Raw genomic sequence first — 114007 nt, forward strand, 5'->3', positions numbered from 1 at the left:
TCAGGCCGAGCGCGGCGCTGCTGGCCGGCAGTTCGCGGCGCAGGGTCAGCAGTGCCGCGTTCAGCTTGTCCAGTTGCTGCTGCAGGCCGCCGATTTCGCGTTGCAGTTCGTCCTGCGCCTGGGCGCGGCTGGCAGCCACTTCCGCCAGGATGGCCAGGTGGTCGCGCAGGCGGCCGCAGCGGATTTCATCCTCCAGTGGCATGTCGCGCACGATCAGGCAGCAGTGTGGGTAGTTGAACGAGGTGTTGCTGCCGCTGGAATAGATGTGCGACAGGGTGCGGGCATTGGCGATGATGCTGGCCTCCAGCTCGCTGGGCTGGCCATCGCTGGAGTGCAGGGTTTCGCCACGGCTGCCATATACCTGCACGCAGCCATGCAGGCCGAAGGATTCCAGCGTGCCGCAGATGGCGGCGGCGATGTCGTCATAGCTGGCCAGCCGCGCGACGTTGCGGATGAACTCAATCAGCACGCCCATTTCCGACATCGCGCTCATCGCGGTCATGGCCGCGGAGAACGCATGTTGGCCGCTTTGCTGCAGTTCGCGTTTTTCGGCATGGCTGCGCAGCGCCAGTGCCACTTTCAATAGCATTTCGCGGCCGTCTATCGGCTTGCACAGAAAGTCGTTGCCGCCGGCATCGTAGCCTTGCAGCCGGTCTTCCAGCTTGCCGTGGGCGGAGACGAACAGAATCGGCAACTCGTGGCCGGCTTCGCGCAGCTGGCGACACACCGCATAGCCGTCCATGTCCGGCATTTCCACGTCCAGCAGGATGGCATCCGGCAGTTGCTGCGCCACGCTGGTCAGCGCCGCCTGACCGTTGGCCGCAAACCGCAGGTTGTACTGGCCATCAAACAGGCTGCGATAAAGGGCGCATTGGCTCTGGCTGTCTTCCACGATCAGCAAAGTGGCCTCGGACATGGTGTTCTCCTGATGGGTTGCGGCTAGTCGGCAACTTTACTGCATCTGTTCCTCAGCGTAGATGTTATTTCAATGATCGGCTGGCGGTAGTCTATGCGCTACGGGTGATCAAGCCGTTTTGCCATCTACCCGCTGGCGCAGCAGCCACGGCGCTCCCAGTTGCAGCCAGCCCGTCAGCAGCAGGGCCAGCAGGATGCCGGCGCAAGCCAGCAACAGGTTGGCCGCACCGGTGGCGATATCGGCGGCCACCCGCAACACGGCCACACCATGCAGCAGCAGGTACAGGCGCCACAGTGCCGGCGAGGCCTGCAGCGGCCGCCCGGAGTGGCCCAGCATTACGCGGGAGGCAAAGCCCACCAGCATGGTGATGAAGAAGCCAATGGTGATGGCGTGCAGCCCAGCCAGCGGCGAAATCCAGCCCAGCCCAGCCAGCGCCTGCAGCAGGAACGCTGGTGCCAGCCAGGCAAAGGCCAGGTGCAGCATGGCCAGCAGCGGCACGCTCAGGCTGTGGCGCAACTGCCAGCGCCAGCTGGTGTAGCCGAACAGCGCGGCCAGTAGCAGGTCCAGCGGCCATTGTGGTAGCAGGGCAATGCCCAGGGCGCCGTGCAGCATGCTGCCGGCCAGCCACAGCTGCAGCAACCAGTACTGTCGCCACGGGGTGTAGGGCTTGAGTACCGTGCTGCTGAAGAACGGCAGCATGCGATGGGCCACGGCCAGGAACACCGGCAGCAGGAAGCCGTACAGTGCGATATGGCGCGTCCACCACCAGCCATTGGCAAACACCCCGGCCAGCCACAGCAGCGCGCACAGCAGACCCGCCGCCGCCAGCGCGAAGCCGGCTACCACCCAGCGGGCATGCTGCTTGTCGGTCACCGTACTGCGTCGGATCATGCCCCCCAGCGTGACGACCAGCCCACCGAATGCGGCCAACTGGGCGACCGTGCCGACCAGCAGCCAGCCCTTGCCCAGCCATAGTCCGGCGAGCCAGCACAGTACCCCGGCCAGCAACAGCAGTGGCATGGCCACGAAGGTGCGCGGGGCGGGGTTGCCGACATTCAGCCAGCGCGGCACCGCGGTATAGCAAAAGCCGCACATGAAGAATGGAAAGATGCCATATAGCATCAGCAGGCCGTGTGCCTGCGACACGGCGATGCTGGTGCTGATGCTGCCACCGGCCAGGCGCATGGCCAGCTCTGCGGCCCAGGCCAGGGTCAGCAGCGCGGCGGCGGCGATGCCGGGGACAAAGCCGGCGCGATGCGGGGCGCGGGCAATTAGCTCTAATGGTGTATGGTGGTTCATGACGGTAACTGTTATTAACAGCGGGAAATCTTAATAGGGCCAGTGTCGGTTGCCGTGACGCTGGCGAGAATGATAGTCGTCAAGAAATCAGGAGCACCCACCATGCAAGCATCCGCCATCCGTTTCCTGCAGCATCTGCCGCTGTTTGCCAGCTGCTCGCCCGAGCACCTGCAGCAGGTCGCCAATGTCACCACCGAGCATCGCTATGAAAAAGGCGCGGTGCTGTTCCAGCGTGGCGATGCTTGCGACGGCATGCACGTGCTGGTGTATGGCAAGGTGAAACTCAGCGTGTCGTCGCGCAGCGGCAGCGAAAAAGTGGTGGAGATCATCTACCCGGGGCAGAGCTTTGGCGAAGCCATCATGTTCATGGCCGGCAGCTACCCGGTGATGGCGCAGACGCTGGAAGACGCGCTGGTGCTGTTCGTGCCGGCCACGCCGCTGCTGGCATTGCTGGATAGCGACCCACAGCTGGCACGGCGCATGCTGGCCGGGCTGTCGATGCGCTTGCACGGCCTGCTGCAGGATGTGGCCAGCTACAGCCTGCAGGGGGCGGTGGCGCGGGTGGTGAGTTACCTGCTGCAGGCGCTGGGCGAGGGCGAGCACGCCGGCGCGGTGACGCTGCCGGTGAACAAGCAGGTAATGGCGTCGCGCCTGAACCTGACGCCGGAAACATTCTCGCGGGTACTGCAAAAACTGTCCGAACAGGCCCAGATTGTGGTCGAAGGACGGGAAATTCATATCCCGGATGCAAATAAGCTGCAGCAACTCATTGAAGTGGCTTGATTTTTTGTTTTTGGTTCACTCTTGTACATCTCTTGAAAAAGTGTAAGCCCATGTCGCAAAGCGGATATGGTCTGGCCGAAAGATTCGATTAGAATCGGTGCAAGCCTAAGGGACAGGCCCGCCGCACCCCACGACGGCGGGTCGCCAACACAAGAACTCAAGACGAATTGCAGGAAGGAACCATCAATGAGCAAGCAAGTCAGCCGCGAAACTTTCGACCAGGTTATGGTCCCCAACTACTCCCCGGCCGGTTTCATCCCGGTAAAGGGTGAGGGTTCCCGCGTTTGGGATCAGGATGGCCGCGAGTTTATCGACTTTGCCGGTGGTATCGCGGTGAACTCGCTGGGTCATTGCCATCCGGAACTGGTGGCCACACTGACCGAACAGGCGCACAAGCTGTGGCACCTGTCCAACGTGTTTACCAACGAGCCGGCGCTGGAACTGGCATCGCTGCTGGTGGAAAAGACCTTTGCCGAGCGCGTGTTCTTCTGCAATTCCGGCGCCGAAGCCAACGAGGCTGCCTTCAAGCTGGCGCGCAAGTACGCCGCCGATCACTTTGGCGCCGACAAGTACGAAATCATCTCCTGCAAGAATTCTTTCCACGGCCGTACCGTGTTCACCGTCAATGTTGGCGGCCAACCCAAGTACGCCGAGGGTTTCGGCCCCAACCCGGTCGGCATCACCCATATCGAATACAACAATATCGATGCGCTGAAAGCAGCGATTTCCGACAAGACCTGCGCCGTGGTGATCGAGCCGGTGCAAGGTGAGGGCGGCGTACTGCCGGCCACCAAGGAGTACCTGCAGGCTGCGCGCGAGCTGTGCGACAAGCACAACGCGCTGCTGGTGTTCGACGAAGTGCAGACCGGTGTTGGCCGTTGCGGCACCCTGTACGCCTACCAGGCGTATGGCGTGACCCCGGACATCCTGTCCTCCGCCAAGGGCCTGGGCGGTGGTATCCCGATCGGCGCCATGCTGACTACCAGCAAGGTAGCGCCGAGCCTGGCGGTAGGCACCCACGGTACCACCTACGGTGGCAATCCGCTGGCCACCGCCGTGGCCAAGAAAGTGGTGGAAATCGTTTCCCGTCCGGAAGTGCTGGCCGGCGTGAATGCCAAGCATCAGCGCTTTGTCGACGGCCTGAACGCCATCAACGCCAAGTACAACGTGTTCAAGGAAATCCGCGGCATGGGCCTGCTGATCGGCGCCGTGGTGACCGACGAGTTCGCCGGGCGTGCCCGCGACTTCCTGAAAGCCGCAGAAGCCCAGCAACTGATGGTGCTGGTGGCTGGCTTGTCCGTGGTGCGCTTTGCCCCGTCGCTGGTGGTGGACGACCAGGATATCGACGCAGGTCTGGCCCGTTTCGACGCCGCTGTTGCTGCCGTGGTGGCAGCCAGCCGTGCCTGATTCCGCTTCCGGAAGCAACTAGTCCATTACCAATCCAGGGGAACCCTGCTGTCAGCGCGGCAGCAGGGCGGGTGCTGCTGCGCCTGATTTCCGGGTCACTACGAGAGAGAGGCATGTCATGCTGACAGTGCGCCCAGTCCGTATTTCCGACCTGCCGGTCATCGAGAAGATGGCGGTAGATAGCGGGATCGGCGTTACCAGTTTGCCGAACAATCGCGAAAAGCTGTACGAAAAAATCCAGTCCTCGCTCGGCGCTTTCGAGCACGAGGCCATCGCTGGCACCGGCCGCGAATACTATATGTTCGTGCTGGAAGACGCGGGCGAAGTGGTGGGTACCGCTTCGATCAGCGCTTCGGCCGGCTTTGAAGAGCCGTTCTACAGCTACCGCAGCGAGACCATGGTGCATGCCTCGCGGGCGCTGAAGGTCAACAACCGCATCCACGTGCTGACCATGTGCCACGACCTGACCGGTCTGGTGCAGCTGTGCGGTTACTTCTGTGCACCCAAGCAGCAGTTGCGTGCCTACGAACTGCTGTCACGTGCCCGCCTGCTGTATATCTCCGCCGCCCGCGAGCGCTTCGGTCGCCGCATTCTGGTCGAGATGCAGGGCATTCTGGATCAGGCCGACCAGTCGCCGTTCTGGGACGCCATCGGCCGCCGCTTCTTCAATATGGATTTCCCGCAGGTAGAGCAGGCCTTCGCCCAGCGCAGCAAGACCTTCATCGCCGAGCTGATGCCGACCTACCCGATCTACGTGCCGCTGCTGCCGGATGCGGCGCAGAACGCCGTCGGGCAGATTCACCCGGATTTCGAGCGCCCGTTCAATATCCTTACCCGTGAAGGCTTCGAGGCCGACGACTACATCGATATTTTCGATGGCGGCGCGGTGTTGACGGCCGAAGTTGACCAACTGTTCAGCCTGCGCGAGCAGCGCTTGTATCCGGTGGAAGTGGCGCCGGTGTTGCCGGAAGGCGAGGTGGAGATGCTGATTTCCAACCATCGCAGCAGCGAATTTGCCGTTACCCAGGCCCACGCGGCCCTGGTGGACGATGTGTTGTTCATTACGCCAGACACCGCCCGTGTGCTGGCACTCGCCAGTGGCCAGCACGCCTGTGTCGTGCCGCTGCTGCCGGAAGCCGGGAGGAACGCAGCATGATGATCATTCGCCCGATCCGCGCCAGTGATCTGGACGGCCTGATGGAATTGGCTCGCAGCGCCGGCGTGGGCCTGACTTCGCTGCCGGTGAATGTTGAAAGGTTGGCCGCACGCATTGCGCGCTCCGAGAAAACCTTTGCCGGCGATGCCGAGCTGGCCGACTGCGGCTATGTATTCGTGCTGGAAGACAGCGAGAGCGGCCGCGTGGGGGGTATCTGTGCGCTGGAGGCCGCTGTCGGCCTGAAGGAGCCCTGGTACAACTACCGCGTCGGTACCATCGTGCATGCCTCGGAAGAGCTGGGGGTGTACACCCGGCACGAAACCCTGTTCCTGTCCAACGACCATACTGGCTACAGCGAGCTGTGCACGCTGTTCCTGCACCCGGATTTCCGCGTTAACCGCAACGGTGGCCTGTTGTCCAAGAGCCGCTTCCTGTTCCTGGCGCAGTTCCCGCAGCTGTTCGGCAAGGTGGTGGTGGCCGAAATGCGTGGTGTGTCGGACGAGAATGGCAAATCGCCGCTGTGGGAAGCGCTGGGTCGCCACTTCTTCTCCATTGATTTTGCTGAGGCCGACTATCTGACCGGCGTGGGGCAGAAGGCGTTCGTCGCCGAGCTGATGCCGAAATTCCCGGTGTATATCGACTTCCTGCCACAAGAGGCGCAGGCGGTGATCGGCCAGACCCACGACAACACCCGTCCGGCGGTGGCGATGCTGTATGGCGAGGGCTTCCGTTACGAAGGCTATGTCGACATCTTCGATGGTGGCCCGACCGTGCAGTCCTATACCCAGGATATCCGTGCCGTGCGCGATAGCCGGCTGTTGCCGGTGAATGTGGTGGCGGCAGTTGCCGAAGGCGAATGCCAGCTGCTGTCCAATACCAGCCTGACCGACTTCCGCGTGATCATGGCGGCACAGCCGGTGGCGAAAGACCAAATCGACATCACTGCCGAACAAGCAGCGGCACTGAATATCAAGCAGGGTGACATGGTGCGCGTGGTTGCACTGTCGCCGAAGGAGACTGCCCAGTGAGTACCCAATTCATCAATGGTCTGTGGCTGGCGGGTGCCGGCGAAGCGCTGACCAAGCATAACCCGGCAACTGGCGAAGTCATCTGGCAAGGCCAGGCCGCCAGTGCCGAGCAGGTGGATGCCGCCGTCAACGCCGCACGCGGTGCGTTCAAGTCCTGGGCGCGTCTGGGGCTGGAGGCTCGCATTGCCATCATCCGCCGTTTTGGCGAACTGCTGGCCGCCAACAAGGCCCAGCTGGCCGAGGTCATCGCCAAGGAAACCGGCAAGCCGCTGTGGGAAGCGCAGACCGAAGTCACCACCATGGTGAACAAGGTAGACATCTCGGTGAAATCCTACCAGGAGCGTACCGGCGACAAGTCCGCGGTGATGGGCGATGCCCAGGCCGTGCTGCGCCACAAGCCGCATGGTGTGGTAGCGGTGTTCGGCCCATACAATTTTCCGGGTCACCTGCCCAACGGCCACATCGTGCCGGCGCTGATCGCCGGTAACACCGTGATCTTCAAGCCGTCGGAGCTGACGCCGTGGACCGCACAAGAAACCGTGCGCCTGTGGAACGAAGCCGGCCTGCCGGCAGGGGTGATCAACCTGACGCAAGGTGCCAAGAAAACCGGTATCGCGCTGGCCAATCACGCCGGGCTGGATGGCCTGTTCTTCACCGGTAGCTCCAGCACCGGCAACCTGCTGCACAAGAATTTTGCCGGCCAGCCAGAGAAAATCCTGGCGCTGGAAATGGGCGGCAACAACCCGTTGATCGTTGGTAAGGTGGCCGACGTGGATGCCGCGGTGCATCACGTGATCCAGTCCGCCTTTGTTTCCGCCGGTCAGCGCTGCACCTGCGCTCGCCGCCTGCTGGTACCGGCAGGGCAGTGGGGCGATGCCTTTGTGGTGCGTCTGGTGCAGGTTGCGGCCAACCTCAAGGTGGGTCTGTATAACGATGAGCCGCAGCCGTTCATGGGTTCGGTGATTTCCACTGCCGCCGCCGACGGCCTGCTCAAGGCGCAGGCAGCCTTGCTGGCCAGTGGCGGCATCAGCCTGCTGGAAATGAAACGCCTGTCCGATACCGGCGCCATCCTGTCGCCGGGCATCATCGATACCACCAACGCCCAGCGTCCGGACGACGAGTTCTTCGGCCCGCTGCTGCAGGTGATTCGCTACACCTCGTTCGAGCAGGCCATCGACATCGCCAACGACACCCGCTTCGGCCTGGCCGGCGGCGTGCTGTCGGATGAGCGTGCTGAATATGAACACTACCTGTTGGAAAGCCGCGCCGGCGTGGTGAACTGGAACAAGCCGCTGACCGGCGCCTCCAGCGCCGCCCCGTTCGGCGGCATCGGCGCCTCGGGCAACCATCGCCCTAGCGCCTACTACGCAGCCGATTACTGCGCCTGGCCGGTGGCATCGCTGGAATGCGACAGCCTGACCGTTCCGACTCAACTTTCTCCGGGGATCGTACTGTGAGCAACGCTTTTGAAGTGAACTTCGACGGCCTGGTAGGCCCGACGCACAACTACAGCGGCCTGTCCTACGGCAATGTGGCCTCTACCGGCAACCAGAACGCGGTGTCCAACCCGCGCCTGGCCGCCAAGCAGGGCCTGGCCAAGATGAAGGCGCTGCACGACATGGGCTTCAAGCAGGGCGTGCTGGCCCCGCACGAGCGCCCGGATGTGGCCAGCCTGCGGCGTCTGGGTTTTTCCGGCACCGACGCGCAAGTGGTAGAGCGCGCGGCCAAGGAAGCGCCGGCCATTCTGGCGGCAGCGTCTTCGGCATCCTGCATGTGGACTGCCAACGCGGCGACCGTCAGCCCGTCCGGCGATACCGCTGATGGCCGCGTGCATTTCACGCCGGCCAACCTGAACAACAAGTTCCATCGCTCCATCGAGCATCCGACCACCCGTCGCATCCTGCAGGCGATGTTTGCCGACGAGTCGCGTTTCATGGTGCACGAAGCGCTGCCGGCGCAGATGCACTTCGGTGACGAAGGTGCGGCCAACCATACCCGCTTCTGCCATGAGTACGATGGTGCCGGCGTGGAGTTCTTCGTGTTTGGCGCCGCGGCTTTCGACAGCCGCTACCCGGCACCGACACGCTTCCCGGCACGCCAGACGCTGGAAGCCTGCCAGGCGATCGCCCGTCTGCACGGTCTGAAAGAAGAGGGCGTGGTGTATGCGCAGCAGGATCCGGCCACCATCGATGCCGGCGTGTTCCACAACGACGTGATCTCGGTGGGTAATGCCAACGTGCTGTTCCATCACGAGAAGTCGTTCCTGCATCAGGCCGACGTGCTGGCCGAGCTGGATCGCAAGTTGGCCGCAGCCGGTGGCAAATTCATTGCCATCGAGGTGCCGCTGGCCGAGGTGAGTGTGGAAGAGGCGGTGAAGAGCTACCTGTTCAACAGCCAGCTGTTGTCCAAGCCGGAAGGCAAGATGATTATCGTGGTGCCGGAAGAGTGCCGCAATATCGAACGGGTGTGGACTTACCTGCAGAAGCTGGTGAGCAGCGGCGGCCCGATCGACGAAGTGCGCGTCTACGACCTGAAGCAAAGCATGCAGAACGGTGGCGGCCCGGCCTGCCTGCGCCTGCGTGTGGCGCTGTCGGAACGCGAGATTGCCGCCGTCAATCCGAATGTAATGATGAGCGATGCATTGTTTGGCACGCTTAATGCTTGGGTAGACAAGCATTATCGTGATCGCATTGCCCCGGCCGACCTGGGCGACCCGCAGCTGTTGCTGGAGTGTCGTACCGCGCTGGACGAGCTGACTGGCATTCTGCGTCTGGGGTCGGTCTATCCGTTTCAGCTGCTGTAAGGCTACGCCGCCAGCGCTATCAGGCAGAAACCGCCGCACGATAATATCGTGCGGCGGTTTTCTTTTTGCGTTCACAAACGAATACGATAGATTGTATACAGTATTGGTGCATGAATTTGCCCATGAATGGTGCGAAAACGATCATGGTGCTTTTCGTATTCGAATCTATATGATTTCAGAATGGAAAAATACGAAAATTTCTAATTTAGTTGGCTAGCAAAAAGAAAACAGGAAAAGCCGCTTGGTTGCACCGCAACATGGCGGCCGCCTGTTTTTTTATTGCCATAAAACTCAATTAAATCAATTGGTTACATCTTGTGGAAATTTTGTCGGAAAACGTCCAGTTTTGCTTGTTTTATCGTTGACAGTCGATTGGATACGCCTACATAATCCGCTCGGCTTGTAGGGCTGGTTGACAGTCGGCGCTACATGGCTGGTAAGGCGGCAACGGGGTTACCCTTTCAAAAAAGCCGTCGGGAAGTTCATCCAAAGGAGATCCCACCGTGGACATTTTTCTGCAACAGATCCTGAATGGCCTGGTGCTGGGCAGTATTTATGCCCTGATTGCACTCGGCTACACCATGGTGTACGGGATCATGGGCCTCATCAACTTCGCTCATGGCGAAGTCGTGATGTTTGGTGCCATGGTTACCATCACCGTTATTACCGCATTGAGCAATGCCGGTCTGGCGCTTCCGGGCGGCGCACTGGTGCTGATCGGTCTGATGGTCGCGATTCCAGCATGTATGTTGCTGGGCTACACCATCGAACGCGTGGCGTATCGTCCGCTGCGCAATGCCCCCAAGCTGGCACCGCTGATTACCGCGATTGGCCTGTCCATCGTGCTGCAGCAGGTTGCCATCCTGATCTGGGGTCGTAACTACATTCCGTTCCCGCCGATCCTGAACCATGACACCATCGATATCTTCGGTGCCACCATTACCCAGCTGCAAGTGCTGATCGTGGTGCTGTGCCTGGCGCTGATGGTAGGCATGCTGATCGTGGTGGAAAAAACCAAGCTGGGTCGCGCCATGCGTGCCACCAGCCAGAACCCCGGCGTGGCCGGCCTGATGGGGGTGAACGTCAACACCATCATCTCCGCCACCTTCGTGATGGGTTCCGCTCTGGGTGCCGTGGCCGGCGTGATGGTTGCGGCCAACTATGACCAGGCGCACTACTACATGGGCTTCATGATCGGCCTGAAAGCGTTTACCGCAGCGGTGCTGGGTGGTATCGGCAACCTGGGTGGCGCGGTGGCCGGCGGTATCCTGCTGGGCATCATCGAAAGCCTGGGCGCCGGTTACATCGGCGACCTGACCGGTGGTTTCCTGGGTTCGCACTATCAGGACATCTTTGCGTTCGCAGTGCTGATCGTGGTGCTGATCTTCCGTCCGTCCGGTCTGCTGGGCGAAAAGATCGCCGACCGCGCTTAAGTCCAGGCAGGAGCTAATAATGACTAGCAACAAGAAACTCGGCACCTTCCTGGCTTCGGCCATCGTGCTGGCGGTACTGCCCTTCGTGGTAGGCAGTACGCTGGGCAATTCCTGGGTGCGTACCATCGACTTTGCGCTGCTGTACGTGATGCTGGCGCTGGGTCTGAACATCGTGGTGGGCTTTGCCGGCCTGCTGGACCTGGGCTTCATCGCCTTCTATGCCGTGGGTGCTTACACCTTCGCACTGCTGGGCTCGCCGCACTTCGGTATTCACCTGCCGTTCTACATCGCCATCCCGCTGGGCGCCGGCTTTGCCGCCATGTTCGGCATTCTGCTGGGTACCCCGGTACTCAAGCTGAAGGGTGACTACCTGGCGATCGTGACGCTGGGCTTCGGTGAAATCGTGCGTATCTTCATGAACAACCTGAATGCGCCGATCAACATCACCAACGGTCCGCAGGGTATCAACCTGATCGACCCGATCCAGTTTGCCGGCTTCTCGCTGGGCAAGGTGACCCAGATCGGTTCCTTCACGGTGAACCCGGTGATCCTGTACTACTACATGTTCCTGTTCCTCACCGTGTTGGTGGTGATCATGGTGTCCCGCCTGCAGCACTCCCGTATCGGTCGTGCCTGGGTGGCGATGCGTGAAGACCAGATCGCGGCTTCCGCAATGGGCCTGAACATCCGCAACATCAAGCTGCTGGCCTTTGCGCTGGGTGCCCTGTCTGGTGGTGTGGCCGGTGGTCTGTTCGCTTCGTTCCAGGGCTTCATCTCGCCGGAATCCTTCGGCCTGCTGGAATCGATCATGATTCTGGCCATGGTGGTGCTGGGTGGTATGGGCCACATCCCGGGCGTGATCCTGGGGGCCGTGGTGCTGACCGTGGCGCCGGAAGTCCTGCGCGATGTGATCGGTCCGCTGCAAATGCATACCTTCGGCAAAATGATTGTCGATCCGGAAAACGCTCGTATGCTGCTGTTCGGTCTGGCCATGGTTGTCATGATGCTGACCCGCCCAGAAGGCATGTGGCCGTCCAAGCGACGCCAAGCCGAGTTCGACGATGCCAAGAAAGGTTAAGCCATGGCTGAAGTTCTGCTGAAAATCGAAGGCATCCACAAACGCTTTGGCGGCCTTCATGCCCTGAGTAATGTTGCCCTGCACATTAACAAAGGCGAAATCTACGGTCTGATCGGCCCCAACGGCGCCGGCAAGACCACCCTGTTCAACGTGCTGACCGGTCTGTACACCCCGGACGAAGGCCAGTTCACCTTCGCCGGCCAGGACCTGTTCCGTGCCCCGCCGCACATCGTAGTGGCCGGCGGTATCGCCCGTACCTTCCAGAACATCCGTCTGTTCCATGAAATGACGGCGCTGGAAAACGTGATGGTTGGCCGCCACATCCGCTCCAAGGCCAATGCCCTGGGCGCGGTGCTGCGCAACAAGGCTACCCGCGAGGAAGAAGCTGCGATCACGGCCAAGGCCTGGGAGCTGCTGCGTTACGTGGGTATCGAGGATGTGGCGTACGAACGTGCCCGCAACCTGTCCTACGGTCACCAGCGTCGCCTGGAAATCGCCCGCGCCCTGGCCACCGAGCCGAAGCTGCTGGCGCTGGACGAACCGGCCGCCGGGATGAACCCGAGCGAGACCGAAGGTCTGAAGGCACTGATGGAGAAGATCCGCAACGACGGCGTGACCGTGCTGCTGATCGAACATGACGTGAAGCTGATGATGGGCCTGTGCGACCGTATTGCCGTGCTCGACTATGGCAAGAAAATCGCGGAAGGCGTGCCGGAAGTGGTGCGCAAGGATCCTAAAGTCATCGAAGCCTACCTGGGAGCGGCACACTCATGAGTCTCTTGGAAGTTAAAAACCTGCAAGTGGCCTACGGCGGCATCCAGGCCGTACGCGGTATCGATTTCCACATCAACAAGGGCGAGCTGGTGACCCTGATCGGTGCCAACGGCGCCGGCAAGACCACCACGCTGAAAACCCTGGTGGGCATGGTGCGCAAGTCTGGCGGCACCATCCACTTTGATGGCAAGGAAACCGACAACATCGCCTCGTACAACTTCGTGCGCAATGGTCTGGTGATGGTGCCGGAAGGTCGTGGCATCTTCGGCAAGCTGACGGTAGAAGAAAACCTGCAGATGGGTGGCTTCCACCGCAACGACAAGGACGGCATCCAGCGCGACATCGAGCGTGGCTACGAGCTGTTCCCACGCCTGAAAGAGCGTCAGAAGCAGCTGGCCGGCACCCTGTCCGGTGGCGAGCAGCAGATGGTGGCGATGGCGCGCGCGATCGTGTCGCAGCCCAAGCTGTTGCTGCTGGACGAGCCGTCGATGGGTCTGGCGCCGCTGATCGTGGAAAAGATCTTCGAGATCATCCAGATGGTGGCCAAGGAAGGCGTGACCATGCTGCTGGTGGAGCAGAACGCCAAGCTGGCGCTGGAAGTATCGCAGCGCGGTTACGTGATGGAAAGCGGCCGCATCACCATGAGCGGCCCGGCGCAGGAACTGCTGGCCGACGAGCGGGTGCGTAACGCCTACCTCGGCGAATAGGCTGTTTGTTCGCAAGCCAAACGCCTCCGGTTTCCGGAGGCGTTTTTTATGGTGCATCGCCGGTTTTGCTGCTGCGGCTGCGCAATGATGGCATGAAGAGGGGTGATCAATGATGGCTGGCGTCAATCTACAGGTACTGGTGCACCAGTTGCTGGGGGCCTTGTTGCTGCCGCCGTTTACTTATCTGTTGCCGATCGTGGCGGCGCTATTGCTGCTGCGCCGCCGTCCACGGCTGGCGCGTGTGCTGTTATGCAGCGGTGCGCTGCTGGCGTGGTTGCTGTCGCTGCCGGTTACGGCGCTGGCGCTCAATGGCTGGCTGGAGCGCTATGCGCCGGCCGATTTGGCGCAGGTGCGGCAGACGCAGGCGATTGTGGTGTTGAGCGCTGGCAAAAAACCGGCGCCGGAGTATGCGGCCAACGTGTTGAGCGCCGATAGCGCTGGGCGGCTGCGTTATGCGGTCTGGCTGGCGAAGCGCAGCGGCTTGCCATTGCTGGTCAGTGGCGGTGCGCCACTGGGCGGCGAGGCGGAGGCCCGGGTGATGGCGCGCACGCTGCGCGAGGACTACGCCTTGCCGCCGCGTTGGGTGGAGGACAAATCGAATACCACGCTGCAGAATGCCCAATTGAGTGCCGTCCTGCTCCGTCAGGCCGGCATCAGTCGCATCACGCTGGTGACGCAGGCCTGGCATATGCGCCGGGCGCTGCCGTTTTTCCAGCAGCAGGGGTTGCAGGTGCTACCGGCTGGCACCGGCTTTACTCGCTATGACGGCGATGGCGTGCTGAACTGGATTCCGCAGGGCAGGGCGCTGCAGGAAAACCACCAGGCGCTGCGTGAATTGCTGGGCGCGTTGTACTATGCCATTCGTTCTTTGATTGCAGGGTAAATGCTATGAAAACAGGCGCACTGATCATTGGTGACGAATTGCTCTCCGGCAAACGCCAGGACAAACACATGGCGGCGCTGATCCGCATGTTGGCCACACGCGGTATGCGGCTGGCGTGGGCGGAATATCTGGGTGACGATCCGCAGCGTATCGAGGCCGCGCTGCAAAGGGCTTTCGATAGTGGCGATCTGGTGTTCAGTTTCGGGGGTATCGGGGCAACACCGGACGACCATACCCGCGGCTGTGCCGCACGTGCGCTGGGCGAGTCGCTGGCCGTGCATCCAGAAGCGCGGGTGCTGATCGAGGGGCGTTTTGGCGATGAAGCCTACCCACATCGCATCAATATGGGTACCTTTCCACAAAGTGCGGCGATTATCCCCAATCCGGTCAACCAGATTCCCGGCTTTTCCTGTCGCGATGTGCATTTTGTGCCCGGCTTTCCCAGTATGGCGTGGCCGATGGTGGAGTGGGTGCTGGACACGCATTACCGCCACCTGTTCAGCGCTGCGCCGGATGTGGAGCAGGGCTGCATTGCACTGGAGGCCAGGGAGGGCGACCTGATCAGCCTGATGCAGGATTTTGTCGCCCGCTACCCGACGTTGCGTTTTTCCAGTCTGCCCAGCTTCGGTAGCGAGGCCATCCCGCAGATGCACATCGAGTTCAGCTTTACCGGCCAGCCGGCGCTGGTGGAGATCGCGCTGGCGGAATGGCAAAAAGCGCTGCAGGCCAAAGGCTATCGCGTGCAGTCCAAGGGCTGAGCTGCTACCGCGCGCAGCGACCACCCCAATGTGCTGTGGCAGTTGGCGTTTGTGGTGCAGCACGCCGGCGTAGGTAAAACCTGCGCGCAGGCGCTAGGCTCGCCATTGTGAGTCTGCCGTTGCGCTGTCACCGCAGGTGCCATCGGTACGTTACGGCAGCTGCAGTCGCAAAAAAAACCGGCCATCGCAAGATGGGCCGGTTTTTTGCATGGCGGCCAAGGTTGGCCGCAGTGCCGCTGTCGCTTACGGCTTGCGCTTGGGCGCGTTGAACAGGGCCGCTTGCTGCTGGCGCGGCTTGCCGCCTTGACCCTGCCCTTGGCGCGGGCCGCCATGGCCGCGGGATGCCGACGGCTGGTGCAACGGGTTGCCGTTGTACTGGCGGGGCTGTTTGCCCGGAATCAGGCCCTGGCTCAGCTCGTGCATGGTCAGGCTGGGTTGGCGCGGACCATTGTCGTAGAACACATTGCCGTTCGGCTCGGCCATGCCCGGTGCCACCTTGCGCTTGTCCTGGCGGCGCGGCTGACCATTGTTCTGACCCTGACCCTGAGCCTGGCCTTGGCCCTGCCCCTGGCGATCGCTGCGCGCCGCCTGTTGCTGACGCGGTGCGCCATCACCCTGTTTCGGCGGACGCTTGCCTTGCGGCTGGCGCGGCTTGTCACGGCCGGCATCGGCAGCCGGTTTGTCGCCGGCCGGCTTGGCGCGTGCCGACTGGGCTTGACGACGCTGTTGGCCGCCACGACCGCGACTGTCACCCTTGGCGCCTTTCGGCGCGGTGGTGGGGGTCAGCGCACCGTGAATGTAGCGGCCGAGGCCGATTTCGATGGCTTGCGGTTCGGCATGCGGGTCGGCTTCGAAGCCGGACAGGGCAAAGCGCTCGATGGATTGCTTGGTCAGCTTCTCGATGTCGCGCAGGAAGCCCAGCTCGTCGACGCATACCAGCGAGATCGCCTCGCCGGTGCAGCCGGCACGGCCGGTACGGCCGATACGGTGCACGTAGTCTTCCGGCACGTTGGGCAGCTCGTAGTTGACCACGTGCGGCAGTTCTTCGATGTCCAGGCCACGGGCGGCGATGTCGGTGGCAACCAGTACCGGCAGGCTGCCGTCCTTGAAGCCGGCCAGTGCCTTGGTGCGGGCGCCCTGGCTCTTGTTGCCGTGGATGGCCATGGCGGCGATGCCGGCTTTTTCCAGCTTTTCTGCCAGGCGGTTGGCGCCGTGCTTGGTGCGGGTGAAGACCAGCACCTGATGCCAGTCACCGGCCTTGATCATTTCGATCAGCAGCTCGGTTTTGCGGTCACGGTCGACCAGATGCACTTTCTGGCTGATCTGGGCATTGGTCTGGTTCGGACGCGCCACTTCCACCAGCTTGGGCTGGTTCAGTAGCTTGTCGGCCAGTTTCTTGATCTCATCGGAGAAGGTGGCCGAGAACAGCAGGTTCTGGCGCTGTGCCGGCAGCAGGGCCAGCACTTTCTTGATGTCGTGGATGAAGCCCATGTCCAGCATGCGGTCGGCTTCATCCAGTACCAGGATTTCCACTCCGGACAGGTCGACGGTCTTCTGGCCGGCATGGTCCAGCAGGCGGCCCGGCGTGGCCACCAGAATGTCCACCGGTTTTTTCAGCGCGGAAATCTGCGGGTTGATGCCGACGCCGCCGAACATCACCATGGATTTGAGCGGCAGGTACTTGCCGTATTCGCGCACCGACTCTTCCACCTGGGCGGCCAGTTCGCGTGTCGGGGTCAGTACCAGGGCGCGCGGGCGGCCCTTTTGCTTGGACGGTTGGTCCATCAGGCGATTCAGCAGCGGCAGGGTAAAGCCGGCGGTTTTGCCGGTGCCGGTCTGGGCGGCGGCCAACAGGTCGCCACCTTGCAATACCTGCGGAATGGCCTGCGCCTGGATAGGGGTAGGCTGGGTGTAACCGGTATCGGCTACGGCACGCAGAATGGGCTCAGCAAGGCCCAGTGCGGCAAAGTTCGATTCTGACATGTATTAGTTTGCAATCAGATGCCCGCCCATTGCGTAAGACAATACCAATCCGGGTAGACATTAGTTCTGTTTGTCGAGGTGGGCCAGGCAGGAAGCCTGAGCCTAAGAAGGAGGTCGCGCTGATTGGCAAAGGCGCGAAGTTGCAAGTGTACTCCGATTGCGCGCCGCCTGCTGTGAAAACTGCAGGGATTGTCGTGCTTTTGTTGCGGTGCCCGGCCGCAGGGTCGCCGGCGTGCTGCCGGGCGACCCTGCGGCTGCGCTCAGCGGCGGAACTGCTGCACGATGCTGGAGAAATCCAGTTTGCCGTTGCCGGCTGCCACATGCTGCTCGAACAGGCTGCGTGCCAGTGCCCCCAGCGGGTTGGCCGCATGGCTGTGTAGCGCCATTTCCTCGGCCAGTCCCAGGTCCTTCAGCATCAGCTCGGCCATGAAGCCACCCTGATAGCCATGGCTGGCCGGCACATTGTCCATCACGCCGGGCCACGGGTTGTACAGTTCCAGCGCCCAGTTGCGGCCGGAACTGCTGGCCATGATTTCCGACAGTACCGCCGGGTCCAGCCCGTTTTTCACCCCCAGTGCCAGCGCCTCTGAGGTGCCGGCCATCAGGATCCCCAGCAGCATGTTGTTGCAAGCCTTGGCGATCTGCCCGGCACCGGCATCGCCGGCATGGAAAATGCGCCGCCCCATGCTTGATAGCAACGGACGTGCGGCATCCACGTTGGCCGTATCGCCGCCCGCCATGAAGGTCAGCGTACCGGCGGCGGCGCCGGCGGTACCGCCGGATACCGGCGCATCGATAAAGCACAGCCCACTGTGCTCGGCGATGCGGCCAACCTCGCGTGCTGTTTGCGCGTCGATGGTGCTGCAGTCGATTACCAGCGTGCCCTGCGGCAGCGAGGCAAACAGCCCCTCGTCGCCGAGATACAGTGCTGCTACATGCTTGCCGGCCGGCAGCATGGAGATGATGGTGTCGGCGCCGGCCACGGCCTCGGCCACCGAGCGCGCCGCACTGCCGCCATGAGCAGCAAAGTGGCCCAGCGCCTCGGCAGCCAGATCAAAGCCGCGTACGGCATAGCCGGCCTTTACCAGGTTGATGGCCATCGGGCCGCCCATATTGCCCAGGCCAATGAAAGCGATGTGTTGCATGATGCGGCTCCTTGCGGTGAGGAATCCTGCCTAAAACCTGTTGGTGCTCGCCTGCCTGCCGGGGCGTCAGCACCGAATCGCACCGACAGCGCGGCGTAAGCAGACAGCACTGCCGCGCGGTAATTGTGCGGCAGCCGTCGCGACGGAACGGCTACTTACAGCGTAGCCAATGGATGGTCTTGCGGCCGCCACGGTGCGGCAAAATGTTGCGCCACGTAGCCGGCATCGACACTGGCCAGCGTCGTGCGTGTCCACTGCGGCTGGCGGTCCTTGTCCACCAGCAGCGCGCGCACGCCTTCGCGGAAATCCGGTGCGGCGCAAAAATTTACCGACAGTGCCAGCTCCATACGCAACACCTCGGCCAGCGACAGGTGCTTGGCGCGGCGGAAGATTTCCCAGGTGACGGCGGCACTGGTGGGGCAGCCGGCCAGATAGCTCTGCGCCGCGGCGGCCAGCCAAGGGTCGTCAAATTGCTCCTGGCGCAGCGCCCGGTCGAACGCCGCCAGTGAGCCCTTGTTGAGCAGCGTGTGTATCGCCGGCAGATTACGCGCCACATTGCTGGCGGCCAACGTGTCGTCATTGGCGGCTTCTAGTTCACCCAGCACGGCAGTCAGCAGCGCATGGTTGGCCGCGGTGTCGGTCTGCCAGTGGGCGTGTTGCAGCTGTGCCGTCAGCGCCTGCCAGCCGGTTTGCGGCAGGATGTGGTCGGCCAGGTTCACCAGCAGCGCATCGCGGGCATTCAGCGGTGCGCCGGTCAGCCCCAGGAACAGGCCGCACTTGGCCGGCATGCGCTGCAGGAACCAGCTGCCGCCCACGTCCGGGTACAGGCCGATGGTGATTTCCGGCATGGCGATGCGGGTAGTGGCGGTCGCCACGCGGTGGCTGGCGCCGGCCATCAGCCCCAGTCCGCCACCCATCACGATGCCGCTGCCCCACACCAGCAATGGCTTGCGATAGGTGTGGATGCGGTGGTCCAGTGTGTATTCGCGGGCGAAGAAGTCGCTGGCGAAGGCGTTGGGATAGTGGTCGTCGGCCAGAATTGCCTCGCGCATGGCGCGCACGTCGCCGCCGGCGCAGAACGCCTTGTCGCCGCTGCCGCGCAGCAACACCGCCACGATGCCGTCGTCGCGGTCCCAGATCGACAGCCGTGCATCCAGCAGCTGGATCATCTCCAGGTTCAGCGCATTCAGCGCTTTTTCGGCATTCAGCACCGCCACGCCGATGCGCTGGCCGCTGCTGGTGGTGAGTTCGTCAAACAGTACCGCGTCGTTCATGGTTCTCTCGCTTGTGCTTGTGTCGGGCAATGTCGGCCGCTAAGCCCACGCCGGCAGGCTTGGCCGGCGTATTGTGGCGACGGGCAGGAAAGCTTGCCACCGTGGTGGCTGTCGCCACGCATTATTGCGGCCAGCGCCCTGGCGGTGGTTTGCACGGCCAGCAAAATGCCGGTCTGCCGCTGGCGCAACCCGATTCAGCGGTTCTGCCACTGCGGTGTGCGTTTTTCCAGAAATGCCTGTACGCCTTCGCGCTGATCCTGGGTGTCGAACAGCTTGATGAACAGCTCGCGTTCGTGGATCAGGTTGGCCGCCGGTGGCGCGTGGCGGGCGCGCTGCACCAGCGTCTTGCAGGCGGTGACGGAGCAGGGCGATTGGCGGCCAACCTTTTCCGCCAGCGCCAGTGCCGCGTCACGGGCGCTGCCGCGTGCCACCACTTCTTCCACCAGGCCGATGCGTAGCGCGGTGGTGGCATCCACCCGCTCGCCGCACAGGATCATGCGTTTGGCCCAGCCTTCACCTACCAGCCACGGCAGCTGCTGCGTGCCGCCGGCGCAGGGCAGCAGGCCGACGGCGGCTTCCGGCAGCGCCATCTGCGCCTGTTCCTCGGCGATCCGGATGTCGCAGGCCAGCGCGCATTCCAGCCCGCCGCCCATGGCGTAGCCGTTGATGGCGGCGATGCTGACGCCGCGGAAGGCCGCCAGGGTCTCGAACGCCTCGCCGAACAGGATGGTCATGCTGGCGGCCACGCCCTTGTCGCCGTCGGCGAACAGCTTGAGGTCGGCGCCGGCGGAGAAGAATTTGTCGCCGTCGCCGGTGATCACCAGTGCGTAGATGTCGCGGTCGGCGTTCAGGTCGGCCACCAGTTGTTTTAGCGCCTGCAGGCTGTCGTAGGTCCAGGTATTGGCCGGCGGGTTGGCGATGGTGATCAGCGCGGTGTGGCCGATTTTTTCGACGTTCAGATTGGCGTAGTGCATGTGGGTTCCTGTGTTCGGGTCAGCGCAGCGTGTCCAGTGCGCCGTCCTGCAGCAGGCGGCGGGCGATGATCACGCGCATGATTTCGTTGGTGCCTTCCAGTATCTGGTGCACGCGGTTGTCGCGCAGCTGGCGCTCCAGCGGGTAGTCCTTGATGTAGCCGTAGCCGCCAAACAGCTGTAGCGCCTCGTTCACCACCTTGAAGCCGGCATCGGTGGCGAAGCGCTTGGCCATCGCGCAGTAGCTGCTGGCATCCGGGCTGGCGTGGTCCAGCTGCCAGGCGGCCAACCTGACCATCTGCCGCGCGGCGATCAGCTCGGTAGCCATGTCGGCCAGGCGGAACTGCACGCTCTGGAACTCGGCCAGCGGCTGGCCGAACTGCTGCCGCTGCTGCACGTGGCGGGTGGCGGCTTCCAGCGCGGCTTGCGCAGTGCCGACCGAGCAGGTGGCGATATTGATGCGGCCACCGTCCAGCCCCTTCATTGCCAGCGCAAAACCCTGGCCTTCCTCGCCCAGCAGGTTGGCCACAGGTACCGTCACGTTGTCGAAGGTAATGATGCGGGTGGGCTGGCTGTTCCAGCCCATTTTCTTTTCCTTCTTGCCGTAGCGGATGCCCGGGGTGTCGGCCGGCACCAGCAGGGCGGAGATGCCTTTCGGCCCCGGCCCGCTGGTGCGTGCCATCACCACCAGCACGTCGGTGCTACCGGCGCCGGAAATGAACGCTTTGCTGCCGTTGAGCACATAGCTTTCGCCCTGGCGTTCGGCGCGGGTGCGCAAGCTTGCGGCATCGGAGCCGGCGCCCGGTTCGGTCAGGCAGTAGCTGCCCAGCAGCTCGCCGCTGGCCAGCCGTGGCGCCCATTCGGCGGCCACTTCCGGGCGGGCGAAGCTGCCCACCATCCAGCTCACCATATTGTGGATGGTAAGGTAGGCGGTGGTGGAGGTGCAGCCGGCGGCCAGCTCCTCGAACACGATGGCGGCATCCAGCCGGGGGAGGCCCAGGCCGCCATACTGCTCCGGCGTGTACAGGCCGCAGAAACCCATGTCGCCGGCACGGCGTAGGGTGTCTAGCGGAAAGATTTCTTCTTCGTCCCAGCGCGCGGCATGCGGCGCCAGCTCGTGCTGGGCGAAGCTGCGCGCGCTGTCACGAAAGGCAACCTGGTCGTCGGTGAGGGCAAAATCCATGCGATGTCCTTTGTTGCGACCTAGCGCAGCGCGATGGTGGTATGCACCTTGCCGCTGCTGGCGTCGTCATCGAACCAGCGGCTGGTGACGGTCTTGGTCTGGGTGTAGAACAGCACCACTTGTTTGCCGTACGGCCCGAGGTCGCCCAGCTTGCTGCCGCGCGAGCCGGTAAAGCTGAACAGTGGCACCGGCACCGGAATCGGCACGTTGATGCCGACCTGGCCGACGTCGATCTCTTCCTGGAATTTGCGCGCCGCGGCGCCGCTCTGGGTAAAGATGGCGGTGCCGTTGCCATGGGGGTTGGCGTTGATGATGGCGATGGCTTCGTCCAGGCTGTCGGCCGCCAGCAGGCACAGCACCGGGCCGAAGATTTCCTGCTGGTAGATGGCCATGCCGGGCTTGACGCCGCTGAAGATGGTGGGACCGACGAAGTTGCCTTGCTCGTAGCCGGCCACGTGCACGTGGCGGCCATCCAGCTCCAGTTTCGCTCCCTCGGCGGCGCCCTTGGCGATCAGGCCGGCGACGCGTTCGCGCGCGGCGCTGGAGATCAGCGGCCCCAGATCCGGGTTGTCGTGGCCGGCGCCGATTTTCAGGCCGCGGGCCTTGGCCACCAGCTCGGGAATCCACTGCTGCGTCTCGCCCACCAGTACCGCCACGCTGAGTGCCATGCAGCGCTGGCCGGCGGCGCCGAAGGCCGCGCCGGTGAGTTGATTCAGCGCCTGCTCCTTGTTGGCGTCCGGCAGCACGATGGCGTGGTTCTTGGCGCCCATCATGCACTGCACGCGTTTGCCGTGCTGGCTGGCGCGCTGGTAGACGTGGCTGCCGACATGGCTGGAGCCGACAAAGGAGATCGCCCTGATGTCCGGGTGGTCGCAGATGGCGTTGACCACCTCCGCGCCGCCGTGCACCACGTTAAGCACGCCGGGCGGAATGCCGGCCTGCAGCGCCAGCTCCACTAGGCGCATGGTCACCATTGGGTCTTGTTCCGATGGCTTGAGCACGAAGGTGTTGCCGGTGACGATGGCCATCGGGAACATCCACAGCGGAATCATCGCCGGGAAGTTGAACGGGGTAATGCCGGCGCAGACACCCAGCGGCTGCATCACGGTGTAGGTATCCACGCCGCCGGCCACGTTTTCCGCGTATTCGCCCAGCTGCAGGCTGCCAATGTTGGCCGCATGCTCGACCACCTCCAGGCCGCGGAAGATGTCGCCCTCGGCATCGGCCAGGGTCTTGCCCTGTTCCGCGGTAAGGATGGTGGCCAGCTCCTGCATATGCTCGCGGATCAGCTGCTGCAGCTTGAGGAAGATACGGGCGCGGGCGCCGATCGGGGTTTTCTTCCAGCTGGCAAAGGCGGTCCTGGCGGCGGCCACGGCGGCATTCACCTCGTCGGCGGTGGCCATCGGTACGCGGGCCAGTACCTGCTGGGTGGCGGGGTTGATGATCTCGCGCCAGTCCTGGGTTCGGGATTCGACAAACTCGCCGTTGATCAGCAGTTTGACGGTGGGAAGTCGAGACATGATGTTGCTCCTTCCAGATTGCGCGGCCAACGTGCGTGGCCGCTACGTGGGTTCCGTTGCGGCGTCAGGCTGCCATCAGTAGTGGTAAAAGCCCTTGCCGCTCTTGCGGCCCAGCTGGCCGGCGGCCACCAGTTGCACCAGCAGCGGGCAGGCGCGGTACTTGGAATCGCGGAACTCGCGGTACAGGATGTCCATGATGGCCAGGCAGGTGTCCAGGCCGATCAGGTCGGCCAGTTGCAGCGGGCCGATGGGGTGGTTCATGCCCAGCTTCATCACCGTGTCGATGTCTTCGGCGCTGGCCAGGTTTTCGTACAGCACGAACGCAGCCTCGTTGATCATCGGCATCAGCACGCGGTTGGAGACAAAGCCCGGGCCATCTTTCACCGTTACCGGCGTCTTGCCCAGCTGCAGGCTGAGGGCGTGGATGGCGGTGTGGGTGTCGTCGCTGGTCTGCAGCGCGCGGATGATTTCCACCAGCTGCATCACCGGCACCGGGTTCATGAAGTGCATGCCGATCACCCGTTCCGGCTGTGGCACCCAGGCGGCAATGGTGGTCAGCGAGATCGACGAGGTGTTGCTGGCCAGGATGCAGTCCGGGCGCACCACGGCGGCCAGTTCACGGAAAATTTTTTCCTTGATCTCTGCATTCTCGGTGGCGGCTTCCACCACCAGCTGGCAGTCGGCCAGCTCGGCCAACAGGGTGCTGCCGCGGATGCGCGACAGGGTGGCTACCGCCTCGTTGTCGTTGAATTGGCCCTTTTTTACCAGCCGGCTCAGGCTGTTGCTGATGCTGGCCAGCCCGCGGTCCAGCGCCTGCTGGCCGATGTCGGCCATGATCACGTTGAACCCGGCCTGGGCAAAAACCTGGGCAATGCCGTTGCCCATGGTGCCGGCGCCGACAACGCCGATGGTGTGCATGGTCATATCGCTTCCTCCTGCTAGGTAGCTGGCAAAATTAATTCTAGTTTACGTAAACGTCAACTATAATGAAAAAACTTGAGTGATTTGCCGCGCACAGGCTGCAGGTTCGATATGTTGCTGTGCGGAATAAGCCGGATGCCGTGAACGGCGTCACGTATTACAATCGTGTGCTGGCCATGTTGCCGGCCACATTTCGAACCGTATCCAGGAGTAGTCGTGAACGTAGCTGCTGATCGCACCTTCAGCATTTCCGAACTGGCGCAGGAGTTTGACATCACCACCCGCGCCATCCGCTTTTACGAGGCGGAAGGCTTGCTGACACCCGCGCGGGAAGGCCAGCGCCGCATCTACACCCGCCGCGACCGCGTACGGCTGATGCTTACCCTGCGCGGCAAGCGCATCGGCCTGTCGCTGCAGGAAATCCGCGAGCTGTTCGAGCTGTACGATGCGGCCAACACTGACGAGCCGCAGCTGAAAAAATTCATCGATATCCTGACCCGCCGCGAGAAGCAGCTGGTGCAGCAGATGCAGGATCTGCAGCTGGTGCTGAAAGAAATCGGCCAGGTGCGCGGGCAGTGTGAGGAATGGCTGCACACACGCAGCAAGAATTAACCGCGACATTCGTATTTGTGCGACAGCCGCCATCGGGCGGCTTGTTTTTCGCTTATGCTTTACGTTAACGTAAACGTACATGTAACGCCGGAGGCTGGTATGCAACAAGATGCAATCGTAATCGTGGGGATGGCGCGCACCGCCATGGGCGGCTTTCAGGGCAGCCTGGCCGGGCAGAGTGCCAGCGAGCTGGGCGCGGTGGCCATCCGCGCCGCGGTGCAACGCGCCGGCCTGACGCCGGAGGCGGTGGAAGAGGTAATCATGGGCTGCGTGCTGCCGGCCGGACAGGGCCAGGCGCCGGCACGCCAGGCAGCGATCAAGGGCGGGCTGCCGTTGTCGGCCGGTGCCACCACGGTGAACAAGATGTGCGGCTCCGGCATGAAGGCGCTGATGCTGGCCCATGACATGCTGCTGGCCGGCAACAACCGCGTGATGGTGGCCGGCGGCATGGAAAGCATGAGCAACGCGCCCTACATCATGCCCAAGGCGCGTGACGGCCTACGGCTGGGGCATGGCGAAATCAAGGACCACATGTTCCTGGACGGGCTGGAAGACGCTTACGACAAGGGCAAGCTGATGGGCGTGTTTGCCGAAGCCTGCGCCGACAAATATGGTTTCAGCCGCAGCGCGCAGGATGAATACGCGATTGCCTCGCTGGCCCGGGCGCAGGCGGCGATCAGCAGCGGCGCGTTCCAGAGCGAGATCGCGGCGGTGACCATGGTTGGCCGCAAGGGCGAGGAGATCGTCGATACCGACGAGCAGCCGCTGAAGGCCAATGCGGACAAGATTCCTACCTTGAAGCCGGCATTCCGCAAGGACGGCACGGTAACCCCGGCCAATGCCAGCTCCATTTCCGACGGCGCTGCCGCGCTGGTGCTGATGCGCGCCAGCGATGCCGCCGCGCAGGGGCTGACGCCGCTGGCGCGCATCGTCGGCCACAGCACCCACGCGCACGAGCCGGAATGGTTCTCCACCGCGCCGGTGGGAGCGATGCAAAAGCTGCTGGCCAAGGCCGGCTGGAGCGTGGCCGATGTCGATCTGTTCGAGATCAACGAAGCGTTCGCGGTGGTGACCATGGCGGCGATGCACGATCTGGCGCTGCCGCACGACAAGGTGAACGTCAATGGCGGTGCCTGCGCGCTGGGTCACCCGATCGGCGCTTCCGGCGCGCGCATCGTGGTGACGCTGATTGCGGCATTGCAGGCGCGCGGCCTCAAACGTGGCGTAGCCAGCCTGTGCATCGGCGGCGGCGAGGCCACCGCGCTGGCCGTGGAACTGCTGTAAGGAGACATCATGCTGCTGACTGCTGAACAAGAACTGGTGGTAGACGCCATTCGCCACTACGTGCAGCGCGAAATCGCGCCGCATGCCGCCGAATGGGACAAGAGCCACGCCTTTCCGCGCCAGGCGCTGATGGGGCTGGGCGAACTGGGCTGCTTCGGCCTGACCGTGGCCGATGACTGGGGTGGTGCCGGGCTGGACTATGTCACCTTGGCCGCAGTGATCGAGGAAATCGCCGCTGGCGACGGTGCGCTGTCCACCATCATCTCGGTGATCAACTCGGTGGGCTGTGGCCCGATCGAGCGCTTCGGTAACGACTGGCAGAAGGACACCTTCCTGCGGCCGATCGCGCGCGGCGAGTGGATCTCCGCCTTCTGCCTCACGGAGCCGGATGCCGGCTCCGACGCCGCCGCGCTGCGCAGCCGCGCGGTGCGCGATGGTGACGACTACGTAATCAACGGCGTGAAGCAGTTCATCACCAACGGCAAGCATGCCGATGTGGCCATCGTGTTCGCGGTCACCGACCCGGCGGCGCACAAGAAAGGCATCAGTGCCTTCCTGGTGCCTACCGCCACACCCGGCTACAGCGTGGCCAAGGTGGAAGACAAGCTGGGACAGCATGCCTCCGATACCTGCCAGGTGGTGTTCGACAACGTGCGCGTGCCGGCCAGCCATCTGCTGGGCAAGGAAGGCGAGGGCTACAAGATCGCGCTGGCCAATCTGGAATCCGGCCGCATCGGCATTGCCGCGCAATGCCTGGGCATGGCGCGCGCCGCGCTGGCTTTTGCCACCCGCTACGCCACCGAACGCCACACCTTCGGCCAGGCCATCATCCGCCACCAGGCGGTGGGCTTCCGCCTGGCGGAGGCGGCGGCGAAGCTGGAGGCGGCGCGACAGCTGGTGTGGCATGCGGCAGCGCTGAAGGATGCCGGCAAGCCGTGCCTGAAGGAATCCAGCATGGCCAAGCTGGTGGCGTCGGAAATGGCGGAGGCGGTGTGTTCGGCGGCCATCCAGACCCTGGGCGGCTACGGCTACCTGGCCGACTACCCGCTGGAGCGCATCTACCGCGACGTGCGCGTGGCGCAGATCTACGAAGGCACCTCCGATGTGCAGAAGCTGGTGATTGCCCGCGCGCTGGAAGATGAAGTGGAGCAGCAACTGTAAGCGGCAGGGTTGCGGCCAACGTTGGCCGCAGCGCAGCTTGAACCATGGCCCATGCCTTGCATGGGCCATTTTGTTGTGATGCTGTGCCGTCAGCCGCTACCATGAAATTTCCATAAAACCTGACAAGATTTCACGCGGGGGAGGCATGGGAGCAAGATATGCATTACTGATGATGGCGCTGCTGGCGCCGTGGGTGGTGGCCAAGCCACCGTTGTTGCAGGTGGGCTATTTCTATCTGCCGCCACACGGTTACACCCAGCACGGCGAGCCGGCTGGTTTTGCGCTGCAATATTTCAACCGCATCGCCGCAGAAATGGGCGTGGTCGCGCAATACCGTCAGGAGCCGTTGTCACGCTTGCGTCGCAATACACAGCTGGACATGGTGCTCTATCTTGCCGCCAGCCCGGAGCGGGCACGGCGACTGCACTTTGCCGCCCGTCCCCTGCTGGAGATGCAGGGCGTGCTGGTGGTGAGCCAGCAATCGGCATTACGGCAGATAACCGATCCGGCGCAGCTGGCCACGCTGCGTATCGGCATCTGGGCCGATGGCTATCTTTCGCCCATGCTGGCGGCAGTGCGCCAGCAACTGGAGCCGATGTCGGGAGACGATGTGATTGAGCGCAGCCTGCAGAAAGTGGATCTGCAGCGGATCGATGCGTTCTATAGTCCGGAGCCGTATGCCGTGCGATATGTGCTGCAGCGCATGGGCATGCCGCAGCGCTTTCGCCTGCTGAATCTGCCGGAAAAGCCGGTAGGGCTGTATCCGGCGTTTACCAGCCGTGGCCTGACGTATCAGGCGCGCTTTGAGCGCGCGGCAGAAAGCGTGCGCAAACAGCAGCCATATGCCGTGTTATTGCAGCAAATGCTGCCGGTGACGCCGGAAGGAGGCTAGGATTGGCGATCATGGCGCTTGCCGTCGCGCTGCCACTCCCGGCGCCGAGCGCCCGGCTCAGGCTCCAAACCAGCCCTGCTGGCGCGCATGTTCCAGCTGAGTCTCCAGGTAGACCCACAGCGCCGGGCAGCCTTCGCGGATCGGCGGGCCGATGCGTTTTACCACCCGTTCGTGACTGATGCCGTTCTCGCGCCAGCTCTGGCCGTTGTTGGCCAGGTTCAGCAGCACCGGCATGGCGCGGTCGGCGGCGTGGGCGAAGCGCGCTTCCGCCGTGTCGCCGTCCTCGAATTCCTGCCACAGCGCCAGAAAGTGCGCGCCCTGGCCATCCGGCAGCAGGCCGAAGATACGCGTCACCGCCGCCAGCTCCGCCGCCTTGCGCTCCTCCCAGCCTTCCTCGGCATAGACGATGGTGTCGCCGGTTTCGATCTCGCCAATGTCGTGCACCAGCAGCATGCCGATCACGCGGTGGATGTCCACCACCTGCGGCGCATACGGCTGCAGCGAGGCGGCCAGCATGGCGATCTGCCAGCTGTGTTCGGCGGAGTTTTCCTGGCGGTCCAGCCCCAGCGGCCGGGTCTTGCGGGTAACGCCCTTGAGCCGGTCCAGTTCCAGGATGAAATCAACGATGGCTTGCATGTGTGTCCTTTGGCGCCACAGTTGGCGCTTATTCTGTTATTACCCAAGGTTGGCCGCATCCAGGCTGCGGGTAAATGTGGCCGCATCCTGATAGCCGATCACCTGTGCCGTCTGTCGGCCGCTGGTGTCATACAGCATGATGCCCGGCGGCCCGTACAGGCCGAAGCGCTTGAGCAGGGCCTGTTGCTCGGCGTTGTTGGCGGTAACGTCGGCCTGTAGCAGCAGCATCTTGTCCATGCGCCGGCGTACCGCCGGGTCACGGAAGGTGGTTTCTTCCATCTCGATGCAGCTCACGCACCAGTCGGCATAGAAATCCAACAGCACCGGCTGACCGGCAGCGCGGGCGCGCGCCAGTGCGGCGTCCAGTTCGGCATTGCTGGCGACGCGGCTGAACACTGCCTTGGGCAGCTGGTTGCCGTGCCAGATGCCGGCCCACGGCAGGCGTGGCGACGGGGCGCCGGTAGCGGCACCGACCAGCTGCAGCAGACCTGCCAGCACGAACAGCAGCGCCAGCGCCTTGCCCAGTCGTGCGGCCAACCCTTTGCCGCTGACGCGTGCCAGTTTCCAGGCAATGCCCAGTGCCAGCGCGCCCCACAGCAGCATGGTCAGCGGCGTGGGCAGGAACGGGCCGGCCATCCAGATCGCCACCGCCAGCATCACGAAGCCGAAGGCAAACTTGACTGCGTTCATCCATTGTCCGGCACGTGGCAGCACGTGGCCGCCAAAGGTGCCCACCACCAGCAGCGGCAGGCCCAGCCCCAGGGCCATGGCGTACAGCGCGCTGCCGCCCAGCAGCGCATCGCCGGTCTGGCCGATATAACCCAGCGCGATGGCCAGCGGCGGGGCGATGCACGGCCCCACCAGCAGCGCCGACAGTGCACCCATGCCGAACACGGTGGCAACGTGGCCGCCGGACAGACGGTTGGAGCTGGCGGCCAGCCGGCTTTGCAGTGCGGCCGGCAGCTGGATGCTGATCACGTCGAACATGCCCAGCGCCAGCAGCACCATCAGCGCTGCGGCGGCCAGGATCACCGCCGGCTGCTGCAGCCACACGGTGAGCAGGCTGCCGGTCAGTCCGGCGGCCACACCCACTGCGGTATAGGTCAGCGCCAGCCCCTGCACATAGGCCAGCGACAGGCCGAAGCCGCGGCGCTTGCTCAGCCGGTGGCCGTGGCCGGCGATCAGCGACGATACGATGGGCAGTAGCGGGTACATGCAGGCGGTGAAGGCCATGGCAAGGCCGGCGACAAAGAAGGCGGCCAGGGTGGTGGCAAGTTGGCCGCGCGCCAGCGCGGGGGCCGTGCTCTGGCTGGGGCTGCTGTCCAGCCACGGATTGCTGGCCATGCCATCGCCCACTTTCAGCGTGCGGGTCAGTGGCGGGTAGCACAGGCCGGCATCGGCACAGCCTTGCACCACGGTTTTCAGCGTGAAGTCCGGTGGCAGGGTGCCATTGATGGGCAGTGTCAGCGTCAGCCCGCGGTGGAACACCTGCTGGCGGCCGAAGTAGGGATCGTTCTTGCTCTCGCCCGCCGGCAGCTTGGGCACGCTGACACTGGCGGCGGGCTGCGGCGTCAGCTGGATGCGGTCGCGGTACAGGTAGTAGCCTTGGGCCACATCCAGGTGCAGCAACAGCGTCTGGCCCTGTTGTTCCAGCCGGGCGGCAAAGGCGCGTTCCGGCGGCAGCAGCTCGTCCGGGTTCAGCGCCCAGGCGCTGCCGGTACAGAGCAGGATCAGCAGTAACAAGCGGTGCAACAATTGAGCGAGAGGCATGGTGTTTCGTGGCAAAGACTATCGGACAGAGACCGTCGGGCGGTGCATAGGTTCAGGCCGGCAGCTTAGCAGCGCGCGCGCGGTGCGTCATGTCGTGGATGGCTGAACCAAGCGTTTGCTTGGTGTATGATGCGGCATCGGAGGAAATGATGTTGCACAGCCTGCACTTTGCCCATGCCAATAGTTTTCCGGCATCCATCTATCACAAGCTGCACCAGCGCCTGGCCACGCATGGCTTCGAGGTCGGCTATCTCGATACCATCGGCCATGATCCGGCCTACCCGGTAAGCGACTGTTGGCCGCATCTGGTGGACGAGACGCTGGCCTATATGGCGGCCAACTATCGCGCGCCGGTTGTCGCGGTGGGGCATTCGCTGGGTGGCATGGTGCTGTTGCAGGCGGCCATCCGCGAGCCGCAGCGCTTTGCACGCCTGATCGTGCTGGATTCGCCGCTGCTGGGGCCACGCACCAGCTTCATGATCTGGCTGGCCAAGCGGCTGGGCTTCATCCAGCGCATTACTCCCGGCGGCACCGGCACCTTGCGTCGCCGCGACAACTGGGCCAGCACCGGCTCGGTGTACGACTACTTTGCGCGCAAGCCGGCGTTTGCGCGCTGGGATGAAGACTGTCTGCGCGACTACGCCACGCATGGCACGCTGGACAACGGCCAGGGCGGGCGCCGGCTGAAGTTCCGGCCGCAGGTGGAGCACGCGATCTACGGCACCCTGCCGCACAACAGCTGGTTTCTGCGCGGCCAACTACAGGTGCCGTGCAGCTACGTGGTGGCCGGCGAAGGCAGCGCCATCCGCCCGCACGACCTGGCCTTCATCCGCCGCCACTTCACCGCCGATATCCACACTCAGCGCGGCAGCCATCTGTTTCCGCTGGAGTACCCGCTGGAGACGGCCGATCTGATCGCCGCGCTGGCCGCGCGCTGACACTTACAGCAGTGCGGCAAACCACAGCCCGCCCAGCATGCCTATCATTGCCATGATGAAGGTGGGCAGGCAGCGCAGTGCTAGCGTGCGGCCGCCAATGCTGAAGATCAGGCCAAACTTGAATACCGTGTTGGTCAGCACCGCGATGGCCACGGTGATCAGCAGCGGGTGCAGCGGCAGCAGCTGCTTGCTGAACAGCTCCATCACCGTTAGCGAGATGGCGTCCACGTCGTTGATGCCGGATACCAGCGCCACCATGTACAGGCCGCTGTCACCAAACAGATCCTTCAGCCAGGCCGAGCACAACATCACCACGGCAAACAGCGCGGCAAAGCCCAGCGCGATGCTGAGCTGGGCCGGGTTCTTCAGCTCCAGCTCCGGGGCGCCGTCCCGTGCCTGGCCGCGGCGGCTGCTGATGAAGATGGTCAGCAGTCCCAGCGCCATGCCTGGCAGCATGATCAGCAGCATGCCGAACGCGGCCCGCGGCGCAATGGCAACCGTCAGCAGCTGCAGGCGCAGAAACAGCACCATATTGGCCAGCAGGATCACCCGGGTGGCCAGCTGTTGCGAGCCGGGGTTGCTGGCGGCTTCACGCGCGTACACCAGGCTGGTGGCGGTGGTGGACACCAGCCCGCCCATGAAGCCCAGCAACGGCGCGCCTACTTTCTCGCCCAGCATCCGTACCGCCATGTAGCCGGCCAGGCCCACTCCGACGATCAGCACCACCAGCAGCCAGACGCGGTGCGGGTTGAAGGCGGCGTAGGGGCCGAAGCCCTGGTTGGGCAGCAGCGGCAGGATGATGAAGGTCAGCGCGGCGAACTGCAGCAGCGACAGCAGGTCGTGGCGTGCCAGGCGGTGGGTGAAGCTGCTCAGCTCCGGCTTCAGGTATAGCAGGCCGGTGGTGATCACCCCCAGCGCCACCGCCAGCTCGGTGTTGCCCAGGCCAATCATCGCGCCCAGGGTATAGGCGATCAGCAGGGCGATGACGGTGGTGGTGCGCGGCTCGTTGGCGTCGTCGCCGCTGCGCGCGCCCACAGGCAGAAAACCCAGCCCGGCAATGGCGAGCAGGCCGGCGGCCAGTAGCCACGCGCTGCCCAGTGTCGAGGTCAGCATCGCCAGCAGGGTACCCAGCAGACAGACCAGCGGAAAGGTGCGGATGCCGGCCAGCGCGTGGTGCTTGCGCTCGCGCTCCACGCCGATCAGCAGGCCGACGCCCAGGCTGGACAGCAGTGCCGGCAGACTCTGGTATGGCGTGCCGGCCAGCTGCAGCCAGGCGGAGAGATCCCATGGCATATTGTTGTTCTCCGGGGATGGATGGCAAAACGGCCAGCAGTACGGGGCTGCTGGCCGCTGCTCACCGGCAGAGCGGCTTATCTGCCCGCCAGGCGTGCACCGATGCTGCGGCCGATGCCGTCCGCGTCCAGACCACAGCCGGCCAGCAGCAAGGCCGGGTCGCCATGTTCAACATAATCGTCCGGCAGGCCCAATGCCAATACCTCGATGGTGATGCCGGCTGCGGCCAACGTTTCCAGGCAGGCGCTGCCGGCACCGCCCATGAGCACGTTTTCTTCCACCGTCACCAGCAGCTCGTGACTGGTGGCCAGTTGCTGCACCAGCTCGGCATCCAGCGGCTTGACGAAGCGCATGTCGGCCACGGTGGCATCGAACTGCTCTGCGGCGGCCAGCGCCGGGGTCACCATGCTGCCAAACGCCAGAATCGCCACCTTGCCGTCGCCCTGGCGGCGGATGTGGCCCTTGCCGATAGGCAGCGTGGACATCTCCTGCACGATGGCCGCGCCCGGGCCGGTGCCGCGCGGGTAGCGCACCGCGCTCGGGGTGTCCAGGCTGAAGGCGGTGTACAGCATCTGGCGGCATTCGTTTTCGTCCGACGGCGCCATCACCGTCATATTGGGAATGCAGCGCAGGAAGGACAGGTCGAAGGCGCCGGCGTGGGTCGGGCCGTCGGCCCCCACCAGGCCGGCGCGGTCGATGGCGAACACCACCGGCAGATTCTGGATCGCCACGTCGTGGATCAGCTGGTCGTAGCCGCGCTGTAGGAAGGTGGAGTAGATCGCCACCACCGGCTTCATGCCGTCACAGGCCATGCCGGCGGCAAAGGTCACCGCGTGCTGTTCGGCAATCGCCACGTCGAAGTAGCGGTCCGGATGCTCTTTTTCGAAGCGCACCATGCCGGAGCCTTCGCGCATCGCCGGGGTGATGCCCACCAGCCGCGGGTCCAGCTTGGCCATGTCGCACAGCCAGTCGCCGAAAATCTGCGTGTACTGCGGCTTGCCGCCGCCGCTCTTGCCGGCGGCCAGGCCGTTGGCCGGGTCGAACTTGGTGACGCCGTGGTACTTCACCGGGTCGTTCTCGGCCAGCTTGTAGCCCTGGCCCTTCTTGGTGACGATGTGCAGGAACTGCGGGCCGGACAGGCTCTTGATGTTCTTCAGCGTGTCCACCAGCACGTCCACATCGTGGCCGTCGATCGGGCCGATGTAGTTGAAGCCGAATTCCTCGAATAGCGTGCCGGGGGTAAAGAAGCCCTTCACGTGTTCTTCCATCTTGCTGGCGATCTCGCGCAGCGGCGGGGCGATGCCCAGCACCTTGTTGCTGCCCTGTTTCATCGCCGCGTAGAAGCGGCCGGACATCAGCTTGGCCAGATAATTGTTGAGCGCGCCGACGTTGGGCGAGATCGACATATCGTTGTCGTTGAGGATCACCAGCAGGTCGGTGTCCATCGCGCCGGCGTTGTTCAGCGCTTCGAACGCCTGGCCGGCGGTCATGGCGCCGTCACCGATGATGGCCACGCACTTGCGTGCCAGCCCCTGCGCCTTGGCGGCTACCGCCATGCCCAGCGCGGCACCGATGGAAGTGGAGGAGTGGCCGACGCCGAAGGTGTCGTATTCCGACTCGCCGCGCTTGGGGAAGCCGGCCAGCCCGCCCAGCTGGCGCATGGTGGACATCTGGTCCTTGCGGCCGGTCAGGATCTTGTGCGGGTAGGTCTGGTGGCCGACGTCCCACACCAGGCGGTCGTCCGGGGTATTGAATACGTAGTGCAGCGCGATGGTCAGTTCGATGCTGCCCAGGTTGGAGGCAAAGTGGCCGCCGGTCTTGCTGACCGACTCCACCAGGAACTCGCGCAGCTCCTGTGCCAGTTGCGGCAGCTCCTGGCGCGCGAGTTTTCGCAGGTCAACCGGACTCTGTATGGTGTCGAGCAATGTTGTCATATTGATTTTTTTGTGATGTCAGAACGAGCGGGCGACGATGTAGTCGGCCAGCTGTTGCAGGCGCGCGGCCTTGGTGCCGAACGGTGCCAGCGCCGCCAGTGCGTCGTCGTACAGGTCGCGCGCATAGGCCTTGGCCTCGCCCAGGCCCATCAGGCTGACATAGGTGGGCTTGTCGTTGGCCGCGTCCTTGCCGGCGGTCTTGCCCAGCGTGGCGGTGTCGGCCTCCACGTCCAGCACGTCGTCCACCACCTGGAACGCCAGCCCCATGCGCTTGGCAAAGTGATCCAGCGCCTCGGTTTGCGCGGCATCCAGCGGTTGGCCACACAGTGCCCCCAGCAGCACCGAGGCGCGGATCAGTGCGCCGGTTTTCATTAGGTGCATGAACTCCAGTTCCGGCTGCGACAGTGGCTTGCCGACGCTGGCCAGATCGATGGCCTGGCCGCCGGCCATGCCGGCATGGCCGGATGCCTGCGCCAGCAGCTTGACCATCGCCAGTTGCTGCGTGGCGGCCACGCCCGGCAGTGGGCTGGCCACCAGCTCGAACGCCAGCGTCTGCAACGCATCGCCTACCAGCAGCGCGGTGGCTTCGTCGAACTGCACGTGACAGGTCGGCTTGCCGCGGCGCAGCACGTCGTCGTCCATGCACGGCATGTCGTCGTGCACCAGCGAGTAGGCGTGGATCATCTCCACGGCACAGGCCACGCGCGCCACGTTGGCCGCATCGGCGTCCACCAGTTCGGCGGCGGCGAAGGCCAGCAGCGGGCGCACGCGCTTGCCGCCCTGCAGCGTGCTGTAACGCATGGCTTCATGCAGCACGTGCGGCGCGCGGCTGGCGTCCGGCAGCAGGGTTTCCAGCGCGGTTTCCACGGCTTGCTGGCTGGCGGTCATCCAGCCGGTAAAAGTGTCATTGGCCATCGGCGAGATCCAGCGGCTTGAGTTCGTCGTTCTCCAGCACGCGCAATTGTTGTTCGGCATCCGCCAGCTTGCTTTGGCAGAACTTGATCAGCTCCATGCCTTGCTTGTACGAGGTGAGGGCGTTGTCCAGCGGCATGTCGCCGCTTTCCATCGCCCGGATGATGTCTTCCAGCTGGGCCAGCGCGCTTTCGAAGCTGGCTTGTGCTTTGGTCGGTTTGGCCATTGCGGGGCTTTCCGTAAGTGAATGGCAAGTTGGCCGCCATTGTAGGCGTTTTTGCGCTGCGTAACAAAGCTGCCATCTCGCGCTGCAACAGATGAAAAACCCCGCTGGCAGGCTGTCTGCAGCGGGGTGGAAGGGGGTGGTGCGCGTGGCTTAGTGGCTCTTTTTCGGGAACAGCAGCGAAGCCAGCACCGAACCGCCGATCACCGCGAACACCACGCCCAGCGACAGCATGATCGGCACATGCAGCACCTGCAGCAGCAACAGCTTCAGGCCGATGAACGACAGCACGATGGCCAGGCCGTAGCGCAGCAGGTGGAAGCGGTCGGCCACGTCGGCCAGCAGGAAGAACATCGCGCGCAGGCCGAGGATGGCGAAGATGTTGGAGGTCAGCACAATGAACGGGTCCATGGTCACCGCGAAGATGGCCGGAATGCTGTCCACCGCGAATACCACGTCCGACAGCTCCACCATCACCAGCACCAGGAACATCGGCGTGGCATAGCGCAGACCGTCCTTCATCACGAAGAAGGCTTCGCCGTGGTAGTCGTTGCTCATGCGGATATGGCGGCGCAGGAACTTGAGCAGCGCGTTATTGGTGAGATCCTGCTCTTCCTCTTTTTCCGGCAGCATCATCTTCAGGCCGGTAAACAGCAGGAAGGCACCGAACACGTACAGTATCCAGCTGAATTCCTGCACCAGCGCCGCGCCCAGGAACACCATCAGCGTACGCAGCACGATGGCGCCGAACACGCCGTACAGCAGCACGCGGCGCTGGTATTCCACCGGCACCTTGAAGAAGCCGAAGATCATCAGGAACACAAAGATATTGTCCACCGCCAGCGATTTTTCGATCACGTAGCCAGTGAAGAACTCCAGGGTTTTCTGGTTGGCGACTGCTTCGCCGTAGGCCGGGTCGCCCGCCAGCGTCCACCATAGCCAGCCGCCAAAGGCACAGGCCACGCTGACCCAGACCACGGACCAGCCGGCGGCTTCCTTGATCGACACTTTATGCGAGCCGCTTTGCTTCAGCGCCAGCATGTCGATGACCACCATGATGAAAACGGCGACAAAAAACACCGTGTAGAAGAAAGGCGATCCAATCGAGGGGAGGGCCTGTTCCATTATCGAGATTGCTCCTTATGTGTGTAGAAGGCGAGTGAGTCGTGTTTTGTTATTATCGGCCGGGGTGGTTAAACAGCTCCCGTTTGGCGATGTACATACTGTTACATACTTAGGACTTAACTCTGACGGAGCCCGCTGCGTCAGGTTCACTACTCATGCAAAAAAATATTCTGATTACCGGCTGTTCCAGCGGCATTGGCCTGGATGTGGCCCGTGGCCTGCAGGCGGATGGCTGGCGCGTATTCGCCACCGCGCGGCGCAACGAGGACGTGGCCAGGTTGGCCGCAGCGGGGTTTGCCGATGCGCTGCAGCTGGACGTGGACGACAGCGACAGCATTCGCGCCGCGGTGGCTACGGTGCTGGCGCGCAGCGGCGGCCGGCTGGAGGCGCTGTTCAACAACGCCGGCTTTGGCCAGCCGGGTGCGGTGGAAGACGTGCCGCGCCAGGCCATGCGCGAGCAGTTCGAGACCAATCTGTTTGGCGCCTGGGAGCTGCTGAACACCGTGCTGCCGGTGATGCGTGCGCAGGGCGAGGGGCGGGTGCTGTTCAACAGCTCGGTGCTGGGTTTTGCGGCGATGAAGTACCGTGGCGCCTACAACGCCAGCAAGTACGCGATGGAAGGGTTGTGTGACACACTGCGGCTGGAGCTGGCCGGCACCGGCATCCACGTCTGCCTAATTGAGCCGGGGCCGATCGAAAGCCGCTTCCGCCCCAATGCGCTGCAGAAGTTCCTGCGCAACATCGCCATCGACAGCAGCGCGCATCGCGAGTCGTACCAGCACCAGCTGCTGCGGCTGAAAAAGGAAGGCCACGCCGCGCCGTTTACGCTGCCGGGCACGGCGGTGCTGCGCCAGGTGCAAAAAGCGTTGGCCGCACGCCGGCCGGCGGCGCGCTACCGGGTGACTTTCCCGACCCACCTGTTCTGGTATCTCAAGTGGCTGCTGCCCACCCGGCTGTTGGACTGGGTGCTGGCGCGCGCGGCGTGATGCTGCTCTAAAAGCACAAGGCCGCCCAGTGGGCGGCCTTGTGCGTTATCGGGGCGGCTCTCAGGCGCTGCACACCCGGTTGCGTCCGGCCTGTTTTGCCTGGTACAGCTGGGCATCGGCTTTTTTTAGCAGCTGGCTGACATCCGGCAGGTTGGCCGCCACACCGATGCTGAGGGTGAGCTGCAGCTCGCCGTGGCTGGTGGCAAGAACGGCCGCCGCCACGCGCTGGCGGAATGCTTCCAGCAGTGGCCACGGATCGCCGGCATCCGGCAGCACCACCACAAACTCCTCGCCGCCGAAACGGGCGGTGTTTTCCTGGCCGAAGGTCTCGCGCAGCAGCTCGGCCAGCCAGCACAGCGCCTGATCGCCAACGTCGTGGCCGTAGTTGTCATTGATGCGCTTGAAGTGATCGATATCCAGCATGGCCAGCGCGTACGGCTGCCCCTGGCGCTGGATGCGCTCGAAAAAGCTGCGGCGATTGGGCAGGTTGGTCAGCATGTCCTCGCGCGCGGCTCTGGCCAGCGCGCACAGGTTTTCCACGTACTCGATGTTGCGGGTGACGCGGCAGAAAAACTCTTCGTGATTGAACGGCTTGGTCAGGAAGTCGTCGGCGCCGGCCTTGATGAAGCGGGCGCTCATGCTGGGGTCCTGGCTGCTGGAGATGCCGATGATGGCCAGCTCTTCCGACTTGCGGAAGCGGCGGATCTCGCTGCACAGCCGCACGCCGTTCATGCCCGGCATGTCGTGGTCGGTAAGCACCAGCCGGATGCTGCTGTCGGCGCTCAGGATCGCCAGCGCCGCGTCCCCGTTGGCCGCCTCCACTACTTCATACAACTGGCGGCGCAGTAGCTGCTTGAGGTAACCGCGAATCGCGCTGGAGTCGTCCACTACCAGTACCCGCGAGCCCGGATTGTGTTCGATGCGCCGCAGCATGCGCAGGGTGTATTCGTAGGCGGACGGATTTTCCTTGGGGATGTAATCCACCACCGGTTGCAGCAGTACCTGCTCGCGGGTGGCCAGGTCGTTGCGTGCTGTCAGCACGATGGTCGGCACCTGGCGTTGCAGCAGGTCGGCCAGCGCCTCGCCTTCCGGGGCGTCCGGCAGGCAATAGTCAAGCACGCAGGCCATGAGCGGCTCGCCGGACTGGTCGTTGAGGATGTGCAGCATCTCGCGGCGGCTACTGGCGCACAGCGGGACGTAACCTTCGTTCTCCAGCATGCGCTGCACGGCGCGCAATACGGAGGGGTTGTCTTCAACGAGCAGAACGTGGCGACTGTGCATGGTGTGGTGGTGTCGGAGCTGATGTCTGGGCGACGGTGTGGCCGGCCCGATGGCAAGGTGCCGCTAATATATACAACTATTTACAACTGCGCGGTTGCATCATCACATTTCCCAGCAAACGGCGCTTGATGGCTGGCGGCGCAGACAGGACGGCAGAACGGGATTCGGTTTATAATTTACGCCATTTTTTGCCTCAACAGACCGAATTCACACCATGACCCAGGAACTTGCCAAAAGCTACGAGCCGGGCGACATCGAACGTCGCTGGTACGATCAATGGGAACAGTCCGGCTACTTCCAGCCGCATATGGACAGCACCCAGCCCGCCTTCTGCATCCAGCTGCCGCCGCCCAACGTCACCGGCACCCTGCACATGGGTCATGCGTTCAACCAGACCATCATGGATGGTCTGACCCGCTACTTCCGTATGAAGGGCCACAACACCGCCTGGATTCCAGGTACCGACCACGCCGGCATCGCCACCCAGATCGTGGTGGAGCGCCAGCTGGCCGAGCAGGGCATCAACCGCCACGACCTGGGCCGTGAAGCCTTCACCAGCAAGATTTGGGAGTGGAAAGAGAAGTCCGGCGGCACCATCACCAGCCAGATGCGCCGCGTCGGCTGCTCGGTGGACTGGAGCCGCGAATACTTCACCATGGACGACACCCGCGCCGAAGTGGTGACCGAAGTGTTCGTGCGCCTGTTCGAACAGGGCCTGATCTACCGTGGCAAGCGCCTGTCCAACTGGGATGCCAAGCTCGGTACTGCCATCTCCGATCTGGAAGTGGTATCCGAGGAAGAAGATGGCCACATGTGGCACATCAAGTACCCGGTGGTAGGCAGCGATGAATTCGTTACTGTCGCCACCACCCGCCCGGAAACCCTGCTGGGTGACGTGGCGGTAGCCATCAACCCGAGCGACGAGCGCTACCAGCACCTGCTGGGCAAAATGCTGGAACTGCCGCTGACCGGCCGCCAGATCCCGGTGATCGCCGACGACTACGTCGATGCCGCCTTCGGCACCGGCTTCGTCAAGATCACCCCGGCGCACGACTTCAACGACTACCAGGTGGGCAAGCGTCACGACACCCAGCTGATCAACGTGATGAGCCTGGAAGCGCGCATCCTGGCCAAGGCGCAGATCTTCAGCTTCGACGGCACCGCCCAAGGCACCATCGACCTGCCGGCCGCCTACGCCGGCCGCACCACCGCCGAGGCGCGCAAGGCCATGCTGGCCGACCTGGAAGCCCAGGGCCTGCTGCTGGAAGCCAAACCGCACAAGCTGATGGTGCCGCGTGGCGATCGTACCGGTACCGTCATCGAGCCGCTGCTCACCGACCAGTGGTTCGTGGCGATGAGTAAAGTGGGCGAGGGCGATGCCACTGGCCAGTCCATCGCCGAAAAAGCCATCGAAGCCGTGGCCAGCGGCGAAGTGCGCTTCATCCCGGAAAACTGGGTTAACACCTACAACCAGTGGATGAACAACATCCAGGACTGGTGCATCAGCCGCCAGCTGTGGTGGGGCCACCAGATCCCGGCCTGGTATGACGAAGACGGCAACATCTACGTTGGCCGCAACGAAGAAGAAGTACGCGCCAAGGCACCGGGCAAGACCCTGCGCCGCGAACAGGACGTACTGGACACCTGGTTCAGTTCCGCGCTGGTGCCGTTCTCCACCCTGGGCTGGCCGGAAGACACCCCGGAACTCAACGCCTTCGTGACCAGTAACGTGCTGGTGACCGGTTACGAAATCATCTTCTTCTGGGTTGCCCGGATGATCATGATGACCAAGCACTTCACCGGCAAGGTGCCGTTCCGCGACGTGTACATCCACGGCATGGTGCGCGATCACGAAGGCAAGAAGATGTCCAAGTCCGAGGGCAACGTGATCGACCCGGTGGACCTGATCGACGGCATCGCACTGCAGCCGCTGGTTGAAAAACGCACTACCGGCCTGCGCCGCCCGGAAAAGGCGCCGCAGATCGCCAAGGCCACCGAAAAACTGTTCCCGGACGGCATCCCGGCCTACGGTACCGACGCGTTGCGCTTCACCATGGCCAGCTACGCCACCCTCGGCCGCTCGGTCAACTTCGACTTCAAGCGCGCCGAAGGCTACCGCAACTTCTGCAACAAGCTGTGGAACGCCACCCGCTTCGTGATGATGAACGTGGAAGGCAAGGACTGCGGCCAGGACGAAACCCGGCCGCTGGAATACAGCTTCGTCGACAAGTGGATCATCGGCCGCCTGCAACAGGCCGAGGCCGATGTCACCAACGCGCTGGAAACCTACCGCTTCGACATCGCCGCCCAGGTGATCTACGAGTTCATCTGGAACGAGTACTGCGACTGGTACGTGGAGCTGGCCAAGGTGCAGCTGCAAAACGGTAACGACGCGCAGCAGCGCGCCACCCGCCGCACCATCGTGCGCGTGCTGGAAGTGGCACTGCGTCTGACTCACCCGCTGATGCCGTTCATCACCGAAGAACTGTGGCAGACGGTTGCGCCGCTGGCCAACGCCAAGCACACCGACTCCATCATGGTTGCCGCCTGGCCGGTGGCCGTGCCGGAGAAGATCGATGCCGCCGCTAACGCACGCATGGATGCGTTCAAGGATCTGGTCAACGCCGTGCGCAACCTGCGCGGCGAAATGGGTGTTGGCCCGGCGGTGAAAGCACCGTTGTTCATCGAAACCACCGACGCTAGCCTGGCCGACTTCGTGCCCTACCTGAAGTTGCTGGCACGCATCAGCGAAGGCAGCATCGTTGCCACGCTGCCGGCCGATGACGCTCCGGTAGCGATTTCCGGCGACGCCCGCCTGATGCTGAAGGTGGAAGTGGACAAGGCCGCCGAAACCGCACGTCTGACCAAGGAACTGGGCAAGGTGGAAGCCGAACTGGCCAAGCTGACGGCGAAACTGGAAAAACCGGGCTACATCGACAAGGCCCCGGCGCATCTGGTGGAGCGCGACAAAGCGCAGCTGGCCGATCTCAACGACAAGCTGGACAAGATCAAGGTGCAGCTCGCCAAACTGGCTTGATCCCACTCCTGCCAACAAGGCTGCCGCTTGCGGCAGCCTTGTTTTTGCCCGTTTGTCGGCCACAATGGCTACACCAGGCAGGGCATGACTGACCAACACCTAGCGAAAGCAAAAACATGTACTGCAAGACACTACTTGCCCTGATTGCCTCCCTCTGTACCGGCTCTGCCGTGGCTGCCGAGCAAGGCTGGTATGCCGGCGTGGCGGCCGGTCAGGCACAGACCCACTTTACCGGCCAGGGCCAGCTTTTCTACGATGCCGGCGCCAAGATTTATGGCTTCTCTGCTGCGCAGAAGATTTACGCTGGTTACGCCTTCAATCAGACCGTGAGCGCCGAGTTGGGTTACTTCAATCTGGGGCATTCCCGTTTCTCGGGTACGTCGAATGCTGCACCGGCGCAAGATCGCTTCGGTGCCAAGGGCTTGTCGCTGGCCACCGTGGCAGCCATGCCGGTAAGTGACAAGGTGACGCTGTTCGGCAAGCTGGGCGCGGCGGCGGTTACCAGCAACTACACCTGTGTCGTCAACTGTGCGGGGCTGGAAAACAATGATCACCACGGCATCTACGCCAACTACGGCGTGGGCGCGCGCTACGCGCTGACCCCGGCATTGTCCGCCCGTATCGAGTACGAGCGCTTTGACGGCATGAAGTACGAAACCGGCGGCGGCAGCGGCCGCGCGCACTTCCGCAGCGATACCGATTTGCTGTCGCTGGGCCTGCAGTACGGCTTCTGATCTCCGGCTGCATGTGATGTAAACAAGGTTGGCCGCAAGCAGGTAACTGCTTGCGGCCAACCTTTTCCGTTATCGGGTGTAATCCGTGCGCGTTGCTAAACCAGCTGCCGGGCATGCCACTGCTGCAGATCGGCCGGAATGCCCAGATCCTGCGGGCTGCCGAACGGCGGCCACGATGTTTCGCCGGCGGCCAGTGCCTTGGCGGCGGCTTCCGGGCTGGGGTAGGCGCCCAGCGCTTCGCCCTCATGCATGATGTGGTAGCTGCCATCGAGCGGCACGATCTCGAAGGGGCCGTAGCGGGTGTCGTAAGTCCAGCATTTCATGTTGATGCCCTCCTCATCCTTGATGGTAGTCGTTGCAGTGTGCTTTATCGCATTGCTGTCGCTGGCGGGCGCGTGCCAGCGGTTCAAGGTTGGATGCCAAGCCGGAGTGTGCGGCCAACGTTGACTGACGTTGCCGTGCCTGCCTTGCTTTATGGCAGGTAAATGTCATTAATATATGCTTTACGCCTATAATTTGGGCATCTGCTGTTACCGATGCACACGCCATGATCCTGAAAGAAAAAACCTTCACCGAAGCCCGCGACTGGAAGCAAGCCGCGGGGGATGCCGCCGAGAAAGAGATGGCGTTTTATCTGCGGCGCTATTTTGGCGATGACGCAGAGGTGTACATCCTCAACGATATCCGGCTGGAGATGGATGGCGATGCGGCGCAGATGGATCATGTGCTGATTCATCCTGCCGGGCTGACTATCGTGGAAAGCAAGAGTGTGGCCGGCAAGCTGCAGATGAAGGCCGATGGCGAGTGGCTGCGCTGGTTCGACGACCGTTCCAGTGGCATGGCATCGCCGATTGTGCAGGCTCGGCTACAGGCCGAGTTTCTGCGCAAGTTTTTGCGCCGCATGGCCAAGCAGCCGCAGGTGATTGATGCGCTGTCCATCGACTTCATGATTGCCATTTCCAGCCGTGGCCAGTTCATTCCGCCCAAGGGTGAGACGGTGGCCGAGGTGTGCAAGGCCGATCTGGTTGGCGAGCGCATCCGTGCCAAGGTGGCTGGGGCGATGGCGTTCCCCGCGCCGTATCGCAAGATACTGGGCGAGTACATGGCCAAGATGCATACGCCACGACAAGAGGCCCAGTCGGTGCCCCCAGTGACGCCAAGCACTGCGGTGCAGGCAAACGAGCCGGTGCGCGAGTATGCCGCCACGGTGGTGGAAGTGGTGCTGGCCGAGCCGGCGGTGCCGCTACGCCCACAGGAGAAGGCGCCGGGCTATCGCAATTTCGAGTTCATTGGGGATAAGCTGCGCAAGGTCGGCTTCCTCGACAAGCTGTTGTCGTCAGAGGGTCCGCAAAAGCAGTATTTCACCTGTTGCAAGGGTTGCAGTTCGCAGTTGCTGGAGTTTCGCTATGGCAAGTTCGGCTACTACCTGAAGTGCCGGGATTGCGGCGACAACACCAACATCAAGCTGGATTGCCGGCAGTGCCGGCGGCAGACCAAGCTGCGTAAGGAAGGGGATTTTCTGTTTGTGGAGTGTGCTGCCTGCCAGCTGTCCGAGTTGCTGCATCGTAACGATAAGCCATTGCCGGATCTGGGCTAATGCCGAGGGCGCACAACACCAACGGCGACAGCCCGCCGCGCTGGCATTAACCCGCCAACGCGGGCGTGGCGCCCGCGACAGGAAAACAAAAATGCGGCCAACGTTGGCCGCATTTTCCATGGGGCAAGCGCGTGCTTAGTGCGGGATGATGATAGGCGGCGTTTCCGCCGCGTGTTTTTTCATGTGTCTGGCGGCCCGTTTTTCCTTGGCCGTGTGCATGGCCGGCTTCTTGGCCTCCTTGGTGCTATGTCTGGATTTACTCATGGCGATGCTCCTTGACGCAGGCAGCCGCGGCGTCGCGTCGCAGCTTACCGCCAGTATAGATCGTGGCTGGCGCTATCGCGGGGCGTCATGGTGCTGCCGCGTTGGCTCGGCGGGCGGCGGGTTGGCGCCCAGCCGCTGGTGGAAGGCATGCATGATCTGCTGGTAGCGGCCACTCTGTTTCAAGGCCTGCAGGCCGGTCTCGAACTTCTGCGCCATGATGGCGCCGTCTGGGTGGCGGCGGGAAAAGTTCAGCCAGAAGCCGTCGCGGCTGATGACGCCCACTTTGTACAGCTTGCCCGCGGTGGCGGGGTTGCGGTTGGCGCGCAGGTAGCCGGGCATGGTGTTCAGCAGGATGAAATCCACCCGCCGCGCCAGCAGCATGCTGATCAGGTTGTCGTCGGACAGCGCGGTCACCCGGCGGATGGCCGGCGCGTTCATGAAGTCGCTGGGGTAGGTGTAGCCCTGGGTGATGCCCACCAGCCGCCCGGCCAGCTGTTTCAGGGTGACGGGGGCGTGCGCGGCGGCGGGTTTCAGCGCAAAGATGGCCAGTTCTTCGTGGAACAGCGGGGTCGGGTGCCAGATGAATTGCTGGCGGTTGTCGGCGGTGATGGTGGTGTTGAAGCAGGCGACCGCACTGCCGGTTGCCACCATGTGCAGGCAGCGGGAGAACGGCACGGCGATGAATTTGACCGTGACGTGCTGGCTGGCAAAGATCTCGCGCACCAGTTGCGGGGTCAGCCCTTCCGGCTGGTCGCTGTTGCCCTTGCGTGACGAGTAGGGCGCCCAGTCGTCTTCGGCGGCAATCAGTATGCTTTGGGCGCCGGCCAGCAGCGGGGCGGTGCACAGCAGCATGGTAAGCAGCAGATGGGTCATGACGATATTCCCCGGTGGCAAGGGAAATATAGTGCGCGGCCGCGCGGGCGAGAAAACGGTTTGTAGCATGGGCTGGTGCCGCTGCCGCTAATAGAAAACCGCCGCCACGGGGTGGTGACGGCGGTTTTCCTGTTGCCGGCGGCGGGCTTACTTCACGCCGCCATTGCCGATAATGCCGCCGATGGCAGCACCACCTACGGTACCTGCGGTGCTGCCGTTGGTCAGTACCGAGCCGGCGATACCGCCGACGGCCGCACCGATGGCTGCATTTTGCTGGCGTTGGGTCATGCCGGCACAGCCGGACAGCGAGGCAATCGCCAGTAGTACGAGGGCACTGCGGGTCAGGGTGCTTTGCATGGGGTTCTCCTTCTAACGGCTGGTGTCAGGCAACCAGCGCACAGGTTGGCATCCGGCTATGACCCGGCGTGTTTTCGGTGAGTTCCGGCGCCGGCGGCAGGCGTGGCGAGATTAGCTTTTTGGCATTGTTTGCCGGCATCTGGCCATGCCAATGGCGACGAGGTTGGTCGCACGCCTGACGGTGCTGAATTGGGCGGTTTTTGCCTATGACGGCCAACTTTTTCTATAAAGCGTTGTCTAGCGCCTGTCGCCGCGACGTGCCGGGCTGGCGGCGCTGCTGGCCTGCCCGCCTTGCGTGCTGCGGCCAACCTGTTCCCTTGCTTGCAGAGGAGTTGTCGATGAAGCCGCAATCCCGTCAGCCTGCCTTGTCGCAGGAGGTGATTAATCTGTATGACCAATACACGCATCAGCCGCTGTCGCGCCGGGACTTTGTCGAGCGCCTGGCGCGGCTGGTGGGTGGGGTGGCTGCCGCCTATGCGGTGCTGCCGCTGCTGGAAAACAATTACGCGCAGGCCGAGGTGATCGCAGCCGGTGACAGTCGGCTCAAGGCGGAAGATGTGCAGTTTGGCAGCCGTGCCGGCGTGCCGCTGGCCGGCTACCTGGTGCGCCCGGCGGCGGGCGGCGTCTTGCCGGCGGTGGTGCTGATCCACGAAAACCGTGGGCTGAATCCGCATATCCGCGATGTGGCGCGGCGGCTGGCGTTGGCCGGCTACTGGGTGCTGGCGCCGGACTATCTGTCGCCGCTGGGCGGCACGCCGGCCGACGAAGATCAGGCGCGGGAGCTGTTCGCCAAGCTGGATGGGGCGATGACGGCGGATGTCTCGCTGGTGGCCATGCGCTACCTGCAGGCGAAGGGCAACGGCAAGGTGGGGGCGGTGGGGTTCTGCTGGGGCGGTGGCCAGGTCGGGCAGATGGCGGTGCAGTTTCCGGCGTTGCGCGCCGCGGTGATCTACTACGGCAGTCATCCGGCCGCGGCCGAGGTTGGCCGCATCCAGGCGCCGCTATTGCTGCATCATGCCGGGCTGGATGAGCGCATCAATGCCGGCATTCCGGCATTTGAGGCCGCGATGAAGGCAGCGGGCAAGCCGTACACCCTGTACCTGTATCCGGGGGTGAACCATGCCTTCAATAACGATACCAATGCGGCACGCTATAACCAGGATGCGGCCAACCTGGCCTGGCAGCGCACGCTGGATTTTCTGCAGCGGCAATTAGGCTGAGTCGCCATACATGCACGGCGCCGGTAGCCATCGCTACCGGCGCCGTGTCATTTGCGCTTACGGCCTAGCTGTTGCCCTTGCCGTTGCCGCCCTTGTTGCCGCCGCCATTACCGCCCTTGTTGCCACCTTTATTGCCCGGATTGTCATCCGTGGTGGTGGGGGTGTCGGTAAGGGTGGCTTTCTTGGCCGGTATCGCTGGGCTGACACCCGGAATGGCCGGCGCGGTGCCGGAGCGGGTGGTGACGCGCTGGCCATCAATGGTGAGTTTGGCGCGCACACGGTTCAGGTCACCTTGCGTGATACCCGGCAGGCTAAACAGCTGCTTGCTGCTGGTGAAGGTGACCGGGGTGCCACTAGGTGGGTGGGTGGCATCGTAGATGGTTTGTGCATCGGCCAAGCTGAAGCCGGCGTCTACCAGTTCGGCCACGGTGGCGGTGTTCAGCTCCAGTGCCATGGTTTGCCCGGTCAGGGCCAGCAGGGCCAGAGTCAGTAGCGATTTACGCATGGTGCACTCCTGTTGCGGGGGTACTGCAGTATAGCCCGCCGGGAAAATCGGCTTAGTCGTCGCCGCCCTTGCCGCCGCCGTCATGACCACCGTGATCATGGCCGCCACTATCATGCCCATCGTTGCCGTCCCGGTCTTTGTCGTCTGCGGCGTCGTGCTGCCCATCCTTGCCCTTGTCATCGTTGAGATCATGATTAGGGCCGTCGACACTATCATCGATAATCGTGGTGCTGCCATCCGGATTGGTGGTGTCTGCTGCCAGTACCGGCAGCGCCGGCAGGATCATCAGTGGCAGCAACCAGAGCAGTTTTTTCATGGGCTTCTCCTTGCGTGGCCGATATGGCATTGCGATGTTGGCCAGCTGGGTTATGGGTACGCACTACATTTTTATAGATAGTCGCCGTGGCTTAACCATCGCTTAATGTGCGCCGATTCGCTGCCGCAATCGCTTGGCGGTGTAGCAGGGCTGTCAGCCGCGCCTGGCAGCATCCAGGGTGGCAAACAGCTGGTGGATGCCCTGTTGCCAGCTCGGCAGCTGCAGACCAAAGGCCTGTTGCAGCTTGTGGCAATCCAGCACCGAATACGCCGGGCGCAAGGCCAGTTGCGGGTAGTCGGCACTGGGTATCGGCTGTAGCCCGTCGCCGGGCAGGGTGAGCGGCCACCCCGCTTCGCGGGCGAGACCGATCACGTACTCGGCGTAGTGGTACCAGCTGGTGCAACCCTGGGTGGCGACATGGTAGGTGCCGTACGGCTGCTCGTCGTTGGCCAGCGTGCGTGCCAGCAGCTGGGCGCTGACATCGGCCAGTAGGCTGGCCGGGGTAGGGGTGCCAAACTGGTCGTTCACCACTCGCAGCTGGTCCTTGCTGGCCGCCAGCCGCAGCATGGCCTTGGCGAAGTTGTTGCCATGCACGCCGGCCACCCAGCTGGTGCGCAGGATGAAGTAGCGGGCACCGGCGGCGCGCACCGCTTGCTCTCCCTGCCATTTGCTATGGCCGTACACCGACAGCGGCTTGGCGCTGTCGTCTTCGCGCCAGGCGGTTTCGCCGCTGCCATCGAACACATAGTCGGTGGAGTAGTGCAGCAGCAGCGCATCGTTGGCCGCCGCCCACTCGGCCATGGCGCCCGGCGCGGCGGCGTTGATGGCATGGGCGAGATCGGCCTCGCTTTCCGCCTTGTCCACCGCGGTGTAGGCGGCGGCGTTGACGATCACCTCCGGGCGCTCTGCGTCCAGCCAGGCCAGCACCGCCTGGCGGCTGGCAAGGTTCAGCTGCTGGCGGCCGGGGCAGCGCAGCTCGCCAAACAGGCACAGCGCGCGTTGCAGCTCGAAACCCAGTTGGCCGCTGGTACCGGTTATCAGGATGCGGGGCATGGTGCTTCTTTCTTGGTAATTAAAGGAGGCTGGCGGTTTTCGCATGCAAGTGGGTGCACGGTTGGCTGCTGCAGGGCACAATCCGCACATTTTACGGTGCGGAGAGGTGCGATGCCTGTTTCACGTTACTGGCTGCCGGCCTGGTTGTGGTGGGCGCTATCGGTGTGGTTGTTGCTGCTCAAGCCGGCGGGGACGCCATCCGGCATCCCGTATTTCGACAAGATAGGTCATTTCTGCCTGTTTTTATTGGGCGGCGTGCTGCTGGCCTGGCCGCGCTTGCGGCTGGGAGCGCGTGGCGCGGCGCTGTGGCGGCCTAGCCTGCTGCTGTGCCTGGCATGGGCCGTTGGCTCCGAGCTGGCGCAAGGCTGGCTGACCGCCACGCGCTCGGCCGAGCTGGGCGATGCGCTGGCCGATATGCTTGGCGCTGCGGTGGGCATCATGTTGGCCGCATGTGCCATCGCCTGGCAGCAGCGGCGGGTGTAAACTGGCGCCGTTTTGATTGCAGGTGTTTCGCATGCACCAGAGTCTTGTTGAGCGCCGCCAGCAGCTGCTGGCCGCCATTGGCGACGCAGTCGCCATTCTGCCCACCGCGCCAGAAGCGGTGCGCAATGCTGACGCCCACTATCCCTACCGTGCCGACAGCCACTTTCTGTACCTGACCGGTTTTACCGAGCCGGAGGCCGTGCTGGTGCTGGATGGCCGCCGCGGCAAATCCATGCTGTTCTGCCGGGCCAAGAACCCGGACATGGAAATCTGGGAAGGCTTCCGCCATGGTCCGCAGGCCGCCGCCGAAGCGTTTGCCTTTGACGAGGCCTACGCCATCGACGAACTGGATCAGCGCCTGCCCGAGTTGCTGGCCGACGTGCCGGCGCTGTACTGGCCGCTGGGCCGGGTCACCGCCTGGGATGTGCGCGTGGCGGGCTGGCTGGAAACGGTGCGTGCGCGGGCGCGGCTGGGGGTGGATGCCCCGGCGCAGTTTGGCGATCTGCTGCCGCTGATCGACGAGATGCGGCTGCTCAAGGACGAGCGCGAACAGGCGATACTGCTGCGCGCCGGACAGGTGTCTGCCGAGGCGCATGTGCGTGCCATGCAGGCCACGCGGGCGGGCAAGTACGAGTACGAAATCGAGGCCGAGCTGCTTTATCACTTCGTGCGCAATGGCGCGCGCCAGCCGGCCTACGAAAGCATCGTCGCCGGTGGCGCCAATGCCTGCACGTTGCACTATGCGGCCAACAATGCGCGCCTGAACGAGGGCGAGTTGCTGCTGATCGACGCTGGCTGCGAGTTCATGGGCTACGCCGGCGACATCACCCGCACCTTCCCGGTGAACGGCCGCTTCAGCCAACCGCAGCGCGACCTTTACGAGGTGGTGCTGGCCGCGCAGCTGGCGGCCATCGCCGCGGTACAGCCGGGCGCCACGCTGGACGCGCCGGCCGAGGCCGCGCTGCGCGTGCTGGTGCAGGGCATGCTGGACTACCAGCTGCTGACCGGCAGCGTGGACGGCGTGATCGAGTCCGGCGACTACCGCCGCTTCTACATGCACGGCATCGGCCACTTCCTGGGGCTGGACGTGCACGACGTCGGACTGCGCCGCCCCGGCGGGCAATGGCGCCAGTTCCTGCCGGGGATGTGCACTACCATCGAGCCGGGGCTGTATGTCCGGCCGGACGATCGCGTGCCGGCAGCCTTTCACAACATTGGCATTCGTATCGAAGACAACGTGCTGGTCACCACCACTGGCCACCACGTGTACACCGATGCGGCCCCCAAACGCATAGACGACATCGAGGCGCTGATGCAGGCCAGTTAGTTGGCCGCAGCGTAAGCAAGCATGCAAGCAAACATTCTTCATTCCGACATCGTGATCGTGGGCGGTGGCCCGGTAGGGGCGCTGGCCGCCCTGCGCCTGAAGCAGGCCGGACGCGATGTGTTGTTGATCGAGGCGCGCGCCAAGGATGCCCCGCTGCGCGATGCCCGCGCGCTGGCGCTGTCGTGGTACAGCCGCGAGCAGCTGGCGGCGGCCGGCGCCTGGCCGGACAGCCTGCCGGCCACCGATATCGACACCGTGCACGTGTCGCAGCAGGCCGCCTGGGGCCGTACGGTGATCAGCCGTGACGACCTGGCGTTGCCGCACCTGGGCGCGGTGGTGGACTACCCGGTGCTGGCCGCCAGCCTGGGCGATGCGCTGCAGCAGCAGGGCGTGGCAGTGTGCTGGCAGCACAAGGTTACCGCGGTGCAGTCGCTGGCGCGCTACGCCAGCCTGACGGTGGAAGACGCCGCCGGCCAGCGCCGCCAGTTGACGGCGCGGCTGGTGGTGCTGGCCGAGGGCGGTGCGCTGGCGGAAACCCTGCCGGGCATTCGCCGCCATGTGCACGATTACCAGCAGAGCGCACTGCTGGCCGAGGTGACCGCCAGCCTGCCGCATGAGCATATCGCCTATGAGCGCTTTGCCGATGATGGCCCGTTTGCGCTGTTGCCGCATGGCAAAGGCATGATGCTGGTGTGGACGCGCACGCCGGCCGAGGCGCAGCGCCTGCACGATGCCGATGAGGCCACGGTGCTGGCCGAGCTGCAGCAGGCATTTGGCGAGCGGCTGGGGTCGTTCCGGGCCATCGGCGCACGCACGGTGTTTCCGCTGCTGCTGCGCCAGCTCAACCGCGTGGTGTCCGGGCGGGTGGTGATGATCGGCAATGCCGCGCAGACCATGCATCCGGTGGCGGCGCAGGGCTTCAACCTGGGGCTGCGCGATGCGGTCGGCCTGACCGAGCTGGTCGCCGCCGCGGCCGATCCGGGCGATGCCGCCGTGCTGCGCCGCTATGCCGCCCAGCGCCGCATGGACAGCCACGCGGTGGTGGGCTTTACCCACGGGCTGATCCGGCTGTTCGATGGCGCACATCCGCTGGTGAAGACCCTGCGTGGCGCCGGCATGAACATGCTGGACAGCCTGCCGCCGTTGCGCAAACGCTTCGCCGGCCATCTGGTGTTTGGCGTGTAAACTGCCGTAAACCGAGCGCGTGCGGCCAACCTTGGCCGTCATCGTTGCCATTAGGGAATCATGAGCACTTCATTTGATGTCGTTATCGTCGGCGGCGGCCTGGTTGGTGCGGCGCTGGCGCTGGCGCTGGACAAGCAGGGTCGCCGCGTCGCACTGGTAGAAGGCCAGGTAGCGCGCTTCGACAGCCTGCAGCAGGGCTGGGATGCGCGGGTATATGCCATCAGCCCCGCCAACCGCCGTTTTATCGAAAGCCTGGGTGTGTGGCCGGAGATGGCCCGCATCGGCACCATCGCCGGCATGGATGTGCGCGGCGACCAGGGCGGGCGCATCGCGTTCTCCGCCGCGGATGCCGGTGCCGAGGCGCTGGCGTGGATCGCCGAAAACCGCTGGCTGCTTGCCGCCTTGTGGCAGCAATTGCAAACCGCCAGCGGTGTCGAGCTGCTGGAAGGCGTGCGGCCAACCTGTCTCCGGCATTCGCCCAAATCCGCGGAATTGCAGTTGGAAGACGGCCGCGTGCTGCAGACCAGGCTGCTGGTGGGTGCCGATGGCGCCAACTCCTGGGTGCGCCAGCAAAGCGGTATCTCCGCCGAGGTCAAGCCGTATGGCCAGAGCGGCGTGGTGGCCAATTTCGCCACCGAGCAGCCGCATGGCGACATTGCGCGGCAGTGGTTTCTGGGCGATGGCATCCTGGCCTGGCTACCGCTGCCGGGCAACCGTATTTCCATCGTGTGGTCCACGCCGCAGCCGGAGCCATTGCTGGCGCTGCCGGCGGAACGTTTTGCCGCCGTGGTGGCCGAAGCCGGTGGGCAGGCGCTGGGCAAGCTGGAGGTGCTGACCCCAGCGGCGGCCTTCCCGCTGCGGCTGTTGACGCCGCAGCACGTGATCGCCGAGCGGGTGGCGCTGGTGGGCGATGCCGCCCATACCGTGCACCCGCTGGCCGGACAGGGCGTCAACCTGGGGTTTCAGGATGCCGCCCGGCTGGCCGCCATCATCGCCGAGGGCAAGGATCCGGGCGAATGGCTGGCGCTGCGCCGTTACGAACGCGGCCGCAAGGAAGCGGTACGCACCATGCAGCTGACCTGCGACACGCTGTTTGGCCTGTTCCACGCCAAGGAACTGCCGGGCATTGCCTGGCTGCGCAACACTGGCCTCAACCTGACAAATCGTCTGCCGCTGCTCAAGCGGCAGCTGGCCCGCCATGCGGTGGGCTTTTAACTGAAAAGGATTGCAATGAAGCTCCGTCTTCCCCAGTTGGCCATCATTCCGCTTTGCCTGTCACTGCTGGCTTGCACCGCGTCCGCAGCCGATGAGACGCCGGATTCGGTGCGCGCCACCTTCAAGAGCAAGTTCCCGCAGCATGACATCACCAGCGTGCAGTCGGCGCCGGTAGCCGGACTGTATGAAATCGTGGTCAAGATGAAGCGTGGCGCACGCGAGGAATACACCATCGTGTACGCCGATGCCAAGGTGGAACATCTGCTGACCGGCGACCTGATCGATACCAAGACCCGTCAGAGCCTCACCGAAGGCCGGCTGGAAGAACTGAATCAGGTGAAATTCGACTTCAACGCGCTGCCGCTGGACAAGGCAATCAAGGAAGTGCGTGGCAAGGGCGATCGCAAGCTGGCGGTGTTCTCCGATCCGGACTGCCCGTTCTGCAAGCGTCTGGAGCAGGATGCGTTGTCCAAGCTGGATAACGTCACCATCTACACCTTCCTGTACCCACTGGCGCAGCTGCACCCGGATGCCCCGCGCAAGGCCGCGCAGATCTGGTGCAGCAAGGACCGTGCCGCTACCTGGACCGCGGTGATGCGCAATGGTGCCAAGCTGCCGGCCGGCAATGCCAACTGCAGCACCCCGCTGGCCGAGTTGGCCGCACTGGGCGAGAAACTGGGCGTGGCCGGGACGCCGGCACTGTTTCTCCCTAATGGGCGGATGATCTCCGGTGCCGTGCCGGTGGAAACCATCGAAGCCGCATTCAAGGCCAAGTAAGCGCGGCATGCCCGCCTGGTTGGTAAATTCCCGGCCGCTGCTGGCCAGTGCCTTGCTGGTACTGACTGCGCATGCGGCCTTGCTGTTGCTGCCGCTGGCGCCAGCCGGGCAGAGCAGCGGCGCGCGCGTACTGGCGGTGACGCTGGCCAGTGCCGAGCCTGCACCGCCGGTATCGCCAGCTGAGGTGCCCGAGCTGCCAGTGACCGTACCGACATCCTTCGAGGAGGCGTCGGCACCGCCAGCCTCGGCGCCTGTGGAGGTCGCCACTTCCGCTTCGCAGCCGGTGGCGGAGGCGCCGCTGATGATGGCGCCGGCTTCTGCGGCTACCGGTGCGCTGCCGGGGCTGGCACTGGATCCGTATTACTCGGCCAGCGAGCTGGACGTGCTGGCGGCACCCATCGGTCAGCTGCTGCTGGATTATCCGGCAGGCAGCCCCGAGCAGCTGCAATTGCTGCTCTACATCAGCCGCGATGGCGGGGTGGACCGGGTGGAGGTGACATCCGGCAATGGGGACAGTGACTATGCACGTTTTGTGGTGGCGACCTTCCAGCAGGCGCACTTCATGCCGGCGCAAAAGGGTGGCGTACCGGTACGCAGTCGCAAGCGCATTCAAGTAGCGTTGCAACCGCATTAAACGATCGTTTCATGGTAAATTTGGCCAGCCGGGGCTACCGGCGGGCTAATACAACATCAACCAGGAGCGAGGTTTCGTTCCGCAGTGCGAAGGATAAACATATGTCCGACCTGAATACCCTGTTCGAACAGGCACAAAAAGATGTCACCACCCTGGCCGAGCGCCCGGACAACCAGACCCTGCTGCAGTTGTACGCGCTGTTCAAGCAGGCCACCGATGGTGATGTGCAGGGCGAACGCCCGGGCATGATGGATTTCATCAACCGCGCCAAATACGACGCGTGGGACAAACTGAAAGGCCAGACCGGTGAGCAGGCGATGCAGGCCTACGTGGACCTGGTGAAGTCGCTGTTGGCCTGATGACGGGCCAGCCGTGGCGACCGCCGCGGTCAATAAAAAAGCCGGATCATGTGATCCGGCTTTTTTGTGCGTAGCGGTGGGGGCTTAGGCCTTCACCACGTTGGCCACAGGCTGCAGGTACTTGCCGCGGCTGTCCACGATCAGTTGCGCATGTTGCTGCAGCTGGGCGTAGTCGAACTTGTCGTGGTCGGTGGCCAGTAGTACGCAGTCGTAGCCAGCGATGCTGTCGGCAGTCAGCGCCACGCTGGACAGCTCGAAATGGTGCTCGCGCATCTTCGGGAACACCGGTACGTGCGGATCGCTGTAGCTGATGTCGGCGCCCAGGTCGCGCAGTTTTTCCATCAGGAACACCGACGGGCTTTCGCGCATGTCGTCCACGTTCTTCTTGTAGGCAATGCCCAGCACCAGGATCTTGCTGCCGTTGATCGCCTTCTTGCGCTCGTTCAGCGCGGCGGCCACCTTGCTGATCACATAGTCCGGCATCGACGAGTTCACTTCGCCGGCCAGTTCGATGAAGCGGGTGTGCACGCCGTATTCGCGCGCCTTCCAGGTCAGGTAGAACGGGTCGATCGGGATGCAGTGGCCACCCAGGCCCGGGCCCGGGTAGTAGGGCACGAAGCCGAACGGCTTGGTGGCGGCGGCACGGATCACTTCATGAATGTCGATGCCCATCTTGTCGGCCACGATCTTCATCTCGTTCACCAGGCCGATGTTCACCGCGCGGTGGATGTTCTCCAGCAGCTTGGTCATCTCGGCGGCGCGGGTGGACGACACCGGCACTACCTTGTCGATCACCGCGCTGTACAGCGCCACACCGATTTCCTGGCAGGCCGGGGTCACGCCACCGCAGACCTTGGGAATGGTGCGGGTGGTGAAATTGGGGTTGCCCGGGTCTTCACGCTCCGGCGAGAACACCAGGAAGGCGTTGTCGCCCACCTTGAAGCCGCGCGATTCGATGCGCGGCAGCAGCTCTTCGTCGGTGGTGCCAGGGTAGGTGGTGGATTCCAGCGACACCAGGTGGCCGGCACGCAGGTGCGGCACCAGGCTGTCGATGGTGCCCAGCACGAAGGACATGTCCGGCTCGCGGTACTTGTTGAGCGGGGTGGGTACGCACAGGATCAGCGCATCGGCTTCCGGCGCACGGCTGAAGTCGGTGGTGGCCTCGAAACCGGCGGCGCGGGCGCTGGCAATGCTGTCGCTGCTGATGTGCTCGATATAGCTCTTGCCGGCGTGCAGGGCATCGACCTTGCGCTGGTCGATGTCGAAGCCCAGTACCTTGAAGCCCACTTCATTGAAACGCAGCATCAGCGGCAGGCCGACGTAGCCCAGGCCCACGATGCCGATGACCGCAGATTTGTCTGCAATCTTCTTCAGGAACGCGTCTTTCACGTTGCTCAACTTTCTTGGGAAATGGCTGCGGCCAACCAGTGGGTGGGCCGCCAAAATTAACCGGGGGATTTTACAGGCAAACTGGCCGATAGGGGAGTCGCCGTGTGTTGATTTGTAACAACATTGAAATGATGAATTGCTATGTTTAGGCAGGAGTTAAAAGACTATTGCCGCACTACCGCATCGCCCGGCTCGAAATCGGTCGTCTTGATGCTGTCGTGGCTGGCAAAGTAGCCGCGCATCAGGTCGGCATCGACGTAGCCGGTGTTGACGTAGCCTTTGTGGGTGGACAGTCGCGGGTAGCCGTCACCGCCGGCGGCGGTGAAGTTGTTCAGCGCCAGGCGGTAGCTGCGCGCCGGGTCGATGGGTTGGCCGCCGATCAGCGCCTGCTGCACTTCGCCGCCGACAATGCGCAGCTGCACGCCGGCAAACTGCGCAAAGGCGCCGGAGCCCGGGCTCATCTTCGCTGCGGCCTTCAGGTAGTCCAACGCTTCCTTGCCGCTCATGTCCACGTACACCAGGGTGTTGCCGAACGGCTGCACCTTGAGGATGTCCTTGTAGCTGATGCTGCCGGCCGGCAGCGAGTCACGGATGCCGCCGGCGTTCATGATGGCGAAGTCGGCGTGGGCCTTGTCCTTCATCGTACTGGCGATGAATACCCCCAGATTGGTGGGCTGCTTGCGCACGATGGCGCGGTCGCCTTCCAGCTTGCCGTCACTGCTGCCTACCTGTACGCCGAGTACCGCCTGACCTTTTTCCTGGTAGGGCTTGAGCAGGGCCAGCATTTCGCTGTTTTCCGGGATCTCGCGGCTGTAGGTCACTTTGCGGTCCTTGTCGTTGTCTCCCTTCACCGTTTTCTTCAGGTTGACCGGGATCAGCTGGTATTGCTGCAGCCGGAATTCGCCATTGCGGTACTCGAAGTCGGCGCGGCCAACGTATTTGCCCCATTCATGCGCCTGCACGATCCAGGCGCCGTTCTGGCGGTCCGGTGCACAGTCGCTGCCCGGTACGTAGGCGTCGTTACGCACGTTCTCGGCCTTCATGCACACCGGGTTCTGGCTGTGGCCACCGACGATCAGATCGAAGCCCTTCACCTGGCGTGCCATTTCCACGTCGCCCGGCGCATTGACGCCATGTTCGCCATCGGTGTAGTGCCCCATATGGGTGGCGGCAATCACCACGTCGGCTTTTTTCTTCAGCGAGGGCAGCAGGCGCGCGGCTTCGCGGGCCGGGGTGCGGAATTCGATGCCGTGGGTGTTTTCCGGGTTGGTCAGTTTCTTGGTGTCGTCGGTGGTCAGCCCCATCACCGCCACGCGCACGCCGCCGAGATTGAAGATCTTGTACGGTGCGAACAGGCGCTTGCCGCCCTGGTAGATGTTGGCCGCCAGCATCGGGAATTGCGCCCACTGCCGCTGTTTGGCCAGCACCGCCGGCGACTTGTCGAACTCGTGGTTGCCCACTGCCATGGCGTCGTAGCCCAACAGGTTCATGCCCTTGAAGTCCGGCTCGGCATCCTGCATGTCCGATTCCGGTACGCCGGTGTTCACGTCGCCGCCGTCCAGCAGCAGGCTGTAGCCGCCGTGCAGGCGCACGTCGGCGCGAATCTGTTCGATCACGTTCTTGCGCGCGGCCATGCCGTATTCGCCGTCGCCGTTCTTCCAGAAGCGGCCGTGGTGATCGTTGGTGTGGATGATGGTGATGCGGTAGCTCTGGTCTGCTACCGGTGCGGCCAACGTGGTGGCCGGTACGGTGGCGAGGGCGGTGAGGACGGACAGGCAGATGGCGGTGTGGCGAGTTTTCATGAAAGCCCCTTGTATGCGTTAACCGACAGCGAGTGCGTTACAAACAAAAAAAGCGGCAGGCACACGAGGTGCCTACCGCTTTCATGATAATGCCTTATTTGCTCCAGGAATCCTTCAGGCCGACGGTGCGGTTGAATACCACCTTGCTGCCGGGCTGATGGTCCAGACGGTCGGTCACGAAATAACCGATGCGCTCGAACTGGTAGCGGGTTTCCGGCGCGGCGTCGCGTACCACCGGTTCGATGTAGCCGGTGATGGTGGCCAGCGAGTCCGGGTTCAGGAACTGCATGAAGTCGACGTATTCGCCATTCTCGCCGCGTACCGCGTCCGGGCGCGGCTCGGTGAACAGGCGGTCGTACAGGCGTACCTCGGCTTCCACTGCGTGGCTGGCGGAGATCCAGTGGATCACGCCCTTCACCTTGCGGCCAACCGGGTTCTGGCCCAGGGTGTCGTGGTCGATGGAGCACTTCAGTTCCACCACCTTGCCAGTGGCGTCCTTGATCACTTCGTCGCACTTGATCACATAGCTGTAGCGCAGGCGTACTTCGCCGCCGGCGGTCAGGCGCTGCCACTTCGGCGGCGGCACTTCGGCAAAGTCTTCGCGCTCGATGTAGATCTCGCGGCCGATCGGCACGTCGCGCTCGCCGAATTCCGGGTGGTGCGGGTGGTACGGCGCGCTGCGGCTGGCGGTAACGCCATCCTGGAAGTTGCTCAGGGTAACCTTGATCGGGTCCAGCACCGCCATCACGCGCGGCGCTTCGCTTTCCAGCGTCTCGCGCACTGCGCCTTCCAGCACGCTGATGTCGATGATGTTCTCACCCTTGGAGACGCCAATGCGCTGCGAGAACAGGCGGATGCCGGCCGGGCTGTAGCCGCGGCGGCGCATGCCCTCGATGGTTGGCATGCGCGGGTCGTCCCAGCCGCCTACCTTGCCATCGGTCACCAGTGCGTTGAGCTTGCGCTTGGAAGTCAGCGCGTACAGCAGCTCCAGGCGCGAGAATTCATATTGTCGCGGGTGGCAGCCGATGCTGATGTTGTCCAGCACCCAGTCGTACAGCGGGCGATGGTCTTCGAATTCCAGCGTGCACAGGCTGTGGGTGATGCCCTCGATCGCGTCCGAGATGCAGTGGGTGTAGTCGTACATCGGGTAGATGCACCAGGTATCACCGGTACGGTGGTGATGCGCACGGCGGATGCGGTAGATCACCGGGTCGCGCATGTTGACGTTGCCGGAAGTCATGTCGATCTTCAGGCGCAGAGTCTTGCTGCCGTCGGCGAACTCGCCGTTCTTCATGCGGGTGAACAGGTCGAGGTTTTCCTCGATGCTGCGATTGCGGTACGGGCTTTCACGGCCCGGTTCGGTCAGGCTGCCGCGGTATTCGCGCATTTCCTCGGCGCTGAGGTCGCAGACGAAGGCATGGCCGGTCTGGATCAGTTCCACCGCGTAGTCGTACAGCTGCTGGAAGTAGTCGGAGGCGTAGCGCACGTTGCCATCCCACTGGAAGCCCAGCCAGGCCACGCTGTCCTTGATCGACTGCACGTACTCGTCGGATTCCTTCTCCGGGTTGGTATCGTCCATGCGCAGGTTGCACTTGCCCTGGTAATCCTCGGCCAGGCCGAAGTTCAGGCAGATGGACTTGGCGTGGCCCACGTGCAGGTAGCCGTTCGGCTCCGGCGGAAAGCGGGTGACGATGGCGCTGTGTTTGCCGGAGGACAAGTCCTCGTCAATGATGGCGCGAATGAAGTTGCTGATTACCGGCGCGTTGTTTTCTGCGGACATCTGATAGTGAAAGGCTGTATTGAGTTAACGCGCGATTGTAACCCGATTGGGCGCATTCACCGTAGTTTTATCCGCCAATCATCCTGTCCGGCCGGCCGGGTACGGCGCGTGGGCGCCGCTTTGTGCTGGCGTCGGCGGCTACTGGCGCCACGGTGATCCGCACGGCGTGAAGCTTGGCCGCGGCCAACCTTTTTTGTTGTGCAGGGGCGGCAGGGCCGTTGGTCTGACGTGATAGCATCAATGCCACCAGCCATTCCTTGTCCGGAGCCGCCCGTGTCAGCGCCACTTGCCCGCCTGCATCAACAATTGCCGCAGCTTGTGCTGCGTACCGATGACGACAGCCGCCAGCATTACGGGCTGGACTGGACGCGTTATTACCAGCCGGCGCCGCTGGCGGTGGCGCTGCCCGCTACGGTGGCCGAAGTGCAGGGCATCGTGCGCTGGGCGCGCGAACACCGGGTGGCGCTGGTGCCGTCCGGCGGCCGTACCGGCCTATCCGGCGGCGCGGTGGCGGCCAGCGGCGAGCTGGTGGTGTCGTTCGAGCGCATGAACCGCATCGGCGACTTCGACCGCGTGGCGCGCACCGTGCAGTGCGAGGCCGGGGTGGTGACGGCGGCGCTGCAGCAGTACGCCAGCGGCAAGGGCCTGTACTACCCGGTGGATTTTGCCTCCAGTGGCAGTAGCCAGCTGGGGGGCAATATCGCCACCAACGCGGGCGGCATCAAGGTGATCCGCTATGGCATGACGCGTGAGTGGGTGGCCGGGCTGAGCGTGGTGACCGGCACCGGCGAGCTGCTGGAGCTGAACCGCGGGCTGGCCAAGAACAATACCGGCTACGATTTCCGCCACTTGTTTATCGGCTCGGAAGGCACGCTGGGCTTTGTGGTCGGCGCCTGTATGAAGCTGACCCTGCCGCCGCCACCGCAGGCGGTGCTGCTGCTGGCACTGCCGGCGCTGGCGGACGTGATGCGGGTGTTCGAAGTGTTTCGCGAGGGCGTGTCGCTGTCGGCGTACGAGTTTTTCTCCGACCAGGCGCTGGGGCATGTGCTGGCCCGCGGCCAACTGGCGGCACCGTTCGAGGTGCGCGCGCCGTTCTACGTGCTGCTGGAGCTGGACGACCCGATGCACAGCGGCGACGACAGCGCGCTGAAGCTGTTCGAGCGCTGTCTGGAGCAGGGCTGGGTGCTGGATGGTGTGCTGTCGCAGTCGGCACAGCAGGCACAGCAGCTATGGGCCTACCGCGAGAGCATCAGCGAGAGCATTACCCCCTACACGCCGTACAAGAACGACATCGCCGTCACCATCAGTCGGGTGCCGGCGTTTATCGCCTCGCTGGATGCCTTGCTGGCGGCCAACTATCCGGATTTCGAGGTGATCTGGTATGGCCACATCGGCGATGGCAACCTGCACATCAATGTGCTGAAGCCGCCGGCATTGGCGCTGGCGGCGTTCCGCGACGCCTGCGAGCAGGTGAACGAGCAGGTGTTTGCGCTGGTGCGCGACTTCGGCGGCAGCATGTCGGCCGAGCACGGCGTGGGCCTGTTGAAGCGGGATTACCTGCCGGTAAGTCGCAGTGCGCAGGAAATCGAGATGATGCAAGGCATCAAAAAGGTATTTGACCCGGATGGCATTATGAACCCCGGCAAGCTGCTGCCCTGAGCGGCAAGATTGCATGAAAAATGCGCGGCGCCAGCAAACTGCTGACGCCGCGCATTTTTTTTTCATCGCTCACAGGATATCCACAGCTTTTTCCCTGTTTGCCTGTGGATATGTGCTAGTCCAGGGTGGCCGGTTCGATCACGATGCCGGCACGCAGCCCGATGCCGACCTTGGGATTGGGGAACAGAATGCGCTCCTCGCCGCCGTCGGCCACGTAACGGACTTCCACATCTTCTGCAATTGTCATGCCGTGCGGCAGCGCAGTGAAATTCTCCACGTCATCGGCCAGATGCAGCACAAAGTCACCGCTGTGCTTCACGATGTCGTACTTGGCCTTGAACAGGCGCACCGCCGAGATGTCCGGGTTGGCCGCAACGGCGCACTGGCCGGCGAGCAGCTCGCGCAGCGCACGGTCGATGCCGGCAAAGCGCGACAGGTCGTTCTGGCCGAACGGGCGCGCCTTGCCCAGTTCCAGGGTGAAGGCGTCGGCGCCGCAACGTTCGCTGGTGTAGTAGCTGTAGGTCGCCGCCGGCTTGCTGTGCAGCAGCACGGTGTCGACATCGGCGCCCAGCAGCCAGGCCAGCTGCTCGCGGTTGTGGGCGCGGTCGTGGATGAAAGGATAGATGGCGAAGCGCTCGAACACCGAGCCGCGGATGGCGGTGTGCAGGTCGTAGTGGCGGCGCGGCGTCGTGGCCGGGGTGACGGCGAAGAAGGCGCTGGCGGCCTGTTCCAGCTCCACGGCGCGGCGGGCTTCCTGCGCCTCCGGCTGCTTGGCGTGCGCGCCGTCGAACAGGCGGTTCATGTCGTAGTCGACAAAGCGCTTGCCGCTTTGCATCGCCGGAATGTTGCCCAACACCACCAGGATGCGGCAGGCCAGCGGCAGCGCGCCGCTCAGCAGGTCGCCCACGATGCTGTTGAGGATTTCGATCGGCGCGGTTTCGTTGCCGTGCACACCGGTGGACAGCAGGATGTGTTCCTGCTGCAGGTTGGCCGCATGCGGGGTCAGCTCCAGCAGGCCGTGGCCCAGCCAATGGGCCTGTAGTGCCGGGGTTTGCCACTGGGCGTGCGCGGGGCTGAGGCCTTGCAGGGTGAGGTCGAGAAAGTCGCGGGCAGGGGCAAACGGATTCATGCGTAGTCCTTTGTGAGATGCCCCATTCTAAGCAAACCCCCGTGCACGGCCAGCCGGCTGTCACGGGGGTGAATGTTGATGGCGCATCTGCGCAAGTGGCGGCGCGTTTACAGCGCCGGAGCTTGGCCGCTAGCGCTCGGCAAACTGGAATATCTGCTGGCAGAAAGCCTGCGGTGCTTCCAGGTGGATGGCGTGCCCCGCGCCCGGCAGGATGGTAAGCGTCGCGCCTGGGATGCCTTGCTGCAGCAGTCGCGCCTGGTACGGCGGGGTCAGGCGGTCTTCGTCGCCAACGATGACATGGGTGGGCACGCGCAGCTCGTTCAGCCAGCGGCGCGCATCGTGCTGCAGCACGCCGCCGATGATGCGCTGGATGGCCAGCCAGCTGGTCAGGGCGGAGATACGGCGCAGGTCCGGCAGCATGGCGCTGGCGGTGGCGAAGAAGCGGCTGGAAAACAGCCACGGCAGGCTGATATTGAAGCGCAGGTCGGCACCGCCGGCTTGCTCCGCGTCGCCCCAGCTGGTGGCGATCTGCTCGTTGACGCTGTCCGACCACGCCAGGGTGGAGGCCAGCAGCAGCCGCTGCACGCGCTGCGGGTGGCGGCGGGCAAAGTGCTGCGCCACCATGCCGCCATACGACAGCCCGACCAGATACACGCTGTCGATGCCCAGCTGCACCAGCAGCGCGGCGGCATCGTCCGCCTGCTGTGGCAGCGGGTAGTAATCGGCCGGCGTTTGCTCGCTCTGGCCCTGGCCCTGGAAGTCCAGGCGCAGCACGCGGAAGCATTGCTCCAGCGCCGGTGTCATCAGTCCCCACGCCAGTGTGCTCATGGTCAGACCATTGAATAGCAGCAGCGTCTGGCTGCCCTGGCCACTGATTTCGTAGTACACCTGCCGTTGTTGGATGGTGGTATATGGCATGCGATTTCCCCCTGCGAGAGCTTTCATTCTAGGTGCAAACGGCATGGCCGCGCGCCGCGCGCTGTCCCGATGCTGTCACACAGCCGCAGTACAGTGCCTGTCTTCGATAAAGATGACTGTGTCCGCTCATTATGCAAGACCCGCTCGTGCTGGGCGCCGCCGCTGGTGGCGCCGCCGATTTGCTTGACGCCATCATTCGGGATGGCTTGGTGCAGGTGGTGTTTCAGCCCATCGTTTACCTGGCCACCGGAGGCCTGGTCGGCTACGAGGCGCTGGTGCGCGGGCCGTCGGATTCGCTGCTGTATTCGCCGGTGGCGCTGTTCGAGCAGGCGGCGCAGTGCGGTGTGCTGGCCCAGCTGGACCGGGTGTGCATCGGCGCCGTGCTGCGGGAGTTTGCCCGTCAGCAGTTGCCGGGCACGCTGTTCGTCAATGTGATTCCGGACACGCTGCTGGGCGAGCATCTGCCGGCGGCCGAGCTGCTGGCCATGTTGGCCGCAGCGGGGGTGGCGCCGGCACGGGTGGTGCTGGAGCTGACCGAAACCCGCCCACATGCCGGCTATCGCGCGCTGTGCCGGGTGGCCGCGGCGCTGCGGGCGGGCGGTTTGCGGTTGGCGCTGGACGATCTGGGCGAGGGCTTTTCCAATCTGCGGCTGTGGTCTGAGTTGCGGCCGGATCTGGTCAAGCTGGACAAGTATTTCGTGCAGCAGATCCATCAGGACGCGCTCAAGCTGCAGTTTGTCCGTTCGCTGGTGGACATGGCGCGCGCGGCCGGCGCGGTGCTGGTGGCGGAGGGCATCGAGCTGCCAGAGGAACTGGCGGTGCTGCGCGAGCTGGGGGTGGTGATGGGGCAGGGCTATCTGGTGGCGCGGCCGGTGGCGCAGCCGCCACGGCATGGCAACTACCTGCTGCCGGTGCCAGCGGCCGGCAAGGTTGGCCGCCAGTTACCGGTGGCGCGCGAGCTGTTGCTGGACATGCCGTTTTTGACGGATCAATCGCGTTGCGACGAGGCCTATCGGCTGTTTGCCGATAATCCGGCGCTGTTTGCGGTGCCGGTGCTGCGCGGCCAACGTCCGCTGGCGCTGTTGTCGCGCCACCGGGTGCTGGAAACGTTTGCCAAACCGTTCAACCGCGAATTGCTGGCCAAGAAGCCGTGCCTGGCGCTGGCCGACATGTCGCCGCTGGTGGTGGCGGCGGATACCGATATCCAGACCCTGTCCGCGCTGGCGGCAGCCGACCGCCGGCATCTGGTCAATGGCTTCATCATTGTGGAAGACGCCGCCTACCTGGGCATGGGTACCGGCCACGAGCTGATGCGGGTGATCAGCGAGATGCAGCTGGCCGCCGCGCGTTACGCCAATCCGCTTACCGGTTTGCCCGGCAATGTGCCGATCAGCGACGAGGTGGCGCGTCTGCTGGCTGGCGGCCAACCTTTCGTGGTGGCCTATGTCGATCTGGATCATTTCAAACCGTTTAACGATCACTACGGCTACGGTGCCGGCGATGACATGATCCGCTTGCTGGGGGCGATTCTGGAGGCGGCGGTGGACCCGCTGCTGGATTTTGTCGGCCACATCGGCGGCGATGATTTTGTGGTGCTGTTGCAAAGTTGCAACTGGCAGCAGCGGCTGCGGCAGGTGCTGCTGCAGTTCGATTTGTCGGTGCCGACGCTGTTCCTGGCGGCAGACCGGGCGGCGGGGGGCTTTGAAATGGCCGATCGTGACGGCCGTTTGCGCTTCTTTCCGCTGACCAGTGTTTCCATTGGCGTGCTGCCGGTGCAGCCCGGTTGCTATACCTCGCACTATCAAGTGGCATCGGCCGCCACCTCGGCCAAAAAATCCGCCAAAAAACAGGAGGGTAGCGTGCTGTTTATCGAGGCTGCCGCTGTCGGCACCACTCTGGTGCGCGCCGTGCCCGTGTTTGAGTAATTAAACGCCACTGGCAATTCTGCCGTTCAAGGTGGCTATTTTGTTGCGCCGCAGCGTGTAAGTGCCTGTTGCGCTGCGAAAAACCGGCGCTGTTAATTTTCTTACGTCGAACTTGTCAATTTTATTAAACGTGGAGTAGCCTGAAGTTGCGCGTGCCGGAATAGGGTGCCAACCAGCAGGCATGGTTGCCAAGCCGTCGGAAGCAATGGCCAGTCGGTGCTAGTATGCTGCGCCCTGCACGATAGACCCGGTTTTTGCGCTTTCTGCACGGAAAGTTTGCCCCGCGTTCGGTGTTCACCTGCCCGCTGGTGTCTTGCCTGCTACTTGCCTCGCAGGGTAGGGTTGAAATTGGTCGCTTATACAGCTGTTTGAAAATTACCGGAGGCCTTAGCAGCCTCCATTCGGGAAGAAATATCATGGTGGAAACTGGTAAACAGTCTGCTGTTTCTCAAACTGAGACGCCCTATCTGCGCATCAGCAATGTGGTGAAAAGGTTCGGTGAGACTGCCGCGGTGGACGGCGTCGATCTGGATATCCGCAAAAACGAGATTTTTGCCCTGCTGGGCAGCTCCGGCTGCGGTAAGTCCACCCTGCTGCGCATGCTGGCGGGGATGGAGCGGCCAACCTCCGGCAAGATCATTCTGGATGGCGAGGACATCACCGGTCTGGCGCCGTACGAGCGTCCGATCAACATGATGTTCCAGAGCTACGCGCTGTTTCCGCACATGAGCGTGGCGGAAAATATCGCCTTCGGCCTGAAGCAGGACAAGCTGCCCAAGGGCGAAATCGACGCCCGCGTGACGGAGATGCTCGACCTGGTGCAGCTGCGCAAGTACGGCTCGCGCAAGCCGTATCAACTGTCCGGCGGTCAGCAACAGCGCGTGGCGCTGGCCCGTAGCCTGGCCAAACGCCCGAAACTGCTGCTGCTGGACGAGCCGCTGGGTGCACTGGACAAGAAACTGCGCCAGCAGACTCAGCTGGAACTGGTGGCCACGCTGGAAAAAGTGGGGGTGACCTGCATCATGGTGACCCACGACCAGGAAGAAGCCATGACCATGGCGACCCGTATCGGCATCATGTCCGAAGGTCAGCTGCTGCAGATCGGTACCCCGGCCGAGATCTACGACTACCCCAACTGTCGCTTCACTGCCGAATTCATCGGCGACACCAATATGTTCGCCGGCCCGGTGGTGGTGGACGAGCCGGACCGCGTGGAGATCGAGTCGTCGGATCTGGGCGGCCGCGTGATGATCGATCACGGCATTACCGGCCCGAAAGGTATGCAGGTATGGGCCAGCGTGCGTCCGGAAGACGTGCATGTGCATGTGGTGCCGCCGCCAGCCGGCCCGAACACCGCGCGCGGTGTGGTGGACGACATTGCCTACCTGGGCAGCTTCTCCATCTATCACGTCAAGCTGGGTAGCGGCAAAGTGGTGAAATCCATGGTGTCGGCCAACCATTGGCACGAGAACGACGTCAAGGCGCCGACTTGGGGCGAGCCGGTGTATGTCAGCTGGCGCCCGGATATGCCGGTAGTGCTGACGCGCTAAGGAGACGGTCATGAGCCTGCTGAAAATGAAAGCCAAATTCAGGTTGGGGAAGACTGCGGTCATTTCCATTCCCTACACCTGGATGCTGCTGTTCTTCCTGGTGCCGTTCTTCATTGTGCTGAAGATCAGCTTTGCCGAACAGGCGCTGGCGATTCCACCCTTCACCAGCCTGCTGCAGGAAGAGGAGGGGGTGATTCGCGGCCTGTCGCTGTACTTCGGCAACTTCAGCTTCATCTTCACCGATGAGCTGTACGCGGCCACCTACCTGTCGTCGCTGAAGGTGGCGTTCTTCACCACCGTGATGTGCCTGTTGCTGGGTTATCCCATCGCCTATGCCATTGCCCGCACCGACCCGGCGCGGCGCAATATCCTGCTGATGCTGGTGATGCTGCCGTTCTGGACCTCCTTCCTGCTGCGGGTGTATGCCTGGATGGGGCTGCTGAACGAAAACGGCCTGATCAACAACTTCCTGCTGTCGTTGGGGGTGATCAGTGAGCCGCTGCACATGTTCCACACCGACTTCTCACTGTACCTGGTGATGCTGTATGCCTACCTGCCGTTCATGATCCTGCCGCTGTATTCGCACCTGGTGAAAATGGATGTTCGCCTGCTGGAGGCCGCGGCCGACCTGGGGGCCGGGCCGATCAAGGCGTTCTGCGCGATCACCCTGCCGCTATCCAAGAACGGAATCATCGCCGGTTCGATGATGGTGTTCATTCCGGCGGTGGGCGAGTTCGTGATCCCGGAACTGGTGGGTGGTACCGATACGCTGATGATCGGCAAGGTGCTGTGGAACGAGTTCTTCGACAACAACAACTGGCCGATGGCGGCCTCCGTGGCCATCATCATGGTGCTGCTGCTGATCGTGCCGATCGCGCTGCTGCATCGCTTCGAAACCCGTGAGCTGGAGGGCAAGGGCAATGTATAACGGCAACAAACTGTCCCCGTTCCTCAAGGGCGTGCTGGTGGTGGGCTTCCTGTTTCTGTATATCCCCATCATCAGTCTGATCGTGTACTCCTTTAACGACTCCAAGCTGGTGACGGTGTGGGGTGGCTTCTCGGTCAAATGGTATGGCTCGCTGTTCCAGAACGAGCAGATCATCAGCGCAGTGAAGCTGTCGATCGAGATCGCGCTGGCCAGTGCTACCGCTGCGGTCATGCTGGGTACCGTTGCCGGTTTCGTGCTGGCCCGCTTCAAGCGCTATACCGGCAGTACGCTGTTTGCCGGCATGATGACCGCACCGATGGTGATGCCGGAGGTGATTACCGGTCTGTCCATGCTGCTGCTGTTCATCTCGCTGGAGCAGTTCATCGGTGTGCCGTCCGAGCGCGGTTTCTTCACCATCTGGGTAGGCCATACCACGCTGTGCATGGCCTACGTGTCGGTGGTGGTGCGCTCGCGGCTGCTGGAAATCGACAAGAACCTGGAAGATGCCGCCATGGATCTGGGTGCCCGCCCGCTGAAGATCTTCTTCGTCATCACGCTGCCGCTGGTGTCGCAGGCGATTGCGTCCGGCTTCCTGCTGTCGATTACCTTGTCGCTGGACGATCTGGTGACCACCGCCTTCCTGTCCGGCCCGGGCTCCACCACGCTGCCGCAGGTGATCTTCTCCAAGGTGCGTCTGGGGCTGAACCCGGAAATCAACGCCTTGGCGGCGATTACCGTACTGGTGGTGGGGGTGATCGTGCTGGTCGCCAATTACCTGATGCTCAATGCCCAGCGCAAGCGCGAGCAGGCGATTGCTGCCGCCATGCGTGAGGCGGAACCGGTTCCGGTCGCCAGCTGAATCTGCTGTTGTTCCCACGGCGAGGCCCTTGCAGGGCTTCGCCGTTTTTCATGCCTGTTCGACAGCCCGCTGTCATGAGGTGTCTATCTTGTTGCCCAGTATCGCGTTTCCCTGATTCCTGTTTCCTTACATCAACCAGAGGTATTTATGCTCAACTGCGCTCGTCAGCCACATGCCCCGTCCTATTACGTCGCCACTGCGGTTCCCTGGGAGCCTGGGGAGGCGCTGCAAGGCACGGTCGAGTGTGATGTCTGCGTGGTGGGCGGTGGCCTTGCCGGGGTGACGACCGCGCTGAATCTGGCGGAGCAGGGGTTGCAAGTGGTGTTGCTGGAGGCGTCGCGCATCGGTTTTGGTGCCTCCGGGCGCAATGGCGGGCAAGTGATTGCCGGCTTCGCCTGCGATATGGATACCCTGCGCGGCCAACTTGGCGATGCCGGTGCCCGCCAGATGTGGCGCATGTCGCTGGAAGCGGTGGAAATCATCGAGCAGCGGGTGCAGCAGCATGACATTGAGTGCGACTGGACGCGCGGCTACTGCACGGCGGCGGTCAAGCCGTCGCACTTTCAGGATCTGGTGAGCTGGCAGCGCGAAGCGCAAGACTTCTATGGTTACGAGCATTACCAGCTGTGGGATCGCGAACAGTTGGCCGCATTGCTGGCGTCCGATCGTTACCAGGGTGGGCTGTTCGACCCGCTGGCCGGGCATATCCATCCGCTGAACTACCTGCTGGGACTGGCGCAGGCGGCGCGCCATGCCGGGGTAAGCATTTACGAGCAAACGCCGGTAGTGAGCTATGAAGAAGGAGCGGCGCCGCTGGTTAAAACCGACGCCGGTAGCGTGCGTTGCCGGCAGCTGGTGCTGGCCTGCAATGCCTACGTGGGGGCACTGTCCGGCAAGCTGGAAAACCGCATCATGCCGGTGGGTACCTATGTGATCGCCACCGAGCCGCTGGGTGAGGCGCGTGCCCGCGAGCTGATCGCCAACAATATGGCGGTGTGCGACACCAATTTCGTGCTGGACTACTACCGGCTGTCCGGTGACCACCGCATGCTGTTTGGCGGCAAGGTCAGCTATTCCGGTCGCGAGCCGGCGGATCTGGCGGCGGTGATGCGCAAGGACATGTTGCGCGTGTTCCCGCAGCTGGCGGATGTCGACGTGGAGTACGCCTGGGGCGGTTTCTGCGATATCACCATGAATCGTGCGCCGGACTTTGGTCGGCTTGCGGCCAACGTCTACTATGCACAGGGCTTCTCCGGTCATGGTGTGGCCGTGACCGGGCTGGCCGGCAAGGTGATCGCCGAGGCTATTGCCGGTGACGACAGCCGGCTGGCGCTGTTCGAGCGTTTGCGGCACCGGGCTTTCCCGGGTGGCAAGCTGTTGCGCACGCCGGCGCTGGTGCTGGGCATGGGTTGGTATCGCCTGCAGGATTACCTGTAGCCCGCGGCGGGCTGGTGTCGAAAATCATGCACGAGCCAGCCCGGTTTTTTACGATCGCCGCATTGCTGCAATCTTTTAAAAAACAGTCATGTACACGGTGTAGGGTGTGGTATGCGGCCAAGGGTTGGTCGCATGCTTGTTCATTAAAATGGACACGGCAAAATTATGCTTGTCAAGGGGCGTGAGATTGCTAAAATCCGCGCTCGTTTTTTGCGGCAACCGCCGTTTTATTGCGCGCTCCGACATCCCAGGCCCACATGAAGCTTTCTTAGCCCGAAAGCCGCGCACTAAGGAGCAGTTTTCCATTTCTGAATAATTAGGAAATCCTTTCATGGCTTGGACTGTGGCGGATAGCCGGAGCCTGTATGGCATCCGGCATTGGGGTGCTGGCTATTTCAATGTCGGCGAAAACGGCTGCGTGAAGGTGCGTCCCAATGCGCATCACCAGCGCGAGATCGATCTGCACGAGCTAGCGCATACCCTGGCCGACAAAGGGCTGGACATGCCCTTGCTGGTGCGCTTTCCCGACATCCTGCAAGACCGCGTCACCCGGCTGTGCCGCGCCTTCGACAACGCGATTGCCAGCCAGAACTACGGCAACCGCTATACCGCCATCTACCCGATCAAGGTCAATCAGCAAGAAGCAGTGGTGAAGAGCATCATCGCCACCCAGGACGTGTCCATCGGCCTGGAAGCCGGCTCTAAGCCGGAGCTGATGGCGGTGCTGGCGCTGTCGCCCAAGGGCGGCACCATCGTCTGCAACGGCTACAAGGACCGCGATTTCATCCGCCTGGCACTGATGGGCCAACGCCTGGGCCACGAAGTGTTCGTGGTGATCGAGAAAGAATCCGAAGTCGATTTGCTGATCCAGGAAAGTGCCAAGCTGGGTGTGAAGGCCAATATTGGCTTGCGCGTGCGCCTGTCGTCGCTGGCGTCCAGCAAGTGGGCGGATACCGGTGGTGAAAAAGGCAAGTTCGGCCTGTCCGCGGCGCAGCTGATTTCCGCGGTGGACAAGCTGGTGAGTGCCGGCCACGGCGACAATGTGCGCCTGATGCACTTCCACATGGGCTCGCAGATCGCCAACATCGCTGACTACCGTGCCGGCTTCCGCGAGGCGATCCGCTACTTCGGCGAACTGCGCGCGCTGGGCCTGCCGGTGGACCACGTCGATGTCGGCGGCGGTCTGGGAGTGGACTACGACGGCACCCACTCGCGCAATGCCAGCTCCATCAACTACGACATGGACGAGTACGCCAATGTGATCGTGTCGATGTTGTCCGAGTTCTGCGACGAAAACGACATTCCGCATCCGCGCGTGTTCTCCGAGTCCGGCCGCGCCATGACGGCACACCATGCCGTGCTGCTGATGAACGTCACCGACGTGGAACGGCTGCCGGACAGCGTGCCGCAGGTGGCCGATGTGCAGGCGCTGCCCAAGCCGGTGCGCAAGCTGTTCGAGCTGATGAGCCTGACCGATGCCGAAATGGTGACCGAGACCTACTACCGTGCCAGCCACCTGAGCTCGGAAGTGTCGGATATGTATGCCGAAGGCCGCATCACGCTGAAGGAAAAGGCGCTGGCCGAGCAGGTGCATGCGGCCCTGTGCCGCCGCCTGCAGGCGCAACTGACCGCCAGCCAGCGCTCGCAGCGTCAGGTGTACGACGAGCTGACCGACAAGCTGGCCGACAAGTACTTCTGCAACTTCTCGGTATTCCAGAGCCTGCCGGATACCTGGGCCATCGACCAGGTGCTGCCGATCATGCCGCTGCACCGTCTGGACGAGCAGCCTACCCGCCGCGCGGTGTTGCAGGATCTGACCTGCGATTCCGATGGCAAGGTAAAGCATTATGTCGACCAGCAGAGCATCGAATCCAGCATGCCGGTGCATGCGGTGGAGCCGGGCGAGGAATACCTGATCGCGGTATTCATGGTGGGCGCCTACCAGGAAATCCTGGGTGACATGCACAATCTGTTCGGCGATACCGATTCGGTAAACGTGTACGTACGCGACGGCGGCAAGGTGAGCTTCGAAGGGGTGGAAGAGCACGACACCATCGAGGACATGCTGCGCTATGTGCACCTGTCGCCGGAAGAAATTCTCAACCGCTACGAAGGCAAGGCACGTATGGCCGGGCTGAACAGTGAGGAGCGTTCGGTCTACTTTGCCGAATTCTGCCGCGGCTTGAAACAGTCGTCGTATCTGTCGGTATAAGGCGTGCGGCCAACCTTTAGGTTGGCCGCAAGGCTGCAAAAAGAAAGGCCATCGCAAGATGGCCTTTCTTTTTGTACTGGCAAAACAAAAGGGCCGTCGTTGACGGCCCTGGTCATGCCCGCGGCGGCTTAGCCAGCGGTGCGCTTGGCAGCGCTTTTCACCGCATCGGCGGTGGCGCTGGTGGCGGCTTTTACGCTGCTGTCGGCGAATTCGGCTACTTGCTGACCAGCCTTGGTCAGGGTGTGCAGCGCAGCAGTGCTGGCAGCCAGGCCCGACTTCAGGGTGTTTACCAGCGTTTCGGAGCCGGCCGGAGCGTTCTTGGTCAGTGCTTCCAGATTGCCGATCACGCTTTTGTTCAGCTCGTTGAAGTTATCTTCGGCCAGCTTGCCCAGTTCGGCCTGGGTTTGCGACACGATGTCGTAAACGTTGCGGGAGTTGGCTACCGCTTGTTCCAGGTTGCGGGCAGCCAGTTGGTTCAGGCTGCTCACGGCTTGCTGCGGCTCTTTCACGTCGCCCAATTCACGGGCCAGCTTGACATTGTCTTCCAGCGATTGCTTGGACAGCTCCAGGCTCAGCTTGGCAAATTTCTCGGTGCTGTCCAGGGAAATTTGTGCCATGCGGAACGCAAAATCCAGTGCACCAAAAGACAGTTTGTTCAGTTGCTCATTGGTAGTCATCATCTCAAACCCTCACTCGCAGTTGATGTTGGTATGGCTGTCACTGCACAGCAGACGTTGTTTTTATTGCTGCGGCATCGCACAATATTCACGGTCTGAATTGTGCGTTGCACAATGACGGGGCGATCTTAGCGCAGTGCAACATCAGCGCCTAGGAGTTTTACTCTAGTGTGTTGCAAATATGGTAATGTGGCGGCACACAACAAAACGATAGTGCTGGGAGTGATACATGAGTGTTGAGAAGCGGGTCATCAAGAAGTATCCGAACCGTCGTCTGTACGATACGGCTACCAGTTCCTACATCACCCTGGGGGATGTAAAGCAGCTGGTGCTGGATAACGTGGATATTCAGGTGGTAGACGCCAAGAGCCACGATGACATCACCCGCAGTGTGCTGCTGCAGATCATTCTGGAAGAGGAGAGCGGTGGCTCGCCGATGTTCAGCTACGAAGTGCTGACCCAGTTCATCCGCTACTACGGCCAGGCGATGCAGGGCATGATGGGGCCGTTCCTGGAGAAAAACCTGCAGATGTTTGCGCAGCTGCAGCAACGGATGCAGGAACAGGCCAAGACCATGTACGGTGACAACCCGATGCTGGGCGCCAAGCTGTGGTCCGACTTCCTTAATTTCCAGGGGCCGGCGATGCAGAACATGATGACCAGCTACCTGGACCAGAGCACCAATATGTTCCTCGACATGCAGAACCGCATGCAGGAGCAGGCGCGTACCATGTTTACCGGTTTTGGCTTCCCGGCGTACCCGCCGAGCCAGGACGACGATAAAAAATAAGCACTAGCCAGTTTTTTTCTGGCGCGGTTTTTCCTATAATCCGCAACGCTTTAGAACAGCCGGACCCTGCTTGCCAGAGTCCGGCTTTCTGTATTTTTGAACTTCCAGGGTTGGCACTTACATGTCGCATGTTGCTCCAAAAGTAGGCTTTGTATCGCTGGGCTGTCCTAAGGCCGCTTCCGATTCCGAGCAGATCCTCACCCGCCTGCGTGCTGAGGGTTATGAAATTTCCGGTACATACGATGGTGCCGACCTGGTGGTGGTCAACACCTGTGGCTTTATCGATGCCGCGGTGCAGGAATCGCTGGACGCCATCGGCGAGGCACTGAACGAAAACGGCAAGGTGATCGTCACCGGCTGTCTGGGCGCCAAGGGCGACGTGGTGAAGGACGCGCACCCGTCGGTGCTGGCCATCACCGGCCCGCACGCCACCGACGAGGTGATGACCCACGTGCACACCCACCTGCCCAAGCCGCATGATCCGTTCGTCGACCTGGTGCCGGACATCGGCGTGCGCCTGACGCCCAAGCACTACGCCTACGTGAAGATTTCCGAAGGCTGTAACCACCGCTGCACCTTCTGCATCATCCCGTCCATGCGCGGCGACCTGGACAGCCGCGCCATCGACAGCGTGCTGGCCGAGGCGGCCAACCTGGCCAAGGCCGGGGTGAAGGAACTGCTGATCATCTCGCAGGACACTTCCGCCTACGGTGTGGACGTGAAATACAAGCTGGGCTTCCACAACGGCCGTCCGATCAAGACCCGCCTGCTGGAACTGTGCGAAGAGCTGGGCAAGCACGGCATCTGGGTGCGTCTGCACTACGTCTACCCGTACCCGAGCGTGGACGAAATCATTCCGCTGATGGCGGAAGGCAAGATCCTGCCGTACCTGGACATCCCGTTCCAGCACGCCAGCCAGAAGATCCTGAAGCTGATGAAGCGTCCGGCCAACAGCGACAACGTGCTGGGCCGCATCAAGAAGTGGCGCGAAATCTGCCCGGATCTGGTGATCCGCTCCACCTTCATTGTCGGCTTCCCGGGCGAAACCGAAGAAGACTTCGACGAGCTGCTGGCCTTCATTCGCGAAGCGCAGCTGGACCGCGTCGGCTGTTTCACCTATTCGCCGGTGGAAGGCGCCGCCGCCAACGAACTGGCCGACCCGGTGCCGGAAGACGTCAAGGAGGCGCGCAAGGAGCGCTTCATGGAAGTGCAGGCGGAAATCTCCGCCGCGCGCCTGGCTGCCCGCGTCGGTCGCCGCTACACCGTACTGGTGGACGAGATCGACGAAGAGGGTACTGCCATCTGCCGCAGCTATGCCGATGCGCCGGAAATCGACGGCCTGGTGTTCGTGGAGGATGCTGCCGATCTGCAGGTTGGCGACTTCGTCGAGGTGGACATCGTCGACGCCAGCGAGCACGACCTGTGGGGTGAACGCGTGTAAGCCATGCTCTTGCGGCCAACATTGGCCGCATGCAAAACGGCGCTCCAGCACAGGCTGGGCGCCGTTTTTGTTTTTACGCCGCTAGCCGCGCGCGGCGAACAGCAGCGGTACGCCGCTGCCCTGCAGCTGCTGCACCTTGTACGGCTCGGCATCGGCCTCGATCACCAGCCGGCTGACTTCGTTCAGCGGCGTCACCGCGAACGGCGAGGCGGTGCCCAGCTTCTGGTTGGTGACCGCCAGCACGATCTGACTGCACTGCCGCACCAGCAGGCGCTTGAAGGCGGCCTCTTCGGCGATGGTGGTGCCGATGCCCAGCTCGATGTCTACCGAGCAGGTGCCCAGAAAACAGATGTCCGGCCGCATCGCCTGCACCTCCAGCGCGGCGGCGGTGCCGATGGTGCCGCCGATGCGGTGATCCATGCGCCCGCCCACCAGGGTAACGTCGAACTGCTGGCGGCCGAGCAGGGCGGCGGCAATGGGAATGGAATTGGTGGCCACTGTCAGCGGCATGTCCGGCAGCGCGCGGGCAATCTCCAGATTGGTGGTGCCGGAATCCAGAAACACGAATTGCCCCGCCTGCAGCAGCTGCACCGCGGCGGCGGCCAACCTTACCTTGCTGGCCACGTTCTCGTGGCTGCGCTCGCTGAAGCTGCCGGTGTTGGGTGTCATGGCGATGGCACCGCCGTAGACGCGCTTGCACACGCCGCTGGCGGCCAGCTCGCGCAGGTCGCGGCGGATGGAGTCTTCCGACACCCCCAGCGTCTGCGCCAGTTCGGTGGCCAGTACGCGGCCGTCCTGCAGCAGCAGCTGGCGGATGTAGAGCTGGCGGTCGCTGGGCAGGCTGGTGTTGCCGGGGCGCGGCAGGCGGATATCGGTGTTCATGCGTGATTGACCGGTGAAGTTTGCGCAATCGTGCAACATCGGGCGCGGCAGGTCAATTTTCTGGACAAGATTGCACACGTTTTTGCACGATTGTTTGCGCGTTTGTGCATGAAGGTGCACAATTGAGCAGTCACTTCATCGGAGATTGCCATGTTCCGCGCCATTGCCACCGATCTGGACGGCACCCTGCTGGATGCCGACTCCCGCGTTAACGCCCGCAGCTGGCAGGCGCTGCGCCGCGCCGCCGCTGCCGGCTGCCAGCTGATCGTCGCCACCGGCCGTCACCACCGCGATGTGCGCGACATTCTGGCGGCGGGCAGTGATCTGCCGATCAGCGTGATCAGCTCCAACGGCGCCCGTGTGCATGCCCACGACGACCGCGAGCTGTATGCGGCCAACCTGCCGCCGGCACTGGTGAACAAGCTGGTGCAGCCGGGCTTGGCCGGCGAAGCCGAAATCGCGCTGTACCTGGATGAGCAGCGTCTGGCCTGCCGTTACCACGGTGCGCTGCAGGCCTATGCCGGTAAATCGCAGCAGGTGGCCAGCCTGGCGGACTACCACGGCAGTAATGTGGCCAAGATCATCTACTACGCGGCGCCGGCGCAGTTGGCGGCCATCGAGCAGGACATCCTGTACCGCTTCGAGGGCCAGCTGGCGCTGGTGTACTCGCAGGATTGCTACCTGGAGGTGATGGCGCCGGGGGTGAGCAAGGGCAGCGCGCTGTCGCTGCTGCTGGCACGGCTGGGTATCGCCGCCGAGCACTGCGCGGCGTTCGGCGATGCGCAGAACGACGTGGAAATGCTGCAGCTGGTGGGGCACCCGCACCGCATGGCCAATGCCAGTCCGCGGCTGTACGAACATGTGCCGCAGGCGCGTACCATTGGCCACCATGCCGAATCGGCGGTGGCCAGTGTGCTGGAGCAGGCCTTCGCCTGAGAGGTGGTACACGATCTGCTGCGCGTCGGCGATACGGCGTTGATTTCGACTCAGTGGTGCGCATTGACTTCATGTCAATTCCGCTTCCTCCTCCGTTTTCGCCTTGTCTCGCCTTGGCTCGCGAGATCGTGAGCGATACCCTTAAAAAAAACCGCCTGACCGGTGTGCCGGCAGGCGGTTTTTTTTTGCGGCCAGGTTGCTCAGGCGGGCGTCAGGCGAAACTGTTGCACGCTGTCGCCAAGCTCGGCCATCAAGCGGTCCAGCCGTTCGGTGGCGCTGGCGATGGTCTCGGTCTCGCCGGACAGGGTACGGCTGGAGTCGCCCACCGCGCTGATATCGCCGGCAAAGCGGGCAAAGCCCTGGTTCTGCGTTTCCTCGGCCTGGGAAACTTCGTGCAGCAACTGCGCCAGCGTATGGGTGTCGCGGATGATGCCGGAGAGGCGTTGCTGCGCGTCCAGCGCATGCTGGCGGCCGGCATGCACCTGGTCATTGCCGTTGCGGATGGCGTCTATCGCCTGGTTGGTGCCGCTGACGATCAGGCCAATCTTCTGCTCGATATCCAGCGTGGCGTGCTGGGTGCGCTCGGCCAGCTTGCGCACTTCGTCAGCCACCACGGCAAAGCCGCGGCCCATCTCGCCAGCGCGCGCCGCTTCGATGGCGGCGTTCAGCGCCAGCAGATTGGTCTGGTCGGCAATGTCGCGGATCAGCTGCACGATGCCGTTTACCTCGGCGCTGCGCTGTTCCAGCTCTTCCATGCGCTGCACGGCGTGGGCAATCACTTCTCCGGCCTGGTTCAGCTGGCCAACCGCCTGATCCATGGCGCTGCCGCCATCGTTGGCCGCGGTGCCGGCGTTGTGCGCCATGCTGGTGGCGCTGTGCGACTGCGCGGCGTTCTGGCTGGTGACCACCGCCATCTGTTGTGCGATCACCACCATGTCCTCGGCGCGGTTGCGCTGTGCGCTCATGGTGCGGGCAATCATCTGCGTGCTGCCGGCGATATCGCGGCTTTCACTGGAGGCGGCACTGATGGAACGTGTTACCTGTTCCATCATCTCCTTCATGGCGCGGGTGGCGAGCTCGGCGGCTTCGCGCGCCTGCTCCAGCTTGGCGAAGCTGCGCGATTTGGCGCGGTCGTAGGACAGTGCCAGGCTCAGCACCACCAGGGTGAGGCCGATCAGCGATTTGGCCTGCAGGATGGGTAGTTCTTCGTGGGCGATGGGTGTGGGGGGAATGTCACCGGCCGCGGACAGCAGGAACATCACCGCGATCATTACGAAGGTAAGCAGTGTCCACGCGATGCCGGAGGTGCGGCCGCTGACGAAGATGGCGGCAAACGGCACCGAGGCGAACCACATGATGCTGGTGGACATGATGCCGCCGTTCACATACACCATCCAGCACACCATCAGGTACATCACCAGCACGATGAACTGCGCCACCACGCGCAGTGCACCGCTGAGTTTCAGCAGCAGCGCACCCAGCAGCATGGCCATGCCGCCTACCACGATGCCGGTGCCCATTGCCGGGTGGTGCAGCTTGAAGTAGGAGATAGCGAACAGCGGGGCGATCAGCCCGGCCAGCAGGCCGACGCTGACCACGGTGCGGGCGCGGATCAGGCCTTCGGCATCCTGGCGGATGGCCTCCGGAATGAACCACTCGGTGATGGCGTTGAGAGACATGTTGTTTCCTCGCGTTGTCGTGTTGGCGGCGCCTCTTGGGTGGGCGCGGCTCGTGCTTTGTTGTTGCTGTCTATGCAGCGAGCAACAGGCTAAAACAATTGTTTGAATTCGACAAGCGGCTGGCTGGCAACGGTTTTTTTTGCTTGCTTACAATTGTTTTCAAAGATTGCGCGCCAGCGGTGCAGGCTGGAAAACCGCCGCCACTGACCTATGCTGAGGACACACAACCGGGATGGAGATGAATCATGGGACAGATGCTGGACAAACAGGTAAGCGATCTGCTGTCGCGCCGCGATCACGGCCTGGCCTGTTGCGATGTGAAGAGCTCGTCGGTGCGGCTGCAAAAGCTGCCACTGGGCGCCGATCAGGCGCTGCAGTTGCAGGCGCTGGCGCAGGTGCTGGATGCCAGCAGTGAATGCCTGGGCGGGCAGTTGCTGGCGGCGGCGGTAAGTGATTTGTGGGACAAGCTGGATGAGCCGCGGCGCAGCGAGGCGGTGGCCGCCTGTCGCGCGATACAGCATGCCAACCGGCCGGAAGCCACGCCGGGGGTGGAGTTCGATCTCGGCAGCAGTTAGCGCACGCAAGGTTGGCCGCAAAGACAATGCCCCCGCCAGGCGGGGGCATTGTCACGTTCAGCGTCCGGATGTGCTGCGGCTTATCCGGGCTACGGCCTTACTCCGCCGGCAGTTGTTCGGCCTGGATGGCGGTAAGGGCTATGGTGTAGACGATATCGTCCACCAGCGCGCCGCGCGACAGGTCGTTCACCGGCTTCTTCAGCCCCTGCAGCATCGGCCCCACCGACACCACGCCGGCGGAACGCTGCACCGCCTTGTAGGTGGTGTTGCCGGTGTTCAGGTCCGGGAACACGAACACATTGGCGCGGCCGGCCACCGGGCTGTCCGGCGCCTTCTGACGGCCAACGCTTTCCACGCTGGCGGCGTCGTACTGCATCGGGCCGTCGATCAGCAGTCCCGGGCGCTTGGTGCGCGCGATGCGGGTGGCTTCGCGCACCTTCTCCACGTCGTCACCGCTGCCGGAGGAGCCGGTGGAGTAGGAGATCATCGCCACGCGCGGCGGGATGCCGAAGGCGGCGGCGGAGTCCGCGCTCTGGATGGCGATGTCGGCCAGCTCTTCCGCACTCGGGTCCGGGTTCACCGCGCAGTCGCCGTACACCAATACCTGGTCCGGCATCAGCATGAAGAACACGCTGGATACCAGTTTGGCGGCCGGCGCGGTCTTGATCAGCTGCAGCGCCGGGCGGATGGTGTTGGCGGTGGTGTGCACCGCGCCGGATACCAGCCCGTCCACCTCGTTCAGCGCCAGCATCATGGTGCCCAGCACCACGTTGTCCTCCAGCTGCTGCTCGGCCATCGGCGCGTTCAGGCCCTTGCTCTTGCGCAGCGCCACCATCGGCGCCACGTAATGGGCGCGCACCTCGTTGGGGTCGACGATCTCCACGCTGGCCGGCAGGGTGATGCCCTGTGCCTCGGCCACATGGGTGATCTCGTCGCGGTCGCCGATCAGCACGCAGTGGGCGATACCTTTTTCGTGGCAGATAGCGGCGGCCTTCACCGTGCGCGGCTCGTTGCCTTCCGGCAGCACGATGCGCTTGGCGGCGCGGCGCGCCTTTTCCATCAGCTGGTAGCGGAACGCCGGCGGCGACAGGCGTTTTTCGCTGGTTTCGCCGATGCGTTGCTGCAGCGTGGCGGTGTTCAGATGCTCGGCGACAAAATCCACCACCCGCTCCATGCGTTCCAGATCGTCGGACGGCACCTGGCGGTTCATCGCGGCGATCAGCGTGGTGGTATCCAGCGTGTTGGTGTCGATCGACAGCACCGGCAGACCGCTGGTGAACGCCTTGTGGCACAGCTGCGCCACGCGCGGGTCCGGCTCGGCGCCGCAGGTCAGCAGCAGCCCGGCCAGCGGCACGCCATTGAGCGCCGCCATGGCGGTGGCCAGGATCACGTCTTCGCGGTCGCCGGGGGCGATGATCAGCGCGCCGGGCTTGAGCAGGTGCACGATGTGCGGCACCGAGCGCGCCATCACCGACATGCTCAGCACGCGGCGGCGGGTCAGCTGGCCGGCGTGCAGCAGGCGTGCTTTCAGGTAGTTGGCCACGTCCAGCGTGCGCGGCGCCATCAGCTCCGGCTCCAGCGGAATGCCACCCAGGCACGGAATGCGTCGCGTCTGGATCAGCCGGCTGCTGGCGGAGATTTCTGCGGCCAACGTTCTGGCCTGCTGCTCGGCCGGCAGGCGGTTGAGGATGTAGCCGGCGATGTGGCCGCTGCCGCCATTGAAGGCCTGGATGGCGATTTCCAGCTTTTCCGCCAGCTCGTGGCTGGGCATGTCACCGCCGCTGCTCACCAGCACCACGTCGCACTGCAGGGTGCGCGCCAGCTTGCTGTTGATATAGGTGGTGAACACGTGCTGCTGGTCCTGCACCAGACCTTCCACAATCACCACGTCCACGTTGGCCGCGGCCTGCTGGTACAGGCTTACCACCTCTTCCAGCAGCTGGTCGAGCTGGCCCTGGCTCAGCAGGTGCTCGGCGCGTTCCATGCTGATCGGTGCCGGTGCGTTCAGGTGGCACAGCTCGCGGGCAAAGTGGGTGGAGCGCTCTGGCTCGTCGCCGTTGCCGCCCTGGGCGACCGGCTTGACGAAGCCCACTTTCAGGCCGTCCTGCTCCAGCGCGCGCACCAGGCCCAGCGAGACTGAGGTCAAGCCGGCGTCAAAGCCGACCGGGGCAATCAGGAATGTGCGCATGGCTCAGGCTCCTTGCTGGCCGGTGAGGGCGGCGGTATCCAGCGCGATCATCAGTTCTTCATTGGTGTTGACCACCAGCGCGGCGGTGCCGTCGGCGTGGGTAATGCGGCCGGACTCGCCGCGGCAGGCGGCGGCGTTGGCCGCCGCGTCCAGCGTCAGGCCGAGGAAGCCCAGCAGCTTGATCACCTTGCCGCGCAGCAGCGGCGAGTTTTCGCCGATGCCGCCGGTAAACAGCACCGCGTCCAGGCGCCCCAGCGCTACCGTCATGGCGGCGATCTGCTTGGCCAGGCGGTAGGCGAATACTTCCAGCGCGATGATGGCGCCGGTGTGGCCGGCGGCGGCGGCGTCTTCCAGCTCGCGGCAGTCACTGGACAGCTCGGACAGCCCCAGCAGGCCGGATTGTTTGTTCAGCAGATCGGTGACGCCCTGCACATCGGTGTCCAGCGCGGTGGCCAGATAGCCAAAGATGCCCGGGTCGATATCGCCGGAGCGGGTGCCCATCACCAGCCCTTCCAGCGGGGTCAGCCCCATGCTGGTGTCCACGCTGTTACCGCCCAGCACCGCGGCGACTGAGGCGCCGTTGCCGAGGTGGGCGCTGACAAAGGCGGTATCGGCCAGCGGCTTGCCCAGCATGTTGGCCGCTTCGGCGGTGACAAAGCGATGGCTGGTGCCGTGGAAGCCGTAGCGGCGCACGCCGTGCTCGCGGTACAGCGCCATCGGCACGGCGTACAGATAGGCGTGCTGCGGCATGGTCTGGTGGAAGGCGGTATCGAACACCGCCACCTGCGGCAGGCCAGGGAAGCATTCCAGCGCGGTGCGGATGCCCAAGAGGTGCGCCGGGTTGTGCAGCGGCGCCAGACGGGCGCAGTCCTCGATGGCGGCGATCACGCCGGCGTCGATCAGGGTGGAGTGCTTGAAGGTCTCGCCGCCATGCACCACGCGGTGGCCAATAGCGGTCACGCTGCTGGTCAGTTCGCGCTCGTTCAGGTAGCTCAGGATCGCTCGCATGGCACCGCTGTGGTTGCCTTGCGCCAGCGAGAGCATCACTTTTCTGCCGTCCTGCTTGAAGCTGATGCAGGCATCGGGCAGGCCGAGTTTTTCCGCCAGGCCGGTGAGGGTGGTGAGCTGGCCAGCCGGGTTGATCAGCGCGAATTTCAGCGACGAGCTGCCGCAGTTGATGACGAGAGTGTGGGTGATCATGTTGGATCCGTAAGCGGTAAGACTGCGAAACAAAGAGTCTGTGCCGTGGTTGCGTGTTGTTGTTATTGCCGCACGCGATGCCAGACCGGGCTGTCAGCGTTGCAGGAGGCGGCATTATCGCTGTTTGTGGTGCATTGCACCATAGGGGCTTTCCCGTTGCCGGAGGAGGCTGGTTTCTGGCGCTTATTGTGCTGGCGTCTTAAGACAAGGCCATGAAAGCAAACGGGTTTTACGCTCGAAATTTTCCAGCAGCGGGGTTGACCATATTTACCGTGGCAATCTGTTGACTTGGCACAAAAATCGCGGCAAAAAACGCTTGCCCCAGGGGGGGATTTGGCCCAAAATCCCGGCCTCGATCGCGGGGGTGCCTGCGTCTAACCCGCACTATCGATTGATTTTTCTTTTTATAGCTCTCCGTAAACTCGTTAAGAGCGAGATTCGGCTGGTCTTATATCTTCTTCCACGGAGGTGTGGGAATAATGTCTGATCTGGCTTCGTCCCAGTTGCTCCAGGCTTCTGCCGCGCAGTTGCCCATTCATACCTACTTCGATCCGGCCTACTACGCGCTGGAGCAGAAGACCCTGTTTGCCGATGCCCCGCAATACTATGGCCACGAACTGATGGTGCCGAACGCCGGCGACTATCAGACGCTGGATTGGATGGGCCACGGCAAGATGCTCAAGAATGTCGCCGGCGACATCAAGCTGATCTCCAACGTCTGCCGTCATCGCCAGGCCCTGATCTACCAGGGGCGCGGCAATGGCAACCACATCGTGTGCAATCTGCACGGCTGGACCTACGACAATGCCGGCCAGCTGGTGGGGGCGCCGCATTTCCCGGAAACGCCGTGCCTGAACCTGAACCAGACCGAACTCACCAGCTGGAACGGTCTGCTGTTCGATGCCCGCCGCGACGTTGGCCGCGACCTGGCCAAGCTGGGCGTGGCCCGGCACATGACGTTCGAAGGCTACGGCTATCACAAGTCCTTTACCACCGAATACAGCTTCAACTGGAAGACCTTCATCGAGGTGTATTCCGAGGACTATCACGTTGATCCGTTCCACCCGGGCCTGGGTAACTTCGTCGATTGCGGTGACCTGAAATGGGAGTGGGGCGACCACTACCATGTGCAGACCGTGGGCGTGAAAAACAAGCTGGCCCGCTCCGGCAGCAAGGTGTACGGCAAGTGGCACGAAGAAGTGATCAAGCGCTATGCCGACCAGCAGCCGGAATACGGCGCCATCTGGTTGACCTACTACCCTAACATCATGGTGGAGTGGTATCCGCATGTGCTGGTGGTCAGCGTGGTGATCCCCAAGGGGCCGGAGCAGTGCACGGTGATTACCGAGTTCTACTACCCGGAAGACATCCTGTGGTTCGAGCCGGACTTCATCGAGGCCGAGCAGGCCGCCTACTTTGAAACCGCGGTGGAAGACGATGAAATCTGCCAGCGCATGCACGAGGGCCGCAAGGCGCTGTGGCTGCGTGGTGAAAGTGAAGTCGGCCCCTACCAGTCGCCCACCGAGGACGGCATGCAGCACTTCCACGAGTTCTATCGCCGGCTGATGGGCGAACATCTGGCTGGCTAAGACACTGTATTGTGCGGCACAATAACTACGGCGCGGATTTCCGCGCCGTAGTTATTGGTAGTCGCCGTTTGCCTGGCAAGTGGCGCCCACCCCGAAAACAATAAGGCTGCCGATGGCATTGCCTGCCGTGTTGCCCGGTTCTACCCGAGCCGCTGCTGTCACGCAGGTGCGTTGCCGGCCGCCCGCAGCGCGGCTTTCCCGCGCTGTTCCCTTGCCGACTGCCACCCCCCCATGCGCTGTTACCGCCTGCTGCCCGTCCTGCTGTTGCTTGCCTCTACTGTCTCCGCGGCCCCGTACCGCAACCCCGCGTTGGGCGTGAGTTTCGATCTGCCGGCCGGCTGGAAGGTGCGCCCGGATAGCCAGGGCGGCATTCGCGTGCTGCCGCCGCAGGTGGAAGACCGCGAACGCAGCGGCGTCAGCGTGCGGCTGTGGCGCGAGCGCCTGCGCGGCAAGGAACCGATGGCCAAGCTGGCTGACAACTACCGCAAGCCGCAGGGCGAGCGCGAGGTCGCCGGCAAGGTGCAGCTGCAGCGCAATATCGGCCGCCTGGTGCTGGAATACCGCGAGGGCGAATACGTGCAGAACAGCCTGTGGATCGTGCGCAATCATCTGCGCGTGGTGCAGCAGGACGGGCGCAATGCCTTGTGGGCCGACTGTGCCGCCAACGCTTCCGAGTTCCACCGCTACCGCAAGGCGTTTGCCGCGCTGTGCCTGGGTGCGACGGTGGTGCGTGGCGGCAAGGAGGCTTAGGCATGCAGCAGTGGTTTGCCCGCCTGGGGTCGGGCTGGATGGTGATTGCCGCGCTGTGCTTTGCGCTGATGAGCTTCTTTGCGGCCAACCTTGGCACCCGTTTTGATTCCTTCGAAGTACTGTTCTATCGCACCTTTGTCGGCCTGCTGGTGTTGCTGCCACCGATGCTGCGCCGCCATGAACAGCTGTTCTCCCCGCATCTGGGTGCCCACGTCAAACGCAGCCTGATGGGCTACCTGTCGATGGCGATGCTGTTCTACGCGCTGGCGCACCTGCCGCTGGCTACCGCCGTCACGCTCAACTACACCTCGTCGCTGTCGTTCGCGCTGTGCTTCGTGCTGTTGCGCGGCGAGCGGCTGTCGCCGCCGGTGCTGCTGGCGCTGCTGCTGGGCTTTGCCGGCATCAGCTTCATCCTGCGCCCCAGTTTTGACGCCGGGCAATGGCTGCCGGGGCTGATCGGGCTGGGCTCCGGCCTGTGCGCCGGGCTGGCGGTATTCCATGTGCGCGAGCTGGGCGAGCTGGGCGAGGCGCCGTCGGTGATCGTGTTCTGGTTCTTCCTGCTGGCATCGCTGTTCGGCCTGGGGATGGTGCTGCTGCGTGGCGGCTTCTCGCTGCCGGATCTGCCGGCGCTGCTGCAGCTGCTGGCGGTGGGGCTGTTCGGGTTGTGGGGGCAGCTGGCGATGACGCGTGCCTACAAGGAAGGGCGCAAGTATCTGGTGTCCAGCCTGTCCTACCTCACCGTGGTGTTTTCCGCCTTGCTGGGGGTGCTGCTGCAGGGGCAGGCGCTGGCGGCATCGGCGCTGACCGGCATGCTGCTGATCGTCGCCTGCGGGCTGCTGGCGATCCGGGGTGGCCGATGAACGGTGCGCTGTGGATGCTGCTGGCCGCCGGCAGCTTCGGCCTGATGGGCGTGTTCGTCAAACTGGCTTCCGCCACGCTGGGGACGGTGGAGCTGGTGTTCTGGCGCACCGCCTTTGCCGTGCTGCTGCTGGGCGGCAATGCCTTGCTGCGGCGGCAGTCGTTCGCCACGCCGCTGCTGACGCGCCACCTGCAGCGCGGGCTGCTGGGTTACGTGTCGCTGCTGTGCTACTTCTACGGCATCAGCCACCTGCCGCTGTCCACCGCCGTTACTCTCAACTACACCTCGCCGCTGTTCCTGGCCTTGCTGTCGGTGCTCTTGCTGCGCGAAAAACTGGCACCGCCGGCACTGTTGGCCATGGTGCTGGGCTTTGCCGGCGTGGCGCTGCTGCTAAAGCCCACGCTGCTGGGCGTGGGGCTGTGGCCGGGCGTCATCGGGCTGGCGTCCGGCTTTCTCGCCGGCTGGTCCTATCTGCATGTGCGCGAGCTGGGTCAGGCCGGCGAGGCGGAATGGCGCACGGTGTTCTACTTTGCGCTGATCTCCACCCTGGGCGGCCTGCTGCTGATGCTGGGGCAGGACTGGCAGCCGCTGACCGCGGCCAACCTGCCGTGGGTGCTGGGGCTGGGGGTGACGGCGATGATCGCGCAGCTGGCGATGACCCGCGCCTACAAGGTTGGCCGCAAACTGCTGGTGGCCAACCTGTCTTATCTCACGGTGGTATTTTCCGCGTTGTTTGGTGTGCTGGTGTGGCAGCATGTGCTGAGCATCGGCGAACTGGCCGCCATGGGTTTGATTATTCTCAGCGGCATTCTGGCCAGCCGACGCTAGAATTCAGAAGAGAATGACCGTTGGCACCGCTCGCAAGGGGGCTGGTTGCCGTTATCCAGAAAGGAGCCCGACATGATTTCCATCCGCGAACAGGAATATGGCCTGGATGTGGCACTGTTCAACGAGTTTACCCTCGGCGATTTCAAGCTGCTGGAACAGGCTCTGCTCAAGCGCGCCGAAGAGCACGGCAAGCCGGATGTGCTGCTGGATCTGTCCGGCATGAAGGATTTCACCCTGGACATGGCCATGGAAGAAGTGCGCTTCATGCGGGCGCACGAGAACGATTTCGGCCGCTTCGCCATCGTGCGCAACGATGTGTGGATCAACCTGGCCGCGCATATCTCCGGCCTGCTCACCCGCAGCCACCCCGAGTATTTCGACACGGTGGAAGAGGCACAGGCCTGGCTGCTGCGCCCGGTGGCGGTGTAGCGGAGGCAGTGTTTGCGCAGGGCCCGGCATAGCCGGGCTTTTTTGTTTTCCGCGCCTGCCCGGCTTGCTTTTCCGGTGTATGCCGTTACAGTAGCGGCTTCCGTTTTTTCGTACAGAAACACGCCGCATGTTGAAGAGTATTGCCAGCCGTCTGGCTACCGAGCTGAACGTTCGCGAAGCGCAAGTCACCGCCACCATCGACCTGATCGACGAAGGCGCCACCATTCCCTTTATCGCCCGCTACCGCAAGGAAGTCACCGGCGGGCTGGACGATACCCAGCTGCGCATGCTCGGCGAGCGCCTGGGCTACCTGCGCGAGCTGGACGACCGCCGCGCCACCATCCTGAAAAGCATTGCCGAGCAGGACAAGCTGACGCCGCAGCTGGAGGCAGCCATCTACGGTGCCGACAACAAGACCACGCTGGAAGACCTGTACCTGCCGTACAAGCCCAAGCGCCGTACCAAGGCGCAGATCGCGCGCGAGGCCGGGCTGGAGCCGCTGGCCGACAGCCTGCTGGCCGACCCGACGCAAGTGCCGGAAACGTTGGCCGCAGGCTTCGTGGACGAGGGCAAGGGCGTGGCCGATACCAAGGCGGCACTGGACGGCGCCCGCGCCATCCTGATCGAGCGCTTTGCCGAGGACGCCGCGCTGCTGGGCCGCCTGCGCGAAAAACTGTGGAATGAAGCCGAACTGGCCGCCAGCGTGATTGCCGGCAAGGAGCAGGAAGGCGCCAAGTTCGCCGACTACTTTGCCCACCGCGAGTCGCTGAAAACCACGCCGTCGCATCGCGCGCTGGCGCTGCTACGCGGCCGTAACGAAGGCGTGCTCAGCGTGGCGCTAAAATACCAGCCGGACGACACGCCCATCACCCAGCGTTCCAGTTACGAAGAAGCCATCGCCGCGCAGTTTGGCGTCAAGGACGCCGGTCGCGCCGCCGACAAGTGGCTGCTGGACAGCGTGCGCCTGTGCTGGCGCGCCAAGATTTTCCTGTCGCTGGAACTGGAGCTGATGGCGCGCATCAAGGATGCCGCCGATGCCGAGGCGATCAAGGTGTTTGCGGCCAACCTGAAAGACCTGTTGCTGGCCGCCCCGGGCGGGCCGCGCGCCACCCTGGGCCTGGACCCGGGGCTGCGTACCGGCGTCAAGGTGGCGGTGGTGGACAACACCGGCAAGCTGCTGGACACCAGTACCATCTACCCGCACGAGCCGCGCCGCGACTGGGACCGCTCCATCGCCACCCTGGCCGCGCTGTGCACCCGCCACAAAGTCGATCTGATCGCCATCGGCAACGGCACCGCCAGCCGCGAAACCGACAAGTTGGCGCAGGAACTGATCCGCGCCTTCCCACAGCTGGGCATGACCAAGATCGTGGTCAGCGAGGCCGGCGCCTCGGTGTATTCCGCCTCTGAGCTGGCGGCCAAGGAATTTCCCGATCTCGACGTGAGTCTGCGCGGTGCGGTGTCCATCGCCCGCCGCCTGCAGGACCCACTGGCCGAGCTGGTGAAGATCGACCCCAAATCCATCGGCGTCGGCCAGTACCAGCACGACGTCAACCAGAGCCAGCTGGCGCGCAGCCTGGACGCGGTGGTGGAAGACTGCGTCAACGCGGTGGGCGTGGACGTCAATATGGCGTCGGTGCCGCTGCTTACCCGCATCTCCGGCCTCAACAGCACGCTGGCGGCTAACATCGTGGCGCACCGCGACGCCAACGGCGCGTTCAAGAGCCGCCGCGAGCTGCTGAAAGTGAGCCGCCTCGGCGACAAGACCTTCGAACAGGCCGCCGGCTTCCTACGCATCATGGGGGGCGACAACCCGCTGGATGCGTCTTCGGTGCACCCGGAAGCCTATCCGGTGGTGGAAAAAATCGTCGGCCACAGCGGCCGTGCGGTGAAGGACATCATCGGCGACATCAGCTTCATCAAGAGCGTGCGCCCGAGCGAGTACACCGACGAGCGCTTTGGCCTGCCGACGGTGATCGACATCCTGAAGGAACTGGAAAAGCCGGGCCGCGACCCGCGTCCGGAGTTCACCACCGCCACCTTCAAGGACGGGGTGGAGGACATCAAGGACCTGCTGCCGGGCATGGTGCTGGAAGGCGTGGTGACCAACGTGGCCAACTTCGGCGCCTTCGTCGACATCGGCGTGCATCAGGACGGCCTGGTGCATATCTCGGCGCTGGCCAACAAGTTCGTCGACGACCCGCGCACGGTGGTGAAGGCCGGCCAGGTGGTGAAGGTGAAGGTGCTGGAGGTGGATGTGCCACGCAAGCGCATTGCGCTGACCATGCGCCTGGACGACGAACCGGGCAGCAGCAGCCGCAGCGGTGCCGGTCGCAGTGAACCGCGTAATGGCGGCAAACCGCGGCAGCAGGCGCCGCAGGAGCAGGGCGGTGGCGCGATGGCGGCGGCGTTTGCCAAGCTGGCCAAGAAGTAAGCGGTACTTGCGTCGCGAAACAGCCTGGCTGCGGTCAGGCTGTTTTTGTTTGCACGACAATTGGCTGGTAACGGCCTATGACCGGTTTGGGTAGTAACCCATCCCCGTTGGGCCGCGCCGGCAAAAAGGTTGGCCGCAAGGTTTTAAGGTGCCATCTGAGCCGTTTGACGTTAGCAAGCGGCGAATCGCCGCCGCCTTGCGGCCAACCTTTGGGGCGAGGTTGCGCGGACCACCGGGGGCGTTTGGGATGCCAGGGGCTTGGCGCGACAAGCCCCTGCCCGTATGCCGGGCGGAACCGGCACCCAAACCATTGTCCGCGCAGCGGACACCCGCACCGTCAAGCTGTCCGGGCTGCTGCTTGGTCGGGCTCACCAAGCGGGATGTTGCGGGTGCAGTCAGCGCTTGCGCCGCGCCTGCCACCAGCCAAATTCTTCCTCGTGGACCTCGATGTCCACTTCCATCACCCGTTGCTGCAGCCGTTCCTGCACGTCGCGCACCGCCTGGTTGTAGATGGCGGGGCCGATTTCGGCCAGCAGGAAGTCCAGCAGCGCCTCGCTTTGCAGCCGCCCCAGCGCTTCGTCGAAGTTTTCGGCGCCGTAGCGCTGCAGCGATTCGATGGCCTGCTCACGGCGGGCCTTGTCCAGCGAGATGCTCATGGTGCATGCCTCGATATGTTTGCCGGCCAGCATGGTCGGGGCCGGGACAATAAAAATGCCGCGGCACCCGGGCAGGATGGCGCGGCAGCGCGGACGGATGTGGGCTCAGTCCAGCAGGCGCATCTTGTACTGCTTGGCCTTGATCTTGCCACGCGACAGGCGGTCGAAGGCCTGGCTGGCAATGTGGCGGTCCAGCGCCACGAAGGTGTTGAACTCGAACACGGTGATCTTGCCCACCTGCGGGCCGCTCAGGCCGCCTTCACCGGTCAGTGCGCCGAGGATGTCGCCCGGGCGCAGCTTGTCACGTTTGCCGCCGGCGATTTCCAGCATCACCATCGGCGGCAGCAGCGCACCGCCCGGAGCCGGTTTCAGGTCGTCCAGCTCTTCCCAGTTCAGGTCGGCCTTCTGGTATTCCTCGATCGCCGAGGCGCGGCGGGCGTCGCTCGGGCTGACCAGCGTCAGCGCCAGACCGTGTTTTTCGCCACGGCCGGTACGGCCGATACGGTGGATGTGCACTTCCGGGTCGTGCGCCACGTCGACGTTGATCACCAGGTCCAGTTCCTTGATGTCCAGGCCGCGCGCCGCCACGTCGGTGGCCACCAGCACGGTGGCGCTCTTGCTGGCGAAGCGGGCCAGCACCTGGTCGCGGTCGCGCTGCTCCAGTTCGCCATACAGCGCGATGGCAGAGTAGCCGGCCTGCTGCAGCGCTTCCACCAGCTCCTTGCAGCGCTGCTTGGTATTGCAGAACGCCAGTGCCGAGGTTGGCCGCACGCTTTGCAGGATGCGCGCCACCACGTCCAGGCGGTGATCCGGATCGATCTCGTACCACCATTGTTCGATCTGGCCGGCATCGTGCAGCGCTTCCACCTGCACCATGTGCGGGTTTTTCATGAACTGCTCGGCCAGCTTGCGGATGTTGTCCGGGTAGGTGGCGCTGAACATCAGCGTCTGGCGCTGGCGCGGGCAGGCGCGCACGATGCCGACGATCTCTTCGATGAAGCCCATGTCCACCATGCGGTCGGCTTCGTCCAGCACCAGGGTCTTGACCCCGGCCAGCTCCAGCGTGCCGCGCGACAGGTGATCCTGCAGCCGGCCCGGGGTGCCGACCACGATGTGCGCGCCGTGCTCCAGCGAGGCGCGTTGCGGTGCCATCGGCGTGCCGCCGCACAGGGTGATCACTTTTACATTGTCGATGCTGCGCGCCAGGCGGCGGATTTCCTGCGCTACCTGGTCGGCCAGCTCGCGGGTGGGGCACAGCACCAGTGCCTGAATGGCAAACCAGCGCGGGTTGATGCTGGTCAGCAAGCCCAAGCCGAACGCCGCCGTCTTGCCGCTGCCGGTTTTGGCCTGCGCAATCACGTCACGGTTGTCCAGGATGGCGGGCAGGCTGGCGGCCTGAATCGCGGTCATGCTGTGATAGCCCAGGCTATCGAGGTTGGACACCAGAGCGTCAGGCAGGTTGAGGCTAGAGAATTTGGCTTTGTTCACAATGACTTGGCTATAGAAACGGACTAAGGCGCGGGAGTGTAGCAGCAAGGGGGCTTGCGGCCAACCTTGGCGCGGTGTTTAGGGTTGCGCCGCCAGTCGCAGCAGCTGGCCGTTGCGGTCGTCAGTCAGCCACAGGCTGCCATCGGCGGCGCTCTTGATCTCCACCGGCCCCGCCGGACCGTGCTGACCGCGCCACGGCCCGAGCAGGGTGACTGCGGCACCGCGAGGCAGGCCGCGGGTGTCGGCGGGCATGGCCACCACGCGCTGGCCGTGCTGGCGGTAGCCGTGGTAGCCGATCACCAGCCAGCCGCGCCAGGCAGCGGGGGCGTGGCTGCCTTGCCACCAGCTCAGCCCCAGCGGGGCGGCATGTGCCGGCAGCAGGCGCAGGGGCTTGGTGCTCTGCCGACAGTTGTAGCCCGGAAATTCCGGCGCGGTTACGGCGTTGTCGTAGCAGAACGGCCAGCCGTAGTGCTGGCCGTTCTGCAGCAGGTTCAGCTCGTCATGCGGCAGCTCGTTGTCATTGGCCAGCCCCAGCGGCAGGTGGATGCCATCGCGGCTGTTTTCCACCTGCAGCACGCTGCCGGACGGGTGTACGGCGATGGCCATGCTGTTGCGCAGGCCGCGGGCGTAGATGCCTTGGTACTGCAGCGCGCTGCCCGTCCAGAGGTAGCGGCGCACCACGCCGGCGGCGGCATCGCCCGCCGTTTCCGGGCATTGCCCGGCCTGGCGCTGGGCGGCGCTGGCCTGCTCGCAGTTATTGCTGCTGCTGCCGACGTTCACGTACAGGCTGTCGCCGGCGAGGGTGAAGGTGGTCAGCGGGTGGCGCTGGCGAGCGGGCAGGGTGGCCAGTGTCTGGCGCTGCGCCGGGTTGTGCAGCGTGAAGCGGCTGATGCGGCCAACCTCGCCCAGCAGGATGCTGCCATCCGCCAGCTGCGCCACGCTGTGTGGGCGATCCAGCTTGCGCAGCAGCGTCTGCCGCTGCCAGCCGCCGCCCTGGAGGGTAAAACGCAGCAGCCGCCCGGCGGGTGCATCCCAGCGCACCATCTCGCTGACCAGCACGCTGCCGTCTGTCAGCAGGGCGATACCGCGTGGCTGGAGCAGGCCGTCGGCGACGATGCCGGCACACAGCCCGCGCGCAGTGGGGGCGTTCAGAGCGGGTAGTCCGCCACAGTTGGCCGCATGGGCGGCGGGCAAGATGGCAAGCAGCAGGGGCAGCAGGGCGTAGTGGCGCATGGGGTGATGGCAGGCAAATGGCATGCCGTGACTATAAATCAGCCGGCGGGCAGCGGCAGCGGCTTTGTAGCGCTGGTGGCCGCTATTGCCGGGCAGGCGTTTATTAATGACGCTGGATTCTGATGGTTTTTGTTTAACAGCGATTTCAAATTTTCGTCACTGGCCAGTAATGCTGGCTGCCTACACTGCCGGCATTGTTAGTTGACGCAGGAATTCACCATGCATAGCGATCGTGCCGCGCTGTCTGCCGTAACCCAGGTAGCCGGTCATCTGTTGCAAAGCCCGCCGGTGGTAACGCCGGAGAGCAGCAATTACCAGGTGCTGGAGCTGTTCACCAGCCAGCCGGAGCTGTCCAACCTGCCGGTGGTGCGCGACGGTGCGCCGCTGGGCATCATTAACCGCAACCATTTCATGAGCATGCTGGCGCGGCCGTTCCACCGCGAGATCTTCGGCCGCAAGCCGTGCACCGCGTTCATGGATGCCAACCCGCTGGTGGTGGACTACCACCTGCCGCTCACCGAGTTGTCCTACCTGGCGCTGTCGCGCGGTGACAAGGTGTTGTCCGATGGCTTTCTAGTGACGGTGGATGGCGACTACGCCGGCGTCGGGCTGGGGGTGTCGCTGGTGCAGGCGCTGGCCGACCAGCAGGCGCAGAAGCATCAGCAGATGATGGACAGCATCAACTACGCGTCGGTGATCCAGCAATCCTTCCTGCAGAGCTCGCGCCGCGACATGGCCGCCTGCCTGGACGACTACTTCATGGCGTGGGAGCCGCGCGATGTGGTGGGTGGCGACTACTACTACTTTGTGAAGCGCGACGACGGTTTCTTCGTGGCGGTGATCGACTGCACCGGCCACGGCGTGCCGGGGGCGTTCATGACGCTGATCATGGCCTCGGCGCTGAAGCAGGTGCTGGGCACCTACGATCTGCACAACCCGGCGGCGTTGCTGTCGCACATCAACCGGCAGGTGAAGGAATCGTTGGGCCAGCTGTCCGACGACGAGCGCCAGCCGGGCGAGAACATCGAGGTGCGCTCCGACGACGGCATGGACTGCGCCTTCTGCTGGTACGACAACGCCAGCCACACGCTGACCTTCGCCGGCGCCAAGACCCCGATCTTCGTGCTGCCCAAGGGCGGCGACGAGGTGACAGTGATCGACGGCAACAAAAAGGGCGTCGGCTATGTATCCACGCCGCTGGATTACCAGTGGGACAACCGCCGCGTGAAGCTGAAGCCGGGCAGCCGGCTGTACATCAGCACCGACGGCATCATCGACCAGATCGGCGGCCCCAAGCGCATCTGCTTCGGCAAGAAGCGCTTCAAGGAACAGATTCTCAAACACGCCCACAAGCCGATGGCGGTGCAGCGGCAGGCACTGCTGGATGCCTTCCACCACTGGCAGGGCGAAAACAGCCGCCGCGACGACGTCAGTCTGTTCGGCATGCACTTTACGGAGCAGCACGCATGAGCCTGGACGCTTTCTACCGTTTCCAGAACCTGGCCCGCGACGAGAGCGTGGTCTTCTTCTACACCGGCTATTTCTCGCAGGCCATCGTCACCGCCATGGCCGACGCGCTGCGGCTGCGGCTGAATCAGACCGACGCCAGCAATGTACAGCGCCGCAAGCTGTTCTCGGTGTTCATCGAGATGGCGCAGAACGTGGTGCATTACTCCGCCGAGCACCTGACCGCCTCGGAAAGCGACGACCAGGAGATCCGCCGCGGTGCGCTGTGGGTGGGGGAACGCCATGGGCAGTTCTACGTGGTGTGCGCCAACCCGGTGGACCGCAACCAGTCGCACCGCATCCGCGACAAGCTGGCGCCGCTGTTGGGCATGAACAACGACGACATCAAGCAGCTGTACAAGCAGAAACTGCGCGCCGACAACGACGCCGAGAGCAAGGGTGCCGGCCTGGGCTTCCTCACCGTGGCACGCGATGCCAGCGGCCCGGTGGAGTTCGACTTTGTCGACGAGCACGGCCCGCACAGCCCCACCACCATGTTCTATCTGAAAGCCACTATCTGATCATGCAAAACATTTTTCTTGCTGCCAGCAGCTACAGCCCGGAAGTGAACTTCGATTTCGCCAACCATCGGCTGGCGCTGAAAGGCGAGTGCTACCCGGAAAACGCGGCGGTGTTCTTCGAGCCGATCATGCATGCGCTGCATGGTTATCTGGCGAGCCTCGATCACGTGCACATCACCGTGGACGTGCAGCTGGCCTACTTCAACAGCGCCAGCACCAAGGCGATCCTGGCCATCTTCGAACGGCTGAACGCCGCCGCGGTAGCCGGCAACTATGTGACCGTGAACTGGCACAGCGACCCGGACGACGACACCATCATGGAGTTCGGCCAGGAAGTGGCCGACGACAACGGCGCGCTGGACGTGCATCTGCTGGAACTGGCCTGAGCCGGCGGGCAGGGGGCGAAAGGTTGGCCGCAGCTTGCGGGTATGCGGCCAACCTTGGTGCGTGTATGGGGCGCACCAGGCCAGCACGGGGCCGGCAGGCGCTAGCGCGCGCCGTGATGCTGCGGGTGGTTGGGACAGCTCAGCAGATGGTCGTTGACCACGCCAGTGGCTTGCAGGAAGGCGTAGATCACCGTGCTGCCGACAAAGTTCATGCCATGCTGTTTCAGCGCCTTGCTGATGCGGTCCGATAGCGGCGTGCTGGCCGGGCACTCGGCCAGGCTGGTCCAGTGATTGACCACCGGCTGGCTATCGACGTGGCCCCACAGCCAGCGGGCAAAGCTGCCGTACTGCTGCTGCATGGCCACAAATACGCGCGCGTTGCGGATGGCGCTGTTCACCTTCAGCCGGTTGCGCACGATGCCCGGTTCCAGCAGCAGCCGTTCCACGTCGTCCGCACTCATGGCGGCCACTTGGGCCGGGTCGAAGCCGTGGAACAGCCGGCGGTAGTTGTCACGCTTGCGCAGGATGGTGATCCACGACAGCCCGGCCTGGGCGCCTTCCAGAATCAGCATTTCGAACAGCTTGCGATCATCGTGTACCGGGTGGCCCCATTCCTCGTCGTGATAGGCAATGTATTGCGGGTCGTCGCCGCACCAGCCGCAGCGTTGCAGGGTGGTCATGGTGTGCATCTCTCTTGTCTTGCCGTGACAGCCGCCGACGCCGGTGTGGTGGGCGCGTCGCGGTTGCCGCGGAGGTTGCTCAATGTGGTGTTGCCGCTCCGGCGGTAGGGTGCTGTGGGGTGTGGGGCCGGCTGCGGCCAACGTGTCGTCAAGTGTAGAGCCGCTTTTTGTGCGAGGCATGTCATGACATTAAACTTTTTTTGAAACTGGACGCGTTTTAACTTAATAGTGATAGGGTTTACTGATAGGGTTAATCCATTGATTGCAATTTGCATGGTGGGTTTCCCGCCAGCATCCGCTCACCATTTCGAAATCATGCCATGACTCTGTGTGCCGATCTGCCGCATTCTGCCGCCATGAAGATGGCTGACGCGTACCACAGCGTCAGCTTTCGACGCTTGTGGCGCAACGGCACGACCACGCACAAGAGCGCGTTTTTTACTGCCTGGCTGCTGTCCACCCTGCTCAGCATCATGCTGGGGCTGGCATCGGTGATCTATGCCTGGTCCGGGCTGGAGGTGCCTTTTGGTGGTGCGGTGCTGTACGTTACCGTGTATCCGCCGCTGCTGATCTGTACCTGGTGGGCGCTGTGCTTTGGCTGGGGCTGGGGCGCGCTGCCGGCCTACCTGTCCACGCTGACCCTGGCGCTGTACGCCGGCATGCCGTGGTATTGGGCGTTGCTGTTTGCCTGCGGCAACCCCATCGGGCTGGGGGTGATGGTGCTGGGATACCGCGCCATTGCGATGCCGTGCTCGCTGTTTTCCTGGCGTGCGCTGGTATTTTTCCTGCAGATGGCCTTCGTTGGCAGCATGTTCAGCTCCGCTGCTGCGCTGGTGTGGTGCTACACCAACCGGGTGGACCAGGTGGCGCTGTTTGCCATCTGGCAAGGCTGGTGGCTGGGTAACTTTTTGCAGAATGCCCTGCTGGTGGCGCCGCTGCTGGCGCTGACCTGGCCACGGGTGGAGGTCTGGCTGGCGGCGCATCAACAGTTGCTGTCGATTCAGCCTACCGAGTCGCGCAAGCTGGTGCTGCAGCTGATGGGCGCGCTGATCATCGGCGTGCTGATCTACGCACTGACCACTATCTGGCTGGGGACCGAGAGCGTGCAGGCCGAGATGCACAGCCAGTCGGTTGCCAAGCTCAGCTTCGCGGCGGATCGGCTGTCCGCGATGATCTGGGCGTTTTTCTGGGTGATTGCCTTTGTTTCGGTATTCATGGGCATGTTCGGTTACCAGATGTTCCTGCACTGGCACCGCACCAACAACCTGCTGCTGGAGCAACTGGGCCGTGCCAATGCCGAACTGGCGGAGCAGGCGCGTACCGACGGCCTGACGGGTCTTGCCAATCGCCAGAGTACCAATCAGGCGCTGGCGGAGTGCTGGCACAACAGCCGGCTGCGGGGCGAGAGGGCGGCACTGCTGATGCTGGACATCGATCTGTTCAAGCACATCAATGACCGGCATGGCCATATGGCCGGCGACAAGGCGATTCGCATGGTGGCCGGTCTGCTGCGGCGCGAAGTGCGTAGCAGCGATCTGGCCGGTCGTTTCGGAGGTGAGGAATTCGTGCTGTTGCTGCGCCGCTGCGAGTGCGAGACGGCGCTGGAGGTGGCGGAGCGGGTGCGCCAGCGGGTGGAGGCGGCGCTGATCAACGAGGGCAGCGCCTCGGTGCAGCTGACCATCAGTATCGGTGTGGCCATGGCACACCATGACGATAGCGACGTCGATCACTGGCTGCGCCGCGCCGATGCAGCCTTGTACGAGGCCAAGCATTTGGGGCGCAACCGGGTGATTCTGGCGGCCTGAGCGGTATTTTTTGGGTGAACAAGCGGCATGTTCCGGCTGGGGCATGCCGCTTGTTGCATTCGGGGCTGACCGGCTGTGGCGATTGCCTGCGTCGGCATGAGGGTGCCAACGTTGGCCGCAGCGGACAGGTGCGCCGTGACCGGGTGTCCGGTTAAACGTTTTTAGAATGGCCGTAGCCGGGCATGGCTGTCGCAGCAGTATGGCATCGCCGTTTACCGTGGCTTATTGGCGGCATGATGTTTTTGCTCGCGCCAGTACCGCTTATTGTTGTTTTTCATGAAAAAAAATTAAGGGTGGAGTGTGCCGGGCAACAGCCAGCGGCTGTTACGGCGTGCCAGCGTTGCTGGCAGCTGTGTAATGTTTTGCATGGCCCTGTTTATTTCTTGTCCTGAATAATTGCCCGATATGTTTTGTATTGGCTGGCCGGATAAATGGTTTTCTGGTCGCCGCAGTCTAGCTGCCGCTATAATGCGCGGCTGCTTTTGACGAGGGATGAATTGTGCGTGACCGCTTGGCTGTATTGCCGCAGTACTTGTTGCCGAAACAGGCGTTGACCCGCTTTGCCGGCAGCATTGCCAATGCCAAGGGTGGCGGTGCCACTACGGCGCTGATTCGCCGTTTCATCCAGCGTTACAACGTCAACATGGCGGAAGCGGCCAACCCGGATCCGGCCAGCTATGCCTCGTTCAACGAGTTCTTCACCCGTGCCTTGAAGCCGGGCGCGCGTCCGTTGGCGGCGGTGCCGTTCATCTGTCCGGTGGATGGTGCTATCAGCCAGTTTGGTGCCATCAAGCAGGATCAGCTGTTCCAGGCCAAGGGCCATCACTATTCCACTACCGCACTTGTCGGTGGCGATAGCCAGCTGGCGGCGGCGTTTGCCAATGGCCATTTCGCCACCATCTATCTCAGCCCACGCGATTACCACCGTATCCACATGCCGTGTGATGGCACCCTCAAGCGCATGATCTATGTGCCGGGCGAGCTGTTCTCGGTCAACCCGACCACCGCCCGCGGTGTACCCGGCTTGTTTGCCCGCAATGAGCGGGTGGTGTGCGAATTCGCTACCCCGCATGGCCCGATGGTGCTGGTGCTGGTCGGTGCCACCATCGTTGGCAGCATGGCGACCGCGTGGCATGGCGTCGTCAACCCGCCGCGCAGTGGCGATGTCCGCGAGTGGCGCTATGACGATGGTGCCATCCAGTTGCGCAAGGGCGAAGAGATGGGGCGCTTCCTGCTGGGTTCTACCGTAGTGTTGCTGTTCCCGCAGCAAACCGTGCAGTTCAACGCCGAGTGGGCGCCGGCCCGCCCGGTGAGGCTGGGGGAAAAAATGGCCGATGCGACGGTGTGATGTTGCCGCGTGTGCTCATATGAAAAAGCGCCCATCGGCGCTTTTTTTATTGCCGGCGATTAGTGCTATCTGACGCACGGCCAAGTCTGGACGCATCAGCCGGTAGTGCTTGCTGTGCCGGGGCGTGCTCAATACGTGTAGTAGTCGATTGCCTGTTTCACTTTTTGCAATGCCTGTTGCAGCACGTCAGGCGCCGTGGAACCAAGCGCCAGCCGGATCGCGTGCGGCACGTGCGCGGTGGTGGCGAAAGGTTCTGCCGTCGACACCGAGACATGCTGCTCGCCGAGTCGCGCCACCACTTGCTCGGCACGCACCTCTTCACCCAACGGTAACCAAAGAAAATAGGATGCGGGATGGCTGATGTAAGGCCGCCCGGCGAGGATGTCGCGTGCCAGGGACTGGCGGCTTTTTGCATCCTGGCGCTTTTCTGCTTCCAGCCGCATGACTGTGCCATCGTCGAGCCAGCCGCAGGCGAGGGCTGTCATCACCCCGGGGGTGTTCCAGGTGGTTGCCCGGATCGCGCGTTCGATGGCGGCCACCCACTGCGCCGGCGTGGCGACAAAGCCGACACGCAGCCCGGTGGCTACGCTCTTGGATAGCCCGGACACATACACGGTTCGCTCCGGCGCCAGTGCGGCCAACGGTGGCGGCGCTTGTTCCACGAGAAAAGCGTACGCCGCATCCTCGATGATCAGCAGCTCGTGGCGGCGGGCAATCGACACCAGTTGCTGGCGTTGCGCGGTGCTCATTACCCAACCCAGCGGGTTGTGCATGGTCGGCATGCTGTAGACGGCTCGCACCCGGCGGCTGGCACATAGCTGCGCCAGCGCTGCCAGATCGGGGCCACTAGCGGTGCCCGGGATAGGGAGCAGTTCCAGCTGTTGCGCCTGTGCCAGTACTTTGAAGCCAGGATAGGTCAGCGCATCGGTCGCAATGACATCGCCGGGTCGTAGCAGCGCCATGGCCGTTACCGCCAGGCCATGCTGGGCGCCGCTGACGATCAACACTTGCTCTCCGGGCACGTTCAGGCCACGGCTGGCCAGGTGACGGGCGACGATGGCGCGCTCATGCGGACGCCCGCCATGCGGCTGGTAGCGCAGCAGCCCTTCCAGATCGCCGGAGGCGGCCAGCTGGCGCAGGGCATCGCGCAGCAAGGCGCTCTGTCCCGGTAGTGACGGGTTGTTGAAGTTGAGATCCACCATGCCGGCCATGGCCGCCTGTTGATCGATGCCCAGACCGGGCGGCAGCGAGGTATTGCGCACAAAGGTGCCGCGCCCCGGCTCGCCGCTCACCAGTCCCATGGCCTCCAGCTCGGCATAGACCCGTGTAGCGGTCACCAGGGCAATCCGCTGTTTGGTGGCCAGCTGGCGGTGTGTCGGCAGCCGGGTGCCCGGCGGTAGCTGCCCTGTGCGAATCTCTGCGGCCAACGTGTCTACCAACTGTTTGTAGCGAGGCGGGGCCATAGCGTAATGTATCCATGACAATTTTTTGATTGTATTGATTATTCGGCCTACGCTGTGTTGTCGCAACCTCATTGGCACAGAAAGACGACTCATGCACATCGCTATCCTCACCTTTGACGGCTTTAACGAACTCGATTCCCTGATTGCGCTTGGCATCCTGAATCGCATCAAGCAGCCGGACTGGCGCGTATCGATCGCCAGCCCGACATCCCGCGTACGTTCGATGAATGGTGTAGTACTGGAGTCGCACATCCCGCTGCAGGAGGCCAGCCAGGCGGATGCGGTACTGGTCGGCAGTGGCATGCAGACGCGGCAGGTGGTTGCGGATGCCACCCTGATGGCTCAAATGCAGTTTGATCCCGCCCGGCAACTACTCGGCGCGCAGTGTTCGGGGACGCTGGTGCTGGCGAAACTCGGCTTGCTGGCGGAGGTGGCGGCCTGTACCGATCTGACCTCCAAGCCCTGGGTACAGGAGGCTGGCGTGACGGTGTTGAATCAGCCGTTCTTTGCCAATGGCAATGTTGCCACCGCGGGGGGCTGTCTGGCCGCGCAGTATCTGGCGGTCTGGACGATTGCTCGTCTGGTGGGGCGCGAAGCGGCGCAGGAGGCGCTGCATTATGTCGCCCCGGTGGGGGAGAAAGAGGACTACCTCATCCGCGCCATGCGCCATGTCGAACCCTATCTGCCAGATTAGGCGACCGCATTGCCGACAAAACAAAAAAAAGCGCCCGCGGGGGCGCTTTTTTATTGCCAGACAGGGTTACTGTGCGGCAGAGGCGGCAACGTTGGCCGCAGGGATCACACCTTTCCAGGTGCCGCCTTGCAGCTGGTACAGGGTAACGGTGCCGTTTTTCACGTCGCCATTGCTTTCGAAGGCGATCGGACCGGTCACCCCCTGCAGTTGGGTTTTGCCCACTTCGGCCAGGAATTTCTTCGGGTCGGCCGAGCCGGCGCGCTTCATGGCGTCGATCAGTACCTTGGCGGCATCGTAGGTGTACGGTGCGTAGGCCTGGATCTCGCTGCCAAACTTGGCCTTGTACTTGTCGTTGAAGGCGGCAAAGCCCGGCATCAGTTCCTTGGAGGCGCCGGCGCTGGAGGCATAAGCGCCTTCGGCGGCGGTGCCGGCCAGCTTGGCAAACTCGGCGGTATTCACGCCGTCAGCGCCCATGAAGCGGGTGGTCATGCCCAGCTTGCGCATCTGCTTCACCAGCGGGCCGGCCTGGGCATCCATGCCGCCGTAGAACAGCAGCTCAGGCTTGGCGCCTTTCAGCGAGGTGAGGATGGCCATGAAATCGGTGGCGGTGTTGGTGGTGTATTCGCGCTTCACGACCTTGCCGCCGGCGGCTTCCACTGCCTTGGCAAAGTCGTCGGCCAGGCCCTGGCCGTAAGTGGTGCGGTCATCGATGATGGCAACGTTTTTCACCTTCAGCTCGCCCACGGCGAACTTGGCCAGCGCCTGACCTTGCTGCAGATCGTTGGCAATGATGCGGAAGGTGTTGTTGTAACCCTGCTGAGTGAATTTCGGGCTGGTTACCGAGCCGGCCACCATCGGAATGCCGGCATCGTTGTAGATGCGGGAGGCCGGAATGGCGGCGCCGGAGGTGAGATGACCAACCACGGCGGCAACGCCACCATCGACAAAGCGCTGCGCTACCTGGGTTGCGGCTTTCGGATCGGCCTGATCATCTTCGGACATCACTTCGAAGCTTACTTTCTGACCATCCAGGGTCAGACCTTCGGCATTGGCTTCATCCACGGCCAGTTTGACGCCGTTGTCGGCATCACGACCCCAGTGAGCGAACGGGCCGGTCAGCGGGTTGGCCGAACCGATGCGTACCACTTTGCCGGCGGTTGCCGGCGCCGCGGCGCTGGCTTCCTGGCTGGTGGATTGCTGGGAGTTGCCGCAAGCGGCGAGGGTGGCAGCCATAACGGCGGCCAGGGCAAAATTTGCGATTTTCATAGGTAAAGCCGGTCCCTGCTCCTGCGTGGGAGCATCAATTATTGGTTTCTGGTGATCTTTGTCAGAGGTCGGGTGCCCTGTTGGGGCACGCGCTACTACAGAATCTGGCGGCAACCCGTGGGTGATGGGTCTGCCAGAAGGGAGAATATCGAAAGGATACAATCGACATCGCACTGCAACATGGTAGCGAGGCGATTACGGATGTGCAAGATGATACAAAAACAAAAACGGCACCTTGCGGTGCCGTTTGGGAAACAAACAAGTACTTAGTTGGCTGCGGAAGCCGGTGCTGCAGCAGCAGCCGGGCCACCAACGGTGGAAACCACTTCCCACTTGCCGCCTTTAACCTGGTACACGGTTACCGCGCCGTTCTTGATATCACCCTTCTCGTCGAAGGCGATCTGGCCGGTTACGCCGGTGTAGTTGGTTTTGCCAACTTCAGCCAGGTAGGTTTTCGGGTCGGTAGAGCCGGCACGTTTCATGGCGTCAACCAGTACACGAACTGCGTCGTACTCGTACGGAGCGTAGATCTGTACTTCGGTGTTGAACTTGGCCTTGAACTTGTCGTTGAAGGCAGCAAAGCCCGGCATCTTGTCGCGCGGTACGCCGCAGCTGGATGCGTACTGGCCTTCGGAAGCCTCACCTGCCAGCTTCACGAACTCCGGAGTCTGCCAGCCGTCACCACCCATCAGCTTGGCCTTGATACCCAGACGCTGCATCTGTTTGGCCAGCGGGCCAGCTTGCGCATCCATGCCGCCGTAGAAGATCACGTCCGGCTGGGAAGCCTTGATGGAAGTCAGAATGGCGTTGAAGTCAGTGGCGGTGTTGGTGGTGAATTCGCGCTTCACAACCGAGGAGCCCTTGCCTTTAACGGCTTTTTCGAACTCGTCAGCCAGACCCTGGCCGTAAGCAGTGCGGTCATCGATGATGGCCACTTTCTTGGCTTTCAGGCCGTCAACTGCGAATTCGCCCAGGGCTTTACCCTGTTGTACGTCGTTGGCGATAACGCGGAAGGTGGTCTTGTAGCCCTGCTTGGTGTAGTCCGGGTTGGTAGCGGACGGGGAGATCTGCGGCAGGCCGGCATCGGAGTAGATCTTGGAAGCCGGGATGGTGGTACCGGAGTTCAGGTGGCCAACGACGCCAACAACACCGGCGTCAACCAGACGCTGGGCAACCTGGGTACCGATTTTCGGGTCGGCCTGGTCATCTTCGGAAACCAGTTCGAATTTAACTTTCTTGCCGCCAATTTCAACGCCTTCGGCGTTCAGGTCTTCAATGGCCAGCTTGGCGCCAAACTCGTTGTCCTTACCCAGGTGGGCGATCGGACCGGTCATCGGCGATACTTGGCCGATTTTTACCACGGTGTCGCCGCCGGTGCTGGCAGCTGCAGCGGAGGCTTCGCCTGCCGGTGCTGCTTCTTTGTTACCGCAAGCAGTCAGTGCGATAGCGGCAGCTGCAAAAAGGCTCAGACGAGCAAATTTATTCATCTTGTGTTTCCCCTGATCTTAAGTCTGTGACTTGGTAAACCTGCTTGGCATCTTGTGGATGAGCAGTTGCGGCGATTATGCGGAGGCCCTTTTCCGAGTGTCAATGAATGTTAATTGCTGCCGGGAGAATGTATTTACATTCGGGTGTCACTGTCTGGTGTGCTGCATTGCCGCATGCACCAAGGAAAATCGGCTTGCACCAGTATTCTGTTCAGAAACGAACAATGGCGCCCCTGATTGGTGCGCCATTGCGAAAAAACCGGCCATTTTTTTTAGTGTTTTGCGCCACAGGCCCGGGCGCGAAGTTGTCTCATATTTGCATCGTCAGGTGTTGTTATCCAGCCACCAAGGTTGGCCGTGACCAATTCCGCCATGGCGGCAATCCAATCCGGGCGCTCGTTGAGACACGGGATATAGCGATATTCCTTGCCGCCGCTGGTAAGGAATAGCTCCTTGCCCTCCATGGCGATTTCTTCCAGTGTTTCAAGGCAGTCGCCGGCAAAGCCAGGACAAATCGTGTCTATTCTGCCAACACCTTGTTTCGCAAGCGAACTGAGGACATCGAAGGTGTAGGGCTTAAGCCATTCGGCCTTGCCAAAGCGGCTCTGGAAGCTCACCACATAGTCGTCGCTGGATAACTCCAGTGCTTCGGCCAGGAGGCGGCCGGTTTTCATGCACTCGCAGTGATAGGGGTCGCCCTTGTCCAGGGTGTAGCGCGGTACGCCATGAAAGCTCATCACCAGCTTGTCGCCGCGGCCGTTCTTCTGCCAGTGCTCGCGCACGCTGGCGGCTAGCGCGGCGATATAGCCCGGGTGGTCGTGGTAATGGCGGATGGTGCGCAGCTCCGGCATGTTGCGCATCTTGAGCAGGGTGCGGAACACCGCATCGTGCGCGGTGCCGCTGGAGGAGGCGGCGTACTGCGGATACAGCGGCAGCACCAGCAGGCGCTCCATGCCGGCGGCACGCATTTTCTGTATGACGTCCTCTACCGACGGGTTGCCGTAGCGCATGGCAAACTCCACCATGACCTGCTGTCCCTGCATGCCGAGCAAGCCTTTGAGCAGGCTGGCCTGCTTGCGGGTGTGCACCAGCAGTGGTGAGCCTTCCTTGCTCCAGATGCTGGCATATTTCTCGGCGCTTTTTTTCGGGCGCACGTTCAGAATGATGCCGTTGAGAATCAGCCACCAGATCGCCCGTGGAATCTCCACTACGCGCCGATCGGACAGAAACTGTTTGAGATAGGGTCGCAGCGCCTTGGCAGTGGGGGCCTCCGGGGTGCCCAGGTTCAGTAGCAGCACACCGGTTTTCGGGGTGTAGGCATGGCTGAATTCGGCTTCGTGCAGGTAGCGGGACATGGCATTTCCAGTAAGGTATTGCGAACGCAAGCGACAGGTTGGCCGCAAGGTAGGCGGCAGCGGGCAGGGCACCGCGCTGCCGCGCGTGATCACTCTTCGCGTGCCGGCACCAGTACCGAGCGGTTGCCGTTGGTTTCCATGGCGGAGACGATGCCGCTGGCTTCCATCTGTTCGATCAGCCGCGCGGCGCGGTTGTAGCCGATGCGCAGCTGGCGCTGTACCGACGAGATCGATGCCTTGCGGGTCTTGAGCACGATGGCCACCGCTTCGTCGTATAGCGGGTCGGCTTCGCCATCGGCACTGCCGCCCGCGATGCCGCCTTCCGCCGCGCCGTCCTCGCCCTCGCTGGTGCCGCTGAGAATGCCTTCCACGTAGTCAGGCTCGCCGGTGGTTTTGAGGAACTCGACCACCTGGTGCACCTCGTCATCGGCCACAAAGGCGCCGTGCACACGCAGCGGGTAGCCGGTGCCCGGCGGCAGGTACAGCATGTCGCCCTGGCCCAGCAGCGTCTCGGCGCCCATCTGGTCGAGAATGGTGCGGCTGTCGATCTTGCTGGATACCTGGAAGGCGATGCGAGTGGGGATGTTGGCCTTGATCAGGCCGGTGATCACGTCCACCGACGGCCGCTGGGTGGCCAGAATCAGGTGGATGCCGGCGGCGCGCGCCTTTTGCGCCAGGCGCGCGATCAGTTCTTCGATCTTCTTGCCGGCAACCATCATCAGGTCGGCCAGCTCGTCGATCACCACCACGATCAGCGGCAGGGTATCCAGCGGCTCTGGCATGTCTGGGGTCAGGCTGAACGGATTGGGAATCTTTTCGCCGCTTTTTTCCGCGTCACGAATCTTCTGGTTGAAGCCGGCCAGGTTGCGTACGCCCAGCTTGGACATCAGCCGGTAGCGACGCTCCATCTCGCCGACACACCAGTTCAGCGCGTTGGCCGCCTGTTTCATGTCGGTGACCACCGGCGCCAGCAGGTGCGGGATGCCTTCGTACACCGACAGCTCCAGCATCTTCGGGTCCACCATGATCAGCCGCGCTTCCTTGGGCGTGGCCTTGTACAGCACCGACAGGATCATCGCGTTGATGGCCACCGATTTACCCGAGCCGGTGGTGCCGGCCACCAGCACGTGCGGCATCTTGGCCAGGTCGGCGGACACCGGCTGGCCAGCAATATCCTTGCCCAGCGCCATCGCCAGCCGCGAGCCCATGTTCTGATAGCCTTCCGAGCCGACGATTTCCGACAGCCGCACGATCTGGCGCTTCGGGTTGGGTAGCTCCAGGCCCATATAGGTCTTGCCGGGAATGGTTTCCACCACGCGGATGGACACCAGGCTCAGCGCACGGGCCAGATCCTTCATCAGGTTGACGATCTGTGCGCCTTTCACCCCCACCGCCGGCTCAATCTCGTAGCGGGTAATCACCGGGCCGGGGTAGGCGGCAATCACCTTCACATCCACGCCGAAGTCCGCCAGCTTGCGTTCGATCAGGCGCGAGGTGTACTCCACCGTTTCAGCCGACACTGGCTCAGCTTGTTCCTTCGGTGCGGCCAACAGTGCCAGCCCTGGCAGTGCGTCGTCGCCCGGAGCGGCAAACAGTGACTGCTGCACCGGCTTGACGGCTTTGGGCGATACCGGCACTTCTAGTACCGGGGCTTCGATGCGCAGCGGTGGCTTTTCCTCGATCTTTTTCTTCTCGCTGACGACTTTTTCCTCGCGCTGCTGTGCCACCTCGCGACCGATTTCGCGGTCGCGGCGCGCTTGCCACGCCTGCCAGCTGCGCAGCACGCTGTCTTCCAGCACGCCGCCGATACGTTCCATCAGATTGAGCCAGGACAGCCCGGTAAACAGAGAAATGCCGATAGCCGCCAGCACCAGTAGCAGCAAGCTGGCACCGGTGGCGCCAAACGCGTGCGCCGCACCATTGCCCAGCGTCTTGCCCAGCAGGCCGCCGGCACCGGCCGGCAGCGACAGCAGCTTGCCGCTCAGCACCAGGTATTCCAGGCTGGCAAAGCCGATGAGGGTGAGCAGAAAGCCGATCAGCGCCGGCCAGGTCAGTGGGCCTTCGTCAAAATCGGTCTGCTCGATGCGGCGGTAGCCCCACACGATGGCAAACAAGCAAAAGCCCACCAGCAGCCAGGCCGAGTAGCCGAACAGGTACAGCAGGATGTCGGCCATCCAGGCGCCAAACACGCCGCCGTAGTTGCGGATGGTCGGGTCGGCCGAGCTGTGCGACCAGGACGGGTCGGCAGAAGAGTAGCTGGCCAGTGTCAGCACCAGATAGACGGCAGATACCGCCAGCAGCAGCCACCAGGCTTCGCGGATCAGGCCGGCGAGCTTGGGTGGCAGCGGTTGGGTGTTGCGGACAACGGCTTTACGCTTGAACAGGCGCATTGATTTTGAATAAGTAGGGTGTCAGCCGCGCATTATATCGGCAAATGCCCGGCTTTTATTGCCGGACAACGATTGTGGCGGTGCGGCAGTCGCGGCGACGTGCGTCTGCTGCGCAAACCGCTTGCGGCCAAGCTGTCCGGCCGGGGCGTCAGCGTGGATACAGCGCGCCAAGCACCCGCAGGTCGTCGGCGCCGGTGACCTCTGGCAGGTTGCCGGCTGCACGCTGGCAGAAACGATGGCCCAGCCAGGCAAACGCCGCCGCCTCCACTTGCTGCGCTGGCAGGCCCAGCACATCGGTGGCAGCGATGTGCAGCTGCGGTAGTAGCGTGGTCAGTTGCCGGCATAGTTGCGTGTTGCGCACGCCGCCACCGCACAAATACAGCTCGCGGGTGTGCGGTGCAAAGCGCTGGATGGCGTCGGCAATACTGTGGGCGGTCAGTGCCAGCAGCGTGGCCTGCACGTTGGCCGCATTGATGGCACCGTACTGCAGGCGGAAGCGCTCCAGCCGCTCCGCCAGCCATTCCAGGCTGAACAGGTCGCGACCGGTGCTCTTGGGCACGTCGGCGGCAAAATACGGCTCGGCCAGCAGGATGCGCAGCAGCTCGGCATGGCACTGGCCGCTAGCGGCCCAGGCGCCGTCGGCGTCGTAACTCACGCCGCGGTGATGGCGAATCCACGCATCCAGCAGCATATTGCCCGGCCCGGTATCGAAGCCGATTACCGGCAGGCCCGGCTGCAGCCGCGTCAGGTTGGCGATGCCGCCGATATTGAGGATGGCGCGCGGGATGTCGGCATCGGCAAACATCGCCTGATGGAAGGCCGGCACCAGCGGCGCGCCCTGGCCGCCGGCGGCCACGTCGCGGCTGCGCAGGTCGCCGATCACGTCGATGCCGGTCAGCTCCGCCAGCAGCGCGTGGTTGCCCAGCTGCAAGGTGTAGCCGGCCTGCGGCGCATGGCGGATGGTCTGGCCGTGGCAGACCACGGCGCGGATGTCCGCTGCGGCCAAGGTGCAGTGCTGCAGTACCGCCTGCACCGCGGCGGCATACAGCCGCGCCAGCTCGTTACCTAGTCGGGCGCTGCGGTCCAGCTCGTTGTCGCCAATTTGCTGCAGTGCCAGCACCTGCTCGCAGACGGCGGCCGGGTAGGGTACGAAGGCCTCACCCAGTAGCCGCATGCTGCTGCCGTCAAAACGCGCCACCACGGCGTCAACACCGTCCAGGCTGGTGCCGGACATCAAACCGATAAAGATTTCAGACATGAAAAACCCTGGCAGGAGTGCGCTGCCAGGGTTGTCGGGTTGCCGCCGGATTAATCCAGTTGCGCCACGTTGACCGGGATGTCCCTGAGCAGCTTGAGGTTGGCCGCCAGCTTAACGCTCTGCTTGGAGAAGGCCAAGCGCTCGCTGTTGTCCAGCCCGCGGGTGGGTAGCGCGGTGGTGGCCGGGTCGACCGCTTGGCCATTGATGCGCACTTCCATATGCAGGTGCGGGCCGGTGGAGCGGCCGGTGGTGCCGACATAGCCGATCACCTCGCCGGCCTTGACCTTGTTGCCGGCTTTCAGCCCCGGCTGAAAGCGGCTCATGTGCGCATACAGCGTGGTGAGCTTGTTGTTGTGGCGCAGGATCACCACGTTGCCATAGCCGTTCTGCTGCGCCACCGTATCCACGGTTGCGTCGGACGGCGCCAGGATCGGCGTGCCGGTGCCGGCGGCATAGTCGATGCCCTGATGCATGCGCAGCGCGTGCAGCACCGGGTGGAAGCGCATGCCGAAGCCGGAGCTGATGCGCGCGCCGGCCACCGGCTGCAGGTTGAAACCTTTTTTCAGCGGTTTGCCAGCGGCGTCGTAGTAGGCGCCGGATTCGCTATCGTGGGCAAAGTAGAAGGCCTGGTACTGCGTGCCGTTGCGCTCGATTTCCACCGCCAGAATATTGCCGGTGGTCAGTGGGGCGCCGTTATACAGCAGGGTTTCGTATACCAGGTTGATCTTGTCGTCGCGCTTCATGCTGGACAGCTCGAACTGGTCGGAGAAGATCTCGTTCAGCTGGGTGCGTACCTCGACCGGCACGCCGGCTTGCGCCAGAGCACCGGTGGCGCTGGTGGTGACTTCCACTGCGCGCACGGTCTGCATCGCTTCGGTGCGCGGCGCATCGGCGCTGGCTTGCCAGTTGTCGCCCACCTTCTCGATGGCGACCAGCACGCTTTCGCCGTTTTCGTCGTCATTGAGGAAGCGCAGGCCGAACAGCTCGCCCTGATCGTTCAGCTCCACCGACAGCGTGGCGCCGGTCTTGAGTTTGAGCAGATCGCGCGACAGCGGGCTGGACAGAATGAAGCGGGTGGCATCGCTGTCGCGCACGCCCAGGCGGTTCAACAGGCGGGCGATGGTGTCGCCGCGCTGCACCGCTTCGTCGCGCCAGTAGCGTACGGTATTGCTGCCGGCCAGTTGCAGCGGCGGCAGGGTCAATGCTTCGGTGACATGCTGCTGTAGCGGCGGCTTGTCGGCCTCGGGGCTGTTACCCTGTGTCACCGCCACCGCAGTCAATACGCCCATGAAGGGCAGGCTGGCGATGGCGCCAAGCCAGGCGGCGTGGTTGTTCACCACGCGGGATGTCCATTTTTGCGGTAGTTGCAGCAGTTTGCGATAATTCATGTTCTCTCATACCCGGTTGGCATAGGCGTGCCGATATGTACGATTCTGTCGCCGGTTTTGCTTGAAAGCGGGTGGCTTTCTGGCAGGAAATTGCAAAGTGGGCGATGCTATCAAAAGCCGGCGCCGGCTGTAAACAGAAATTGCTGACAAATCAATGAGCTACTGCCCATGCGGACAGCAACTGACCATGACTGGCAAAGCTGCCAGCGAGTTTCATCATCCAGAAAATATATTTTGCCCAAAACAATTACGGCGATAACGCCAAGCCCGCAATGAAACTGACCCTGATCATTCCCGGCCTAACCTGGCTGGATGCCCACGATGGCCGTGAAGTAAGCCAGAACCTGCCGCTGCCGGCGTTGACGACCCTGCTGGCACGCGGCCAACGTCAGGCGCAAGCCAGCTCCGCTGCCGCGCTGCTGCAACAGACGTTTGCCCTGCCACAGCTGGCGCTGGCGGCCGATCTGGCCGCCGCCAGCGGGCTGGAGACCCGCGGCCGTCACTGGCTGGTGGCCGACCCGGTCAACCTGCGGGTGGACCGCGACCGTGCCCTGCTGGGCGATGTCGGCATCATGAATTTGTCGCAGCAAGAGGCCACCACGCTGGTCGCCAGCCTTAATAAGCTGTTTGCCGAAGATGGCTTTGCCTTCCATGCCCCCAGCCCGCAGCGCTGGTTCTTGTCCTTGCCCGTTGCCAGCGGTGCCGAGTTTTCCGCGCTGCCGGACGTGATCGGCAACGACATCAACCGCCACCTGCCGCGCGGCGGCAACGGCATGCTGTGGAGCCGCTACCTCAACGAGCTGCAGATGCTGCTGTACACCCATCCGGTCAACGATGCGCGCGAGGCGCGCGGCGAGGTGCCGGTCAACAGCGTGTGGCTGTGGGGTGAGCAGGGCGGCGAAGCCATGCGGCCAACCTTGCGCCACGATCAGCTGCTGGCGGCCGATGCGCTGTGGCAGCTGCTGGCGCAGGCTGCCGGCAAGCCGGCCGAGCTGGCGCCGTTCGCCTTCAGCGGGCTGGCGGCCGCCGGCGACGTGCTGGTGCAACTGGACACAGTGGAAGCCGCCGCGCAGTTCCGCGATGCCTGGGGCTGGCGCGAAGGCCTGCAGCAACTGGAGCGCGACTGGTTCGCCCCGGCGCTGACCGCACTGAAACAACGTCGCCTAGCCGAATTGACCGTGCGCTGCCACGGCGATGCCGGCTTTACCCTTACTCTGCGCCCCAGCGACCTGTGGCGCTTCTGGAAACGCCCGCAAACGCTGGGCGATCTGTACCCGCAATGAGCCAGATTCTTACCCGATCCTGCCCACCGGCGTTGCTGCAACAGCTGGACGGTCAGGGGGTGCCGCCGTTGCTGGCGCGCCTGTACGCCGCCCGCGGCGTGGCCGATGCCGCCGAGGTGGATTACGCCCTCAAAGGCCTGCTGCCATTTGGCGGCCTGAAGAACATCCACGCCATGGCCGCGCGGCTGGCCGATGCCATTGCCGCACGGCAGCGGCTGCTGGTGGTGGCCGATTACGACGCCGATGGCGCCACCGCCTGTACCGTGGCGGTGCGCGGCTTGGCCGCACTGGGCGCGGTAATCGATTTCATCGTGCCCAACCGTTTCGAATACGGTTACGGCCTGACACCGGAAATCGTCGAGTTGGCCGCACAACAGCAGCCGGACATCATCGTCACCGTCGACAACGGCATCGCCAGCGTGGCCGGGGTGGAAGCGGCGCGCGCACGCGGTATCGAGGTGCTGATTACCGATCACCACTTGCCGGGCGACACGCTGCCGGAGGCGCTGATCGTCAATCCCAACCAGCCTGGCTGCGAGTTCGCCTCCAAGCATCTGGCCGGGGTGGGGGTGATGTTCTACGTGCTGATGGCGGTGCGCGCCGAGATGCGCCAGCGTGGCGTGTTTGCCAATGGCGCGGAGCCGAATCTGGGCGAGCTGCTGGATATCGTGGCGCTGGGCACCGTCGCCGACGTGGTGAAGCTGGACCGCAACAACCGCATCCTGGTGGATGCCGGCCTACGCCGCATGCGCAGCGGCAAGCTGGCGCCGGGTATTGCCGCGCTGTTCCGCGTCGCCGGCCGTGCCGCGCACAAGGCCAACGCCTTCGACCTGGGGTTCACCATCGGTCCGCGCCTGAACGCCGCTGGCCGGCTGGACGACATGAGCCTGGGCATCGCCTGCCTGCTGGCGGGCAGCGAGGAAGTGGCCACGCCGCTGGCGCAGGAGCTGGACCGCCTCAACCGCGAACGCCGCGCCATCGAGCACGGCATGCAGGACGAGGCGCTGACGGTGCTGTCGACCATCGATGCGGCCAACCATTACACGCTGACGCTGTACCGCGACGACTGGCACCAGGGCGTGGTAGGGCTGGTGGCGTCGCGGCTGAAGGAGCGCTACCACCGCCCCTCTATTGTGTTTGCACCGGGCGACGATGGCGAGATCAAGGGCTCCGGCCGCTCGATTCCCGGCTTCCATCTGCGCGATGCGCTGGACATGGTGTCCAAGCGTCACGACGGCCTGCTGCTGAAGTTCGGCGGCCACTCCATGGCCGCCGGGCTGACCATCCGCGAACAGGATTTCGCCGCATTCCAGCAGGCATTCGAACACGTGGCGCGCGAGCTGCTGGACGCCTCGGCGCTGACCCGGGTATGGGAAACCGATGGCAGCCTGCAGCCGCGCGAGCTGTGTCTGGAGATCGCCGAAACGTTGGCCGCAGAGGTGTGGGGGCAGGGCTTCCCGCCGCCGACCTTCAACGACCGCTTCCACATCGTCAGCCAGCGGCTGGTGGGCGGCAAGCACCTTAAGCTACGGCTGGCCAAAGACAACGTGGAGTGCGACGGCATGCTGTTCAATCATGGCGACTGGCTGCCGCAGCAGGTGGACGCGGTATACCAGCTGGCCGCCAACGAGTGGCAGGGCCGCAAGGAACTGCAGATCTACATCCAGCACTGGCAGCCGGCATGACCAGCCGGCTGGCATCGCCGCCGGCCACAACCGTACAGGACCGTACACAAGCATGATCGAAACCCTGATTTCCACCCTGGTCGGCATGGCGCTGGGTGGCGCCGCCGTCTGGGGCGTGCAGCGCAGCCGGCAGGATGCCGCCTACCAGCAAGGCCGCAACGAAGTGCAGCTGGAACTGGCCGCCTTGCAGGCCAAGTGGCAGAGCGCCAGCCAGCAATGGCAGGACCTGGCCGCCCGCGAGCAGGCACTGCAGCGGCAGCTGGAG

The 114007-nt window shown here is 63.5% G+C and carries 100 protein-coding genes (2 of these 100 running past the window's edge); 55 read left to right on the plus strand and 45 right to left on the minus strand.

The window, feature by feature from the left end:
- A protein-coding gene (locus ABNW52_RS06820; protein ID WP_349585713.1) for a response regulator transcription factor crosses the window boundary here: on the minus strand, positions 1-916 show its 5' portion. The gene continues 68 nt to the left of window position 1, outside the view; only the first 916 of its 984 coding nucleotides appear in the window; its start codon is at positions 914-916; its stop codon lies beyond the left edge, outside the window.
- 108 nt (positions 917-1024) lie between these two features.
- Entirely contained in the window at positions 1025-2215 is a 1191-nt protein-coding gene (locus tag ABNW52_RS06825) for an NnrS family protein (protein WP_349585715.1), read from the minus strand.
- 102 nt (positions 2216-2317) lie between these two features.
- On the opposite strand from ABNW52_RS06825, the gene ABNW52_RS06830 reads away from it, so the two are divergent.
- From ABNW52_RS06830 to ABNW52_RS06885, 12 genes are all read left to right on the plus strand, one after another.
- Complete coding sequence (locus ABNW52_RS06830) at positions 2318-2998, plus strand: Crp/Fnr family transcriptional regulator (RefSeq protein WP_349585717.1); 681 nt, start codon at positions 2318-2320, stop codon at positions 2996-2998.
- A gap of 186 nt (positions 2999-3184) precedes the next feature.
- On the plus strand, positions 3185-4405 hold the full coding sequence (locus ABNW52_RS06835) for an aspartate aminotransferase family protein (RefSeq protein WP_349585719.1): 1221 nt from the start codon (positions 3185-3187) through the stop codon (positions 4403-4405).
- 118 nt (positions 4406-4523) lie between these two features.
- Positions 4524-5561, plus strand: a complete 1038-nt coding sequence (locus tag ABNW52_RS06840; RefSeq protein WP_349585721.1) for an arginine N-succinyltransferase — start codon at positions 4524-4526, stop codon at positions 5559-5561.
- Positions 5558-6589: an arginine N-succinyltransferase gene (gene astA, locus ABNW52_RS06845; RefSeq protein WP_349585723.1), complete on the plus strand. Its 1032-nt coding sequence runs from the start codon at positions 5558-5560 to the stop codon at positions 6587-6589. Before ABNW52_RS06840 ends, astA begins: the two co-directional genes overlap by 4 nt.
- Positions 6586-8046 carry a succinylglutamate-semialdehyde dehydrogenase gene (astD, locus tag ABNW52_RS06850; protein WP_349585725.1) on the plus strand — a complete coding sequence of 487 codons (1461 nt, stop codon included), beginning with the start codon at positions 6586-6588 and terminating at the stop codon, positions 8044-8046. Before astA ends, astD begins: the two co-directional genes overlap by 4 nt.
- Positions 8043-9392: an N-succinylarginine dihydrolase gene (astB, locus tag ABNW52_RS06855; RefSeq protein ID WP_349585727.1), complete on the plus strand. Its 1350-nt coding sequence runs from the start codon at positions 8043-8045 to the stop codon at positions 9390-9392. The genes astD and astB overlap by 4 nt, the downstream gene beginning before the upstream one ends.
- Before the next feature lie 503 nt (positions 9393-9895).
- Positions 9896-10825, plus strand: coding sequence for a branched-chain amino acid ABC transporter permease (locus ABNW52_RS06860; protein ID WP_349585729.1), 930 nt, complete (start codon positions 9896-9898; stop codon positions 10823-10825).
- Positions 10826-10844: 19 nt separating this feature from the next.
- Positions 10845-11903: an ABC transporter permease subunit gene (locus ABNW52_RS06865; protein WP_349585731.1), complete on the plus strand. Its 1059-nt coding sequence runs from the start codon at positions 10845-10847 to the stop codon at positions 11901-11903.
- Between the two features lie 3 nt (positions 11904-11906).
- A complete protein-coding gene (locus ABNW52_RS06870) occupies positions 11907-12677 on the plus strand; it encodes an ABC transporter ATP-binding protein (protein WP_349585733.1) in 771 nt (256 codons plus the stop codon).
- The gene (locus tag ABNW52_RS06875) at positions 12674-13384 is read left to right on the plus strand and encodes an ABC transporter ATP-binding protein (protein WP_349585735.1); all 711 of its coding nucleotides are present in this window, start codon (positions 12674-12676) and stop codon (positions 13382-13384) included. Before ABNW52_RS06870 ends, ABNW52_RS06875 begins: the two co-directional genes overlap by 4 nt.
- 109 nt (positions 13385-13493) lie before the next feature.
- Positions 13494-14267 carry a YdcF family protein gene (locus ABNW52_RS06880; protein ID WP_349585737.1) on the plus strand — a complete coding sequence of 258 codons (774 nt, stop codon included), beginning with the start codon at positions 13494-13496 and terminating at the stop codon, positions 14265-14267.
- A gap of 5 nt (positions 14268-14272) precedes the next feature.
- Positions 14273-15025 carry a competence/damage-inducible protein A gene (locus tag ABNW52_RS06885; protein ID WP_349585739.1) on the plus strand — a complete coding sequence of 251 codons (753 nt, stop codon included), beginning with the start codon at positions 14273-14275 and terminating at the stop codon, positions 15023-15025.
- 243 nt (positions 15026-15268) lie between these two features.
- On the opposite strand, the gene ABNW52_RS06890 is transcribed toward ABNW52_RS06885, so the two are convergent.
- The 7 genes from ABNW52_RS06890 to ABNW52_RS06920 all read right to left on the minus strand — a co-directional run bounded on the left by ABNW52_RS06890 (position 15269) and on the right by ABNW52_RS06920 (position 24025).
- Positions 15269-17008, minus strand: a complete 1740-nt coding sequence (locus tag ABNW52_RS06890) for a DEAD/DEAH box helicase (RefSeq protein WP_349585741.1) — start codon at positions 17006-17008, stop codon at positions 15269-15271.
- Positions 17009-17268: 260 nt separating this feature from the next.
- Positions 17269-18153, minus strand: a complete 885-nt coding sequence (mmsB, locus tag ABNW52_RS06895; RefSeq protein WP_349585743.1) for a 3-hydroxyisobutyrate dehydrogenase — start codon at positions 18151-18153, stop codon at positions 17269-17271.
- Positions 18154-18308: 155 nt separating this feature from the next.
- Positions 18309-19427 carry an enoyl-CoA hydratase/isomerase family protein gene (locus ABNW52_RS06900; protein ID WP_349585745.1) on the minus strand — a complete coding sequence of 373 codons (1119 nt, stop codon included), beginning with the start codon at positions 19425-19427 and terminating at the stop codon, positions 18309-18311.
- Between the two features lie 194 nt (positions 19428-19621).
- Positions 19622-20401, minus strand: a complete 780-nt coding sequence (locus ABNW52_RS06905; protein ID WP_349585747.1) for an enoyl-CoA hydratase — start codon at positions 20399-20401, stop codon at positions 19622-19624.
- A gap of 19 nt (positions 20402-20420) precedes the next feature.
- Positions 20421-21581: an acyl-CoA dehydrogenase family protein gene (locus ABNW52_RS06910; protein ID WP_349585749.1), complete on the minus strand. Its 1161-nt coding sequence runs from the start codon at positions 21579-21581 to the stop codon at positions 20421-20423.
- Between the two features lie 20 nt (positions 21582-21601).
- Positions 21602-23101, minus strand: coding sequence for a CoA-acylating methylmalonate-semialdehyde dehydrogenase (locus tag ABNW52_RS06915; protein WP_349585751.1), 1500 nt, complete (start codon positions 23099-23101; stop codon positions 21602-21604).
- Between the two features lie 75 nt (positions 23102-23176).
- Positions 23177-24025, minus strand: a complete 849-nt coding sequence (locus ABNW52_RS06920) for a 3-hydroxybutyryl-CoA dehydrogenase (protein WP_349585753.1) — start codon at positions 24023-24025, stop codon at positions 23177-23179.
- Positions 24026-24238: 213 nt separating this feature from the next.
- Between ABNW52_RS06920 and ABNW52_RS06925 the strand changes: the two genes are divergently transcribed.
- The 4 genes from ABNW52_RS06925 to ABNW52_RS06940 all read left to right on the plus strand — a co-directional run bounded on the left by ABNW52_RS06925 (position 24239) and on the right by ABNW52_RS06940 (position 27971).
- A complete protein-coding gene (locus ABNW52_RS06925) occupies positions 24239-24634 on the plus strand; it encodes a MerR family transcriptional regulator (RefSeq protein ID WP_349585755.1) in 396 nt (131 codons plus the stop codon).
- 99 nt (positions 24635-24733) lie between these two features.
- Entirely contained in the window at positions 24734-25918 is a 1185-nt protein-coding gene (locus tag ABNW52_RS06930; RefSeq protein ID WP_349585757.1) for an acetyl-CoA C-acyltransferase, read from the plus strand.
- A gap of 9 nt (positions 25919-25927) precedes the next feature.
- Entirely contained in the window at positions 25928-27079 is a 1152-nt protein-coding gene (locus ABNW52_RS06935; protein WP_349585759.1) for an acyl-CoA dehydrogenase family protein, read from the plus strand.
- Between the two features lie 145 nt (positions 27080-27224).
- Entirely contained in the window at positions 27225-27971 is a 747-nt protein-coding gene (locus ABNW52_RS06940) for a substrate-binding periplasmic protein (protein WP_349585761.1), read from the plus strand.
- A 57-nt stretch (positions 27972-28028) separates the two neighbouring features.
- Here ABNW52_RS06940 and ABNW52_RS06945 read toward each other — a convergent pair whose 3' ends face one another.
- Positions 28029-28607 carry an HD domain-containing protein gene (locus ABNW52_RS06945; RefSeq protein WP_349585763.1) on the minus strand — a complete coding sequence of 193 codons (579 nt, stop codon included), beginning with the start codon at positions 28605-28607 and terminating at the stop codon, positions 28029-28031.
- Between the two features lie 39 nt (positions 28608-28646).
- On the minus strand, positions 28647-30377 hold the full coding sequence (gene dsbD, locus ABNW52_RS06950; protein ID WP_349585765.1) for a protein-disulfide reductase DsbD: 1731 nt from the start codon (positions 30375-30377) through the stop codon (positions 28647-28649).
- Positions 30378-30523: 146 nt separating this feature from the next.
- Here dsbD and ABNW52_RS06955 point away from each other — a divergent pair, with 146 nt between their 5' ends.
- On the plus strand, positions 30524-31315 hold the full coding sequence (locus tag ABNW52_RS06955) for an alpha/beta hydrolase (protein ID WP_349585767.1): 792 nt from the start codon (positions 30524-30526) through the stop codon (positions 31313-31315).
- 3 nt (positions 31316-31318) lie between these two features.
- Here ABNW52_RS06955 and ABNW52_RS06960 read toward each other — a convergent pair whose 3' ends face one another.
- The 5 genes from ABNW52_RS06960 to ABNW52_RS06980 form a co-directional block, all read right to left on the minus strand.
- Positions 31319-32608, minus strand: a complete 1290-nt coding sequence (locus ABNW52_RS06960) for an MgtC/SapB family protein (protein ID WP_349585769.1) — start codon at positions 32606-32608, stop codon at positions 31319-31321.
- Between the two features lie 77 nt (positions 32609-32685).
- Positions 32686-34542 (minus strand): 1-deoxy-D-xylulose-5-phosphate synthase, encoded by a 1857-nt coding sequence (gene dxs, locus ABNW52_RS06965; RefSeq protein WP_349585771.1) that lies wholly within the window; start codon positions 34540-34542, stop codon positions 32686-32688.
- Positions 34543-34560: 18 nt separating this feature from the next.
- Entirely contained in the window at positions 34561-35457 is an 897-nt protein-coding gene (locus ABNW52_RS06970; RefSeq protein WP_349585773.1) for a polyprenyl synthetase family protein, read from the minus strand.
- Positions 35447-35680, minus strand: coding sequence for an exodeoxyribonuclease VII small subunit (locus ABNW52_RS06975; RefSeq protein WP_174874459.1), 234 nt, complete (start codon positions 35678-35680; stop codon positions 35447-35449). Before ABNW52_RS06975 ends, ABNW52_RS06970 begins: the two co-directional genes overlap by 11 nt.
- A gap of 150 nt (positions 35681-35830) precedes the next feature.
- Complete coding sequence (locus ABNW52_RS06980) at positions 35831-36802, minus strand: TerC family protein (protein WP_349585775.1); 972 nt, start codon at positions 36800-36802, stop codon at positions 35831-35833.
- Positions 36803-36957: 155 nt separating this feature from the next.
- On the opposite strand from ABNW52_RS06980, the gene ABNW52_RS06985 reads away from it, so the two are divergent.
- Positions 36958-37788, plus strand: a complete 831-nt coding sequence (locus ABNW52_RS06985) for an SDR family NAD(P)-dependent oxidoreductase (RefSeq protein ID WP_349585777.1) — start codon at positions 36958-36960, stop codon at positions 37786-37788.
- Positions 37789-37848: 60 nt separating this feature from the next.
- Here the strand turns inward: ABNW52_RS06985 and ABNW52_RS06990 are convergent, their stop codons facing one another.
- Positions 37849-39069, minus strand: a complete 1221-nt coding sequence (locus ABNW52_RS06990) for a response regulator (protein WP_349585779.1) — start codon at positions 39067-39069, stop codon at positions 37849-37851.
- A 214-nt stretch (positions 39070-39283) separates the two neighbouring features.
- On the opposite strand from ABNW52_RS06990, the gene ABNW52_RS06995 reads away from it, so the two are divergent.
- Together ABNW52_RS06995 and ABNW52_RS07000 are read left to right on the plus strand one after the other, a co-directional pair.
- Positions 39284-42106 carry a valine--tRNA ligase gene (locus ABNW52_RS06995; RefSeq protein ID WP_349585780.1) on the plus strand — a complete coding sequence of 941 codons (2823 nt, stop codon included), beginning with the start codon at positions 39284-39286 and terminating at the stop codon, positions 42104-42106.
- A 116-nt stretch (positions 42107-42222) separates the two neighbouring features.
- On the plus strand, positions 42223-42840 hold the full coding sequence (locus tag ABNW52_RS07000) for an outer membrane beta-barrel protein (RefSeq protein ID WP_349585782.1): 618 nt from the start codon (positions 42223-42225) through the stop codon (positions 42838-42840).
- A gap of 95 nt (positions 42841-42935) precedes the next feature.
- Here the strand turns inward: ABNW52_RS07000 and ABNW52_RS07005 are convergent, their stop codons facing one another.
- A complete protein-coding gene (locus tag ABNW52_RS07005; protein WP_349585784.1) occupies positions 42936-43163 on the minus strand; it encodes a hypothetical protein in 228 nt (75 codons plus the stop codon).
- A 224-nt stretch (positions 43164-43387) separates the two neighbouring features.
- Here ABNW52_RS07005 and ABNW52_RS07010 point away from each other — a divergent pair, with 224 nt between their 5' ends.
- The gene (locus ABNW52_RS07010) at positions 43388-44437 is read left to right on the plus strand and encodes an NERD domain-containing protein (RefSeq protein WP_349585785.1); all 1050 of its coding nucleotides are present in this window, start codon (positions 43388-43390) and stop codon (positions 44435-44437) included.
- A 135-nt stretch (positions 44438-44572) separates the two neighbouring features.
- Here the strand turns inward: ABNW52_RS07010 and ABNW52_RS07015 are convergent, their stop codons facing one another.
- From ABNW52_RS07015 to ABNW52_RS07025, 3 genes are all read right to left on the minus strand, one after another.
- Complete coding sequence (locus ABNW52_RS07015; RefSeq protein WP_349585787.1) at positions 44573-44701, minus strand: hypothetical protein; 129 nt, start codon at positions 44699-44701, stop codon at positions 44573-44575.
- A 72-nt stretch (positions 44702-44773) separates the two neighbouring features.
- The gene (locus ABNW52_RS07020; protein WP_349585789.1) at positions 44774-45574 is read right to left on the minus strand and encodes a substrate-binding periplasmic protein; all 801 of its coding nucleotides are present in this window, start codon (positions 45572-45574) and stop codon (positions 44774-44776) included.
- Between the two features lie 147 nt (positions 45575-45721).
- A complete protein-coding gene (locus ABNW52_RS07025; RefSeq protein ID WP_349585791.1) occupies positions 45722-45931 on the minus strand; it encodes a glycine zipper 2TM domain-containing protein in 210 nt (69 codons plus the stop codon).
- Between the two features lie 338 nt (positions 45932-46269).
- Between ABNW52_RS07025 and ABNW52_RS07030 the strand changes: the two genes are divergently transcribed.
- Positions 46270-47151 carry a dienelactone hydrolase family protein gene (locus ABNW52_RS07030; RefSeq protein WP_349585793.1) on the plus strand — a complete coding sequence of 294 codons (882 nt, stop codon included), beginning with the start codon at positions 46270-46272 and terminating at the stop codon, positions 47149-47151.
- A gap of 64 nt (positions 47152-47215) precedes the next feature.
- Here the strand turns inward: ABNW52_RS07030 and ABNW52_RS07035 are convergent, their stop codons facing one another.
- The 3 genes from ABNW52_RS07035 to rfbD form a co-directional block, all read right to left on the minus strand.
- Complete coding sequence (locus tag ABNW52_RS07035; protein ID WP_349585795.1) at positions 47216-47656, minus strand: hypothetical protein; 441 nt, start codon at positions 47654-47656, stop codon at positions 47216-47218.
- 52 nt (positions 47657-47708) lie between these two features.
- Entirely contained in the window at positions 47709-47972 is a 264-nt protein-coding gene (locus tag ABNW52_RS07040; RefSeq protein WP_349585797.1) for a hypothetical protein, read from the minus strand.
- A 153-nt stretch (positions 47973-48125) separates the two neighbouring features.
- A complete protein-coding gene (rfbD, locus tag ABNW52_RS07045) occupies positions 48126-49025 on the minus strand; it encodes a dTDP-4-dehydrorhamnose reductase (protein WP_349585799.1) in 900 nt (299 codons plus the stop codon).
- Positions 49026-49136: 111 nt separating this feature from the next.
- On the opposite strand from rfbD, the gene ABNW52_RS07050 reads away from it, so the two are divergent.
- From ABNW52_RS07050 to ABNW52_RS07080, 7 genes are all read left to right on the plus strand, one after another.
- The gene (locus ABNW52_RS07050; protein ID WP_349585801.1) at positions 49137-49508 is read left to right on the plus strand and encodes a VanZ family protein; all 372 of its coding nucleotides are present in this window, start codon (positions 49137-49139) and stop codon (positions 49506-49508) included.
- Positions 49509-49539: 31 nt separating this feature from the next.
- Entirely contained in the window at positions 49540-50835 is a 1296-nt protein-coding gene (locus ABNW52_RS07055; protein ID WP_349585803.1) for an aminopeptidase P N-terminal domain-containing protein, read from the plus strand.
- Between the two features lie 21 nt (positions 50836-50856).
- The gene (locus ABNW52_RS07060) at positions 50857-52020 is read left to right on the plus strand and encodes an FAD-dependent monooxygenase (RefSeq protein WP_349585805.1); all 1164 of its coding nucleotides are present in this window, start codon (positions 50857-50859) and stop codon (positions 52018-52020) included.
- Positions 52021-52080: 60 nt separating this feature from the next.
- Positions 52081-53235, plus strand: coding sequence for a UbiH/UbiF family hydroxylase (locus tag ABNW52_RS07065; protein WP_349585807.1), 1155 nt, complete (start codon positions 52081-52083; stop codon positions 53233-53235).
- 15 nt (positions 53236-53250) lie between these two features.
- Positions 53251-54012 carry a DsbC family protein gene (locus tag ABNW52_RS07070; RefSeq protein ID WP_349585809.1) on the plus strand — a complete coding sequence of 254 codons (762 nt, stop codon included), beginning with the start codon at positions 53251-53253 and terminating at the stop codon, positions 54010-54012.
- Between the two features lie 7 nt (positions 54013-54019).
- On the plus strand, positions 54020-54646 hold the full coding sequence (locus ABNW52_RS07075) for an energy transducer TonB (RefSeq protein WP_349585811.1): 627 nt from the start codon (positions 54020-54022) through the stop codon (positions 54644-54646).
- A 101-nt stretch (positions 54647-54747) separates the two neighbouring features.
- Positions 54748-55005 (plus strand): acyl-CoA-binding protein, encoded by a 258-nt coding sequence (locus ABNW52_RS07080; protein WP_349585813.1) that lies wholly within the window; start codon positions 54748-54750, stop codon positions 55003-55005.
- Positions 55006-55089: 84 nt separating this feature from the next.
- On the opposite strand, the gene ABNW52_RS07085 is transcribed toward ABNW52_RS07080, so the two are convergent.
- From ABNW52_RS07085 to ABNW52_RS07095, 3 genes are all read right to left on the minus strand, one after another.
- Positions 55090-56394, minus strand: a complete 1305-nt coding sequence (locus ABNW52_RS07085) for a nucleotide sugar dehydrogenase (protein ID WP_349585815.1) — start codon at positions 56392-56394, stop codon at positions 55090-55092.
- A 164-nt stretch (positions 56395-56558) separates the two neighbouring features.
- Positions 56559-58196, minus strand: coding sequence for a bifunctional UDP-sugar hydrolase/5'-nucleotidase UshA (gene ushA, locus ABNW52_RS07090; RefSeq protein ID WP_349585817.1), 1638 nt, complete (start codon positions 58194-58196; stop codon positions 56559-56561).
- Between the two features lie 94 nt (positions 58197-58290).
- Positions 58291-59976 (minus strand): glutamine--tRNA ligase/YqeY domain fusion protein, encoded by a 1686-nt coding sequence (locus tag ABNW52_RS07095; protein WP_349585819.1) that lies wholly within the window; start codon positions 59974-59976, stop codon positions 58291-58293.
- A gap of 273 nt (positions 59977-60249) precedes the next feature.
- On the opposite strand from ABNW52_RS07095, the gene ABNW52_RS07100 reads away from it, so the two are divergent.
- A complete protein-coding gene (locus tag ABNW52_RS07100) occupies positions 60250-61635 on the plus strand; it encodes an FAD-binding oxidoreductase (protein WP_349585821.1) in 1386 nt (461 codons plus the stop codon).
- Positions 61636-61750: 115 nt separating this feature from the next.
- On the opposite strand, the gene astE is transcribed toward ABNW52_RS07100, so the two are convergent.
- Positions 61751-62764, minus strand: coding sequence for a succinylglutamate desuccinylase (astE, locus tag ABNW52_RS07105; RefSeq protein WP_349585823.1), 1014 nt, complete (start codon positions 62762-62764; stop codon positions 61751-61753).
- Positions 62765-62893: 129 nt separating this feature from the next.
- Positions 62894-63682: an alpha/beta fold hydrolase gene (locus ABNW52_RS07110; protein ID WP_349585825.1), complete on the minus strand. Its 789-nt coding sequence runs from the start codon at positions 63680-63682 to the stop codon at positions 62894-62896.
- 131 nt (positions 63683-63813) lie between these two features.
- Between ABNW52_RS07110 and ABNW52_RS07115 the strand changes: the two genes are divergently transcribed.
- The 6 genes from ABNW52_RS07115 (at position 63814) to speA (ending at position 72593) form a co-directional block, all read left to right on the plus strand.
- Positions 63814-65607, plus strand: a complete 1794-nt coding sequence (locus ABNW52_RS07115) for a GGDEF domain-containing protein (RefSeq protein WP_349585827.1) — start codon at positions 63814-63816, stop codon at positions 65605-65607.
- A gap of 416 nt (positions 65608-66023) precedes the next feature.
- Positions 66024-67157 (plus strand): ABC transporter ATP-binding protein, encoded by a 1134-nt coding sequence (locus ABNW52_RS07120; protein WP_349585829.1) that lies wholly within the window; start codon positions 66024-66026, stop codon positions 67155-67157.
- Positions 67158-67167: 10 nt separating this feature from the next.
- Positions 67168-68085 carry an ABC transporter permease subunit gene (locus ABNW52_RS07125; RefSeq protein ID WP_349585830.1) on the plus strand — a complete coding sequence of 306 codons (918 nt, stop codon included), beginning with the start codon at positions 67168-67170 and terminating at the stop codon, positions 68083-68085.
- Positions 68078-68944, plus strand: coding sequence for an ABC transporter permease subunit (locus tag ABNW52_RS07130; RefSeq protein ID WP_349585832.1), 867 nt, complete (start codon positions 68078-68080; stop codon positions 68942-68944). The genes ABNW52_RS07125 and ABNW52_RS07130 overlap by 8 nt, the downstream gene beginning before the upstream one ends.
- A gap of 147 nt (positions 68945-69091) precedes the next feature.
- Entirely contained in the window at positions 69092-70381 is a 1290-nt protein-coding gene (locus ABNW52_RS07135; RefSeq protein WP_349585834.1) for an NAD(P)/FAD-dependent oxidoreductase, read from the plus strand.
- A 331-nt stretch (positions 70382-70712) separates the two neighbouring features.
- Positions 70713-72593 (plus strand): arginine decarboxylase, encoded by a 1881-nt coding sequence (speA, locus tag ABNW52_RS07140; protein WP_349585836.1) that lies wholly within the window; start codon positions 70713-70715, stop codon positions 72591-72593.
- 128 nt (positions 72594-72721) lie between these two features.
- On the opposite strand, the gene ABNW52_RS07145 is transcribed toward speA, so the two are convergent.
- Complete coding sequence (locus tag ABNW52_RS07145; protein ID WP_349585837.1) at positions 72722-73273, minus strand: phasin family protein; 552 nt, start codon at positions 73271-73273, stop codon at positions 72722-72724.
- Between the two features lie 226 nt (positions 73274-73499).
- Between ABNW52_RS07145 and phaR the strand changes: the two genes are divergently transcribed.
- Both phaR and rimO read left to right on the plus strand, forming a co-directional pair.
- On the plus strand, positions 73500-74060 hold the full coding sequence (gene phaR, locus ABNW52_RS07150) for a polyhydroxyalkanoate synthesis repressor PhaR (protein WP_349585839.1): 561 nt from the start codon (positions 73500-73502) through the stop codon (positions 74058-74060).
- 121 nt (positions 74061-74181) lie between these two features.
- Positions 74182-75501, plus strand: coding sequence for a 30S ribosomal protein S12 methylthiotransferase RimO (gene rimO / locus ABNW52_RS07155; protein ID WP_349585841.1), 1320 nt, complete (start codon positions 74182-74184; stop codon positions 75499-75501).
- Between the two features lie 81 nt (positions 75502-75582).
- Here the strand turns inward: rimO and ABNW52_RS07160 are convergent, their stop codons facing one another.
- The gene (locus ABNW52_RS07160; protein WP_349585842.1) at positions 75583-76383 is read right to left on the minus strand and encodes a DeoR/GlpR family DNA-binding transcription regulator; all 801 of its coding nucleotides are present in this window, start codon (positions 76381-76383) and stop codon (positions 75583-75585) included.
- Between the two features lie 150 nt (positions 76384-76533).
- On the opposite strand from ABNW52_RS07160, the gene ABNW52_RS07165 reads away from it, so the two are divergent.
- Positions 76534-77319 carry an HAD family hydrolase gene (locus ABNW52_RS07165; protein ID WP_349585844.1) on the plus strand — a complete coding sequence of 262 codons (786 nt, stop codon included), beginning with the start codon at positions 76534-76536 and terminating at the stop codon, positions 77317-77319.
- Between the two features lie 200 nt (positions 77320-77519).
- Here the strand turns inward: ABNW52_RS07165 and ABNW52_RS07170 are convergent, their stop codons facing one another.
- Complete coding sequence (locus ABNW52_RS07170; RefSeq protein ID WP_349585846.1) at positions 77520-78998, minus strand: methyl-accepting chemotaxis protein; 1479 nt, start codon at positions 78996-78998, stop codon at positions 77520-77522.
- 245 nt (positions 78999-79243) lie between these two features.
- Between ABNW52_RS07170 and ABNW52_RS07175 the strand changes: the two genes are divergently transcribed.
- A complete protein-coding gene (locus ABNW52_RS07175) occupies positions 79244-79573 on the plus strand; it encodes a hypothetical protein (RefSeq protein WP_349585848.1) in 330 nt (109 codons plus the stop codon).
- Positions 79574-79670: 97 nt separating this feature from the next.
- Here ABNW52_RS07175 and pta read toward each other — a convergent pair whose 3' ends face one another.
- Positions 79671-81761 (minus strand): phosphate acetyltransferase, encoded by a 2091-nt coding sequence (pta, locus tag ABNW52_RS07180; protein WP_349585850.1) that lies wholly within the window; start codon positions 81759-81761, stop codon positions 79671-79673.
- Between the two features lie 3 nt (positions 81762-81764).
- Positions 81765-82961, minus strand: coding sequence for an acetate kinase (locus tag ABNW52_RS07185; protein WP_349585852.1), 1197 nt, complete (start codon positions 82959-82961; stop codon positions 81765-81767).
- Positions 82962-83440: 479 nt separating this feature from the next.
- On the opposite strand from ABNW52_RS07185, the gene ABNW52_RS07190 reads away from it, so the two are divergent.
- The 6 genes from ABNW52_RS07190 to ABNW52_RS07215 all read left to right on the plus strand — a co-directional run bounded on the left by ABNW52_RS07190 (position 83441) and on the right by ABNW52_RS07215 (position 89850).
- On the plus strand, positions 83441-84550 hold the full coding sequence (locus ABNW52_RS07190) for an aromatic ring-hydroxylating oxygenase subunit alpha (protein WP_349585854.1): 1110 nt from the start codon (positions 83441-83443) through the stop codon (positions 84548-84550).
- A gap of 315 nt (positions 84551-84865) precedes the next feature.
- A complete protein-coding gene (locus tag ABNW52_RS07195) occupies positions 84866-85300 on the plus strand; it encodes a hypothetical protein (protein WP_349585856.1) in 435 nt (144 codons plus the stop codon).
- Between the two features lie 2 nt (positions 85301-85302).
- Positions 85303-86160, plus strand: a complete 858-nt coding sequence (locus ABNW52_RS07200) for a DMT family transporter (protein ID WP_349585858.1) — start codon at positions 85303-85305, stop codon at positions 86158-86160.
- Positions 86157-86987, plus strand: a complete 831-nt coding sequence (locus tag ABNW52_RS07205; protein WP_349585860.1) for a DMT family transporter — start codon at positions 86157-86159, stop codon at positions 86985-86987. The genes ABNW52_RS07200 and ABNW52_RS07205 overlap by 4 nt, the downstream gene beginning before the upstream one ends.
- Before the next feature lie 72 nt (positions 86988-87059).
- A complete protein-coding gene (locus ABNW52_RS07210) occupies positions 87060-87416 on the plus strand; it encodes a SpoIIAA family protein (RefSeq protein ID WP_349585862.1) in 357 nt (118 codons plus the stop codon).
- A gap of 127 nt (positions 87417-87543) precedes the next feature.
- Entirely contained in the window at positions 87544-89850 is a 2307-nt protein-coding gene (locus tag ABNW52_RS07215; protein ID WP_349585864.1) for a Tex family protein, read from the plus strand.
- Positions 89851-90245: 395 nt separating this feature from the next.
- On the opposite strand, the gene ABNW52_RS07220 is transcribed toward ABNW52_RS07215, so the two are convergent.
- The 3 genes from ABNW52_RS07220 to ABNW52_RS07230 form a co-directional block, all read right to left on the minus strand.
- The gene (locus ABNW52_RS07220; protein WP_349585866.1) at positions 90246-90506 is read right to left on the minus strand and encodes a DUF2164 domain-containing protein; all 261 of its coding nucleotides are present in this window, start codon (positions 90504-90506) and stop codon (positions 90246-90248) included.
- Positions 90507-90611: 105 nt separating this feature from the next.
- Positions 90612-91994, minus strand: coding sequence for an ATP-dependent RNA helicase DbpA (gene dbpA, locus ABNW52_RS07225; protein WP_349585868.1), 1383 nt, complete (start codon positions 91992-91994; stop codon positions 90612-90614).
- 78 nt (positions 91995-92072) lie between these two features.
- Positions 92073-93227: a PQQ-dependent sugar dehydrogenase gene (locus ABNW52_RS07230; RefSeq protein WP_349585870.1), complete on the minus strand. Its 1155-nt coding sequence runs from the start codon at positions 93225-93227 to the stop codon at positions 92073-92075.
- A gap of 219 nt (positions 93228-93446) precedes the next feature.
- Between ABNW52_RS07230 and ABNW52_RS07235 the strand changes: the two genes are divergently transcribed.
- Genes ABNW52_RS07235 through ABNW52_RS07245 form a run of 3 tightly spaced genes read left to right on the plus strand, consistent with a single transcriptional unit; the run spans position 93447 to position 95640 of the window.
- On the plus strand, positions 93447-94697 hold the full coding sequence (locus tag ABNW52_RS07235; RefSeq protein WP_349585872.1) for a SpoIIE family protein phosphatase: 1251 nt from the start codon (positions 93447-93449) through the stop codon (positions 94695-94697).
- Positions 94694-95254 (plus strand): SiaB family protein kinase, encoded by a 561-nt coding sequence (locus ABNW52_RS07240; RefSeq protein WP_349585874.1) that lies wholly within the window; start codon positions 94694-94696, stop codon positions 95252-95254. The genes ABNW52_RS07235 and ABNW52_RS07240 overlap by 4 nt, the downstream gene beginning before the upstream one ends.
- Before the next feature lie 2 nt (positions 95255-95256).
- Positions 95257-95640: a DUF1987 domain-containing protein gene (locus ABNW52_RS07245; RefSeq protein WP_349585876.1), complete on the plus strand. Its 384-nt coding sequence runs from the start codon at positions 95257-95259 to the stop codon at positions 95638-95640.
- 101 nt (positions 95641-95741) lie between these two features.
- Here ABNW52_RS07245 and ABNW52_RS07250 read toward each other — a convergent pair whose 3' ends face one another.
- On the minus strand, positions 95742-96320 hold the full coding sequence (locus ABNW52_RS07250; protein ID WP_349585878.1) for a DNA-3-methyladenine glycosylase I: 579 nt from the start codon (positions 96318-96320) through the stop codon (positions 95742-95744).
- A gap of 320 nt (positions 96321-96640) precedes the next feature.
- Between ABNW52_RS07250 and ABNW52_RS07255 the strand changes: the two genes are divergently transcribed.
- Both ABNW52_RS07255 and asd read left to right on the plus strand, forming a co-directional pair.
- On the plus strand, positions 96641-98125 hold the full coding sequence (locus ABNW52_RS07255; protein WP_349585880.1) for a GGDEF domain-containing protein: 1485 nt from the start codon (positions 96641-96643) through the stop codon (positions 98123-98125).
- Positions 98126-98624: 499 nt separating this feature from the next.
- Positions 98625-99473, plus strand: a complete 849-nt coding sequence (gene asd / locus ABNW52_RS07260) for an archaetidylserine decarboxylase (RefSeq protein ID WP_349585882.1) — start codon at positions 98625-98627, stop codon at positions 99471-99473.
- A 128-nt stretch (positions 99474-99601) separates the two neighbouring features.
- Here asd and ABNW52_RS07265 read toward each other — a convergent pair whose 3' ends face one another.
- Positions 99602-100936, minus strand: a complete 1335-nt coding sequence (locus ABNW52_RS07265) for an aminotransferase-like domain-containing protein (RefSeq protein WP_349585884.1) — start codon at positions 100934-100936, stop codon at positions 99602-99604.
- Positions 100937-101027: 91 nt separating this feature from the next.
- On the opposite strand from ABNW52_RS07265, the gene ABNW52_RS07270 reads away from it, so the two are divergent.
- Positions 101028-101630, plus strand: coding sequence for a DJ-1/PfpI family protein (locus tag ABNW52_RS07270; RefSeq protein WP_349585886.1), 603 nt, complete (start codon positions 101028-101030; stop codon positions 101628-101630).
- 66 nt (positions 101631-101696) lie between these two features.
- Here the strand turns inward: ABNW52_RS07270 and ABNW52_RS07275 are convergent, their stop codons facing one another.
- The 6 genes from ABNW52_RS07275 to ABNW52_RS07300 all read right to left on the minus strand — a co-directional run bounded on the left by ABNW52_RS07275 (position 101697) and on the right by ABNW52_RS07300 (position 110774).
- Positions 101697-102896 (minus strand): branched-chain amino acid ABC transporter substrate-binding protein, encoded by a 1200-nt coding sequence (locus ABNW52_RS07275; RefSeq protein ID WP_349585888.1) that lies wholly within the window; start codon positions 102894-102896, stop codon positions 101697-101699.
- 266 nt (positions 102897-103162) lie between these two features.
- A complete protein-coding gene (locus ABNW52_RS07280; protein ID WP_349585890.1) occupies positions 103163-104383 on the minus strand; it encodes a branched-chain amino acid ABC transporter substrate-binding protein in 1221 nt (406 codons plus the stop codon).
- Positions 104384-104655: 272 nt separating this feature from the next.
- Positions 104656-105738, minus strand: a complete 1083-nt coding sequence (gene hemH / locus ABNW52_RS07285) for a ferrochelatase (RefSeq protein ID WP_349585891.1) — start codon at positions 105736-105738, stop codon at positions 104656-104658.
- Positions 105739-105827: 89 nt separating this feature from the next.
- On the minus strand, positions 105828-108128 hold the full coding sequence (locus ABNW52_RS07290) for a DNA translocase FtsK (RefSeq protein ID WP_349585893.1): 2301 nt from the start codon (positions 108126-108128) through the stop codon (positions 105828-105830).
- 148 nt (positions 108129-108276) lie between these two features.
- On the minus strand, positions 108277-109386 hold the full coding sequence (locus tag ABNW52_RS07295; protein ID WP_349585895.1) for an anhydro-N-acetylmuramic acid kinase: 1110 nt from the start codon (positions 109384-109386) through the stop codon (positions 108277-108279).
- Positions 109387-109436: 50 nt separating this feature from the next.
- On the minus strand, positions 109437-110774 hold the full coding sequence (locus ABNW52_RS07300) for a M23 family metallopeptidase (protein WP_349585897.1): 1338 nt from the start codon (positions 110772-110774) through the stop codon (positions 109437-109439).
- Positions 110775-111046: 272 nt separating this feature from the next.
- Between ABNW52_RS07300 and ABNW52_RS07305 the strand changes: the two genes are divergently transcribed.
- The 3 genes in view from ABNW52_RS07305 to ABNW52_RS07315 are tightly spaced (at most 52 nt apart) and all read left to right on the plus strand, a layout consistent with a single transcriptional unit that may run on beyond the window.
- Positions 111047-112057 (plus strand): hypothetical protein, encoded by a 1011-nt coding sequence (locus ABNW52_RS07305; protein ID WP_349585898.1) that lies wholly within the window; start codon positions 111047-111049, stop codon positions 112055-112057.
- Positions 112054-113742 (plus strand): single-stranded-DNA-specific exonuclease RecJ, encoded by a 1689-nt coding sequence (gene recJ / locus ABNW52_RS07310; protein WP_349585900.1) that lies wholly within the window; start codon positions 112054-112056, stop codon positions 113740-113742. The genes ABNW52_RS07305 and recJ overlap by 4 nt, the downstream gene beginning before the upstream one ends.
- A gap of 52 nt (positions 113743-113794) precedes the next feature.
- Positions 113795-114007, plus strand: the start of a protein-coding gene (locus tag ABNW52_RS07315; RefSeq protein WP_349585902.1) for a DNA recombination protein RmuC. It continues 1392 nt past the right edge of the window; 213 of the gene's 1605 nt are visible here — the first part of the coding sequence; its start codon is at positions 113795-113797; its stop codon lies off the right edge, out of view.

This window comes from Vogesella oryzagri (genome assembly GCF_040148885.1).
Lineage (GTDB): Bacteria > Pseudomonadota > Gammaproteobacteria > Burkholderiales > Chromobacteriaceae > Vogesella > Vogesella oryzagri.

Excerpts from the sequence above, each read along its gene's own strand:
- ABNW52_RS06980 (WP_349585775.1), bottom strand. The coding sequence starts at position 36,802 with ATGGAACAGGCCCTCCCCTCGATTGGATCGCCTTTCTTCTACACGGTG.
- ABNW52_RS06835 (WP_349585719.1), top strand. The coding sequence starts at position 3,185 with ATGAGCAAGCAAGTCAGCCGCGAAACTTTCGACCAGGTTATGGTCCCC.
- rimO (WP_349585841.1), top strand. The coding sequence starts at position 74,182 with ATGTCGCATGTTGCTCCAAAAGTAGGCTTTGTATCGCTGGGCTGTCCT.
- ABNW52_RS07065 (WP_349585807.1), top strand. The coding sequence starts at position 52,081 with ATGAGCACTTCATTTGATGTCGTTATCGTCGGCGGCGGCCTGGTTGGT.
- ABNW52_RS07175 (WP_349585848.1), top strand. The coding sequence starts at position 79,244 with ATGGGACAGATGCTGGACAAACAGGTAAGCGATCTGCTGTCGCGCCGC.
- ABNW52_RS07120 (WP_349585829.1), top strand. The coding sequence starts at position 66,024 with ATGGTGGAAACTGGTAAACAGTCTGCTGTTTCTCAAACTGAGACGCCC.
- ABNW52_RS07160 (WP_349585842.1), bottom strand. The coding sequence starts at position 76,383 with ATGAACACCGATATCCGCCTGCCGCGCCCCGGCAACACCAGCCTGCCC.
- ABNW52_RS06985 (WP_349585777.1), top strand. The coding sequence starts at position 36,958 with ATGCAAAAAAATATTCTGATTACCGGCTGTTCCAGCGGCATTGGCCTG.
- ABNW52_RS07040 (WP_349585797.1), bottom strand. The coding sequence starts at position 47,972 with ATGAAAAAACTGCTCTGGTTGCTGCCACTGATGATCCTGCCGGCGCTG.
- ABNW52_RS07215 (WP_349585864.1), top strand. The coding sequence starts at position 87,544 with ATGTTGAAGAGTATTGCCAGCCGTCTGGCTACCGAGCTGAACGTTCGC.
- ABNW52_RS07145 (WP_349585837.1), bottom strand. The coding sequence starts at position 73,273 with ATGATGACTACCAATGAGCAACTGAACAAACTGTCTTTTGGTGCACTG.
- ABNW52_RS06840 (WP_349585721.1), top strand. The coding sequence starts at position 4,524 with ATGCTGACAGTGCGCCCAGTCCGTATTTCCGACCTGCCGGTCATCGAG.
- ABNW52_RS06970 (WP_349585773.1), bottom strand. The coding sequence starts at position 35,457 with ATGGCCAATGACACTTTTACCGGCTGGATGACCGCCAGCCAGCAAGCC.
- ABNW52_RS07050 (WP_349585801.1), top strand. The coding sequence starts at position 49,137 with ATGCCTGTTTCACGTTACTGGCTGCCGGCCTGGTTGTGGTGGGCGCTA.
- dsbD (WP_349585765.1), bottom strand. The coding sequence starts at position 30,377 with ATGCCTCTCGCTCAATTGTTGCACCGCTTGTTACTGCTGATCCTGCTC.
- ABNW52_RS07000 (WP_349585782.1), top strand. The coding sequence starts at position 42,223 with ATGTACTGCAAGACACTACTTGCCCTGATTGCCTCCCTCTGTACCGGC.
- ABNW52_RS07010 (WP_349585785.1), top strand. The coding sequence starts at position 43,388 with ATGATCCTGAAAGAAAAAACCTTCACCGAAGCCCGCGACTGGAAGCAA.
- ABNW52_RS06960 (WP_349585769.1), bottom strand. The coding sequence starts at position 32,608 with ATGCCATGGGATCTCTCCGCCTGGCTGCAGCTGGCCGGCACGCCATAC.
- ABNW52_RS06920 (WP_349585753.1), bottom strand. The coding sequence starts at position 24,025 with ATGACCATGCACACCATCGGCGTTGTCGGCGCCGGCACCATGGGCAAC.
- phaR (WP_349585839.1), top strand. The coding sequence starts at position 73,500 with ATGAGTGTTGAGAAGCGGGTCATCAAGAAGTATCCGAACCGTCGTCTG.
- hemH (WP_349585891.1), bottom strand. The coding sequence starts at position 105,738 with ATGTCCCGCTACCTGCACGAAGCCGAATTCAGCCATGCCTACACCCCG.
- ABNW52_RS06870 (WP_349585733.1), top strand. The coding sequence starts at position 11,907 with ATGGCTGAAGTTCTGCTGAAAATCGAAGGCATCCACAAACGCTTTGGC.
- ABNW52_RS07235 (WP_349585872.1), top strand. The coding sequence starts at position 93,447 with ATGCATAGCGATCGTGCCGCGCTGTCTGCCGTAACCCAGGTAGCCGGT.
- ABNW52_RS07240 (WP_349585874.1), top strand. The coding sequence starts at position 94,694 with ATGAGCCTGGACGCTTTCTACCGTTTCCAGAACCTGGCCCGCGACGAG.
- ABNW52_RS07055 (WP_349585803.1), top strand. The coding sequence starts at position 49,540 with ATGCACCAGAGTCTTGTTGAGCGCCGCCAGCAGCTGCTGGCCGCCATT.
- ABNW52_RS06865 (WP_349585731.1), top strand. The coding sequence starts at position 10,845 with ATGACTAGCAACAAGAAACTCGGCACCTTCCTGGCTTCGGCCATCGTG.
- ABNW52_RS07135 (WP_349585834.1), top strand. The coding sequence starts at position 69,092 with ATGCTCAACTGCGCTCGTCAGCCACATGCCCCGTCCTATTACGTCGCC.
- ABNW52_RS07185 (WP_349585852.1), bottom strand. The coding sequence starts at position 82,961 with ATGATCACCCACACTCTCGTCATCAACTGCGGCAGCTCGTCGCTGAAA.
- ABNW52_RS07300 (WP_349585897.1), bottom strand. The coding sequence starts at position 110,774 with ATGAATTATCGCAAACTGCTGCAACTACCGCAAAAATGGACATCCCGC.
- ABNW52_RS07275 (WP_349585888.1), bottom strand. The coding sequence starts at position 102,896 with ATGAAAATCGCAAATTTTGCCCTGGCCGCCGTTATGGCTGCCACCCTC.
- ABNW52_RS06930 (WP_349585757.1), top strand. The coding sequence starts at position 24,734 with ATGCAACAAGATGCAATCGTAATCGTGGGGATGGCGCGCACCGCCATG.
- ABNW52_RS07210 (WP_349585862.1), top strand. The coding sequence starts at position 87,060 with ATGATTTCCATCCGCGAACAGGAATATGGCCTGGATGTGGCACTGTTC.
- ABNW52_RS06995 (WP_349585780.1), top strand. The coding sequence starts at position 39,284 with ATGACCCAGGAACTTGCCAAAAGCTACGAGCCGGGCGACATCGAACGT.
- ABNW52_RS07200 (WP_349585858.1), top strand. The coding sequence starts at position 85,303 with ATGCAGCAGTGGTTTGCCCGCCTGGGGTCGGGCTGGATGGTGATTGCC.
- ABNW52_RS07230 (WP_349585870.1), bottom strand. The coding sequence starts at position 93,227 with ATGCGCCACTACGCCCTGCTGCCCCTGCTGCTTGCCATCTTGCCCGCC.
- ABNW52_RS07290 (WP_349585893.1), bottom strand. The coding sequence starts at position 108,128 with ATGCGCCTGTTCAAGCGTAAAGCCGTTGTCCGCAACACCCAACCGCTG.
- ABNW52_RS07020 (WP_349585789.1), bottom strand. The coding sequence starts at position 45,574 with ATGACCCATCTGCTGCTTACCATGCTGCTGTGCACCGCCCCGCTGCTG.
- ABNW52_RS07095 (WP_349585819.1), bottom strand. The coding sequence starts at position 59,976 with ATGTCCGCAGAAAACAACGCGCCGGTAATCAGCAACTTCATTCGCGCC.
- ABNW52_RS06940 (WP_349585761.1), top strand. The coding sequence starts at position 27,225 with ATGGGAGCAAGATATGCATTACTGATGATGGCGCTGCTGGCGCCGTGG.
- pta (WP_349585850.1), bottom strand. The coding sequence starts at position 81,761 with ATGCGCACATTCCTGATTGCCCCGGTCGGCTTTGACGCCGGCTTGACC.
- ABNW52_RS07110 (WP_349585825.1), bottom strand. The coding sequence starts at position 63,682 with ATGCCATATACCACCATCCAACAACGGCAGGTGTACTACGAAATCAGT.
- ABNW52_RS07075 (WP_349585811.1), top strand. The coding sequence starts at position 54,020 with ATGCCCGCCTGGTTGGTAAATTCCCGGCCGCTGCTGGCCAGTGCCTTG.
- ABNW52_RS07005 (WP_349585784.1), bottom strand. The coding sequence starts at position 43,163 with ATGAAATGCTGGACTTACGACACCCGCTACGGCCCCTTCGAGATCGTG.
- ABNW52_RS07245 (WP_349585876.1), top strand. The coding sequence starts at position 95,257 with ATGCAAAACATTTTTCTTGCTGCCAGCAGCTACAGCCCGGAAGTGAAC.
- ABNW52_RS06910 (WP_349585749.1), bottom strand. The coding sequence starts at position 21,581 with ATGGATTTTGCCCTCACCGACGACCAGGTTGCCTTTCGTGACAGCGCG.
- ABNW52_RS07070 (WP_349585809.1), top strand. The coding sequence starts at position 53,251 with ATGAAGCTCCGTCTTCCCCAGTTGGCCATCATTCCGCTTTGCCTGTCA.
- ABNW52_RS06885 (WP_349585739.1), top strand. The coding sequence starts at position 14,273 with ATGAAAACAGGCGCACTGATCATTGGTGACGAATTGCTCTCCGGCAAA.
- ABNW52_RS06890 (WP_349585741.1), bottom strand. The coding sequence starts at position 17,008 with ATGTCAGAATCGAACTTTGCCGCACTGGGCCTTGCTGAGCCCATTCTG.
- ABNW52_RS07115 (WP_349585827.1), top strand. The coding sequence starts at position 63,814 with ATGCAAGACCCGCTCGTGCTGGGCGCCGCCGCTGGTGGCGCCGCCGAT.
- ABNW52_RS07205 (WP_349585860.1), top strand. The coding sequence starts at position 86,157 with ATGAACGGTGCGCTGTGGATGCTGCTGGCCGCCGGCAGCTTCGGCCTG.
- ABNW52_RS06945 (WP_349585763.1), bottom strand. The coding sequence starts at position 28,607 with ATGCAAGCCATCGTTGATTTCATCCTGGAACTGGACCGGCTCAAGGGC.
- ABNW52_RS06830 (WP_349585717.1), top strand. The coding sequence starts at position 2,318 with ATGCAAGCATCCGCCATCCGTTTCCTGCAGCATCTGCCGCTGTTTGCC.
- ABNW52_RS07060 (WP_349585805.1), top strand. The coding sequence starts at position 50,857 with ATGCAAGCAAACATTCTTCATTCCGACATCGTGATCGTGGGCGGTGGC.
- ABNW52_RS07255 (WP_349585880.1), top strand. The coding sequence starts at position 96,641 with ATGACTCTGTGTGCCGATCTGCCGCATTCTGCCGCCATGAAGATGGCT.
- ABNW52_RS06875 (WP_349585735.1), top strand. The coding sequence starts at position 12,674 with ATGAGTCTCTTGGAAGTTAAAAACCTGCAAGTGGCCTACGGCGGCATC.
- ABNW52_RS07265 (WP_349585884.1), bottom strand. The coding sequence starts at position 100,936 with ATGGCCCCGCCTCGCTACAAACAGTTGGTAGACACGTTGGCCGCAGAG.
- ABNW52_RS06905 (WP_349585747.1), bottom strand. The coding sequence starts at position 20,401 with ATGCACTACGCCAATCTGAACGTCGAAAAAATCGGCCACACCGCGCTG.
- ABNW52_RS07250 (WP_349585878.1), bottom strand. The coding sequence starts at position 96,320 with ATGACCACCCTGCAACGCTGCGGCTGGTGCGGCGACGACCCGCAATAC.
- ABNW52_RS07305 (WP_349585898.1), top strand. The coding sequence starts at position 111,047 with ATGAAACTGACCCTGATCATTCCCGGCCTAACCTGGCTGGATGCCCAC.
- ABNW52_RS07080 (WP_349585813.1), top strand. The coding sequence starts at position 54,748 with ATGTCCGACCTGAATACCCTGTTCGAACAGGCACAAAAAGATGTCACC.
- ABNW52_RS07130 (WP_349585832.1), top strand. The coding sequence starts at position 68,078 with ATGTATAACGGCAACAAACTGTCCCCGTTCCTCAAGGGCGTGCTGGTG.
- ABNW52_RS06935 (WP_349585759.1), top strand. The coding sequence starts at position 25,928 with ATGCTGCTGACTGCTGAACAAGAACTGGTGGTAGACGCCATTCGCCAC.
- ABNW52_RS07030 (WP_349585793.1), top strand. The coding sequence starts at position 46,270 with ATGAAGCCGCAATCCCGTCAGCCTGCCTTGTCGCAGGAGGTGATTAAT.
- ABNW52_RS07165 (WP_349585844.1), top strand. The coding sequence starts at position 76,534 with ATGTTCCGCGCCATTGCCACCGATCTGGACGGCACCCTGCTGGATGCC.
- ABNW52_RS07295 (WP_349585895.1), bottom strand. The coding sequence starts at position 109,386 with ATGTCTGAAATCTTTATCGGTTTGATGTCCGGCACCAGCCTGGACGGT.
- ABNW52_RS07035 (WP_349585795.1), bottom strand. The coding sequence starts at position 47,656 with ATGCGTAAATCGCTACTGACTCTGGCCCTGCTGGCCCTGACCGGGCAA.
- ABNW52_RS07015 (WP_349585787.1), bottom strand. The coding sequence starts at position 44,701 with ATGAGTAAATCCAGACATAGCACCAAGGAGGCCAAGAAGCCGGCCATG.
- ABNW52_RS06900 (WP_349585745.1), bottom strand. The coding sequence starts at position 19,427 with ATGAACGACGCGGTACTGTTTGACGAACTCACCACCAGCAGCGGCCAG.
- dxs (WP_349585771.1), bottom strand. The coding sequence starts at position 34,542 with ATGACAACATTGCTCGACACCATACAGAGTCCGGTTGACCTGCGAAAA.
- ABNW52_RS06955 (WP_349585767.1), top strand. The coding sequence starts at position 30,524 with ATGATGTTGCACAGCCTGCACTTTGCCCATGCCAATAGTTTTCCGGCA.
- ABNW52_RS06880 (WP_349585737.1), top strand. The coding sequence starts at position 13,494 with ATGATGGCTGGCGTCAATCTACAGGTACTGGTGCACCAGTTGCTGGGG.
- ABNW52_RS07170 (WP_349585846.1), bottom strand. The coding sequence starts at position 78,998 with ATGTCTCTCAACGCCATCACCGAGTGGTTCATTCCGGAGGCCATCCGC.
- ABNW52_RS06975 (WP_174874459.1), bottom strand. The coding sequence starts at position 35,680 with ATGGCCAAACCGACCAAAGCACAAGCCAGCTTCGAAAGCGCGCTGGCC.
- ABNW52_RS07125 (WP_349585830.1), top strand. The coding sequence starts at position 67,168 with ATGAGCCTGCTGAAAATGAAAGCCAAATTCAGGTTGGGGAAGACTGCG.
- astA (WP_349585723.1), top strand. The coding sequence starts at position 5,558 with ATGATGATCATTCGCCCGATCCGCGCCAGTGATCTGGACGGCCTGATG.
- ABNW52_RS06825 (WP_349585715.1), bottom strand. The coding sequence starts at position 2,215 with ATGAACCACCATACACCATTAGAGCTAATTGCCCGCGCCCCGCATCGC.
- ABNW52_RS07280 (WP_349585890.1), bottom strand. The coding sequence starts at position 104,383 with ATGAATAAATTTGCTCGTCTGAGCCTTTTTGCAGCTGCCGCTATCGCA.
- ABNW52_RS07220 (WP_349585866.1), bottom strand. The coding sequence starts at position 90,506 with ATGAGCATCTCGCTGGACAAGGCCCGCCGTGAGCAGGCCATCGAATCG.
- astE (WP_349585823.1), bottom strand. The coding sequence starts at position 62,764 with ATGAATCCGTTTGCCCCTGCCCGCGACTTTCTCGACCTCACCCTGCAA.
- rfbD (WP_349585799.1), bottom strand. The coding sequence starts at position 49,025 with ATGCCCCGCATCCTGATAACCGGTACCAGCGGCCAACTGGGTTTCGAG.
- mmsB (WP_349585743.1), bottom strand. The coding sequence starts at position 18,153 with ATGCAACACATCGCTTTCATTGGCCTGGGCAATATGGGCGGCCCGATG.
- ABNW52_RS07025 (WP_349585791.1), bottom strand. The coding sequence starts at position 45,931 with ATGCAAAGCACCCTGACCCGCAGTGCCCTCGTACTACTGGCGATTGCC.
- ushA (WP_349585817.1), bottom strand. The coding sequence starts at position 58,196 with ATGAAAACTCGCCACACCGCCATCTGCCTGTCCGTCCTCACCGCCCTC.
- ABNW52_RS06990 (WP_349585779.1), bottom strand. The coding sequence starts at position 39,069 with ATGCACAGTCGCCACGTTCTGCTCGTTGAAGACAACCCCTCCGTATTG.
- ABNW52_RS07270 (WP_349585886.1), top strand. The coding sequence starts at position 101,028 with ATGCACATCGCTATCCTCACCTTTGACGGCTTTAACGAACTCGATTCC.
- speA (WP_349585836.1), top strand. The coding sequence starts at position 70,713 with ATGGCTTGGACTGTGGCGGATAGCCGGAGCCTGTATGGCATCCGGCAT.
- ABNW52_RS06915 (WP_349585751.1), bottom strand. The coding sequence starts at position 23,101 with ATGTCTCGACTTCCCACCGTCAAACTGCTGATCAACGGCGAGTTTGTC.
- recJ (WP_349585900.1), top strand. The coding sequence starts at position 112,054 with ATGAGCCAGATTCTTACCCGATCCTGCCCACCGGCGTTGCTGCAACAG.
- ABNW52_RS07190 (WP_349585854.1), top strand. The coding sequence starts at position 83,441 with ATGTCTGATCTGGCTTCGTCCCAGTTGCTCCAGGCTTCTGCCGCGCAG.